Genomic DNA, 109,841 nt, shown 5'->3' with positions numbered 1-109,841 from the left:
TCTCACCGGCCCCGGAACCCGGGTTCCCGGCGCTCCTGGAACGCCCGCAGGCCCTCCCGGGCGTCCCGCGACGTCATGTTGATCTCCTGGGCCCAGGCCTCCGCCGCGAAGGCGGTCGCCCGGCCGGCGTCCAGGGAGGTGTTCACCAGGTGCTTGGTCAGGGACAGGGCGCGGGTGGGGCCGCAGGCCAGGCGGGCCGCCCACGCGCGGGCCGTCTTCTCCAGCTCCCCGTCCGGTACGACGCGGTTGACCAGCCCGAGCCGTTCCGCCTGCGCCGCCGACACGGCGTCCCCGAAGAACATCAGCTCCTTCGCCCGGTGCGGGCCCAGCAGGCGGGGGAGCAGGTAGGTCCCGCCGCCGTCCGGTACCAGCCCGCGCCGTACGAACACCTCGAGGAAGCGGGCCGACTCGGCGGCCAGCACCAGGTCGCAGGCGAACGCGAGGTGCGCGCCGAGGCCCGCCGCCGCGCCGTTCACGGCGGCGATCACCGGCTTCTCGCAGTCCAGGACCGCGGCGATCAGGCGCTGGGCGCCCAGGCGGAGGACGCGGGCCACGTCGCCGGTCACCCGCTCGCCGTCCCCGGCCCCGCCCCGCAGGTCCGCGCCCGCGCAGAAGCCCCGGCCCCGGCCGGTCAGCACCACCGCTCGGACCTCGGGGTCCGCCGACGCCTGCGTGAGCAGGCCGATCAGGCGGTCCCGGAGCGCAGGGGTGAGGGCGTTGAGGGACTCGGGGCGGTTCAGAGCCAGGTACGCGACCTGGCCGGTGCGCTCCGTCTCCAGCTCGCTCATCGGCAGACCGCCAGCGCGTCCAGTGCCACCGCGCCCTGCCCACGGGGGAGCACCATCAGTGGGTTGATGTCCAGTTCGGCGATGTGGTGGCCCAGTTCCAGCGCCATACGCTGGACCCGCAGGACCACCTCCACCAGCGCGTCCCGGTCGGCCGGCGGGCGACCCCGGACGCCGTCCAGCAGGGCCCGGCCGCGCAGTTCGGTGAGCATCGCGCGGGCCTGGTCCTCGCCGAACGGGGGCACCCGCACGGCGGCGTCGCGCAGGACCTCGACCAGCACCCCGCCGAGCCCCACCGTCACCGTCGGGCCGAACAGGTCGTCGTGCGTCATCCCGACGACCGTCTCCACGCCCTGCTCGACCATCTGGCACACCAGGATCCCGTCCAGCGGGACACCCTCGTACCGGGCGATGTCGGTCAGCTCGCGGTAGGCGTCCCTGACCTGGCTGGCCGACGTCAGCCCGATCTTCACCAGGCCCAGTTCGGTCTTGTGGGCGATCTGGGCGCCCGAGGCCTTCATCACCACCGGATAGCCGACCTGGGCCGCGGCGCGTACGGCCGCCGCCGCGCTGGTCACCAGTTGCTCGCGCGGCACCCGGATGCCGTAGGCGCGCAGCAGCTGCTTGGCCGCGTGCTCGCTGAGTTGCCGGCCGGGGCTCATCAGGGCCTCGGCCTTGCGGTACGACGGCGAGGGGGTGCGGGGGGCCTCGTCGAAGGGGGAGCGGTAGTCGCGCACGAAGGCGTGGTGGTCCAGCCAGGCGCGGACGGCCCTGACACAGTTGCCCAGCGTGCGGAAGGTCGCCACGCGGGAGGAGCCGAGCAGGACCTCGCGGTACGCGGGCTCCGTGCCCACCGGCGAGCCCCACACCACGCACACCAGCTTGTCCGTCGCCTCGGCCGCCGCGACCAGGTCCGCCACCAGCCGGTCGCTCAGCGGCGGGAAGGGGCCGGTGATCGGGCAGATCAGGACCCCGACCGAGGGGTCGGCGAGGATCGCGTCGATGATCTTCCGGCCCCGTGCGTCGCCCACCGGGTGCCCGCCGCTGTCCACCGGGTTGGCCACGCTCAGATACGGCGGTATCCACTGGTGGAGTTCGGCCTGCCGGGCCTCCGGCAGGCGCGGCAGGCGCAGCCCGGCGGCGGTCGCCAGGTCACCGGCGTGCGCGCCGGTACCGCCGGAGATCGAGTACACCGCGACCCCGTCCGCCAGCGGCGCCCGCGCCCGTGCCAGCAGGACCGCGGTGTCCTGGAGTTCGTCGAGGCCGTCGACCCTTACGACTCCGAACTGGCGCATCGCCGCGTCCACCACGTCGTCGGCGCCGGTGAGCTTGCCGGTGTGCGAGGCGGCCGTCCGTGCGCCGGTCTCGGTGCGGCCCACCTTCACCGCGACCACCGGTACCTTGCGGCGGGCGGCCCGGTCGGCGGCCAGCAGGAAGGCGCGGCCGTCCTTCAGGCCCTCCACGTAACAGGCGATGGCGCCGACCTCGGGCTGCTCGGCGAACCAGGACAGGAAGTCGGCGGTCTCCAGGTCGGCCTCGTTGCCGGTGGGCGCCCAGTGGGAGAGCCGGACGCCCAGTTCCTGGAGGGCGAACACCGGGCGGCCCTGGTGTCCCGACTGGGTGATGAGAGCGATCGCCGGGCCGGTCAGGTCCTCGCGGAACTGCTCGAAGGCGTTGAGGTTGGTGTTCGGGCCGAGGAGCCGGATCCCCGAGCGCCGGACCGCCTCCGCGAGCCGCTCCTGCGCCTCCGCGCCCGCCTCGCCCGTCTCGGCGAACCCGGAGGCGAAGGCGACCGCGAACCTCACCTTGGCGTCGGCGAGTTCCTCGACCACCGGCAGCGGGTCGGCCACCAGCAGCACGGCCAGGTCGACCTGGCCTGCGGAGAGCTCGGCGACGGAGGCCGCGCAGGGAATGCCGAAGACCGAGGGGCGGCTCGGATGCACCGGATACACCCGCGCCCCCTTGCGCCCGGCCCAGGCCAGCAGCTGGCGGGTGATGCCGGTGTTCGGGCGTCCCTCCGCGTCCGAGGCGCCGATGACGGCGACCGACTCGGGGCGGAAGAAGCGGGTCAGGTCCGGTACGTCCGTGTGCAGCGGCCGCCCGCTGACGTCCAGATCGCCGACCCGGTCGTGGACGACGGGTCCCGGCCGCCGCTCGCCGCACGCGAGGACCCGGGCCCGGCGGGAGTCGGTGGTGAGGGTGCCGTGGGTTGATCCAAGCATCGGTCCGCCCGCTCCTGTGAGACAGCACAAGTAAACTGACGCACTGTCAGATTACTGAACTGACGCAATGTCAGGAATGGGGTGGGGCCGGGGAAGTCGCCGGCGGGTACGGAAGGCCGCGGTCACCGGTCGGTGCGAAGGTGTCGGGCCGCCGCCTCCGCGATCCTCCCGGCGTCCAGCGCCAGCTCCCGGAGCATTCCGCTGATGGGGTTGGTGTACCCGGTGAAGTAGAGCCCGGGCGCCCCGGCGGGTGCGCGGCCGCCGTGCACGACCGGCTTCCCGCGCTCGTCCAGCACCCCGAGATGCCCGACCAGGCCCTCCAGCGCCCGGGTGTACCCGGTCGCCGCGATCACCGCGTCCGGCTCGATCCGGCTGCCGTCGGCGAGGACCACCTTCCCGTCCTCGAAGGAGTCGACGGCGGCCACGATCTCCACCTTGCCGGTGCGGACGGCGTCGATCAGTCCGACGTCCTGCACCGGGATGGCACCCTCCTTGACCCTGCTGTACAGCCCGGTGTCCGGGCGGGGCAGGCCGTGGGCGGACAGGTCGGGCAGGGCGGCCCTGGCCTGCAGCCGGGAGAGCCGGTCCACGAACCGCACCGGCAGCCGCCGTACCAGCACGCCCGAGTACTGCGCGGGCCAGCCCAGCGTCGAACGGCGCACGATGTGTGGCACGGTGCGGACGGCGAGCCGTACCCGTGCGGCCCCACCCTCCACCAGGTCCACGGCGATCTCGGCGCCGGTGTTGCCGACGCCGACGACCAGGACGTCCCGGCCCGCGTACGGCGCGGCGTTGCGGTAGGTGCCGGCGTGCAGGAACTCGCCGCCGTACTCCGCAAGGCCCGGCCATCCGGGGATGCGGGGGGTGTGGTTGTAGCCGGTGGCGACGACCGCCGCGCTGCCGGTCAGTTCGCGGCCGCCGGAGGCGTGCAGCAGCCAGCCGGTGCCGTCCCCGGCCGGGTCGACGCGGAAGACCTCCACGCCGGTGACGATCTCCAGCTCGTGGTGCTCGGCGTACTTCTCCAGGTAGCGCACGACGTCGTCACGGGACACCCAGCGCCCGAACCTCCGGGGGATCCTCAGGCCGGGCAGGGCGGAGAGCCGCCGGGTGGTGTGCAGATGGAGCCGGTCGTAGTGGCCGCGCCAGGAGCTGCCCACGTGGTCGGCCTTCTCCAGCACCACCGCACGTATGCCCCGTGCGCGCAGTGCACAGGCGGTGGCCAGGCCGCCCGGGCCGGCGCCGATGACGTAGACCGGGCGGTCGGCGGGGGTGGCGGAGAGCTGCGCGGAATCGGAACGGGAGTCGGCCATGCTCGGGAGCGTAACCACGCACCCGGTTGATGGGTCTCGGTCAAGACCGGAATTGGTTGCGGATTGATCACGGGTGTAGGAGGAGTGGGTGGGACCGGTGCCGTAGGACACCCGGTTGTGACGGTACGGCGAGCTGTTCCCGCTCCGCCCGCCTGCTCGTCCTGGTGATCGCCCCGGGCTCCACCCGGGCCGAGTGGTTCACGGGGCACGCGCGGGTGGGCTTCCGGGCCTGCCTGACGTACCGTCAGATCCATGGACTCCCTATGGCTTGACGGCGCCCAGTGGCTGGCGGTGCTGCGGATCGGGCTCGGTCTGTGGTGGCTGGAGAGCTGGCGGCACAAGGACAAGAAGGCCTGGTTCGAGCGGGGCAGCGGCATCGCCTGGGCGGCGGAGATCGCGGAGAAGCACCGCTGGACGGCGGTGCGGACGGGGTTCGCGACGGTGGTGAAGCCGCGTCCGAAGCCGATGGCGTACATGGTCGCCTACGCCGAACTCTCCCTCGGCCTCGGGCTGATCCTCGGCTTCCTGACCCCGGTCGCCCTGCTGGGCGGACTCCTGCTGAACGCCCTCTACTTCGTCCTGATGATCCACGACTGGGCGGAGCAGGGGCAGAACTCGATGATGGCGCTGATCTCGCTCGTCGCCTTCTTCGCGATGGCCTGGCAGACGTGGTCGATCGACGCCTGGCTGGGCTGGTTCTGATGGGAGCGGCGCGCTACGACCTTCCGGAGCCCGACGCCTTCACCCGCCCCTACTGGGAGGCCGCCGCACGGGGCCGGCTGCTGATCCGCCGCTGCGCGTCCTGCGGCCGGGCCCACCACTACCCCCGCGAGTCCTGCCCGTACTGCTGGAGCGAGCAGGTCACCTGGGAGCGGGCGAGCGGCCGGGCCGTGCTCTACACCTGGTCCACCGTGCACCGCAACGACCTGCCTCCCTTCGGCGCCCGCACCCCGTACGTCGCCGCGGTGGTCGACCTGGCGGAGGGGCCCCGGATGATGACTCAGATGGTGGACTGCCCGGCAAAGGCCCTGAGCGCCGGGATGCCCCTGCGCGTGACGTTCGTGGAGGGCCTGCCTGTGTTCCGCCCGGCGGGCTGAGCCCCCGGCTCGGAAAACCGCGTGCCGCCCCGGAGCCGGGGCCCCATCATGGCCCTGTGCGCCCTGAGAACTGGTATCTCACCGACGACCTCGACGCGTTCCTCCCCCGCGCGGGCGACTTCCTGCGCTCACGGCCCGCCCTGCACACGGTGCCGCTGACGGTGACGGACGCGCTCGGGCGCCGCGGGCCGGACTTCTACGGCGCCGGGACCCCGCTCTTCGGCGTCCTGGACGACGGCACGGTCCGCGCGGTCCTCCTCCACACACCGCCTTTTCCCCTCCACATCACCGCGCTCACCGCGCCGGAGGCCGACGCCCTGGCCGCACGGCTCGCGGACCTGGACCGGCCGGTGCCCGGGATCTCCGGCCCGCGGGAGCCCGCGGAGGCCTTCGTGGCGGCCTGGCAGCGGCACACCGGTACGGCGCGTCGTCCGGCAGCGCCAACGGCTCTACCGGCTCGGTGAGTCGGCCGTACCGGAGCCGGTGCCCGAGGGGCGGGCGCGAATCGCCGGGACCGGGGACCGTGAGCTGCTGATCCGCTGGAAGGTCGCCTTCGACGCCGACACCGGGCACGGCGTCGGCACGGACCCGGCCGGGTGGGCCGACGCCCGGATCGCCGCCGGCGGCATCACCCCCTGGGAGACCCCGGACGGCACCCCGGTCTCCCTGGCCGGCGTCACCCCGAAGACCGCCGGCCAGGTGCGCGTCGCTCCGGTCTACACCCCGGCCCGCCTGCGCGGACGCGGATACGCGGGCGCGGTCACGGCCGAGGTGAGCCGGGCCGCGCGGGCGGCGGGCGTCGAGGAGATCGTCCTTTTCGCCGACCTCGCCAACCCGACGAGCAACGGACTGTACCGGCGGATCGGCTACCGGCCGGTGGCGGACTTCGCGGTGTGGGAGTTCTCCGGGCACGCGCCGGGCGGCTGAGCCGAGAGGGCGGGCGGACGCCGGCAGCGCCCCCTCAGGGGCGGGGGCTGCCCGGTGGGCGCCCGGTCACGGCCAGAGCAACGCCTTGCTCCACCCGAACTCCGTGCTCCGGTACTCCAGCCGCACGTGCTGCCTCTCGGCGTCCCCCTGGAAGAACTCCACCGTCCTGGGGCGCAGCCGGTACAGGGTCCAGGTGGGGGACGGTTCGTCGGGGTGGGCGCGGGCCCGTTCCCAGGCCAGGTCGGACGCCCGCCGCAGCTCGTCCAGCGAGGGCAGCTCCTCGCTCTGCCGGCCGGTGAGCGCGGCGGCCAGCGCGCCCGTCGAGCGGGCGTGCAGATCGGCCTGGCTCTCCTCGGCCGGCGCCGCCGTCACCGGTCCCCGCATCCGTACCTGGCGGCCCAGCACCGGCCAGTAGAAGGCCAGGGCCGCGTACGGGTGGGCGCTCAGGGCGCGGCCCTTGCGGCTGGAGACGTGCGTGGCGAAGGACCAGCCGTCCGCGTCGGCGCCGTGCAGGATCACGATCCGTACGTCCGGTGCGCCCTTCCGGTCCACCGTGGCCAGCGACATCGTGTGCGGTTCCGGCTGCCCGGCCGCCACCGCCTCCGCGAACCAGTTCGTGAACAGCGCCAGCGGGGTCGGCGGGGCGGTGCCGGGGTCGAAGGGGCGCAGCTCGGTCGTCCCGGGGTCCCAGACCCGCAGCGACCTCAGCAGTGCGGGGAGATCAGTTCCCATGCCCCCATGGTCACACCTGGCCGAGATCCGACGACACCCAGTGCTCCGGACGCATGTGGATCACCGCCTGCTCGCCGTGGTTCTTCCAGGCGAAGTCCACGTAGCCGTCCACCTTGTCGGCCGGCAGACAGCGCGCCGACATCCGCCGCAGCTCCCCGATCGTCGCAGGAGCCGTCCGCACCACCGGCCCCTCCACCGACACGTACCTGATCGTCGGCTCCAGCCGGTCGACCATCAGTGTGAACCGGCCCGCCTCGCCGATCAGGCGGTTCTTCCGGGACTCGAGGCCCGTCATGATCCACACGTCGCCGCCCGGCTCGTACCAGTACCAGATCGGCACCGCCGGTGGTGCCCGCCCCCGTCCCGCGTCCACCGCCAGCGCGGCCCCCTCGGCCAGGAACGCCTCTCGCTCCTCGCGGGTCAACGCCATGTCCCTCTACTCCTGCGGTTCGTCCGTGGCCGGAGGCAACCCCGGCCGGCGACAGGCGTGTTCCCGCGCGGGCGGGCGGCCGATCAGTTCCGGCCGAGCACCACCGTCCCGGACGAACAGAACCAGCCCCCCGTCCCGGACACCACGCCCAGCCGGGGCACCTCCCCGTCGCGCCGCAGCACCTGCCGCTCACCGGCTTCCCCGCGCAGCTGCCGTACGGCCTCCACCAGCAGGAACAGCCCCCGCATCCCGGGGTGTTGGGCGGACAGTCCGCCCCCGTCCGTGTTCACCGGCAGGTCCCCGCCCCGCACCAGCAGCCGCCCCTTCCCCACGAACGCCCCGCCCTCACCCTTCCCGCAGAAGCCCAGGTCCTCCAGTGTCACCAGGGTCATGTAGGTGAAGGCGTCGTAGAGCTGCGCGAAGTCCATCTCGTCCGGCCCCACCCCCGCCCGCGCGAAGGCGAGCCGGCCGCTCACCGCCGCCGGGGAGACGGTGAAGTCCGCCCACTCGGACATCGCCGCATGCGAGACGTGCTCACCGGTGCCGAGGATCCAGACCGGGGCCGTACGGCAGTCCCGTACGTACTCCCCGGCCGCCAGCACGACTGCCGCGCCGCCGTCCGAGCGCGGGCAGCAGTGCAGCTTGGTGAAGGGGTCGGCGATCACCGGGCCCGCCAGGACGTCGTCGACCGTGATGGGGTCGCGGAACATCGCCTCCGGGTTCAGCGCCGCGTTGGCCCGGGCCTGGACCGCCACCTGGGCCAACTGCTCGACGGTGGTGCCGTGTTCGATCATGTGGCGGCGGGCGGCCATGGCGTACTTCGCGATCAGGGTGTGGCCGTAGGGGACCTCGAACTGCAAGGGGCCGCGGGCGCCGAAGGACAGGTCGCCGGTCCTCCGGCCGGCCTTGATGTCCGCGCGTGCCGTCGAGCCGTAGACGAGGAGGACGGCGTTCGCGTGGCCCGCCGCTATCGCGTCCGCAGCGTGCGCCGCCATGACCTCCCAGGTCGAACCGCCGACCGAGGTGGAGTCCACCCAGGTGGGGCGCAGGCCCAGGTAGTCGGCCACCTCCACCGGGGCCAGCGTGCCGAGGCCCGCCGAGGCGAGGCCGTCGATGCGGGCCCGGTCCAGACCGGCGTCCGCGAGGGCGCGGCGGGCCGCCTGCGCGTGCAGGGTGTACGGGGTGGCGTCCGCCACGCGCCCGCAGTCGGAGAGGGCCACGCCGACCACGGCGACCTTACGGCTTCCCGCAGCCATGAGAGCCCACCTTCCCCTGTGCTTATCACTGTGACGCTCCTAATATGACGCACCGTCAGATACGGAGGGAAGAGCCATGGACACGCGCCTGACCGCCGAGCAGGACGAGATCCGCCGCACCCTGCGCGGGCTGCTGCACAAGCGGTGCGGCTCGCCGGAGCTGCGGACCGCCGTCGACAGCCCGGCCGGACACGACCCCCTCCTGTGGTCCGCCCTCGCCGACCGGCTCGGCCTGCCCGGCCTCGCCCTGCCCGAGCGGTACGGCGGCGTCGGCTGCACGCTCACCGAACTGGCCCTCGCCTGCGAGGAGACCGGCCGCGCACTCGCCCCCTCCCCGCTGCTGGCCAGCTCCGTCCTCACCGCGCCGCTGATCCTCGCCCTGGGTACGCAGGCCCAGCGTGCCGAGCTGCTGCCCCGCCTGGCCGCGGGCACCCTCACCGCCGCTCTGGCCGTCCCCGGGCCCGCCCTCACCACCGCGCTCGCGCTCACGGCCGACAACCGCGCTTTCGCCGCCGGCGGCGGACGGGCCGGGGGTGTCCAGGCCCGGCGGACCGCCGGCGACTGGCGGCTGTACGGGCAGGTCGACCAGGTGCTGGACGGGCACAGCGCGGGGCTGCTGCTCGTCGCCGCGCACACCGGCGGCTTCGCCCGGTCCCGGACGCGGCTGTTCCTGGTGGCGGGGGGCGCGCCCGGCGTCGTGCGCACCCGGCAGACCGCCCTCGACGCCACGCGCGCGCAGGGGCGGGTGCAGCTGAGGGACGTGCGGGCCGAGTTGCTGGGGGAGGAGGGCGAGGCGGAGGACGCGGCTGTGCTGTCCGCGCTGGCCGCCGTCGGGGAAGGGGCCGCCGCGGTGCTCGCCTGTGAGGCGGTCGGGGCGGCGGAGCGGGTGCTGGAGCGGACCGTGGAGTACGTCGGGCAGCGCGAGCAGTTCGGGCGGCCGGTCGGGTCCTTCCAGGCGGTGAAGCATCGGCTGGCGGACGTGTACGTGGGGGTGCAGGCGGCGCGGTCGGCCGCGTATTTCGCCGCGTGGGCCGCCGCCTCGGCTCGGCCGTCGGCGGCGGTGTCGTCCCCGCCCGCGCCGGCTGGGCGGCCTTCGCCGCCGGGTGCGGGCGGCCCCCGCGGGGGGCCCTCGCCGTCGGCGGCCCGCGGAGGGTCCTCCGGCGGGCGGGAGGAGCCCGCCGGCGGGCTTGCGCTCGCTCAGGCGCTGGAGTCCCTGCGAAGTGCCGCCGCCGAGGGGATCCAGTTGCACGGGGGCATCGGGTTCACCTGGGAGCACGATGCCCATCTGTACTTCAAGCGGGCCGCCGGGGACGAGTTGCTGTTCGGGCCCGTGCACCGGCTGCGGGACCGGACCGCCGAGGCCGCCGGTCTCTTCGCGGGCGGCGAGGTGGCCGTCTGATGGCCGGGCCCGCGGTGAGGTTCGTGCAGCGGGTGTCGTCCACCCGCGCCTTCGCGAAGGTCGCCCCGCACGTGGTCCCGGCGCTCGACCGGGCCGTCCACCGGCTCACCCGGGGCCGCCTCCTGCTCAGCACCCGGATGCTGCCCGGTGTCGTCCTCACCTCCACCGGCGCCCGCAGCGGTCTGCCCCGCAGGACTCCGCTGGCCTGCATGCCCGAGGAGGACGGCAGGACCTGGATCCTCGTCGGCTCCAACTTCGGCCGCACCGGCCACCCGGCCTGGACCCACAATCTCCTGGCCCACCCCGAGGCCTCGATCAGCCGACGGGGGCAGGACATCCCGGTCACGGCCCGGCTGCTGACGGGGCAGGAGCGGGCGCGGACCTGGGCGGCCCTGCTGGAGTTCTGGCCGCCGTACGCCACGTATCAGGCCCGCGTGACGAGGGAGATCCGCCTGTTCCGGATCACCGCGGCGCCCTGAGGGGCGTGAGGCCGTGCCCGGCATGCGGCTCCGTCGCGCCGGCGCGGGCGGCCACGACGAAGCCGAAGACGCCGCACGGCCTCCCGGCGCGCCCCGACACGGCCCCACCCGGCGGAGCTACATCGTCGCGAGCCGCTCCACCAGAAGCACCGCTCCGATCCCCACCATCGCCGCCCCCGACGTCCGCGCCACCGCCCGGGCCGCCGCCGGCCTCGCCGAGAGCAGCACGCGCGCCACCGTGCCCACCGTGAGGTACACCACCGCGCAGCACCCCATGTGGAGGAGGCCGAGGGCCGCCGTCTGGGCCGGGACCGGCAGGTGGGCGCCGCGCAGGGTGAGGAACTGGGGGAGGACGGAGAGGTAGAGCAGCAGCCCCTTGGGGTTCAGCCCGCTGATCGTGGCCCCGCGCAGGAAGAACCCCCGGGCCTCCGCGGCCTGGTTCGCCGCGCTCGGCACGGCCGGGCGGCGCAGCACGCCCCACCCGAGCCACAGCAGGTATCCCGCGCCCGCCACCGTCAGGGCCGTCAGCAGCTTCGGGGAGCCCGCCACCAGGACCGCGAGGCCGGCTGTCGCCAGTGCCGTGTGCAGGGCGTACCCGCAGACCAGGCCGGCCACCGCCCGCGGCACCGGGCCGCGGCGCAGGGCGGTCGCGATGACGTACGCCCAGTCGGCGCCCGGTACGCACACCAGCAGCAGATCCACGGCGAGGAAGGAGAAGAGCAGTCCCGAGTCCATGCCGGCGACATTAGGCGTGAATGGCCCGAAAGTGTTCCCGAAGTTTGCTCGACACCCGCGGCCGTGAGGGAGGATCTTTCTCATGGACGACGTTGACCGGAAAATCCTTGCCGAGCTGCAACAGGATGGGCGGCTGACCGTGACCGAGCTGGCCGCGCGGGTGCGCCTGAGCGTCTCGCCCTGCCACCGTCGGCTGCGCGAGCTGGAGCGGTCCGGTGCCATCGAGGGATACCGGGCGGTGGTGGACCCGGCGGCGCTCGGGCTGAACTTCGAGGCGCTGGTCTTCGTGTCGATGCGGCAGGAGGACCGGGACACGGTCGCCGAGTTCGAGCGGGCGGTCGGCGAGCTGGAGCACGTCCTCGAGGCCCAGCGGCTGTTCGGTGAGCCGGACTATCTGCTCCGGGTCGCCACCGCCGACCTCGCGGCCTTCCAGCGGCTGTACGACGAGCGGCTGGCCACCCTGCCGGGTGTGCAGCGGCTCACCTCGACACTGGTGATGAAACACGTGGTGCGGGACCGGCCACTGCCCGCGTAACACGGCAGGCGGCAGCCCACCTCGGTGAACTGCCGCCTGCCAGACAGGACTTGGAAAGAAGGAACAGGGTGGCGCGGGCGCGGGCTACTTGCTCGGCTTCCTTCCCGTCACGCCCAGGTGGACCAACAGGGCGAGGTTCGGCTTGAGTTCGGCCTGCTTCACACCCCAGGACGAGAAGCCCTTCTGGTGTGCCGCCACCGCCGCGAGCATGGCGACCAGCGAGCCGGCGACCGCCGCCGGGTTCACGTCCTTGTCGACCCTTCCCTTGGACTGCAACTCGGCGATGGAGCCGGCCAGGGAGTTGTTCACCGAATTGAGGATCTTCATGCGGATCTTGTAGAACCGTTTGTCCCCCTCGGCCGCGCCCAGGTCGACGACCCGCAGGATCGCGTCGTTCTTGCGCCAGAACTCCAGGAACCCGTCCACGAGTTCCTGTGCGGTCTGCCATCCCGACTTGCCGGCCCAGGACCGCCCCTCGAGCAGCTCGGTCAATCCGGCGCCCTCGGCCGCCATGTGCTCGGCGATCTCCAGGACGGCGCCTTCGACGTCGGGGAAGTACTGGTAGAAGGTCGCGGGAGAGGTTCCCGCCTTCCGGGCGACATCGATGACCTTGACGTCCCGGTAGGGGGAGGAGCTGAGCATCTCGCTGAGGCAGTCGAGCAGCTTCTGCCGGGTCGCCTGCCCACGCCGGCCGGCCACGCGGCCGTCGACGGTACGCACTTGTCCTGTCATGCCGTCAGCTTACCGAGGGGTGATCGGAGCGCGATTCGGCCGACTGCAAATGGGGTGCACGACTGCTCTGGGAGGGGTGTGCCTGGTCTGCGGGGTGCGGGCGGCCCGGTTACCTTGACGGCATGGCCGAAAACAGGGCATCCGGGAATGAAGGGGCCGAAGAGGCCACCGAGGTGTACGGGGAGGGTGTGCCCTGCTGGGTGGACGCCCAGCTCGCCGACGTCGAGGCGGGCAAGCGGTTCTACGGTGAGCTCTTCGGGTGGACCTTCGAGGACGCGTACGGCTCCTCGGTGTGGGCCCTGCTGGAGGGGGACCGGGTCGCCTCCCTCGCGCCCAAGATCGACGGCCGCATGCCGACGGTCTGGACGGTGTCGTTCGCCACCCCGGACGCCGAGGTGCTCGGCCGGCGGGTCGCCGCGGCCGGCGGGCAGGTGGTCATGGCCCCGTTCCCGGTGGGCGACCTCGGCGTCGCCGCTCTCGTCGCCGACCCCGAGGGCGCGGTGTTCGGGCTGTGGCAGCCGGGCCGGCACCGGGGCTTCGGACGCCGGCACGCACCCGGCACCTTCGTCTGGGCCGAGCTGTACACCCGGGACACCGACGGCGCCAACACCTTCTACGGCGGCCTCTTCCATCACGCCCTCTTCGGCGAGGGCGCCGAGCCCGACTTCGGCCGCGCCGACGTCACCGACGTCTTCCCGGCCGAGTATCCCCCGCACTTCCTCACCCACTTCCGGGTCGCGGACCTGGACGACACCCTCGGGGCCGTACAGCGGCTCGGCGGCCGGGTGCAGGCGCCACCCTTTGAGACGTCGTACGGACGAGTGGCCGTCGTCACCGACAATCAGGGGGCGTCGTTCGCGCTCCTGCAACGATGATCGCCGTACCGTCATGGCACCGATTCATCCATTTTGAGGTGTTTGGGGGCTTGACACCCCGAATGTCACTGGGTTCGCAACCAGCCGCCCGGCCAGGAAGAATCGGGGTGCGTGCCGCCACGGCGGTGCGGTGGTGAGACGCTGCACTTCGGTCGCGTACATATGTGGGTGACGCGGCTCGTACGGGGAGGTGGCAGGCAAGTGGTGGATCAGCTGACGCAGCACGATCCGCGGCGGATCGGGCCGTTCGAGGTGCTGGGCCGGCTGGGCGCCGGCGGCATGGGGCTGGTCTATCTCGCGCGCTCGGCGTCCGGCCGGCGCGTGGCGATCAAGACGGTGCGCACCGAGCTGGCCGAGGACCAGCTGTTCCGGGTGCGCTTCACCCGCGAGGTGGAAGCGGCCCGCGCGGTCTCCGGCTTCTACACGGCGGCCGTCGTGGACGCCGACCCGCGCGCCGCCGTGCCCTGGCTCGCGACCGCGTACGTCCCCGCTCCCTCCCTCGAGGAGATAGTGAACGACTGCGGGCCGCTCCCGGCCCAGGCCGTGCGCTGGCTGGCGGCGGGTGTCGCGGAGGCCCTCCAGTCCATCCACGGCGCCGGGCTGGTCCACCGCGATCTGAAGCCCTCCAACGTGCTCGTGGTCGAGGACGGCCCCCGGGTGATCGACTTCGGTATCGCCTCCGGCGTCTCCAACACCCGGCTGACCATGACGAACGTCGCCGTCGGCACCCCCGCCTACATGTCCCCGGAGCAGGCCAAGGACTCCCGCAGCGTCACCGGCGCCAGCGACGTGTTCTCCCTCGGCTCCACCCTTGTCTTCGCGGCCACCGGCCACCCGCCCTTCCACGGCGCCAACCCGGTCGAGACCGTGTTCATGCTGCTGCGCGAGGGCCCGGACCTCACCGGCCTGCCCGACGAGCTGCGTCCGCTGATCGAGGCCTGCATGCAGATGGAGGCCTCCGCCCGCCCCACCCCGGCCGACCTCCAGGCCCAGCTGGCGCCCCACCTCTTCGGCTCCGCCTCCGACGACAGCGGCACCGCCTCCGCCTGGCTGCCCGAGAAGGCGGTCGCGCTCATCGAGGCCCGCGGCCGCGGCGGTCGTCCCGCCGCCAAGCCCGCCCCGGCCCCCACCGGCGGCCCCAGGAGCGGCGGCCGCGCCGCCGTACCTCCGCCGCCCCCCTACGACCCGCCGCCGATCCCCGCCCCGGTCGGCGCCCCCGACACCGGCCCGGTCCGTCTCGCCGGCGCCGCGGTGCCCATCGGCCCCGGCCCGCGCGTCGCCGACGCCCGCGCCGCGGCCGTCAAGGCGCCCCCGCCCGAGGCCGGCCTGGTCGCCAACTGGTCCCGGCCGCGCCCCGGTGTCGCCGGCGCCGACCCCGCCGTACCGGCCGCGCCGCCGCAGCCCCCGGAGACGGCGAGCGGCTGGCGGCCCTGGCGGTTCCGCATGTCCAACGAGGTCTGGGGCACCCCCTCGGTGGACGGCGACCTGGTGTACGTCACCTCCTTCGAGGTGCACGCCCTGGACGTGGCCACCGGCCGGCGCCGCTTCAAGACCAGGGACGTCGCCTGGTCCATGGCGGTGGCGGACGGCCGTATCCACGCCTCCGACGGCCCGACCCTGTTCGCCCTGGACGCCCGTGAGGGCACCGACCTGTGGCGGCTGTCCACGGACGCCTGGGTGTACTCGCTCGAGGCCGACCACGGCACCGTCGTCACCGGCACCCGGGGCGGTGGCGTCCAGGCCTGGGAGGCGTCGAACGGGCAGAAGCTGTGGGAGATCAGCGGCTGCCAGACCGACTTCGAGTCCCCGGAGGCCGGGCCCCTCGTGCACGAGGGCACGGTGTACGTCTGGCAGGACGCCCGGCTGCGCGCCCTGGAGGCCCGCACCGGCGAGGAGCGCTGGTCGTACCCGGTCGGCGACGCGGCCTCCTGCGGCGGCGTGCCCGTCCGCCTCGCCCCGGCCGCCGACGGCTACGTCTACGTCTCCGCCGGCACCCGCGTCCTCGCCGTCGAGGCGGCGAGCGGCATGGTCCGCTGGCACTTCGAGGCCCCAGCGGTCTTCCTGTGCCCGCCGGCCTTCGCACCCGGCCCGGCGGTCACCGGCGGCGGCGTCTACCTGGCCGACTACCTGGGCACCGTCTACGCCCTCGACGCCACCGACGGCCGCGACCGCTGGCGCATCGCCACGGAGGCGCGTTCCTCCATCGAACCGGTGCTGGTCGCCGCCGGCCATGTCCACGTGGGCAGCGGCAAGGGCCTGTACACCCTGGACGCGGTCACCGGCACGCCCAAGTGGCGCTTCCAGGCGGGCGGCGAGGTCGTGGGCGCACCGGCGGTGGCCGAGGGCCGTATCCACTTCGGCTCCACCGACCACCTCCTCTACACCCTGAAGGCCGACGACGGCCGCCTGCGCTGGAAGCTGGCGACCGGCGGCGAGATCACCGGCTCCCCGGTCGTCAAGGACGGTGTCGTGTACGCGTGCAGCAAGGACCGCTGCGTGTACGCGCTGGACGCGGAGAAGGGGACGGGAACGGCCCGCACGACGTGAGCGTGACGGCCGTCGTACCGGTGCGTCACGGAAGGGCTCCGGACGGCGGCCGTCCCAGAGGTGACGCTACCTCGAGTGCGCGTACGCCGCCATACGGTCACTCACCGTGTGTGAGGCCGGGTGCGGCTCCTGTTCCGGAACAGCTCCGCCTGCCGCTCGGTCGGCAGACTCCCGAGGGCGATGAGCGGCGGCGCCTGCGCGAACGCCTGGGCCAGGGCCGCCTCCTTGGCCGCCCACAACGCCCGGACCGTGCCCTGGACCCCGTGCGGCGGGTGCCCGGCGATCACTCCGGCACACCGCAGGGCCGCAGCCAACGCCCCGCCACGCTCCACGACTTCCGACACGAGCCCGATCTCGTGGGCCCGCCGGGCGGAGATCCGCTCGGCGTTCCCCATGAGCATCATCCGGGCCGCCTCCCCGTACGGCATCCGCGCCGCCATCAGCATCGACTCGTAGGCGCCGACCATGCCGTACGAGGTGTGCGGATCGAAGAACTCGGCCGTGCTGTCCGCGACGACGACGTCGCACTCCCCCAGCAGATAGAAGGCGCCTCCGCAGGCCATCCCGCGCACGGCGGCCACGACCGGCTTCCACAGGTCGTTCGCCTTGGGCCCGACGGCCAGCAGCGGATCGTCCTGCATGTACGGCGACGACGGCTGCGGCACGACGGTGTCCCGGTCGATCCCGGTGCAGAACGCCCGCTCCCCGCTCCCGGTGAGCACGACGGCCCGCACGGAGTCGTCGAACCGCAACGCCCGCCACACCACGCCGAGTTCGCGGACCATGTCCGGGTCGACGGCGTTGAGCCGGTGCGGCCGGTCCAGGGTGACGACGGCGACCCCGCTCTCCTCGTCCGCCTCGAGCCGCACGGTGTTCATTCGAGCACCCACTGCGGCAGCCCACCGTCACCGAAGACGACGTGCACCCGGGCGCCGATCCTGAGCCGCCGCGGATCGACGGAGCCGAGCGGTGCCCCGGTGCGGCTGACCACGTTCCCCACCAGCCGGATCCGCGGGCAGTCCGCCAGCTCCACCACGACGACGTTGTACGGCGCCTGTTCCGCGTAGCCGGGCAGCAGCGGGGGATGCGGCACGACGTACGACCAGATCCGCCCGCGCCCGCCGGTCGACCGCCACTCGCTCGCGAAGGACTGGCAGTGCGGACAGCAGGGGCGGGGCGGGAAGCGGGGTTCGTGGCAGTCGCCGCAGGCCTGGACACGCAGTTCACCACGGGCGGCGTACTCCCAGAAGGGGGCGCCGTCGGTGTCGGTGAGGGGGGTCAGCATGATCAGCTCCTGAGCAGCAGGGCGGAGGTGGGCACGCCCTCGCCGGCCGTGACGAGGCAGGTGGCGGCGCCGGGCACCTGGGCGGTGCTGGTCCCGCGCAGTTGCTTCACGCCTTCGTTGATGAGGTTGAAGCCATGCACATAGGCCTCGGAGAGCCCGCCCCCACCGGTGTTCAGGGGCAGCCGCCCGCCGATCTCCAGGGCCCCTTGCTCGGTGAAAGCCCCGCCCTCGCCCCGCTTGCAGAAGCCGTACCCCTCCAGCGAGAGCGGGACGAGGGCGGTGAACGCGTCGTAGATCTGCGCCACGTCCACGTCGTCCGGGGTGAAGTCGGCGTGCTTCCACAGATGCCGGGCGGCGGTCCAGGCCGGCCCGGTGAGGGGGTCGTCGTTCCAGTAGTTGACCATGCCGTGGTGCTGGGCGGGCAGCCCCTGGGCGGCGGAGTGGACGTAGACGGGCCGGGTACGACAGTCCCGGGCGCGCTCCCTGCCCACGATGACGCAGGCGAGGGCGCCGTCCGTCTCCAGGCAGTTGTCGAAGAGGCAGAGCGGCTCGCTGATCCAGCGCGAGGTCATGTACATCTCGCGGGTCAGTGGCCGCTCGTACATCACGGCGGCCGGGTTCTGGTTGGCCCGGTTCCGGCAGGCGAGGGCGACGTTGAAGAGGTGATCGCGGGTGGCGCCGTACTCGTGCAGGTAGCGGCGGGCGAGCATGGCGATCTCGTCGACGGGACGCAGCAGTCCGAAGGGCCGGGTCCACTGGGCGGGGGTGGGGAGCTGGAACGTGGTGTCGGTCCAGGGCCGCGGCCCGCTGCCCCGCTTCCGCGACCGCCAGGCGACCCCCACGGTGGCCTGCCCGGAGGCGATGGCGGCGGCGAGGTGGGCGACGGTGGCACAGGACCCGCCACCGCCGTACGGGGTCTTGCTGAAGAAGGTGAGATCCCCGAGCCCGACGGCCTTGGCGAGCTCCACCTCGTCGGTGGCCTCCATGGTGTAGGAGGCGAGGCCGTCGACCTCGCCGGGTGCGATCCCCGCGTCGTCGAGCGCGGCCAGCACGGCCCGGCAGGCGAGCGTCTTCTCGTCCTCCGCAAGGTGCTTGGCGAACGCGGTCTGCCCGATCCCGACGATGGCGGTGGCGTCCTTCAGCCCGTTCGCTGCCATGGCGTCCCCCTCTCCTGACAGGGCGTCAGGTTACAACTAATCTGACGAACAGTCAGCTGTGTACGGACAGGGGGCCTGTGATGAGCGACTGGGAGACCGTCCCCGGCCTGGTGAGATGGTCCGCCGAGCGGTACGCGGACACCGAGGCCGTGGTGGAGGGCCGTACGAGGCTCACGTACGGCGAGCTGGGCACCCGGGTGGAGCGGGCGGCGGCGGCCTGCATGGCACGCGGCGTGCAACCCGGCGACCGGGTCGCGGTCTGGGCCCCGAACTCCCTGGGCTGGATCGTCGCGGCCCTGGGCGCGGTCACCGCCGGTGCCGTCCTCGTCCCTCTCAACACCCGTTTCAAGGGCACGGAGGCGGCGGACGTGCTGCGCCGCAGCCGGGCCCGGCTGCTGTTCGTGACGGGCACGTTCCTGGGCACGTCGTACGTGGCGAGCCTGCGGCGGGCGGCGGGGGAGAGGCGGCCGGGGGAGCCGGGGCGACGGGTCCCGCTCCCGGGGCTGCCGGACCTGGAGGAGGTGGTGGTCCTGTCGGAGGACGCGCCACCGGACTTCCGCACCTGGAAGGAATTCCTGACGACAGGGGACGGGGCGGGCCTGCCCGAAGTGGATCCGCGCCGCCGGGAACTGGACGGCTCGGCCCTGTCGGACATCATCTACACGTCGGGTACGACGGGCCGCCCGAAGGGCGCGGTGATCACGCACGCCCAGACCCTCGGGGCGTACGAGATCTGGGCCGACCTGGCCGGATTGCGGGCGGGCGACCGCTACCTGATCATCAACCCCTTCTTCCACACCTTCGGCTACAAGGCCGGGGTGATCGCCTGCCTGATGCGCGGGGCGACGATGATCCCGCAGCCGGTGTTCGACGTGGAGACGGCACTGGCGAACATCGCGGCGGAACGCATCTCGGTCCTGCCGGGCCCGCCCACCCTCCTCCAGTCGCTGCTGGACCACCCGTCGCGGGACGCGTACGACCTCTCGGCGCTGCGTCTGGTCGTCACAGGCGCGGCGGTCGTGCCGCTGCGCCTGGTGGAACGACTGCGCGGTGAACTGGGCGTGGACACGGTCCTCACGGCGTACGGCCTCTCGGAGGCGAGCGGCATCGTCACGATGTGCCGGCGCGGCGACGCCCCGTCGGTCGTCGCGTCCACCTCCGGCCGGGCGATCCCGGGGACGGAGCTACGGCTGGTGGACGCGACGGGCACGCCGGTACGGCCCGGTGAAGCGGGCGAGGTGCTGGTCCGGGGCTTCAACGTCATGCGCGGCTACTACGAGGATCCCCGGGCCACCTCCGAGGTGATCTCGGCGGACGGCTGGCTGCACACGGGAGACGTGGGTGTCCTGGACGAGGCGGGCAACCTGCGCATCACGGACCGCATCAAGGACATGTTCATCGTCGGCGGCTTCAACGCCTACCCGGCGGAGATAGAGCAACTGCTGGGCACCCACCCCGATGTGGCCGACGTGGCGGTGATCGGCACGCCCGACACCCGGCTGGGCGAGGTCGCCAAGGCGTACGTCGTGCGCAGACCCGACTCGACCCTGACCTCCGACGACCTGATCGCCTGGTCCCGCCGCGAGATGGCGAACTACAAGGTGCCGAGGTCGGTGGAGTTCGTGGCGGAACTCCCGCGGAATGCGAGTGGGAAGGTGGTGAAGGGGTTTCTGCGGGTGGCCAAAGGCCCCAAGGGTGCCCCTTCTGTCGCACCGGCCCCGGGGGCCACGGGCGGAGGAGCAACCGGCAGACTCGGGCCGGCCGGGGAGTCAGGCTGAGCGGTCCGGGACCCGCCCGGCCTGCAAGCGAGGTGCGGTGGCCCCGTCGGCCCCGGCCCGTACCGCACACTGCGTGTTCCCCGGCCACCTGCGCGACGTGACCCGGCAGTTCCGCGCCCGGGGACACACCTCGGCCGCGACGGCTCCCCCTCGGCGCCGTCGCGGCCGGTCCCCCCTGCGGGAGGTGGTTCAGCTGGGCTCGGACGTGATGTGGGTGTTGTCCGGAGTCACCGTGCCGTCGACGGCCACCGCCTCGGCGTCCGTGATGTGGGTGTTGAGGGGGTTGACCTCGGTGCCGGCTGCGGCGTCGGTGATGTGGGTGTTGAGCGGCTTGACCTCGGTGCCGGCCTCGGCGTCGGTGATGTGCGTGTTGTCCGGCGTGACCGGCTCGTCCTTGATGATGTCGCCCATCAGGTGCTCCCCTTGGAGATTGCGTTGCAGCGGTTGCGGGCCCATCCGGACACTCCCCCGAGTGTGGCCGGATGGGCCGCTGGAGCCGCCCACTCTAGATCGCGAGTGCGGCGGTCTCACCGGCTGGTCCGTCTGCCCCCCGGCACGACGGCCCCGGTGTCCATGAGAGTGCCGTGTGGCGATAAACGATCGATGAACGCCGCGGCAGCGCCCGGTCAGGCCGCGGCGGCCGGTGCCAGGAGAGCCTGGACCTCGGCCGCTTCCGGTGAGTTCAGCCGTTCGTAGATCTCCAGGGCCTCACGCCAGCAGACCTGGGCCCTGCCCGTGTGTCCGATCCCGTTCAGCGCCTTCCCGAGAACGGTGAGCACGTTGCCGCGCCGCCACTCGCCGCCGATCTCCTTGAGCGGGGTCAGGGCCATCTCGGCGTTGGCGGCGGCCTGGGCCGGGCGTTGTGCGAGCAGGTCCACCTCGGCGAGCCGGAAGAGGGTCATCCCCTCCCACAGGCGCTGCCTGCTGGCCCGGAAGACGGCCAGGGCCTGGCCCAGATGGGCTCCGGCGTCGGCCAGTTGCCCGCTCTTTCCGAGGGCCAGCCCGAGGGCGTAGTGGCCGTTGGCCGCCTTCAGCGAGTGTCCGAGCTTCTCGTACATCTCGGTGCCCTGCCGCGCCAGATGCACCGCGCTGTCGGCCCGGTCCGTCTGCAGGTGCAGACGCGAGAGATTGCACAGTGCCGCTGCCGCGCCGGAAAGGTCGCCGCAGTCACGGAAGTCGGCGATGGCACGCTCCAGGTGTGCCTCACCCTCGGCGTAGCGGCTCTGGTAGTAGGCGAAGATCCCGAGGATGTTCGCGGCCCAGCAGCAGGGCAGGGGGTCGTCGGCCGCCTCCGACAGGGCAAGTGCCTGTCGCGCCTCCTCGTAGGCCTGGGTGAACTGCCCGGACCAGTGACGTGCGTTGGCCAGTACCAGAAGGGCACGGCCTTCGGCCCGCATGTCGGACGCGGCGTGGGACGCGCTGCGCAGGGCTGTGCCGGCCGCCTCGTACTCCTTGAAGTTCGCCCCCGACTCCGCGAGGTCGACCGCCGCCCACAGCAGGTCGACGGCGCGCCGCAGCGTCGTGCCGCCCGACGACTGCCGTACGCAGGCCAGAAGCGGTACGGCCTCGGCGTAGAGCCAGTCCTGGGCAGCGCGGCGATCGGTGAAGGCCAGTCCTGGGACGCCGGTCCTCTCCAGGTGGTCCACCAACCGGTCCCCCGGCCGCTCCATCGCATACACCTGTGCCGCCGTGGCCAGGTAGAAGTCCAGCAACCGCGACAGCGCGGCGTCCCGCTCGCTCGGCGGCTGCTCGTCCCTGTCCGCGCAGGCACGCGCGTAGAGGCGGACCAGGTCGTGGAAGCGGTAGCGGCCGGGCGCCGCCGATTCCAGCAGGGACGTGTCCACCAGGGCCTCAAGGAGGTCCTCGGTTTCCTCCGCGGGGAGGTCCAGGACCGCGGCCGCGGCGGCGAGGGAGACGTCCGGGCCGTCGGCCAGGCCCAGCAGGCGGAACGCCCTGGCCTGGGCCGGTTCCAGTTGGCCGTAGCCGAGCTCGAAGGTGGCCTTCACCGCGAGGTCGCCGGCCTGCAGTTCGTCCAGGCGGCGGCGTTCGTCCGCGAGCTTGGCGGCCAGGACCGAGACCGTCCAGGTGCGGCGGGCCGCCAGGCGGGAGGCCGCGATGCGGATGGCGAGGGGGAGGAAGCCGCAGGCCGCGACGACGTCCAGGGCGGACTCCCGCTCCGCCGCCACCCGTTCCTCGCCCACGATCTTCGTGAACAGTGCCAGCGCCTCGTCCGGGGACATGACGTCCAGGTCCACCAGGTGGGCGCCCGCCAGGTCGACCATGCGGACGCGGGAGGTGACCAGGGCGGCGCAGCCCTCCGTGCCGGGCAGGAGGGGGCGTACCTGGGCCGCGTCCTTGGCGTTGTCCAGCAGCACCAGGACCCGGCGTCCGTCCAGCACCGAGCGGTAGAGTGCGGCCCGTTCGTCCAGGGAGTCCGGGATCGCCGAGTCCGCCGTGCCCAGGGCACGCAGGAACGAACCCAGCACCGTCTCCGGCTCCGCCGGGCGGGGTCCCGCACCCTGCAGGTCGACGTAGAGCTGGCCGTCGGGGAAAGCGCCGCGCGCCCGGTGGGCCACGTGGACCGCCAGCGTCGTCTTGCCCACCCCGCCGATACCGGCCAGCGCCGACACCGCCATCACCCGGCCCCCGGCATCGGGTGACTCGGACGCCGACGCCAGCACCTCGCTCAGTTCGGAGACGAAGGCGGCCCGGCCGGTGAAGTCCGGTACGGAGGCGGGCAGTTGTGCGGGGCGTACCGGGACCGTCGAGGGTTCCGCCGCCGGGGACGACGGTTCCGCCAGGGCCGGGTCCGCCTGGAGGATCCGCTGCTGGAGCTCGCGCAGGCCGGGCCTCGGGTCGACCCCCAGCTCCTCAGCCAGCAGGCGTCGGGTGTCGGCGTAGACGGCCAGGGCCTCCGCCTGGCGTCCGCTGCGGTACAGGGCCAGCATCAGCAGTTCGCGCAGGCGCTCGCGCAGGGGGTGCGCCGCCGTGAGCGCCGTCAGTTCCGAGACCGCCTCCGCATGGCTGCCCTGCTCCAGGTCCATGTCCAGGCGGGTCTCGAGGAGGCCGAGGCGCCATTCCTCCAGGCGGACCCGCTGGGTCTCGGCGTAGGGGCCGGGGACGCCGGCCAGGACCTCGCCGTCCCACAGGGCCAGGGCCTCGTTCAGGAGTGCCCGGGCGCGGCACAGGTCGCCGGCGGCCCGTGCCTTCTCCGCCCGGACCGCGAGGGTCTGCGCGACCGCCAGGTCCAGCGCGCCCTCGTCGAGCGCGCGCACCGCGTATCCGCCGGACTCGCTGACCAGGATGCCGGGAGGAAGGATCTTGCGGAGCCGCGAGGCGTACGTGCGCACCGCAGCCAGCGCCTGGGACGGCGGCTCGTCGCCCCAGAGGGCGTCGATGAGCTCCGCCGCCGTCGCCGTACGGCCCTCGCGCAGCAGCAGGGCGGCCAGCAGGGCGCGCTGCTGGGGCGACCCCGTGCCGACCTGCTCCGCACCGCGCCAGGCCCGCACCGGACCGAGCACGCCGAACCGCAGCGCCTCCGGCTCCGTGCCGGTCACGGAGCCGGAACGCCGCTGCTCAGGCACTCGCGGCCCACCGTCCATGCGTTGCTCCCCCTCGGCGTCACGAACAACCCTGTCAGTTTGCCTTGTTCGGGCCGGTTCCGTCAGCCGTGGGAGACGCCGATCACAGGTCGCCGTGCGTCGGTCCACAAAGCCCTCACACCCTCTTCGCACGCCGCCAATAGCTGACGGACCGTCAGATCGGCGCTACGGTGAGGCCATGGAGACCACACCGTTCCCGCTGATCATCTCCGTCGACGACCACACCGTGGAGCCCGCCGGTGTGTGGCAGGACCGGCTGCCGAGGAGGTTCCGGGACGCCGGGCCCCGGATCGTGCGGGCGCCGCTGAAGGAGATGACCTTCCTGGGAGGGCGCTTCAAGCCCGTCATGGGTGATCCCGGCAGCACCGAAGGGCCGCTCGGCGACTGGTGGGTCTACGAGGACCTGCGGCGGCCCCTCACCCGGCTCGACACCGCCGTGGGCTGCGGCAGGGACGAGGTCAGGCTGGAGATCATCACCTACGAGCAGATGCGCGCCGGGTCGTACGACGTGCCCGCGCGGCTCGCCGACATGGACGTCAACCACGTGCAGTCGGCCGTCTGCTTCCCCACCTTCCCCCGCTTCTGCGGGCAGACCTTCGCGGAGGCCGAGGACAAGGAACTCGCGCTGCTCTGCGTCCGCGCCTACAACGACTGGACGGTGGAGCAGTGGTGCGGGCCCGAGGCGCACGGACGGCTCGTCCCGCTCACCCTCACACCCCTGTGGGACGCCGAGCTGGCGGCGGCGGAGGTCCGGCGCAACGCCGCGCGCGGCGTCCGGGCCGTCGCCTTCTCCGAGATACCCCCGCATCTGGGCCTGCCGTCCGTGCACACCGACGACTGGGACCCGTTCCTCGCGGCCTGCGACGAGACGGGCACGGTCGTCGCGATGCACATCGGCTCCAGCAGCCGGATGCCCTCCACCTCCGCCGACGCCCCGCCCGCCGTCGGCTCCACCATCACCTTCGCCAACTGCTGTTTCTCGATGGTCGACTGGCTGATGAGCGGCAAGTTCGAGCGCTTCCCGGGTCTGCGGGTGATGTACGCGGAGGGGCAGATCGGGTGGATCCCGTACATCCTCGAGCGCGCCGACGTCGTGTGGCAGGAGAACCGGGGGTGGGGCGGGGTCGCCGACAAGGTCACCCGGCCACCGTCCGAGCTGTTCGCCGGGCACGTGTACGGCTGTTTCTTCGACGACGCCTTCGGGCTGAGGAACCTCGACGCCATCGGGGTCGGCAACGTCCTGTACGAGACCGACTACCCGCACTCCGACTCCACCTGGCCGAAGTCCCGAGAGGTCGGCGAGGCCCAGATGGGGCACCTGCCGGCGGACGTGGTCGAGCGGATCGTGCGCGGCAACGCCATCGAACTGCTCGGGCTCACACCCGAAGGGCTGTGGCGGTGACCGCCCTGGCGTACGGCATCCAGCTGCCCGTCCAGGCGCAAAGCACCCTGTTCGCGGAGGGCTGGGAGGCCGGTGCCGGCCCGGAGGACCTGGTCGCCGTCGCGCGGGCCGCGGACCGGGCCGGGTTCGACTACCTCGCCGCGTGCGACCACGTGGCCGTCCCGCGCCGGCTGGCCCCCGCCATGGGCACCGTCTGGTACGACCCGGTCGCCACCCTCGCCCACCTCGCGGCCGTGACCGAGCGGGTGCGCCTGCTCAGCCACGTGGCGGTCGTGGGGCTGCGCCATCCCCTCCTCACCGCCAAGCAGTACGCCACCCTCGACCACCTCTCCGGCGGCCGGCTGATCCTCGGGGTCGGCGCCGGGCACGTGCGGGAGGAGTTCGAGGCGCTGGGCGCGGATTTCGAGCGGCGCGGGGCCGTGCTGGACGAGACGGTCGACGCGCTGCGGGCCGCCCTCGGACCGGAGGAGTTTCCCGAGCACCACGGGAAGGTCTACGACTTCTCCGGTCTCGGGCAGCGGCCGAGGCCCGCGCAGCCGGCCGTACCGGTGTGGGTCGGCGGCTCCTCGGCCGTCGCTGTGCGCCGGGCCGCGCTGAAGGGGGACGGCTGGCTGCCGCAGGGGGATCCGCGGGAGCGGCTGCCCGCGCGGATCGGCCGGATACGGCGGCTGCGGGCGGAAGCGGGCGTCGAGGGGCCGTTCACCGTCGGTGCGATCGCCGAGCCGCTGTACGTCGGCCGGGCCGGCTGGGAGGTCGGGGGGCGGGCCCTCACCGGGACCCCGGAGGAGATCGCCGCGTCGCTGCGGGCGTACCGGGCGATGGGCGTGGGACAGGTCCAGGTGCGGTTCCGCAGCCGGAGCCGGACCGAACTTGTCGAGCAGATCGAGCTGTTCGGGGCGGAGGTCGCACCCCGGCTGAACTGAGGAGGAGCCCATGGGCAAGCTGGACGGGCGGGTCGTCGTCGTCACCGGTGCGGCACGCGGGCAGGGCGAGCGGGAGGCACGGCTGTTCCGGGCGGAGGGCGCGCGGGTGGCCGTCGCCGATGTCCTGGACGGCCAGGGGGAGGCCCTGGCCAAGGAGATCGACGCGTTGTACGTCCATCTGGACGTCGGCGCCGAGGACGGCTGGCGGGAGGCCGTCCGAGTGGTCAAGGAGGCGTACGGGCGCATCGACGGGCTGGTGAACAACGCGGGGATCCTGCGCTTCAACGCCCTCGTGGACACCCCGCTGGAGGAGTTCATGCAGGTCGTCCAGGTGAACCAGGTGGGCTGTTTCCTGGGCGTGAAGACGGTGGCGCCCGAGATGGCCGACGGGGGGACGATCGTCAACACCGCCTCCTGCACCGCCATGACCGGCATGGCGGCCGTCGGCACGTACGCCGCCACCAAGCACGCCGTACTGGGGCTGACCCGGGTCGCCGCGCTGGAGCTCGCGGGCCGGGGGATACGCGTCAACGCGATCTGCCCGGGGGCGATCGACACCCCCATGTCCAATCCGGCGCGCCTCGATCCGGACGCCGACCCGCAGGAGACGGGCCGGGCACTGGACGAGCTGTACCGCAGGCTCGTGCCGCTCGGGCGGGTCGGGCAGCCGGAGGAGGTGGCGCGGCTGGCGCTGTTCCTCACCTCGGAGGACTCCTCGTACATCACCGGGCAGCCGTTCGTCATCGACGGCGGCTGGCTGGCCGGGCTCAACGTCATCTGACTCACCGTCAGCTATTGACGGTCTCGACGGCCGATGCGACAGTCGGCCGACAACATGTCTGACGGAACGTCAGAAAGAACTGGGGACGGTGGACCGCCGTGGAATTCGGGCTCTTTGTACAGGGGTACGTCGGAAAGCGTGCCGAGACCGACCCGCTGGCCGAGCACAGGGCGCTGATGGAGGAGACCGAGTACGTCATCCAGGCGGACAAGTCGGGCTTCAAGTACGCCTGGGCCTCCGAACACCACTTCCTGGAGGAGTACTCGCACCTGTCCGCCAACGACGTGTTCCTGGGCTATCTGGCGCACGCGACCGACCGCATCCACCTGGGCTCGGGGATCTTCAACCCGCTGGCGCAGGTGAACCATCCGGTGAAGGTCGCCGAGAAGGTCGCCATGCTGGACCACCTCAGCGAGGGGCGCTTCGAGTTCGGCAGCGGGCGGGGCGCCGGCTCCCACGAGATACTCGGGTTCATACCGGGTGTGACCGACATGAACTACACCAAGGAGATCTGGGAGGAGACCATCGCGGAGTTCCCGAAGATGTGGCTCCAGGACGAGTACGCGGGCTTCCGGGGCAAGCACTGGCAGCTGCCGCCGCGCAAGGTCCTGCCGAAGCCGTACGGGAAGTCCCATCCGGCGATGTGGTACGCGGCCGGGTCGCCGCCGTCGTACGCGATGGCCGCGAAGAAGGGGCTCGGCGTGCTCGGCTTCAGCATCCAGAAGGTCTCCGACATGGAGTGGGTGCTGGAGCAGTACAAGACGGCGATCGTGGACGCGGAGCCGGTCGGGGACTTCGTCAACGACAACGTGATGGTCACGACGACCGCGGTCTGCGCGCCGACGCACGCGGAGGCGGTCGAGATCGCGGTGAACGGCGGGCTGCACTACCTGCCCTCGCTCGTCTTCCGCTACCACGACACCTTCCCGCGCCCCGAGGGCTTCCCCGTGTGGCCCGAGACGCTGCCCGAGTACACGCCGGAGTTCGTGGAGCTGCTCATCGAGGAGGAACTGCTGATCTGCGGGGACCCGGACGAGGTGCTGCGCCAGTGCGAGCGGTGGGAACAGGCGGGCGCCGACCAGCTGAGCTTCGGTCTGCCGGTGGGTGTGCCGAAGGAGGAGACGCTCCAGACGATCCGGCTGATCGGGGAACACGTGATCCCGAAGATCGACACGGATCCCGTGCACCGGACGTCCCGGTTCCGTCGGGCCGTCTGAGGGGGGTTCCGGGGATGCTCGACCACCTGATCAAGGGAGCCACCGTCGTGGACGGCACGGGCGCGCCCTCGTACACCGCCGACGTCGGCATCCGCGAAGGCCGCATCGCCGCCGTCGGAACCGTCACCGAGAACGCCCGCACCGCCGAGGACGCCTCCGGGCTCGTCCTCACCCCCGGCTTCGTCGACCCGCACACCCACTACGACGCCCAGCTGTTCTGGGACCCGCACGCCACGCCCTCCCTCAACCACGGGGTGACGACCGTCGTGGCCGGGAACTGCGGATTCACCCTCGCGCCGCTCAATCCCGGCCGCCCCGGGGACGCCGACTACACCCGCCGGATGATGTCCAGGGTGGAGGGCATGTCCCTGGTGGCGCTGGAGGAGGGGGCGCCCTGGAGCTGGCACTCCTTCGGTGAGTACCTGGACGCGCTCGACGGGCGCATCGCCGTCAACGCGGGCTTCATGGTGGGGCACTGCGCGCTGCGGCGGTACGTCATGGGGCCGGAGGCCGTCGGCGGACAGCCGGGTGGCGATCAGATGGACGCCATGCTCCGGCTGCTGCACGAGGCCATGGACGCCGGGGCCTGGGGGCTGTCCACCACCCAGTCGTCGACCCACTGCGACGGGGACGGCAGCCCCGTCGCCTCCCGGCATGCGCGGCCGACGGAGCTGCTGGCGCTGTCGAAGGCCGTCGGCGAGCACGAGGGGACGCAGATCGAGGCGATCGTCGCCGGGTGCCTGGACCAGTTCAGCGACGACGAGATCGATCTGCTGGTGGAGATGAGCGCGGCGGCCGGACGGCCCCTGAACTGGAACGTGCTCACCGTCGACGCGGCCGTACCGGAGCGGGTGCCCCGGCAGCTCGGCGCGAGCGAGCGGGCGCGCAGGGCGGGCGGCCGGGTGGTGGCGCTCACCATGCCGATCCTCACCCCGATGAACATGTCCCTGGGCACGTTCTGCGCCCTCAACCTCATCCCCGGCTGGGGACCCGTCCTCGCCCTGCCCGTGCCGGAGCGGATCGCCCGGCTGCGGGACCCCGCCGTGCGGGCCGAGATGCTGCGCCGGGCCCGGTCGAAGGAGGCGGGTGTCTTCCGGCGGCTGGCGGACTTCGGCCGGTACGTCGTCGGCGACACCTACAGCGCGGCCAACGAGGGGCTGACCGGGAGGGTCGTACGGGACATCGCGGCCGAACGCGGGCAGGAGCCGTTCGCCTGCCTGGTCGAGATCTGCGCCCACGACGAGCTGCGTACGGTGCTGTGGCCGATGCCGACCGACAACGACCCGGCGTCCTGGGCGCTGCGCGCCGAGGTGTGGGGCCACGAGGACGTGCTGCTCGGCGGCTCGGACGCGGGCGCGCACCTGGACCGGATGTGCGGGGCGCCGTACACCACCCGGTTCCTCGGGGACTGTCTGCGCGGCCGGAAGCTGGTCGGCCTGGAGCGGGCGGTGCGGATGCTGACCGACGATCCGGCGCGGCTGTTCGGCCTGCGGGAGCGGGGACGGGTGAGGGAGGGCTGGCATGCGGACCTCGTCCTCCTCGACCCGGAGCGCATCGACGCCGGCCGGGCCCGGCTGGTGCACGACCTGCCGGGTGCCGGTCCGCGCCTCGACTCCAGGGCGATCGGCATACGGGCGGTGTGGGTCAACGGCGTCGAGGCCATCCGGGACGACGTGGTGAGCGGCGCCGTACCGGGGAGGGTGCTGCGGTCGGGGCGGGACACCCGCACGGTGAGTACGAGGTGACCGGGCAGCGGCTGTTCGTCGGCGGGCAGTGGGTGGAGCCGGACGGCGGGCACTACCCGGTGACCGACCCGGCCACCGAGGAGACCGTCGGCTGGGCGCCGGAGGCCTCGCCGGAGCAGGTGCGGGCGGCCTGCGCGGCGGCCAGGGAGGCGTTCGCGGCGTGGTCGCGGACCCGGCCGGAGGAGCGGGCCGCGGTGCTGGGCCGGGCCGCCGACATCATCCGGGAACGGATCGGGCCGTACACCGAGCTGGCCCGCGCGGAGACCGGCGCGACCACGGCGACCGCCCGGGCCATGCAGGTCGGGGTGGCCGCTGCCCGGTTCCGGCGGTACGCGCGCGTGGAACCCGCCGAGTGGGCGATCCCGCCGCAGATCAACGAGGCAGGGCCGATGGGGAGGGCCGCCGTGCTCGGCGCGCTGGCGGTGCGGCAGCCGGTCGGGGTCGTCACCTGCGTCACCTCCTACAACAATCCCTGGGCCAACCCGGCCGGCAAGGTCGCGCCGGCGCTGGCCATGGGCAACACGGTGGTGGTGAAGCCGGCCCCGCAGGATCCGCTGTCCGTCTACCGGATGGCCGAGGCGCTGGAGGCGGCCGGGGCGCCGCCGGGGGTGCTGAACGTCGTCTCCGGGCGGGCGACGGCCGTCGGCGAGACGGCGGTGGCCTGCGGGGACGTCGACATGGTCAGCTTCACCGGGTCCACGGCCGTCGGCCGACGGATCGCCGAGGTGTGCGGACGGGACATGAGACGCCAACTGATGGAGCTGGGCGGCAAGGGCGCGGCCCTCGTCCTCGACGACGCCGACCTGGACTCTGCCGTCGCCGGCATCGGTACCACGTTCTCCTTCTACAGCGGGCAGATCTGCACGGCACCGACCCGGGTGCTGGCCCAGCGCGGGGTGTACGAGCAACTGGTCGGCCGACTCGCCGACCACGCCCGCCGCTTGAAGGTCGGCGATCCCCGGGAGCCGGACACGGTCGTCGGACCGGTGATCTCGGCGGAGCACCGGGCGCGGGTCGAGTCGTACGTGCAACTCGGGTGCACGGAGGGCGCGAAGCTGATCACGGGCGGCGAACGCCCCCCTCCGGAACGGGGCTTCTACGTCGCGCCCACCCTCCTCGCCGACTGCACCAACGACATGCGGGTGGTCCGCGAGGAGATCTTCGGACCGGTGGTCGTGGTGGTCCCCTTCGAGGACCAGGACGAGGGCGTGGCCCTCGCCAACGACTCCGAGTACGGCCTCGTCGACTACGTCTGGTCGACCGACCCGGCCCGCGCCTTCCGCGTCGCCCGCCGCCTGCGCGCCGGAGGCGTCGGCATCAACACCGTGGGCCGCAACATGGAGGCGCCGTTCGGGGGGTTCAAGAAGAGCGGGGTGGGGCGGGACGTGGGCGTGCACGCCCTGCACGCGTACAGCGAGGTACAGGCGATCGTGTGGGCCGGGTAGGGAACCGCCTGCCCGCAGGCCGGACACGGCCGCGACCCTGCGCTGGTCCGTGCCTCACGCGGCGCGGCGTGGCGTGCGTCAGTCCGTCAGGTCCACCCGCACCGTCAGCAGGTTGGTGCCGAACGCCCGTACCGCCACGCTGTTGAGGCGGGGCAGGGAGCGCAGGCGGGCCAGCGGGTCGTCGTCGGTGAGGAGAAGGGCGGTGCCGTGGTGCCAGCGGCCCGCGATGCGTACGCGGACCCTGGGGTCGGCCTGGATGTTGCGGACGTACTGCGACGTGTGGCCGAACTCGGAGACCAGCCAGAAGGAGTCGCCGACCCTGCGCCCGCCCACCGGGGTCCGCCGGGGCAGGCCGGAGGTGCGCCCGGTGGTCTCCAGGAGGGTCTGGAACGGCAGGCGCCGGCTCAGCGGATTGGCGATGTGCCGCTGGAAGGCGGTCACCGTGCGGTGCTTGCGGTCTGCGGGGGCTGACATGCCGGTCGCTCTCCTGGTCTGACGGCACGGGGCCGTGGCGGGGACGGTGTGTCGGCTCGGTGCAGGGCGTGTGAGCTCCGGACCCTCCGCCGACTGTCGCGTGTTAGCCTCCCCCGCGGTCGTGATCATTTCAACGGGGGAGCCTGATGAGCGCGTCTTCGGACGGCTACACGGTCAAGTCCGGGATGTCCGGACAGGCGAAGGACCTGGACGCCGCGGGTGACGACGCGGGCAAGATCGGCGAGGCGATCCAGCCCGGCATGTGCTACATGGACGACGTGCTCGGCGGCCCGGAGGCCGCCGCGGCGTTCAACGCGTACGCCTCCGCCTGGGAGGCGGAGGTCAAGGCCCTGGAATCGGCGCTGCACGAACTGGCCGACAAGGTACGGCTGTCGAAGGGGGCGTACCACGGCAGCGACAGCCTCGTCGGCACGAGCGCCCACGGCGTGGCCCTCGGGGAGAGCCACCTCACCAGCACCATGCCGGTCCAGGCCCGCCGCCCGTCGGCGCTGGCCGACTACTGAGGGGGCGGCCGATGACGGAGTCCACGGGCGACCGCCGCAGGCGGCTGGGCGAGCTCTGCAAGACGATTTCCTCCGCCGACAGCAAGAACGACCTGATCGACGCCATCAACGACGCGCTCGCCGTCTCGGCCCCGGTCGGCAACACGGCGACACTGGAGTCCCTGGGCAAGCTGTACCAGAAGCAGGACCTCGAGGACCTCTACAAGCGCATCGACAGGGTGGCCAAGAAGGGCCTGCCGGACGTCTGGGCCGGGAACACCAGTGTCCTCGCCTCGGACGCGGTGGCCGCCGCCGGGCGGGCCGCCGGGGCGGTGGGCCGGGCCTTCTACGGCGGCGGACAGGCGTTGCTCACGTTCGCCGACGCCCTCAAGGACGCCCAGAGCCAGGACAGTGACGGGCGGGAGACGCTGCGCGAGGCACTCGGGATGCTCGGCAGCAAGGACGGCTGGTTCGACGACCTCATCGAGTCCGACGACGAGAAGGCCGTCCGGCTGAACGCCCGTTCCCTCGCCTCCCTGGGCGCCGACGACATGCACAAGGCCGCCATCGCCGCCGACGACGCAGCCCACGCCGTCGCCAGGGACCTGGACAAGTGGGTCTCCGAGGCGCGCCTGCGCAGGCTGGGCACGGGCAACCTGACCGCCGTCGACAAGCTGACGCTGGCCGAGACCAGCTCCGTCGACGGCGACCCCGTGCTGAACGAGATCCTCACCGCACACGACCTGGACCGCGCCGGCCGGCGCATGAACCAGCTGAGCGCCGCCGACCAGGCCGCCATGGACCGGATGCTGGCCGGGTCGGACAGCCCGCAGGAGCGGGCCTACCTGATGAAGGCCCTGGCCGCCGGGCACAGCGTGGCGGAGATCGAGCAGTTCCAGGGCAAGATCCACGGCCATGACCCCGAGTGGCTGCGCAGGCATCTCACGCCGGTCGTCACCGCCGTGGACAGCATGGACGACGAGGGCCTCGCCTCCGACGGCTCCAACAACAACAAGGACTACGTCACCTTCGACGGGCAGCGGTGGATCCAGGGCGGCGACGGCTCGGAGGGCACCTGTGTGGCCTCGTCCACCGTCACCGCCCGCGCCATGGTCGACCCCGTCTACGCCCTGAACCTCACGGGCGGCAGCAGCGGGCAGGAGGACGACCCCGAGGCCTTCAAGCGGCGCCTGGTGGCCGAGCAGCACCGGCTGCACACGGAGGGCCACGGCGGTGACCACTGGGAGGGCATGGGTCCCGACGGGCAGGAGCACATCGCCGACACCACCATCGGCGCCGCCACCGGTGACGACTACCAGCGCCACGACCTGGGCAGCGCCACCGACCGCAGGGCGGTGCTGAGCGATGTCGAGAAGGCGGTCGCGGACGGCCGCCCGGTCCCCGTCGACGTCCAGGGCAAGGACGGCGCCCACGCGATGACCATCATCGCCCAGGACGGTGACAGGCTGCAGATCTACAACCCCTGGGGCACGACGACCTGGGTCAGCGAGAACGACTTCATCAACGGACACATGGGCAAGGCAGCGGACAGTGGACTCAACGACGCGTACAGCGTGTACCTCCCGACGGCGAAGTAGCCGGGGCCTCGGGCGCCGGGGCAGGGCGGCGGGCGGCGCCGTCGCGGCGGTCGCGATGCTCACGCTCGTCGCGGGCTGCGGGTCCGGCGCACCCGCCCCCGTCGCGCACCCCACCGACGAACCCCGCGTCACCGCGAAGGTCGGGCAGCGCTTCACGCTCACCGTCCACGAGAACGCCTCCACCCGGGAGCACTGGTACCTGTCCGACCCCAGGCCGGACGCCGACGTGATCCGCGAACGCGGGCAGCACAGCACCTCGGACTCCGGCGGCAAGCACCTGGTCGGCGGCGGCAGCAGCCTCACCTTCACCTTCGAGGCCACCGGCAAGGGCAGCACCCGGATCGTGCTGACCCACTGCACGTTCGCCACCGCCTGCGACGAGGACGGCGGCGGCACCCCGGCCCCGGCGTCGACCGCACCGTACCGGCAGTCCGCGCCCGAGCGCGTCACCTACACCGTCACCGTCCGCTGAGCCGGCCGACACCACGGACACCGGAACATGAACCCCGAATCGAACCCCGCCCCGCGCCCCCCGGACCGCACCGACGACGAGCTGGCCCGGCTCGACATCTCCGTCCTGCTCCGCTACGGCCTCACGGCACCGCCCGGCCCCCGGCGCACCGCCCTGTTCGGTGACGGCGTCGCGGGCGCGGCCGTGCTGCTCGACCGCCTCGGCACCCAGCCGCGCTCGGTGGCCTTCCTCGCCGACACCGTCCGGGCCGGCGGCCTCGCCTACGCCGCAGGACTCCCCGAGCCGCTGCCGCGCCCGCAGGCGGCGGCCGTCGTACGCGACTGGCTGGATGCCGGCACCGGACTCGCGGCCGGCGTCGACGCCGACGACACCGCCGCCCGCTGGCTGCGTGCCGTCGCGACGGTCATCGAACTGCGGCAGTTGACGCGGGCCGCACGGAGCTGACCGTCCGCGGGGGTCACGCTCCGCCGAGGACCCCGAGGAACGCCGGATTGGTGAACGCCGCCATCACCCCCGGCACCGGCCCGAGCGCCGTCTCGTGCCGCAGTTCGGCGCGCACGTACGCCGCGTGTTCCGGGGTCGTACGCCACTCCACCACTCCAGCCCCGGACACGGGCAGGGGACCGCTGCCGAACAGCACGCCCTGGTCGGTGACGAAACGGACCGAGCAGCGCGGGGCGCCCGAGACCGTCATGCGGGCGGTCACCGGGGTGCCGGGGCCGACCGCCAACCGCTCCCCGATCCCGGCGCGTTCCCCGCTCGCGGCGGTCACGGTGAAGTCCAGCGAGACGGTGCGCGACTCGGCCACGTACGACCGCCCCGCCCGCAGCCCCTCAAGGATCGCCTCACGGCTCAGCTCCTCGGCGAGGACGACCGTCTGCGGGTGCCCGACGACGTCCGGGTCGCGGTGCGCGTCGCTGTCCCCCATGGCCGGCAGCCAGACACCCCCGTCGCGCACGGAGGCGACGAGCAGCCCGTCCCAGGCCGCGAGCGCCACCTCGTCGTCCGGCGTCCACAGCCCGTTCCACACCTCCACCGCATCCGCCTCGGCGAACCCGGACTTCCAGGCGCAGCCGACGCAGTCCGCGTACGGGTGGGCCGGTACGACCAGCCCGCCGGCACCGCGGATCTCCCGGGCGAAGCGCGCCCAGCACCGGTCCCGGGCCCGGTAGCGCCAGTCGACGAAGGTGCCGGGGTCGGTCCCGAGGGCCAGCACATGGCCGTTCCTGGTGGTGACCTCCTCACCGAGCAGCACCAGCAGGTCGTCGCCGGCCGCGTCGGCCCAGTGGGCGTGCGAGGAGTGGGTGTTGTGGTCCGAGCTGTTGACGAAGTCCAGCCCGGCCGCGCGGGCCAGCGCCGCGATCTCGGCCGGGGTGCGGCGCCCGTCGGAGTGCCAGGAGTGCAGATGGCAGTCGCCCCGGTACCAACCCCGGCCCCGGCCCCGTACGCGCTCCGGCGGGTACACCGGCTTCGGGGTGGCCCCCGGCTCTCCTTGCGTCGGTGTGACGGTCACCTCGTACGACAGCCCCTGCGGGGCCACGGTGTACGGCCCGAGCGCGATGTGCCAGATGCCGGGATGCAGCGGGCCGGGGAGATAGCCGGGGGTGGCGTCGTCGGCCCGCACGAAGAACTCCGTTCGGGCGCCGCCGGACCAGCCCCGGAACCCCGGTCCGCCGACCTCGGTACCGCGCTCGTCGAAGAGGCCGATGTCGAGGGCGTTGCCGGGGGTGCCGGCGGGGGTGGCGGGCCGGTCGTAGGTGTAGGAGATATGCAACTCCCGTGTCCTGGGCGGGACTTCGAAGGGCAGGTAGACGTAGTCCGGTGAGCCGGGGGCGAGGGTGCCGCGCAACGTCGTCACGGCTCCACGGTAGGCGCCCCGGCCGTACGGAACCAGAACGGACGACCAACCAGTCGGTATGATGTCTCATGCGCATCGCCGTAACGATCTTTCTCACGGACGAGACCATCACCCCCCTCCGGCTCGCGCACGAGCTGGAGCAACGCGGCTACAGCGGCCTCTACCTCCCCGAACACACCCACATCCCCGTGGAGCGCACGACGCCGTACCCGGCCGGCGGCGACCTGCCCGGGGAGTACGGCCGCACCCTCGACCCCTTCGTCGCCCTCGGCCAGGCGGCGGCCGTCACCGAGCGCCTCGGCCTCGGCACCGGCGTCACCCTCCTCGCCCAGCACGACCCCATCGCCCTGGCCAAGCAGATCGCCACCCTGGACCACCTGTCGGGCGGCCGCTTCACCCTCGGACTGGGCTACGGCTGGAACGTCGAGGAAGCCGCCGACCACGGCGTGCAGTGGCGCACGCGCCGGGAACTGGTCCGGGACCGGGTACGGCTCATGCAGGCCCTGTGGTCCGAGGAACCGACAGCCTACGAAGGCGAGTTCGGCAGTGTCAGGGCCAGCCACGCCCACCCCAAGCCGGTGCGCGGGCCGCGCGGCCGGATCACCGGCCCGCGCACACTCGTCGGCGGGGCGGCCGGACCCGGACTGTTCGCGCACATCGCCGAGTACGCCGACGGCTGGCTGCCGATCGGCGGCCGCGGCCTCACCGAGGCGCTGCCGGTGCTGCGCGCGGCCTGGGCGGACGTGGGCCGCGACCCCGCCGCCCTGGAGGTCGTCCCCTACGCGGTCAGGCCCACCCCCGGCAAGCTCGCCCACTACGCCGAGTTGGGCATCGAGGAGGTCGTCCTGCAACTGCCGTCGGCGGGGGAGGGGGAGGTGCTGCGGGTTCTGGACGAGTACGGAGGCTTTCTTCGGTCCGGGCGCGGCCCTTCGCACTGATCACCCCGAACGTATCGTTGAGGGATGACGACTTCCGCGACCTCCGGAACCGGTCCGACCGAGAACTCCATGCGTCGCGCCCTCAAACGCGCCCGGGACGGCGTCGCCCTCGACGTCGCCGAGGCGGCGGTGCTGCTCCAGGCGCGCGGCGAGGATCTGACCGACCTCGCCGCGTCCGCCGCCCGGGTGCGCGACGCGGGTCTCCGGCAGGCGGGCCGCCCCGGTGTCATCACGTACTCGAAGAGCGTCTTCATCCCCCTCACCCGGCTGTGCCGGGACAGGTGCCACTACTGCACCTTCGTCACCGTCCCCGGCAAGCTGCGCCGCGCCGGGCACGGGATGTTCATGTCCCCGGACGAGGTGCTGGACATCGCCCGCAAGGGTGCCGCGCTCGGCTGCAAGGAAGCCCTGATCACCCTCGGCGACAAGCCGGAGGACCGCTGGCCGCAGGCGCGCGAGTGGCTCGACGCGCACGGCTACGACGACACCATCGCCTATGTCCGTGCCGTCTCCGTGCGCATCCTTGAGGAGACGGGCCTGCTGCCCCACCTCAACCCCGGCGTCATGACCTGGACGGACTTCCAGCGGCTCAAGCCGGTGGCGCCGTCCATGGGCATGATGCTGGAGACGACCGCGACCCGCCTGTGGTCCGAGCCCGGCGGCCCCCACTACGGCTCCCCGGACAAGGAGCCCGCCGTACGGCTGCGGGTGCTCGAGGACGCGGGCCGCTCGTCCGTCCCCTTCACCAGCGGACTGCTGATCGGCATCGGCGAGACCCACGAGGAGCGGGCGGAGTCCCTGTTCGCGCTGCGGAAGGTGTCGAGGGCCTACCACGGCATCCAGGAGCTGATCATCCAGAACTTCCGCGCCAAGCCGGACACGGCGATGCGGGGCATGCCGGACGCCGAACTGGACGCGCTGGTCGCGACGGTGGCCGTGGCCCGCCACATCATGGGTCCCTCCGCCTGCCTCCAGGCCCCGCCGAACCTGGTCGACGCCGAGTACGAGCGGCTGATCGGGGCCGGCATCGACGACTGGGGCGGGGTGTCGCCCCTGACCATCGACCACGTCAATCCCGAGCGCCCCTGGCCGCAGATCGAGGAGCTGGCCGCGAGGTCGGCCGCCGCAGGCTTCGAACTGCGGGAACGTCTCTGCGTCTACCCGGAGTTCGTGCGCCGCGGCGAGCCCTGGCTGGACCCGCGGCTGCGCCCGCACGTGGACGCGCTGGCCGACCCGGAGACGGGCCTGGCCCGCCCCGGAGCCCTTCCCCGGGGCCTGCCCTGGCAGGAGCCGGAGGAGGCGTTCGTGGCCACCGGTCGCACGGACCTCCACGCGTCGATCGACACCGACGGCCGTACGAGCGACCGGCGCGACGACTTCGACGAGGTGTACGGCGACTGGGACGCGCTGCGCGAGGCGGCCGCCCCCGGCATGGCGCCGGAGCGCATCGACACGGACGTACGGCAGGCGCTGGCGACGGCGGCCGACGACCCGACCCGGCTGACCGACGCCGAGGCGCTGGCCCTGCTGCACGCGGACGGGTCGGCGCTGGACGCCCTCACGCGCATCGCGGACGACGTACGCCGGTCGGCGGTCGGCGACGACGTGACGTACATCGTCACCCGCAACATCAACTTCACCAACGTCTGCTACACCGGCTGCCGCTTCTGCGCCTTCGCCCAGCGCCGTACGGACGCCGACGCCTACACGCTCTCCCTGGAGCAGGTCGCGGACCGTGCCCGGCAGGCCTGGGAGGTGGGCGCGGTCGAGGTGTGCATGCAGGGCGGCATCCACCCCGACCTGCCCGGCACGGCGTACTTCGACATCGCGAAGGCCGTGAAGTCCCGCGTCCCCGGCATGCACGTGCACGCCTTCTCCCCGATGGAGGTGGTGAACGGCGCGACCCGGACGGGCATGTCGATCCGCGAGTGGCTGACGGCGGCCAAGGAGGCGGGCCTGGACTCCGTCCCGGGGACGGCGGCGGAGATCCTGGACGACGAGGTCCGCTGGGTGCTGACCAAGGGGAAGTTGCCGACGGCCACCTGGATCGAGGTGATCACCACGGCCCATGAGCTGGGCATCCGCTCGTCCTCGACGATGATGTACGGCCATGTCGACCAGCCCCGCCACTGGCTGGGCCATCTGCGCACCCTGGCCCGCATCCAGCGCGAGACGGGCGGCTTCACGGAGTTCGTCACCCTGCCCTTCATCCACACCAACGCCCCGGTCTACCTGGCGGGCATCGCCCGGCCGGGCCCGACGACCAGGGACAACAGGGCGGTGACGGCGATGGCCCGTCTCCTCCTCCACCCCTGGATCCCCAACATCCAGACGAGCTGGGTCAAACTCGGCGCGGAGGGAGCGGCGGAGATGCTCCGCTCCGGAGCGAACGACCTGGGCGGAACCCTGATGGAGGAGACGATCTCCCGGATGGCCGGCTCCTCCTACGGCTCCTACAAGTCGGTCCGCGACCTGATCGCCGTGGCCGAGGCGGCCGGCCGCCCGGCGAAACCGCGCACCACGCTCTACGGCGACGTGCCCGAGGAGCGGCGGCGGGCGGCGGAGGCCTCGGACGGGCACCTGCCGGAACTGCTGCCGGTCCTGGACTGAGTACGATGATCCGACCTCCGGCCCGAGATGGGGCCCCATACGCCTAGCGTCAGGAGAAGCGTCCCGTGGCTGCCCGACTGCCCTCATGGGCCTGGGTCACCGGCCTGACGGCGGGAGCGACCGCGGTCGTGGTCGCGCTCGCCGTACAGGCGGACCACGGGCCGCGTCCGATCGCCGCCGCCGTCGCCAGGCCGAGCCCGTCGGCGTCGGCGGGCGCTCACGGCCCCGCGGCGCCGAAGACGCCGGCCGCACCCGCCCTGCCGGACGCTTCCGGCACGGGTCGCCGGATCGTGTACTCCCTGTCCGGGAAGCGGGTGTGGCTGGTCGACGCGACGGGCAGGGCGACCCGTACGTTCGTCGTGTGGCCGGGCACGGTGAGCCCGCAGCCGGGGCGGTACTCGGTCATCGCGCGCAGGCAGTCCCTCAAGGGCTCGGACGGCGTCGAGGTCGAGCACATCCTGTACTTCGCCCAGGCCGACGGCGTGACGGTAGGTTTCTCCAACGCCCTTGACGGCTCCTCGCCGCCTCCGGCGAACGGTCAGAAGCTGGGCGGCATCCGCCTCCACAAGGAAGACGGCGCCGCCCTGTGGGCCTTCGGCGACACGAACACGACAGTGACGGTCGTCAAGTAGCGTCGGTCTGCCGTGCGGGCAGCAGGTTCACGATCAACGCCACTCCACTGAGCAGGAACACCCGGGTCGCCGCGTCCAGCCCGTTCCAGGTCTTCGACTGCCACATCGCGAACCACTCACCGCCGATCGCGATGAACCCGGCGCCGAAGAGCAGCAACAGCATCAGCAGCCCGTAGGTGGACAGGCGCCGGGCGAGGTCGTCCTTGCGCCACGCCCAGAGCGCGGTCCCGCCGATCAGCACGAGGGCCGCCACGGTCTCCCACACGATGATCGCGACATAAGCGGTGTCCTGGAGCCCGGTACTCGTGATGGCGCGCCCCATCAGATCATGGTCCCTGAACGTCGTGTCCATCGCCAGCACATGCCGTACGAACTGCTGGTTGGTCCCGAAGTCGGTGATGTTCCCGAGCGCGACCAGGGCGGTGTAAAGGGCGAGTATGCCGGTGAGCACACCGGCGGCCAGCCTGAGGCCGGTGTGACGTGGGGGGTTGGTGGTCATGGCGAGATTCTCCCCCGCCGCGGGCCCGGTTATCGCGTGGGCATTGCGCCAGAATGGGAGTGCGGACCGCGGGAGGGGCTGGCGGATGGCGCAGGCACGGCCGTCGATGCGCGCGCAGGACCCGTCCACCGGCACGTTCGATCTCGCCCTGGCCGTCAGCGGTTCCCACGGCGTGCGGCCGGCCGCTCCCCTGTGGCACGAGGTCGGACGTCTGCTGCACGCCGACGACACCCCCTTCGTCCGCTGCGTCCTGGGCTGCGCCCTCGGTGAGTGGGGCTTGGCGGACTCGGCACTCGACGAGATCCTGGCCGAGGAGCAGACCAGGCGCGACCTGGCACTGCTGGCCGACGTACTTACCGAGCTGCTGTCCGCGCCCGGAGCGGACCGAGCCCGCGTCGCGCCCCGGCTGTCGACTGCGGAGGCGGCCCGGGACGCCGTCCAGGCACGCCACGCGGAGTGAGCGGCGAAACCCGGGAACTCCGTCCAGGCGGGCTGGGCGACGGCGAGTCGTGCACCGTCCCTGTCCTTGTCCGTGGCGACGACGAACGCGCAGCAGACCCAGGGCCTCGCGCCGTTGCGGGCCTGCGTCCACTCGTGGGCCGTCTCCGCTGCCGTCGAGCGGCACCCGGAGCGGTCGGCGCACCTGCGGGAGTTGGAGCGCCACCCGAGTGCCGAGTACGTCACGGGAGGGTTGCCACCCGGAGCAGTGCCGAGGCGGAGCGTCTCATGGCCGGACTGGCCGCTCTCGGGCACGACGCCGTCAAGGTCGGACGGCCTGTCGGTCGGGAGGGCGGGCTCCGGGAGTCCGCCAGGCTCGGCGGACGTGGCTTCGTCGGTTCCCTTGCCCTGCCACGGTACGGGTGCGTCCATGGCCGCGACGTCACGTGGGACGGCTGACCGCCTCCCCCGTCACCACCGGCCGCACCCTGTTCAGCAGCAGGTCCAGGAACCGGTCGGGCCGGCGGAAGGACGCGAAGTGGGAGGCCTCGGGGATGAGGGCGAAGTCCTTCACGGGGGCGGTGACTTCGGCGTGGAAGCGACGGGCCGCCTCCGGTGGGGTGAGGACGTCGCTCTCGCCCTGGAAGACGAAGAAGGGGAGGCGGAAGTCGGTGCCCTCGGCGTATTCGTCGATCGTCATCGCCTGGGGGCCCAGGACCTCCGAGAACGTCTGGGCCTTCAGGTACGCGCGCAGGTCGCGCAGGCTGTGGAGAGGCGAGAACCACAGGGAGCGGATCACGACCGTCTTCATCGTGTCGTAGGTGAGGGGGTCGGTCGTGACCACCGTCTTCGCGTACTCGGCCCACTCGTGCGAGGACCAGGCTGAGCGGTCCGGGCCCAGGGCCGCCATCTTCGCGAACTGCTTCTTCCTGCCCGCCTTCTCCAGCCGCGCCAGCAGCGCGTCGTAGCCGGAGGTGTCCCGGCCGCCGCCGACGATGTTCTGGTCGGTGCCGACGTACGCCGAGTACCGCTCGGGGTGGTTGCGGGCCAGGCGGAGGCCGATGACCGTGCCGAAGCTGTTGGCCAGGAGCAGCACCTTGGCCACGTCCAGGCGGGTGCGGATGTGGTCCGTGACCTCCAGGGCGTCCGCGTAGAGGCGGTCGAGGGTCAGCTCGCCCCGGCCCTCGGGGCCGCCCGCCGCGAAGGTCTTCCCGGCGCCCCGCATGTCCCAGCGGACGATCGTGAAGTGCCGCTCCCAGGCGCGGGTGCGCGGGACGAAGACCAGGTTGGAGGCGCCGGGGCCGCCGTGGATCTCCAGGATCACGGGGTTCGAACGGTCCTCGCCCCGGACGGAGATCCACTGGTCGATGCCGCCGATGCGGACGTACGAGGACTCGTCGATGCCGTCCCGGGCGGTGATCGCCAGCTTCCTGGCGTTCGCACGGCGCTTGAGGGCGCGGTAGGTCAACAGCATGGCGTTCCCCCTAAACTGTTTATGGCGTCAGCTGTGTGGCGCCAGGTTTACGGTATATACAGTTGTCGGGGGAGTCAACGGGCTTCCTCGGAGCCAGTGGAAGGGACCTCGTGGCCGGACAGAACGCCGGACAGGGCAGGGAGGCGCAGCGGCCCGACCCGCGGGCGATCCTCGCGCTGCTGTGGGGCGAGCAGGGCAGGCCCACCCGCGGGCCCAAGCCGAAACTGACCCCGCAGCGCATCGCCGCGGCCGCCGCCGAACTGGCCGACAGGGAGGGGCTGGACGCCGTCTCCATGAGCAAGGTCGCGGCCGGCTTCGGCGTCTCGGCCATGGCGTTGTACCGGTACGTGCCCGGGAAGGCGGAGCTCGTCGAGCTGATGGTGGAGTCGGTGCTGGCCGAGGGGCCGGATCCGGCGGAGGTCGCGAAGGGGGACTGGCGGAGCGGCCTGCGGGAGTGGGCCCGTCGGCTGTGGCGGGTCTACGCGGCGCACCCGTGGCTCCTCGCGGCCGTCCCCATGCGCCGTCAGCTGATGGGCCCGAACCAGCTCCAGTGGCTGGACGCCGTGCTCGCCGTCCTGGAGCCCACCCCGCTGACCGCCGCCGAGCGGCACAAGGTGTTCCTCCTCGTCGTCGGGCTCGTCCGCAACCTCGCCCAGCAGCACGGCGACCGCGACGAGGAGGAGGAGCGGCAGTGGGACCGGCTCGCCGGTGACGTGCTCGTCCGGCACGCCGACCGCTTCCCGGCTCTCACCAGGGCCGTGGCCGAGGGGGCGTTCGAGCCGGACGGCACCGACCCGCTGGAGTTCGGCCTCGACCGGATCGCCGACGGGGTGGAAGCGCTCGTAGCCGGCCGGGAATGACCACTCGGGGGTGGTTTGCCCCCGTGAACGGGCCGTTCCCCGTCGATTACAGTGCTGAGCGTACGCGCGGACGGTGCCGTGGGGAGGTCTGGATGAGTGCGACGTCCGGCGCCGTCTGGGGCCGAGCCGAGCAGCAGGACTTCCGCAGCAGGGTGCGCGGCACCCTGCTGGGGGGCGCCGTGGGCGACGCGCTCGGCGGGCCCGCCGACCCGCTGTCCCTGGAGGAGATCCGGGCCACGTACGGGCCCGAAGGGTTGCTCGACCTCGCCTTCGGGCAGGGGCGCCGGGGCACGGTCACCCACCACACCCAGCTCACCCTGTTCACCGTGGACGGGCTGATAAGGGCCCAGGTACGGCGGGACACCGGTGCCTGGCATCCGCCGACCGATCTGCACCGGGCGTACCGGCGCTGGGCGGCCACCCAGCGGGACTGGGGGCCGGACGAGCGCCGCAAGGACGACGGCTGGCTCGCGCGGGAGGAGTGGCTGTACGCCCGCCGCGATCCGACCCGGGCCCTGCTCATCGGGTTCGGTGACGACACCATGGGCACGCCGGAGTCCCCGAAGAACCCCGGTGAGCTGGGCCCGGAGGCGGTGGCCCGGTCCGCTCCCTTCGGGTTGCTGGTCGGCTGGGAGCCGCAGCTCGTCGCGCAGCTGGCGGTGGAGTGCGCGGCGCAGAGCCACGGGCACCCCCTCGCCTTTCTGTCGGCGGGCGCCTACGCCGTGATCGTGCATGCGCTGGCCCGGGGCGAGAGCCTGGACGGCGCCGTGCAGCGGGCCCTGGCCCTGCTCGCCGCCCGACCCGGCCACCAGCCCGTCTCGGACGCCCTGCAGCATGCCCTCGGGGCGGTACGGCAGGGGATCCCGAGCCCCACACGGGTGGAGGAGCTGGCCGGCGACGGCACGGCGGACGGGCTGCTCGCGGCGGCGGTGTACTGCGCGCTGGTGGGCGAGGACGTGCGGCACGGGCTGTGCCTCGCGGTGAACCAGAGCGGTCCTTCGGCGGCGGCGGGCGCGCTCACCGGCGGCCTTCTCGGCGCCCTGCACGGCGAGACGGCCCTCCCCCCGGCCTGGGTGGCCGAGCTGGAGGGCCGTCCGACGGTGCTGGAACTCGCCGACGACTTCGCGATGGAGATGACGCAGGGCCCGGCGCTGCACGGTCCGGCGGGGTCGTCGCCGGGGTGGCTGGCCAGGTATCCGCGGGCCTGAGGGGGCAGGACCCTACGGCGCCCCCACCACGTCGTCCCCCGTTCCCGCGGGCACCGGCACCGCCGCCACCGCGTCCCCGTCCGTGTTGACCTTCTCGATGACGGCGAGCCGCTGCGGCGTCTCCTCCGGCTTCAGGTACCCGATGACGATGTACAGGACCAGGGACACCGCCAGCGGCACGGACACCTGGTACTGGAGCGGCACCCCGCCCGGGACGTTCCAGTCGACGGGACAGTTCACCAGCCAGAACGCCGGCAGTCCCGCGGCCCAGCTGGTCAGCGCCGCCGTGGGGCCGGAGCGGCGTCAGCGCATCAGCTCCCCGGCGTTGACCAGCAGGGACTGCCCGGTGATGGCCCGCGCCCGGTCGGAGCACAGGAACACCGCAGCGTCCGCCACGTCCCCGTCCGTCGCCAGTTCCGGCAGCGCCATCCGCTCCGTCAGTCTGCCCAGTACCTCCGCCTCCGGCAGCCCTTCCGTCCGCGCGGCGAGCCCGACGTACGCCTGGACCGGCGGCCCCCACATCCAGCCGGGCACCACGGTGTTGACCCGGATCCGGTACGGCCCCAGCTCCCGCGCCAGGGAGTACATCGCACTGGTCAGCGCGCCCTTCGACGCGGCGTACGCGGCCTGCCGCACCTGCGAGGGCGCGGCGAGGGCCGACTGCGTCCCGATGAAGACCACGGACCCGCCCCCGCCCTCCTTCAGTGCCGGCAGGCAGGCGCGCGTCATCCGCAGGGTGCCCAGCAGGTTCACCTCGACGACCGACCGCCAGCTCGCGAAGTCCGCGTCCTGGAGCCCGCCGAAGAAGGAGTCCGAGGCCGCGACATGGACCACGGCGTCGATCCCGCCGAACCGTTCCCGCGCCAGCTCCGCCAGCGCGGCGCACCGGTCCTCGTCGGTGATGTCCGTCGCCCGGATCGCCGTGCGCGCACCCTCCGGGTCGATCTCGGCCGCGCTCTTGGCGAGGTTCGCCCCGGTGCGCGCCCCGAGCACCGCGTTCCCGCCCTCCCGTACGACGGCCGCGGCGATCCGGTGACCGAGCCCGGCGCCGACCCCCGAGACGACGACGGTCTTGCCGGTGAGCAGTGACATGGGTCCTCCCGGGCTCTGGCGGACTACCTGACGGTGCGTCAGAGTAGGGGCCGGGGCAGGAAAGGGGAACCGCATGAGCGAGGACACCCGCAGCGGGACGTACGCCGAACTGGCCGCCGTGGGACCGTACGGCGTCCGCCCCGGCCACGCCCTGATCACCATGGTCGAGCCGCACCCCGGCCACGAGTACGCCTACAACCGCTGGTACGAGGACGACCACTACTACGCCGGCGCGATGGCCATGCCCTGGATGTACGCGGGCCGCCGCTGGGTCGCCACCCGCGAGCTGCAACTGCTGCGCTACCCCGAGAAGTCCGCCGTCGCCCGGCCCGTCACGGCCGGCTGCTACCTCTCCACCTACTGGATCACCGACGGTCGCTACGACGAGCACATGAAGTGGACCGTCGCCATCAACAAGCGGCTGGGCCGCGACGCCCGCGTCTACCACGACCGTACCCACGTCTTCACGGCCTTCCAGCACCATGAGACGACGGTGTACCGGGACGGCGCGGCCGGTCCGAGGGACTTCCACGCCCTCGACCACCCGTACGCCGGGCTGGTGCTGGAGGTGATCGACAGCGAGTCGGCGCAGCAGCGGGCGGAGCTGGTGGAACGGCTGCGCGTCCGGCACCTGCCCCGCCGCCTCGCGGGCTCTCCGTCCGCGCTGGTGACGGTCTTCCGGCCCACCCCGCTGCCCGGCGACCGGATGAGCTACGTCAGGCAGGTCGAGGGCGTGGACACCCGGCTGACCCTGCTGTGGTTCCTGGAGCGGGACCCACGGCAGTGCTGGGCGGACCACTTCACCGGCCTGGACACGGACGTCTCCGCTTCGGGTCTCGGCCGGGTCGAGCTGGTGGCGCCGTTCATCCCGACGATCCCCGGCACGGACGCCTACGTCGCCGAACTGCGCGGCTCTACTTGAGCTGGTCGGGGCACGGCGTACCGCGCGGCAGCTGGTAGGGCGCGGCCAGCCGGTACGTGCCGGCCCGCGGGGCGAGCAGCATCGTCCACTTGTCGCCGTTCGCGTCCTGCGGCGTCTCCGTCAGGCACCCGTTGACGTTCCGGTACTTCTTCGGCGTGCCGGGAGGGGAGATCACCTGCGGCGGCTTCAGGCTCTTGCCGTGCTCGTCGACGATGCTCAGCCACGGCGAGTACGGGATCCTGATCAGGATCCGCCCGGCCTTGCGCACCTGGAGCGTCATCTCGCCCTGCTCCGCGCGGTCCACCACCGCGTCCGGCTCGGCGAGCGGCGTCGGATCGGTCACCCGGAACAGCTGCCAGTTGGCATCGCCCCAGACCTGCCGCAGATAGGGCATCCCCCGCTGGAGAAGTTCCCGCTCCCGCTGGCCGCCGTCACCGTCCGGGTTGTCCTTCGGCAGCACGACGAAGTGCACGGCCCAGCGCCGCAGCCACTCGTGGTAGTTCGCCGAGTTGAGGGTGTCGTCGTAGAAGAGCGGGTTGCGCTCCATGTCGGCCTGCCGGTTCCAGCCGCGCGCCAGGTTGACGTACGGCGCGAGCGCGGACGCCTCCCGGTGCGAGCGCGCCGGGACCACCTCGACGCGGCCCTTCTCGGCGCCGGCCTTCTGCAGCTGGTGCACCAGGGGGGCCAGCTCCCGGGCCCAGGACGCGGCCGGGGTCGTGTGGATGATGTCGTCCACCGACTTGTAGCCGATCCAGCCGGCGAAGCCGAGCAGCGCCAGTACGGTCGTGTACCACTTGCGTGACTTCGGCACGGTGAACGGCAGCGCGGCCACCAGCGCCGCACCCGCGAACAGCATCGGCAGCCGGGAGATGTTCGACCCGATCTGCGAGCTGATCAGCCACACGAGGACCACGCCCAGGCTGTACACCGCGGCCGTCAGCCGGGCCGTCACCCACTCCTTGGGCACGAGGAAAAGGCACAGCAGCCCGTACAGCAGCGGCATGACCACCGAGCCGATCGTCATCGGCTGGGTCCCGGAGAACGGGAAGAGGAAGTACGAGGCCGCGACCACCGCCGTCGGCGCGATTCCCAGCGCCCAGGCGCCCGGCCGCCGCTTCTGCAGGAACAGCGCGACCGCGACCAGGCCGACGAACAGCCCCGAGACGGGCGAGGCCATGGTGGACAGACCGGCCAGCGGGGCGGCCACCGCGGCCTTCGCCCAGCGCTTGTAGCGCCACTTGTGCGGCCAGCAGAAGACGGCCGCGACGGCGCCGAGCGCGAACATCGTGCCGAGGCCGAAGGTCACCCGGCCCGAGATCGCGTTGCACAGTAGCGCGACCACCCCGGCGAGCGAGGCCCACAGCGGGTTCCGCACCGCCCGGCTACGGATGAGGATCATGGTCAGCAGGCCCGCCGACACGGTCCCGGCGATCATCATCGTCGTACGGACGCCGAGGATCGCCATGAGGTACGGCGACACCACGCTGTAGGACACCGGGTGCATGCCGCCGTACCAGGCGAGGTTGTACGCCGAGTCCGGGTGCCGGCCGACGAACTCCGCCCAGGCGTCCTGTGCCGCGAGATCGCCACCGCTGTTCGCGAACGTGAAGAACCAGACGATGTGCAGGATCCCGGCGAGGGCCGTCACGGACAGCGCCGGGTGCTTCAGCAGCCGCTGTCTGAGGGGTTCGGCGGCGGTGAGGAGACGCGCGAGGCCGTTCGGGCGCACGGCGGCGCGATCGCCGGCAGGGCTGTCCGGGTGGTCGGTGCGACCCTCCCGGTCAGTCGCGGACAGGCGTATTCGCGGGCCGGATCCCGGGCCCGGATCGGCGTCGTCGGCGTGTGTCGGCTCCGCTGTGGCCACCTGAAGGCACTCCCCGTGTCCCGTCTTCTGTTCTCGGCCGTGTCCCACGGTGTTCCCGGCCGCTTACCGTCCAGTTCGCGGCCGTGTCCCGCGACCGGCGACCTGCCCCGTTTCGTGACGCTAGCACGCGTGCATTCTTATGGCGCGGCTCGCCTCCGGGTCGCCTTTGTCATCGGCGCGCCCCGTCGGCTCACTCGAGCGCGGGGCGTGCCGGTGACGTGCGGGCGGGTCCGGGGCGCGGACTCAGCCCAGGCGGGTCAGCTTGGCGCCGAAGCCGGGCTCCGCCAGGTCCTTCTGCAGGGCCACCGGCACCTTGACGGCACCGGCCGAACCGTCACCCACGGTGAGCGAGCCGACCTCGGTGCCGGCCTTCGCGGTGTGCGGCAGCTTGTCGGCGGTGAAGGACAGCTTCACCGTCAGCCCCGCCCAGCCGGCCGCCGTGACGTCCTTCGTCGTCACGACCGGGGTACGGCCGCCGAGGCCGTCGTCGACGTATCCGACGACGTCGCCCTTCTTCAGGATCGTCACCGACCTCAGGGCGCCCTGCGCGGCCCGGATCAGCTGGTCGCTGTGGGCGAGGGCGGCGCTGAGGATCGTGTTCTCCGGGCCCCCGGCCGGCTGGCGCAGCACCGCGCCGATGATCGTGCGGGTCTCGCCGCCGACCTGCTGCTTCGCCGCGAAGACCAGGTTGCCGAGGGCGGAGGTGGTGGTGCCGGTCTTGATGCCGACGACGTTGTTGTGGCCGACCAGTTGGTTCCAGTTGGAGTGGTACACGCCCTTGTAGTCGGTGTACGACATCATCGCCGCGACCTCGCGGAAGGCGGGCTCGGTCATCGCGGCCTCGGCCAGCTTCACCTGGTCCACGGCCGTGCTGACCGTGGAGTTCGTCAGGCCCGAGGGGTCGGTGTACGTCGTGTTCGTCATGCCGAGGCTCTTGGCGGTGGCGTTCATCTTCGCCACGAACGCCTGCTCCGAGCCGGCGTCCCAGCGGGCGAGCAGGCGGGCGATGTTGTTCGCGGACGCGATGAGGATGCTCTCCAGCGCCTCGCGCTGGGAGATCGAGTCACCGGCGGTGACGTGGACTGTGGACTCCTGGCCCGCGTTCGACTGCTGCTCGGCCGGCTTGTCGATCTTGATCTTGGGGCCGTCGGCGCCGCTCTTGAGCGGGTGGTCGTGCAGGACGATGTACGCGGTCATCACCTTGGCCACGCTGGCGATCGGCACGGGTTTCCGGGCGCCGGACGAGCCGAACGTGCCGATGCCCTGGACGTCCAGCGCGGCCTGACCGCTGGCCGGCCACGGGACGGCGACCTTGCCGCCGGCGAAGGTGTAGGTGTCCTTCGCGGCGAGGTCGAGGGTGGGGTCGGGGAGCGGGCGGAGGGTCTGCGCGACCACGAAGACGATCGCGAGGAGCAGGACCAGCGGGGTCCAGATCTTGACCCGGCGCACGAGCGTGCGCAGCGCCGTCTCCGGGGGCGGGGGCGTGTTCGTCAGCTCCGCCAGGAGGTCCAGCGGGGGCTTCGGGGGGAGGGGCTGCTGGGTGGTGCGCTCGGGACCGACCTGGGGGACGGGGGTGGTGGTGTCCGGCCTGGCCTCCGGCTTGGCGGCCATGTCGTTCCTGAGCGCGACGAACTTGCTGGTGCGCTCGGATTCGGACTCGGGGGTCCTGGGCTTCGCCCCGAGCTTGAGCATGGTGGTGGGCCGGTCGACCTGCGGCTGCTTGGGCTTGACGGCCTTGAAGACGGCGGTGGGCTGATCGACGGGGGTGCCGTCCGCGTCCGCCCCGGCTTCGCCCTCGGCGTCCGAGGCGTTCCCGCTCTCGTCGTCGGCTGCGGGTGGCCCCTGCGGGGCGTCCTCGCCGTCGACGGCCTCCGGCCCTGCCCCGTCCCCGGAGGCCTCGGCCCTTGCCTTGGCGTCAGCGTTCGCCTCGGGGCCGGCCTGCGCGGTGGCCCCGTCGTTCACGCGGTGCTCGGACTGTGCCTCCGCCCGGGGCTCGACCTGCGCCTCGGAGCCGGCTTTCGCCGTGTCGCTCGCGCCACCCTCCGCCTCGGGCTCGCCCTGAGCCTCGGTCTCGGCCTTCGGCCCGGTCTTCGCCTCGTCGTTCGCCTCACCCGTCGGTTCGGCCTTCTGCCGCGTCTTCGACGCGGGCTCGCCCCGTCCGTCCGGCTCGCCCCGCGCGCCGTCCTTCGGCTCGGTCTTCGCGCCGTCCTTCGTGTCGGCCGTCGCGTCGGCCTTCGGCTCGGCCGTCGGTTCGGTCCTCACGTCGGCTCCGGCGGAGCCGTTCGCGTCAGCCTCCGCCTCACCTTCGGCGCCCGCGCCCGAGGCGACAACGGCGGCAGCCTCGGTCCCGGCCACGGCGTCGGCGTCAGCCGTGGCAGCACGGTCCGCCTCCGCCTCGGCGCCGTCACGTCCGGCTCCGGCCTGCGCGCCGGTTTTGCCGTCATCGTCGGTCTCGGCGTCCGTGCCTGCGTCAGCGGCATCCCGTGCCGGAGCCTTCGCGCTCACGTGCACCTTCTCGTCCGCGTCAGTGGCCGTCTCGGACTTCGCGCCGGCCTCGGCGGTGTCGGCCCCTCCCTCGGCTCCGGCCCTTGCGTCGGTCCCGGAGTCCGCCCGCGCGTCCGCCTTCTCGTCCGCGTCAGCGGCCGAGCCGGCGCCCGCCTTCGCCCCGGGAGCCGTGTCCGCCGCCGGCTCATCCTCCGCCGTGGACGTGGAGTTGGCCTTGCGTACCCAGGACGAGACCGCCTTGCGGAGGGCGGTGTCCTCCGGGGAGGGGTCCGAGGGCCGGGAGCCGGTGTCGGGGATCGACAGGACCCTCGTCGCGGTGTCCACCCCGCTCGGGGCGGAATCCTTTTCCCGGGCGACCGCGAGACGCGGATCCCGTGACTCGGGAACCGGAGCCGCGCTCCCCGGCGTCGGTTCCGCCGACGACTCGCGCTGCTTCGACCTCTCGGGGGACTCGCCCGCCACCGATGCCTCCTCCATGCGCCGCACGCCTACGCGCGCGCCCTGTCCGAACCGTGTACCAGTGTCCTGTGTGAGGGCTTAACCCCTGCGCTAGACGAGAACGACATACCTACCGGTTCCCTCACGAAGCGGTCACGCACCCTCGACAGACCAATGTGAGAGGGGTCACCCTGTCATTCATCCACGCGGGGAGGCATGGATGGGCAGGAGCCGCAGAACACTTCCGGAGGAGCTTCTGCTGCTGGCACTGGACCCGGCCACGGGTACCACTGCGCAGCCGCAGTCGCTCGACCTCGGTCTGGCCGGTGCACAGCTAGTGGAGCTGGCGCTGGCCGGACGGATAGCCCCAGACGGGGATCGTATCGCCGTGGTGGTGCCACGGCCGACAGGAGATCCGACTCTGGACTGCGCGTTGGAGTTGCTGCGAAGGCGTGGCGCTCCGGTACGCGCCGTCCACTGGATCGGTGGGCCCCGGCTGGGGCTCCGTCAGACGTACCTCTCGCACCTGGAGCGGTGCGGCATGGTGCATGCCGTGGCCGGCCAGATGTGCGGGGTGCTGCCGACGACGCGCTACCAGGCGACGGACAACGAGATCAGCCGCGAGATCAGGGCCCGGCTGGACTCCGCGATCCGCACCGGCGTACCGCCGGACCCGAGGACCGCGGCGCTCGCCGCGCTGGCGCACGCCGTCGGGCTCGGCAAGCACCTGTATCCAGGGAACGAGGGCCGGTCGTCCAGGTCCCGGCTGCGGGATCTGATCCGGCACGACCCCATGGGTGGTCTCGTCGCGCACGCCGTGATGGACGTGCAGAACGGCGCGGTCGCGCAGCCGCGCCGGGGAGCGGCCGCCGCCGGACGGCAGGGCGCGCCCGGCGCCCGGTCCGCGGCGGAACCCGCGCGCGGGGTTCCGATGCAGCCGCACCGCGGATCCATGGCGCGTGCCGTGGCCCACTGAGCCGTACCGCGGTTCTAACCGCGACCCCGGCTGAGCGCCGTAACCCCGGTGCGTCCGGACCCGGTTCGGGAGCCGCTGGTCAGAGCGGGGCGGCGGGATCCTCGTGGTCCCGTCGTCCCGCTCGGCTGCGTCCACGGCACCCCGTCGGATGACGAGCCGTGGCGAACTGACGCGTACGCGCCGCATATCCACCATTTCCCAGCGGTAGAAAGCACCTTGGTGGCAGTCTGCTCAGCAGCAGATACGGAAAGTGTTAAGGAACAGGCAGGCAGCCGGAGGTGCACGTCCCGTGGCGTCCAATGTCAATCCCACCGTCAGGCGGCGCCGGCTGGGCCAGGAGCTGCGCAGGCTCCGCGAGCTCAAGGGCATGACGGCCGAGGAAGTGGCCGAGCGACTGCTCGTGTCGCAGTCCAAGATCAGCCGATTGGAGAACGGCCGCAGAAGCATCAGTCAGCGCGATGTGCGCGACCTGTGCGGGGTGTACGAGGTCGAGGACCAGCGAATCGTGGATTCGCTGATGGAGATGGCCCGGGACTCCAGGCAGCAGGGGTGGTGGCACACCTTCGGGGACATCCCGTACAGCGTCTACATCGGTCTGGAGACCGACGCCGAGTCGCTGCGGGTGTACGAACCCCAACTGGTGACCGGTCTGCTGCAGACCCGCGCCTATGCGGAGGCCCTGGTGCAGGGCGCACTGCCGGAGACGTCCACGGCCGAGATCGAGAAGCGCGTGCAGGTGCGCATGCGCCGACAGGAACGTATCACCGCCGAGACCAACCCGCTCCGGCTCTGGGTGGTGCTCGACGAGGCCGCGCTCAAGCGGGTCGTGGGCAGCAAGCTGGTGATGCGTGAACAGCTGGACCATCTGATCGAGATGTCCCAGCTGCCGCACGTCACCGTGCAGGTGCTGCCGTTCGAGGTGGGCGCGCATCCGGGACTGAACGGCCAGTACGCGATCCTGGAGTTCGCCGACGCGGCCGACTCCAGCGTGGTGTACCTGGAGGGCGTCACCAGCGACCTGTACCTGGAGAAGGCCCAGGACGTGCAGAAGTACGCCGTGATGTACGAGCACTTGCGGGCGCAGTCCCTCAATGTGGAGCAATCCCGGCAGTTCATTGCAAAGGTGGCCAAAGACTACGCCCAATGAGCTGCTGTCACCGAGGGCGCCGGATCATACACCGTCGATCCGCTTGAACGTAAGACTCCTCTGGAATATGCCATCCAGTTGAGTGAACGACTACTCCGGCAAGGGCGGTTGCCCGGTAGCGTCGATCACGCCAATCGGACGACAAGGTTGGCGTGAACCGCACTATCGCAACTCGCAACAGGAGTGGACATGGCACTGATTCAGGGCGCTACGGAGACGTGGATGAAGTCCTCCTATTCCGCGGGCAACGGCGCCTGCGTCGAGGTGAAGTCGCCCACCGACGCCGAACTCGCCGTCCGTGACTCCAAGGTCGTCGAGGGGCCGGTCCTGGCCTTCCCCGCCGACGCGTGGACCGCCTTCGTGGCCTCGGTCAAGGCCTAGGGAGGTCCTCCCTGACCTTCGTCCCGGAAGACCTCCCGACGAGGACAACTTCACACGCACCACCAGAAGAGCCCTCTCGACCAGTCGCCGTCCTTGCCGAGGGGGCTCGGTCGGTCACTCCTGGCGGCCCGGTCCGGATCGCCGAAGTGTTCGCCCGGCTCCGCGCGGGGACCGCGCCGATGGTGAGCGGCTCGCCGGCCGCGCCTGCCCTCCTCCGTCACCGGGCAGTTCTGCCCGCCCGGTGACAGGTGCGCTCCCCCCGGCCTCAGGCCCTAGGCCAGCTGGGCCTCGATGGCCGCCACGACCACGTCCGACTCCGGCTCGGTCCGGGGAGAGAAGCGGGCGACGACCGTGCCGTCCCGGCCGATGAGGAACTTCTCGAAGTTCCAGCGGATGTCACCGCTGTGGCCCTCCGCGTCGGCGAAGTCCACCAGGCGCCGGTACAGCGGGTGCCGGCCGGCGCCGTTCACCTCGACCTTCTCGGTGAGCGGGAAGGTCACGCCGTACGTCGCCGAGCAGAACTCCGCGATCTCCTCGGCGGTGCCGGGCTCCTGCCCGAGGAACTGGTTGCAGGGCACGCCGAGCACGGTGAAACCGCGGTCGCCGTACCGTTCCTGGAGCTTCTCCAGGCCCGTGTACTGGGGGGTGAGGCCGCACTTGGAGGCGACGTTGACGACGAGGACCGCCTTGCCGGCGTATTGCCCCAGGTCCGCGGATCCACCGGTGAGGGCACCGATCTCGACATTCAGCACGTTGGTCATGGGTGGGAGCCTAGGGCCTGTCCGACAATTCGCGTCGCTGCCCGAAGCGCGGCAGACGGGAATTGCCAGACAGGCCCTGGACGCCCCCTGGGCCCCCGCCCCGGCCCGCACCCGTCCCGGTGCCTCCGCCAGCACGTCCCCGCCGCCGTCCTCGCGTGCAGCACCGACCGCCCCGCCCTCCGCCGCTCCACCAGCCCCGCCTCCCGCAGGACCCTCAGATGGCGGCCCACCGAACCCAGCGCCTGTCCCGTCACCGCCGTCAGCTGGGTCGTGCCTCATGGGGGAGGCGAGGAGGGTCAGGACGTCGGCGCGGGCCGGCCCGAGAAGGGCGCCGAGGGCGGAGGGGACGGTGCGGACACCGGCGTCGGCGAGCGCCCCGGCGCACGGGTAGACCGCCGCGTACCGGACCCCCTCCTCCCAGGCCACCCACCCCGCCCGCTGCACGGTCACCGGCACGAAGACCAGCTCGGCGCCGGAGATCTCGCGGGTCGGGTACGCATGGAGGTTGATCTGGAGCCGGTTCTCGCCCAGCCAGCGGGTGCGCCCGGGCCGCAGGGCGTCCAGGACCGTCACCCAGCCGCCCCGGCTCACCTGCGCGGACCGCGCGACCACGTCCGCCTCCAGCACCCGTCGGCGCCGCTCCCAGGACGGCCGTACGGCCGTCTCCCACACCCACTCCAGCAGGACGGCCGCCCGCTCGGGCAGATGCGCGCACCCGCCGCTGCCGGTGGCGGCGGTGTGCGTGACGGTCGCCTCGGCGGGCTTCGGCGCGAGCCCGGTCCAGCAGGAGCGCCTGATGGACCTGACCCCGGGCGACCTCGCCGGGCAGACCCTCGGGCTGCACTCCTCCGGCAGGCTGACCATGCAGGGCGTGAGCGCCGCGCTGGCCGGTGCGGTGGCCCAGCTCACCTCGCCCGCCGCCGGGATGACGGTGATGGCGGCGGGCTCGGTGTGCGTGACGCCGGCGCTGGCTATCGCGGGTCGGCGTTCTCCCGCACCGGAAGCGGGGGCTGCGCCTGCTCGGCCGCGGCCGGTGTCTGCTGAGCCGGACCCGGAGCCGGGGGAGCCGGCTCAGGCGCGCTGAGGTCGGCGTCGATCTTCCGCACGGCACGGTCGAAGTAGCGCAGCAGCTCGACGGGGAAGGGCATCACGAGGGTCGAGTTCTTCTCGGCGGCGACCTCGACGACGGTCTGCAGCAGCCGCAGCTGCATGGCCTCCGGGGTGTCGGACATGATCCTGGAGGCGTTGGCGAGCTGTTGTGCGGCCTGGAACTCACCGTCGGCGGTGATGACCCGGGCCCTCCGCTCCCGCTCGGCCTCGGCCTGCCGGGACATGGACCGCTTCAGCGACTCGGGCAGCTGGACGTCCTTGATCTCGACGCGGTCGATGTGGATGCCCCATCCGGCGGCGGGGCTGTCGATCATCAGAGCCAGCCCTTCGTGCAGGCGCTCCCGGTCGCTGAGCAGGTCGTCCAGATCGCTCTTGCCGATGATCGACCGCAGCGAGGACTGGGCGACCTGCCCGACGGCGAAGACGTAGTCCTGGACCTCGATGGCCGCGCGCACCGGGTCGGTCACCCGGAAGTAGACGACCGCGTCGACCTTCACCGAGACGTTGTCCCTGGTGATGCCCTCCTGGGTGGGCACCGGCATGGTCACGACCTGCACGTTCACCTTGCGCATGCGGTCGGCGAAGGGGATGAGGAAGGTGACGCCGGGCTGCCGGTGCTCCGGCAGGGCCTTGCCCCACCGGAACACGACCCCGCGCTCCACCTGGTTGACCACGCGCATACCGCTCTTCAGCACGAGCAGCGCCGACAGCGCCACCACGACGACCGCCACCACGGTGCCTTCCATGGCACTCCATTCCTCGCAACGGCAGGGACACGGGGAAGGACACCGGCGGTGAGCGAAAGGATGCGGCCCCGGGCGTCATGGTTGCGTCAAAAACCGACCCGGTCGTCAGCCATCCCGGGTGGTGGCACTGTGGAACATGTGAAGGCCGGACATGGCTTGCCCGATGTGCGGCAGCTGCGGCAGTCCAGCCACCCGCTGCTGCTGATCCCGATCGTGCTCATCGTGGTCATCACGGCGGTGGACCAACTGGTCCCCGCGGACATCCATCTCGGCCCGCTCCTGGTGATCGCGCCCGCGATCACCGCGTCGTTCGCGGGCCCTCGGCCGACCGCCCTGATCGGGTTCCTGTCGGTGGCGGCGCAGGCGTACATCGGGTGGCACTTCGGCGTGCTGTTCTCGCGCAACGTGCTGGTCCAGATCCTGGCCCTGGCCGTGCTGTCGGCCCTGGTCGTGTTCTTCTGCCTGGTGCGTGAGCGGCACACACGTCAGCTGGCCCAGGTGCGCTCGGTCGCGGAGGCCGCGCAGCACGGGCTGCTGTGGCCGCTGCCGGAGCGGATGGGCTCGCTGCGGATCGCCTGTCTGTACATGGCCGCGGAGGACGAGGCGCAGATCGGCGGCGACCTGTACGCGGCCACCCGCGTCCCGGGGGGCGTGCGCCTCATGATCGGGGACGTGCGGGGCAAGGGCCTGTCCGCCATCGGGGAGTCCGCCCTGCTGCTCGGGGCCTTCCGCGAGGCGGCCCACCGGCATGCCACCCTGCCCGATCTGGCCGCCACCCTGGAGCAGAGCGTGACCCGGTACCTGGCCGACTTCGAGCCGCCCACCGAGGCCGGCGAGCGCTTCGCCACCACCCTGCTGCTGGAAATCCCCGACGACGACAACACCGTCCGGATGATCAGCTGCGGACACCCGCCCCCGCTGCTGCTCAGCCCCGGCAACGCCCTGACCGTCCCCGGCCTGAGTCCGGCGCCACCCCTGGGCGTCACGGAGGAGGGACCGGAGGCGTACACCATCGACGTGGCGTCCTTCGAGCCCGGCGACACCCTGTTGCTCTACACGGACGGCGTCATCGAGGCCCGCGATCCCGAGGGCGGCTTCTATCCCTTCGAGGTGCGGGCCTGCCAGTGGGACAAGGCCGGCCCCGAGTCGCTGCTCCAGCACATCCAGCGCGATCTGCTCGCCCACACCCGCGGGCGCCTCGACGACGACGCGGCGCTCGTCGCGCTCCATCGCGAGCCCGACAGCCACCGGCGACACCGTCACGGGCACGTCATCCACGCGAGCGGGCTCGGCCATGCCTCCTGACGTCATGCCGCCCGAGGCCGGGCGGGGGCCGGCGGGTCACCGGGGCCTCGCCGGGAAGTGACAGGATCGGGTCATGAACACCGGGACGGACTGGGTGTACCGGGTGGACGAGCCGCACGGCTCCGAGGGCTGGCGTCCGTACGGCGACGCTCCGGAGCGGTGGCGGGGGACCGTCACCACCGACGATCCGGGCGAGGACGCCGAGTACGTCGCCGCCCTGGTCGTCACCGACCTGGTGTCCGAGTGGGACCGTCGCGGAGCGGTCCAGAAGCACGTGCGTGTGATCGTCTGGGAGGACGCGGAGGGCACCGGACCCGAGGACGCGGCCTTCACGGTCGAGATCCAGCCCGACCTCGGCCGGGACTGACGCCCGACGACCGCGCTGGGCCTGCGCCCGGCCTGCGCGCCGTCACCACTCGTCGTGGCCGCCGACCACGCTGAAGCTGCCCACCACGCCGTCGTCACCGAACAGGCCCGCGCGGGCGAACACGCCGTTCTCGCCGAACTCGCCGAACTCGCCCCCGTGGTCCGTTGGGGTCACCACGCCGTAGGTACGGCCGTGGGGACCGACGACGGTGACCGGAGCACCGTTGTCGCAGGAGAAGCCCCGGAAGACCTCGACGGTCCGCCGGCTGTCGTTGAAGACGCTGAAGCTGCCGGCGCCCGCGCCGCTCGCCGCGGTGATGCAGCCGTCGACGGAGGCGGGGTAGGAGCGTTCGTTGAAGAAGATCCGCCCGTCCTCCCGGTGGGCGCGTCCGCCGCCGTCGTGCCCCTCGTTCCGCCCGCCCGGGCCCATGCCGTCCCGGGGAGCCGTGGCGGGAGCGGGCTGCCGCACGGGTTCGGCCGCCGGATGCACGCGCTTGGCCGCCGGTTGCGCGTGTGGGGCCGCGGCGCGATGGGCCGGCTGGGCCGCCCGGTGGGCGGACGGGGACGCCGGGGCCGCTTGGGCGGTCAGGGCGTAGGTGAGGCCGGCGGCTGCGAGGACGGTCGCGCCTGCTCCGGCGCCGACCACGGCGAAAGTACGCGGGGGCATGTCAGTTCCCTCTGTCTCGGCGGACGTCGGCCGGGCGACCGATCTGTGATGAACGTACCGACAGCCCCCATGAGCGGCATTCCAGACGCAGCTCAGGTGTGACGTCGTGCGCCGAACAGGTAGCGCGCGGGGGTGTGTGGCCCCGCTCGCCGTGCGGGGCCGCGCCGCGGGCGCGGGCCTACCGGTGCTTGCCGCCGCTCTTTCCGTCGGTGCCCGTCCGACCGCTCCCGCCGCTCGTCCCGCCGCTCCCGGCCGTGGAGTGCGTGCTGCCGGAGTCGGCGCCCCCGGAGGTTCCTGCGCCGGGTGTGCCGGTGTTCCCGGCCGTGCCATTGCCGGGGCTCGCGGCGTGCTTGCCGGGATCGTCGGTGCCCGCCGGCGCCTTCGGCCCGGCCGTGGCCCGCGCCAGCTGTGCGGAGCAGTAGGCGGCGACCTTGTCCTTGCCCCCGGCGGCGGCGACGAGCCGCTGCCAGGCTGTCGCGCCGAGCGCCTTGCCCCGCCCGCTGACCTGTTCGTAGGCGCGGCAGTGGGCCTCGGTGTCCCGGGCGGTGGAGGGGCGGCCGGTCGCCCCTGGGGCCCCGTCGGAGGCCGACGGCGAGCCGGCGCCCGTCCGGCCCGACGCGGTCGTCGGCCGGTGCGCGGTATTCGCACCGGAATCCGAGCCGTGGCCGGACGATCCGGCGGAGCCGATGGCCGCGACCGCGACGCCGCCCAGAGTGAGGCTGGCGAACACCACGCCGAGCGTCATCCGGACCGGGCGCCGGACCCGCCGCTCCTCGCGCGGCCGCCAGTCGTCCCGGCGCCGGGTGCGCGCCCGGTGGGCGCCCGCGTGGTGGCCCGCGGTCCGGTAGGCGGCCAGGGCTCGCTGCTCGGCTTCGGGATCGAGGAGGTCCGTGCGCAGGGCGGCACCCAGCACCGTCTCCAGCCCGGCGGCGTCCTGTGCGCCCGACGGACCGGACGCGGTGCCACCGGGGTGCACCTGCCGGTGACGGACCGGTGCTCCGTCGCCGCTCAGCCGTTCACCCATGTCCGCTTCCGTTCCTGTCCGACCGTTTTGATGCGTCGAGGTGCCGTGCCCGGCGCCATCCGGCCGCCTTGCGCCGCCCGCGTCGTTCATTTCCACTCCCCCAGCGTTCGGGAAGTCCCATCCGTCACACCCGCGTCCGCCTCGCCGCCGACACCCAGCTGGCGGGCCAGGCGTTTGAGACCCCGGTGGGCGGCCGTGCGCACGGCTCCCGGCCGCTTGCCGAGGACACGTGCGGCAGCGGGTCCGTCCAGGCCCACGACGACGCGCAGGAGCACGGCCTCCGCCTGGTCCCGGGGCAGTGACCGGACCAGTTCCAGGGCCTGCTCGGTGGAGAGGGACTCCAAGGCCTGGTCGTGGGTGTTCTGCGGTGCGGGCAGGTGCAGTACGTCCTGTTCGGTACCGCCGGCCCGGGGGCGGGTGCGCTGGCGGCGCAGGTGGTCCAGGGCACGGTGGCGGGCGATGGTCGCGGTCCAGCCGCGGAACCCGGCCCCGTCCCCCTTGAAGCGTCCGAGGTCGCGGGCTATCTCCAGCCAGGCGTCGGAGGCCACGTCCTCCGCGTCGTCGCCGACCAGCCCGTGCAGATAGCCGAGCAGGCCCGGTTGCACGATCCGGTAGGCCACCGCGAAGGCGGCCTCGTCCCCGTCCTGGGCCCGCGCGACCGCAGCCCCCAATTCCCCGTCGTACGTGCGTACGCGCCGGGGTTGCCGTACCTGGCCCAAGACTGTCCTCGTTCGCACCGGGTCCATAGCGAGTCCGTGCCGTCCGCCGCGCTCCGGTCGCATCGACGGCCCCCATCTGCTCAGCGTCTGCCGTCACAGAAGTGTCACAACGCACCGGCGGCCCTTTCCCACGCCGCCGCCCGAGCCCTGCCGCGCGAGTGAACCCGTGCGGGAGCGGCGCCCGCCCTCCAGGTGACGTTTCGCGCCGGCGGTGCGCTGACCCAGTGCCGGTACCGCGGGCCGCAGACGCGTGCCTGCCGGACACCGGTGCCGCAGGACCCCTTCCGTGCCGCCGATGACTCCCCCCGTGGGCGGCACGGCGAGGGACGGGGCGGCCGGGAACCCGCCCACTGCACGGGTTCCGGCCGCCCCGACGGTCACGACCGCGTGATGCCCCACCGCCGCCGTGCGCTCCATTGGGCATGAGTGCCTATCTCCGTCTGCGCGCGGTGCCGCCCCCGGCCCTGCGCAACAGCGCGACCTGGCTGGAACGACAGTTCGAGGACGGCGGCGGGGCCGTCCGGCACCCGGGTGACCGGCGCCGCGAGGAGGTGCTGGACGAGCGCTACCTGGACCAGGAGCGCCTCTACGCCGGTGCCCTTCCACGGTGTGCCGGGGACCGGCCCCAGGCCCAGGTGGTGCTCGGTGGCCGGCCGGTGTTCCGCCGCGACCGGCACAAGCCGCGCCTGCTGGTGCTGACGGCGGCCCAGGCCCGTCGGGTGGCCGGGTTCCTGAGCGCCGCCGACTTCGAGACGTTGTGGGGCGTCGCCCGCGAGGAACTGCTGCCGCGCTACGGCGGCTCGTCCGCGGAACCCCAGGCCTGGGCCGCCTTCGCCGCGGCGCACCAGGAGCTGAGGGCGTTCTACGCGCAGACCGCCGCCTGCGGTGACGCGGTGGTGAAGTGCCTGCCCGCCGGAGCATGAGGCGAGGCTCGTCGTCTTCTCCGACCGGCTCGCCCCACCGGTCCCAGGTGTAACACTTTCGGCCGAGTCCGCTCTGTTCATGCGGGCGACCGCGTCGGTCGGCGGCCAGGACAAGGGGACACGACTCGTGCGGTGGACACAGGACAGCGGAGCGGGGTACGGCGAGGATCCGTACGGCGGCGCCGGGTACGCGCACGTCCACGGTCCCGAGTACGGTGCGGGCGCCACCACCGACACCGCGCCGCAGCCCTGGGACTGGGACGCGGCACAGCCTGCGCAGTGGATGTACCCGACGGCGCAGGACGCACCGCACGGTGACGTCCTCACCACGCCGCCCCCGGCCTGCGACACACCCGGCTCGCAGACGCCCACGGGCGAGGCCGCGCGTCCGGTGTTCGTCGACGCCTCGGGGCGACGCCAGCGCCGTGTCGTCCGTGCCGCGCGCCTGCTGGTGATTCCCGCCGGCGGCTATGTCGCCCTGCTGATCAGCACCCTGCTCGGCGGCCCCACCGTCAGCTCTCCGTTCGTCCCGCAGGCCGGTCCCACGCACTCGGCCACGCCCGGGGCGACCGCGGCCGACGCCCCGTCCGGCACCGGACACACGGCGAAGAGCAGCAAACCCCTCGCGGCCCCGAACTCCGGCGGCACCGGGCGGAGCACCACCGCCGCCGCGGCCACCACCCGGTCCACGCCCGCGCCCACCGCGACCGCCGCCGTGGCCCCCACCGCGACCACCGCCCCGGCCTCCACCGCGACCACCGCCCCGACCGCGACCCCCGCCAAGGGGCGCGCCCTCGGCTCGTCGCACCGACCCGTGAAGTGACCCAAGGCCCTGACGTGACCGACCGCCGACACCGCGCCGCCCCCGCCCGCCACCGGGGCCGCGCCCGCCAGATCACCCCCCGCACCCACTGGCTCCTGCTGAGCGTGCTCGCGGTGACCCTGTCGACGGCCCTGCTGTTGCAGGGCTACACCCACCACATGTTCGGCATCACCTCGGACGACGTGACGGGCGCCCGGGGCCGCAGCGACGCGGTACCCGCCCGCGTGGTGCACGGCGGGCCCGTCGTCGCGGACGCCGCCACCTCGCCGCACACCGCCCGGGTCGCACCCGGCACCGTGGCGCTCACCTTCGACGACGGGCCCGACCCGGTCTGGACGCCGCGCATCCTCGACGTCCTGCGCCGCAACCACGTGCACGCGACGTTCTTCGTCGTCGGCACCCAGGTCGTCGCGCACCCGGAGCTGGTCCGCCGGATCGTCGCCGAGGGCCACCAGATCGGCGTCCACACCTTCACCCACCCCGACCTGGCCCGTCTCGCGCCGTGGCAGCGCTCTTTGGAACTCAGGGAGACGCAACTCGCGGTGGCCGGCGCCGCGGGCGTGACCACCGCACTGCTGAGACCGCCCTACTCGTCGCGGAACGACGCCCTGGACGACGCCGACTGGTCCGTCCTGAAACAGGCCGACGCGGCGGGCTACGTCACCGTGCTCTCCACCCAGGACGCCGAGGACTGGCAGCGCCCCGGCGTGCAGCGCATCCTCGCCAACGCCACTCCCCGCGGCCGCACCGGGCAGATCGTGCTCCTGCACGACGCCGGCGGCGACCGGTCCCAGACCGTCACCGCGCTGAGTGCCCTGATCCCACGGCTCAAGGCCCGGGGCTTCCGGTTCGCGACGGTCGGCGCCGCCGTCGGCATGGCCGGACCCGTCCAGCCCGCCGGGCTCGGGGACCGGCTTCAGGGCATGGCCCTGGTCGACGTGCTGCGGGCCGGCGACCGGGTGGTGTGGCTGCTGGGTGTGCTGATGTACGCGGCCGGCGCGATCAGCGTGCTGCGCGCGGCGGTCGTCCTCGTCGCCGCCCGCCGGCACCGGCGGCTGCGGTCCCGGAGCCGCCGCCGGGCCTGGGGGCCGCCGGTGACCGAACCGGTCAGCGTCATCGTGCCCGCCTACAACGAGAGTGCCGGGATCGAGGCGGCCGTACGCTCCCTGCTCGCCTCGGACCATCCGGTGGAGATCATCGTGGTGGACGACGGCTCCACCGACGGCACCGCCGACCTCGTCGAATCGCTCCGCCTGCCCGGCGTGCGGGTGATCCGGCAGCGCAACGCCGGCAAGCCCGCCGCGCTCAACACGGGTCTGGCCGCGGCCAGTTGCGAGCTGGTGGTCATGGTCGACGGGGACACGGTCTTCGAACCCGGCACGGTCCGCACGATCGTGCAGCCCTTCGCCGACCCGCAGGTCGGCGCCGTCTCGGGCAACGCCAAGGTCGTCAACCGCGGTGGTCTGCTGGGCCGTTGGCAGCACATCGAGTACGTGGTCGGCTTCAACCTCGACCGCCGCCTGTTCGACCTCGCCGAATGCATGCCGACCGTCCCCGGAGCCGTCGGCGCGTTCCGCCGCCGGGCGCTGCTCGCCCTCGGCGGCGTCAGCGACGTCACCCTCGCGGAGGACACCGACCTCACCATGGCGCTGTGCCGCGCCGGCTGGCGTGTGGTCTACGAGGAGGGCGCGGTGGCCTGGACGGAGGCGCCCGCGTCCCTGAACGCCCTGTGGCGGCAGCGCTACCGCTGGTGCTACGGCACCCTGCAGGCGATGTGGAAGCACCGCGGCGCCCTGGTGCAGCGCGGCGCCGCCGGTAAACTGGGCCGCCGCGGCCTGGTCTATCTGCTGCTCTTCCAGGTGCTGCTGCCGCTGCTCGCGCCCGTGGTGGACATCTTCGCCGTCTACGGGCTGCTCTTCCTCGACCCGGTCCGGATCGCCGGGCTCTGGCTGGCCTTCCTGCTGCTGCAACTCCTGATGGGTCTGTACGCGTTCCGCCTGGACGGTGAGCGGGCCGGCCCGCTGTGGAGCCTGCCGCTGCAACAGTTCGTCTACCGGCAGCTGATGTACCTGGTGGTGATCCAGTCTCTCTTCACCGCCGTCTCCGGCTCCCGGCTGCGCTGGCAGCGCATGGAGCGCTACGGCAGCCTCCAGGCCCCTGCGGCCGACCGGCTGACCTCATAGGGGACCGCCGTCCGGCACGCTCACGCGCGCAAAACGGCGGCCTCGTCCGGCTCGCCGGCGGTCACGGCGGTGTCGGTCAGGCCGAGGCGGAGATGCTCGACGTGGTAGATGGCCTGGTCGATGAGCTCGGCGACATGGTTGTCGTACAGGGAGTACACCACCGAGCGGCCCTTCCGGGTGCCGACGACCAGTCCGAGGTTGCGCAGCAGGCGCAACTGGTGGGAGCAGGCGGACTGTTCCATGCCGACCTCGACGGCCAGCTCGGTCGCGGGCAGGGAGCCTTCGCGCAGGCGGGCGAGGATGAGCAGCCGTGAGGGGGTCGCCAGCGCCTGGAGGGTGGTGGCGACCTTGGCGGCGCTGTCGGCGTCCAGAGGCCTGCGCGGGACGCTTCCGGCGGGCGGTGCGGCTCCATGACCCATGCGTCCATCGTACGGCACCACCCATGAACACATGAACGTCTCTTCATCCGTTCCTGCTACGGTGGTGGGGTCTGACCCGACCGCGACCACCCGAACGGTGAAGGACCCCCTGCCGATGTCGTCGACACTCACCCGCCCGGCGCAGCCCCGGGCCGCGCGAGAGACCGTGGCGCCCCGGCGCCGTACCCGCGTCCTCGCGCTGCCCGAGGCGCGCTGGGCCGCCGCGGCGCTGGTGCTGTTCCTGATCGCGCTGCCGCTGCATCTGGCCGGGGCGCCGGCCTGGACGTGGGGTCCGCTGTTCGCGGCCGTCTACGCCACCGGCGGCTGGGAGCCGGGCTGGGCGGGCCTTCAGGCGCTGCGCGAGAAGACCCTGGACGTCGACCTGCTGATGGTGGTCGCCGCACTCGGGGCGGCGGCGATCGGGCAGGTCCTGGACGGTGCGCTGCTGATCGTCATCTTCGCCACCTCCGGCGCCCTGGAGGCGGTCGCCACCGCCCGCACCGCCGACTCCGTACGTGGCCTGCTCGACCTCGCCCCGGCCACGGCCACCCGGCTCGCGGACGACGGAACCGAGGAGACTGTCCCCACCGAGCGGCTCGCGGCGGGCGACGTCATCCTGGTGCGGCCCGGTGAGCGCATCGGCGCCGACGGCCGCGTGCTGGAGGGGGCCGGCGAGGTCGACCAGGCCACCATCACCGGTGAGCCGCTGCCGGTGGCGAAGGAGGCCGGGGACGAGGTGTTCGCCGGCACCCTCAACGGCACCGGCGCCCTGCGGGTGAAGGTCGAGCGGGACCCGTCCGACTCGGTCATCGCCCGGATCGTGGCCATGGTCGAGGAAGCATCCCAGACCAAAGCACCGACTCAGCTGTTCATCGAGAGGGTCGAACAGCGCTACTCGCTCGCCATGGTCGCGGCCACGGTGGTCCTGTTCGCGCTGCCGCTGCTGTTCGGCGCCGATCTGCGGTCCACGCTGCTCCGCGCCATGACGTTCATGATCGTCGCCTCTCCGTGCGCGGTGGTCCTCGCCACCATGCCGCCGCTGCTGTCCGCGATCGCCAACGCCGGCCGCCATGGTGTGCTGGTCAAATCGGCCGTGGTCATGGAACGCCTCGGACAGGTCGACGCCGTGGTGCTGGACAAGACGGGGACCCTGACCGAGGGCACGCCGAGGGTGACGGACATCCGCCCGCTGGCCGCCTCCGGGCTGACGCAGGACGACGTGCTGCGGCTGGCGGCTGCGGCCGAGCACCCCAGCGAGCACCCGCTGGCGCGCGCGATCGTGGACGCCGCCCGCTCCCGCGGTCTGGACATCCCGTCGGTGGAAGATTTCGTCTCCACGCCGGGCGCAGGGGTGAGCGCGACGGTGGAGGGCTGCGCCGTCGCGGTCGGCAGCCCCACCCGCATCCTGGACGATCCCGCCGGTCACGCGGCCGTCGCCGTGGCCACCGGCCTGGAGCAGGAGGGCCGCACCGCCGTGCTGGTCACCCTCGACGGCACCCCGGTGGGCGTGCTGGGCATCGCCGACCGGCTGCGCGCGGAGGCCGCCGCCACCGTCGCCGCCCTGGCCAGGCTGACCGGTACCGCACCCGTGCTGGCCACCGGCGACAATTCCCGCGCGGCGGCCCGGCTCGCCGCCGAGGTCGGCATCGCCGACGTCCGCGCCGGTCTCCTCCCGCAGGACAAGGTCACCGCGGTGCGGGAGCTGGAGCAGGCCGGACGGAAGGTGCTGGTGGTCGGTGACGGCGTCAACGACGCCCCCGCACTCGCCGCCGCCCACACCGGTGTCGCGATGGGCCGCGCGGGCTCCGACCTCGCCCTGGAGACCGCCGACGCGGTCGTGGTGCGCGACGAACTGGCCACCATCCCCGCGGTCGTACGCCTCTCCCGCCGGGCGCGCCGCCTGGTCGTGCAGAACCTGGTGATCGCCGCGGTGTTCATCACCGGTCTGGTCCTCTGGGATCTCGCCGGCACCCTGCCGCTGCCGCTCGGCGTCGCGGGACACGAGGGCTCCACGGTCGTCGTCGGCCTCAACGGCCTGCGGCTGCTGGCCGACGCGGCGTGGCGGCGCTCGGGGTCGGAGCGGGCCTGACGACGGTCTCGACGTACGCGGTGGATGCGCAGAAGGTGGTGGGTGGTGGGCGTCCACGGACCGGGAGGCAGCGGTGACAAGGCTCCACAGGGAGATCGTGCGCCGGGAGCACATGGCGGACCCGCCGGTCGCGACCGTCGTCGCCGGACACCGAGGACCGCGTTCGTTCGACCGGGGCGACTCCCGTCGGGGGCGGGGAGAAGGCGTGAACCGGCTCCGGGTGGTGCCGGCGTGAGGCCGGAGTCGTCCGGGGAGCCGGTCCCCTCCGGGAAGCGGGCGGCGGACCGGGCGGCGCGTATGGGACCCTGGCGGTTCGTGGTCTGGTTCGGGACCGTCAGCCTGCTCGCCGACTTCGTGTACGAGGGCGCCCGCTCGATCACCGGCCCGCTGCTGGCGTCCCTGGGCGCGTCCGCGCTGGTGGTCGGTGTCGTCACCGGTGCCGGTGAGGCGGCGGCGCTCGGCCTGCGGCTGGTGTCCGGTCCGCTGGCGGACCGTACCCGCCGCTTCTGGGGCCTGGCGATCGCCGGATACGCCCTGACGGTCGTGTCCGTGCCGCTGCTGGGCGTGGCGGGGGCGCTGTGGGCGGCCTGCGCGCTGGTGGTCGCCGAGCGGGTCGGCAAGGCCGTGCGCTCCCCGGCCAAGGACACGATGCTGTCGCACGCCACCGCCGCCACCGGGCGGGGCCGCGGCTTCGCCGTGCACGAGGCGCTGGACCAGATCGGCGCCCTGGTCGGTCCCCTGCTGGTGGCCGGCGTGCTCGCGCTGACCGGGAACGACTACGGCCCCGCGCTCGGCGTGCTCGCCGCCCCCGGCATCGCCGTACTGATCCTCTTGTTCTGGCTGCGGGCCCGCGTCCCGGACCCGGAGGCCTACGAACGCGAGGCGGAAGCCGCCGCGACCGCGCCGCCCGCGCGGGACGGGCGGTTGCCACGGGCGTTCTGGACCTACGCCGGGTTCACCGCGGCCACCACGGCCGGTCTCGCGACCTTCGGCGTGCTCTCCTTCCACCTGGTCGAGCGGCATCTGCTGGGTGCCGCGTGGGTGCCTGTGCTGTACGCGGCGGCGATGGCCGTGGACGCCGTGGCCGCGCTGGCCACGGGATGGCTCTACGACCGGTACGGCCCACGGGTGCTCGTCGCGCTGCCGGTGCTGACGGCGGTCGTCGTGGTCCTGTCCTTCGCCGACACGCTCGCCGTCGCGGTCGCCGGCTCGCTCGTGTGGGGCGCGGTCATGGGCATCCAGGAGTCCACCCTGCGCGCCACGGTCGCGGACCTCGTGCCCAGCGGCCGCCGGGCGACCGCGTACGGCCTGTTCGCCGGCGTCGTGGGCGCGGCGAGCCTTGCGGGCGGCGCGCTCACCGGGGGCCTGTACGGCTACTCGATCACCGTACTGATCGAGGTGGTCGTCGCCGTCCAGGTCCTCGCGGTGGTGCTGCTGGCGGTGACGGGGGCCATGCGGCGCTGAGACGGGCCCCGCGGGGAGCGCGGGCCTCGCTCAGTCGTGTCCGCCCCGGGCGGCGCGGGCGCGGGAGGCGTCGATCTCCGCGTAGGCCGCGTCCCGGCCCTCCCAGTGGGAGCCCTCGACGGACTTGCCGGGTTCGAGGTCCTTGTAGACCTCGAAGAAATGGGTGATCTCCAGCCGGTCGAACCCGGAGATGTCACCGATGTCCTGCACATGGCTGTAGCGGGGGTCGTGGGCGGGGACGCACAGCACCTTCTCGTCGGGGCCGTGCTCGTCCTTCATGCAGAACATTCCGACCGCCCGGCACTCGACGGTGCAGCCCGGGAACGTGGGCTCGCCCGTCAGGACGAGCGCGTCCAGCGGGTCGCCGTCGCGGCCGAGGGTGCCGTCGATGTAGCCGTAGTCGGCCGGGTACTTGGTGGAGGTGAACAGCAGCCGGTCCAGACGGATGCGATGCAGCTCGTGGTCCATCTCGTACTTGTTGCGGGAACCCTGGGGGATCTCCACGGTCACAACGAACTCCATCACGGTCTCCTTGCCTCGACGTCGTGGTCCGCGATGGGCCCGGCCCTGCCGGGGCGCCCTTCCAGTGTGCGCCTCGCTGCGCCCCGGGCCAGTCCACGGGCACCGGAACCGTCCGCATCCGTCCTTCGCGACGTCCGCCGAGCGGCGGCCGGCGCCGGGCGCGCGGCGAACGGCCCGCCCGGTGTCGCGCGGTTTCCCGGGGTGCGCTATAGATGCCCCATGGTGTGGATGTCGGTGACGGCGGGGGTGCTCCTGGCATCGCTCGTCACCCTTGTGCGCGAACTGCGAAAGAATGTGACGCTACGTCAGATCCGCCCGACGGCACTGGAGCTGGCGGCCGAGGTGGTCGACAACAGCGCCACCGCGAGCGGGAGGCCGGGCGCGTACTTCCTCACGCCGGTCGTCCGCTACTCCATCGACGGAAAACGCTACGAGGCCGAGATCGTCAACGCGCCGTACGGCCGTCCCGCCCCGGCCGGTTCCTCGATGACCGTCCTCGTCTCCCCGGACAGCCCCTACAGTCCGATGGACCCCCACGGCGGCCTGGGCGCCACCCTGCGCGGCGCCCTCGTCACCGCCGGGCTGAGCACCCTGCTCCTCGTCTGGCAGCTCGCCGTGAGCTGAGTCAGGCCGTGAGGCGGGTCAGCGGGGTGCCGGCCACCAGGTCGCCGATCACCGCTGTCCCACGGGGGCGGCCGGCCACGGGGCCCGCGCGGCCTCGATCCGCTGGACGTGCACGAAGACCGTGTGGTCGGCCGCGGGATGCTCCGGATCCAGGTCACCGGCGCTCGGGCGCAGTGGCCCGCCTCGGGCGCCGCCGGCCGGCCCGCGAAGTCCCGGCGCAACGCCGCCGGTTCGGTGCCGCCGGCGCACATGAGCGGTACGACGACGTCCGGGACGTCGGCCCAGCTCCGCATCCGGACCGGCAGGTGGTCCGATCGCCCTCCGCCCACCAGTCGGGGTGCACGAGCAACTCCGGGAGCCGGGTCGGCGCCGACGCGGAGGAAGACCACCGCCTCGTAGACCACCTCGTGTTCTCCGGTGTCGGCGATCTCGAGCAGCCGCGCGACCGTACGCAGCGTCTCCGCCTTGTCGGCCGTCCTGAGGATCGGCTGCGCATAGGAGTCGGACATGAGGGCCGGTCTGCCGCCCGACGGCCCCCGGCCACCGGGCACCGACGAGCCTGATGGACGCGGAGTCGGCGGGCCCGCCGGTCCGGCCCTGCGGGGGAACCGCGGGCCGGAACGGCGGGTGGTGGGTCAGCCGATGGTCGCGATGCCGTCGGTGGTGATCGTGGGCCGGCCCGAGGTGCCGACCACGACGATCTTCAGGGTGTGTTTGCCGGAACTGGACCAGCTCTTCGTCCAGATCGCCTGCCGGTACAGGGTGGTCGAGGACTTCAGGTCGACCTCGGTGACCTTGGTGCCGTCGACGTAGACGTACGCCTGGCCGGAGCTGGACGCCCGCGAGACGATCCACGCCACCGAGCGGCCGGTGAAGGTCCAGCTGATCGAGGCCCCGGCGGACGACGAACTGTAGGAGTAGCCGCCCAGGTAGCTGGTGCTGCTCCTGTGGGTCCAGCTGCCGGTACGGGTGGTGGAGGTCTCCTGGAGGATCGACGGCGTCCGGTAGACGGTGGCACCGTGGCTGTTGCCGGCCACGTCGTACGCCTTCAGCGCGAACAGGTCCGAGGCGCCGGGCTTGGCGCCGGTCTTCCAGGACGTCGTGGTCGGTCCGAAGGTCGCCGAGGACGGCGCGGTCGCCGTGACCTTGGCCAGCGCCGCGTTGTCGGCGGCCTTCCAGGTCACCGTGACCGGGACCGACGTCGAACTCACCGTTCCGGTGCGCGTCTTCACAGCCGGTGAGGTCGGGAAGGTGGGTGCGGTGGTGTCGCCGACCAGGGTCGCCGAGCCGGACAGGGTGGTCGAGCCGCGGACGTGCGTGGCACGGACCTGCACGGTGTGGGTGCCCGCGGCGACCGACACCGAGGCGGAACGGGCGGAACCGGAGGTGTGCGCCACGGCCTTGCCGTCGACCAGCACGTCGAAGCCGGAGATCACCTGCGACGGTGTGGTGGTCGTCCAGCTGACCGTGGCCGCGCCCTTGGTGTAGTAGCTCGTACCGGACTTGACCGCCCCGCCGGACACACCGGTGACGGTGACGGCACCGACCGGACCGGCCGCGTAGGAGCGGACCGTGCTCAGGGCGTTGTAGAGCTGGTTGCCGGGGCAGTCGGTGGCGAAGCCGTTGCGGTGCCCGGAGACCACGTTGAACTTGTAGCTCGTGCCCAGGGTGAAGCCGTAGCTGTCGGAGGCGCCCTCGGGCAGGGTGGCGGTACCGGTGCCCGGGTTCACCCCGGTCATGCCGAACTTCCAGGCCGCGAGCCTGGCGATGGACCCCAGCATCGCCCGGCTCGGCGTGGCCCCGGCGAAGGCGCTGGCCGTGGAGTCGCCGCCGCTGAGGTCGGTGTACGTGCCGATGGCGGCCACACCCATGCTGTTGGTGTTGAAGCCGTACGTCTGCGCGCCGACCACCGGCAGCGCCATCCCGCCGAAACGGCCCTCGAAGACGGTGCCGCACTTGTCGACCAGGAAGTTGTAACCGAGGTCGCGCCAGCCCTGGTTGAGGTGCTCGGCATAGATGCCCCGCACGATCGCCGGGGAGTCGGAGCAGGAGTAGGCGTTCGTGGTGTCCGTGTGGTGGACGAACATCACCTTCACGGCCGAGCCGTACAACGGGTAACCCGACTCCCGGGCACACTCGTCCGCGCCCCAGCCGGCCCGGGTGACCACGGTCGGCGGCGCCACCGTCGAGGTGGTCGCGGCCGGCATCGGGTCCGGTGGCACCGGCGACGCCGATGCCGAGGGGCCGGCCGAGGAGGACGGGCAGGACGGGTACGCCTGGTCCATGGTCGGCAGCTGGCTCGGCCAGGACGTCGGCGAGGCGCTGGGTGAGGTGGAGGTGGTGTTCGTGGCCGTGGGGCCCGCGGAGTCCGTCGCCGTGGCAGTGCCGGTCGGCGTGGCGGTGCCGGTGGCCGTCGCCGTGTCGGTCGGGGTGACGCCGTCCGTGGCGGTCGCCGTGCCGGTCGCGGTGGCCGTGTCCGTCGGCGTGGCGGTGTCGGTCGCGCTCGCCGTGTCGGTGGCCGTCGCGTCCATGGCGTAGGCGGCCGGGGCCATGCCGGGGCCCGTGGTGCCGGTACCCGTGTCGGCCTTGCCCGGGTCGATCAGGTCCACCCGCAGCCCCGCGGGCAGCGCGGCCGTGCGGTGCGCGCCTGCCGCGCGGACCTGGATGCCGTTGGACGGCCCCGCCCACATCGGCGCCATTCCGCCGCGCACACCGGGACGGCTCAGCTCGGCCGGGTCGGGGATGTCGTCGGGCTGCTGCATCTTCAGCCACGGCGTCCAGTGGCCGTCCGCCGCGGAACGGGTGCGTACCTCCACCGTGCCGCGCAGGGAGGTGCGGGCGCCGGTCCAGGTCACGCCCACCATGCTGAACGGTGCCGTGGACCGGGCGCCCAGCGTCTTCAGTGACGCGTTCGACCCGGTCAGGGGCAGCGAGCGCACATGCGTCCTGACCGGTCCCCGCGCCGCCGCGGCCCCGGAACCGGTGACCTGCCCGGCCACCGCGACGGCCGCCACCGCAAGGCCGCCGCCCGCGACGACGGCGCCCAAGGCCACCCAGGCGCGCTTCTTGAGCCCGGACGGACGCGCTCGCCGCCCTCTGTATGCAGTTCTCATGCCCCACCCTGAGGAAACGTGGCATCACCGGCCACAAGTCGAACGGAGGGAACCGCGTGACACGCCCCGGCCGGCCCATGACCGGCGGACCGCCACGCCGTCCCAAGACACTCAGCGCATCACGCGTCCCATTCGTTTCCCCTCGGCCCGCACGCCACCGAGGCGGAGACGGTCACGGTCCCGTAGGTGCGGGGTCAAGCGCCGGTCATGGATTGGGAGGGCGGGTCGGCGGGGGCGTATCGTTGACCCGGTTTGACGAGACACCTCGTTCGGTGAGGCGTCTTCACGGACACAGGCCACTGATCCCACCCGTCGAGAGACGCTCCGGATCAGGACAGGTCTCCCCGGCCCAAGGGGTGACCCCAAGTGGCTTCCCCGCGACCGCGGGGACACGCCGTGGAGTGCCAAAGCTCTGACGAGTTGGGGTGCGCCGGGTTCACTCCCGGCTGCCCCTGCCGCAGGGCCGCAGCGTCGAGCGCGGCCGGGATCGGGAGGAGGCGAGCATGGACAGTAGTCCGGGCCATAGTCGGCCCCTTTCCGTGTCGTCCTCGCCGTCCCTGCGCGGCCCGGGGCAGCCCGCCCTCTCCCACTGACCTGTCCAGCCGTACGGCACGTGACAGGCACAGCCGTGCCTGCCGCAGGTGCGTGCCCGGGGGGAGTCCGCCGCCTCGGCCGCCCGATGTCCCGTCATGCCGGGGCAAGGGGGTGTTCATCCTGTCCGTCAACACTCTGCTCATGTCGACCTCGGCCCGTCTGCGCGACCGCCGGGTCACCCTGGAACGCCGCGCCACCGCCTCCAAGGCGGTCCGCAGCTCCCTCGTCTCGCTGGCCGGCCTGATCGGCGGGCCGGTCACCAACCAGGCCGGCGAAGAGGTCGGCCGCGTGGCCGACGTGGTCGCCCGGCTCTACGGCGAGGAACCGTATCCGCCGGTCACCGGGCTGATCCTGCGGATCGGGCGCCGACGTACCTTCCTTGCCGCGGACGCCCTCGGCAAGGTGCACGCGGGACACGTACGGCTGCGCACCGCACGGATCGACATGCGGGACTTCTCCCGGCGCCCGGGCGAGGCGCTGCTCGCCCGGGACGTCCTCGACCACCAACTCGTCGACGTGGACGGCGTCCAGGTCACCCGCGCCGCCGACCTGTACCTGGCGCCGCTGGTCGACAAGGTGGTGCTGGTCGGCGTCGACGTCTCCCTGCCCACGCTGCTGCGCCGGCTCGGCCCGCGTCGCTGGCAGGCCCGGCCCACCCCGGAGCGGGTGCTGGACTGGCAGGCCGTCGCCCCGTTCGGCGAGCAGGCCACCGAAGGACCGGCGGAGGTGCGCCTGCGCGCCTCGCGGACCGCGCTGCACCGGCTGCGCCCCGCCGACCTCGCCGACATCCTCGAAGACCTCGGCCGCAGCGAGCGACAGCAACTGCTGGGCTGGCTGGAGCCGGAGCAGGCGGCCGACGCGCTGGAGGAGATGGAACCGGCCGAACTGGAGAACCTGCTGCGGGAGGCCGCACCGGACCACGCCGCACGTCTGATCGACGAGATGGAGCCCGACGAGGCCACCGACGCCCTGCGCGACCTCACCCGTGAGGAGCGCGAGGCGCTGTTGCGTCGTATGCCGACCGGTGAGGCGGCGGAGCTGCGCCGTCTGCTGACGCACCGGGAGGGCACGGCGGGCGGCGCCATGACCACCCTTCTGGTCACCGCCCGCCGGGACGAGACCGTCGCCGTGGTGCGGGGCCGGCTGGCCGAGCAGGCCGAGCACCGCACCGAGATCGACGCCGTCGCCGTGGTGGACGAGCAGGACCGGCTGCTGTGCGACGTCGGGCTGTTCGACCTGGCGGTGGCCGAGGACACGTCGCCGGTGGCCGACCTGGTGTCCTGGCTGGCCCAGTTCGGGCCGCCCGTCAGCGTGCGCGCGGACACCCCGCTCGCCGAGGCCGCCGACCAGTTGGTCGCCGCCCGCGCCTCCTCCCTGCTGGTGGTCGACGACAGTGACCGCCCGATCGGCCGGATCCTGGCCGACGACCTGCTCGACGCGATGCTGCCCGAACGCGGGCGCCTGCACTTCAGGAGGTTCTTGCAGTGACCCGCGACCTCGACACCGCCACCGCGCCGACGGCCACGGGCCGCCCCGTCCGCCGTACCGGCTGGCGGCGCATCACCCTGGTCGCGGCGATCGCGGGCCCCGGGCTGGTCGCCGCGAACGCGGGCAACGACGCCGCCGGCATCGCCACCTACGCCTCGGCCGGCTCCCAGTTCACGTACGGCACCCTGTTCTTCATGGTGCTGGTCACCGTCGCCCTGGTGATGGTGCAGGAGATGGCCGTACGCCTCGGCGCCCACACCGGCAAGGGCCTCGGTGCGCTGATCCGCGAACAGTTCAGCCTCCGTCTGACCGCGCTCGCCGTCTTCTGCCTGCTGCTGGCCAACACGGGCCTGGTGGTCAGCGAGTTCGCCGGCATCGGCGCGGCCTTCGAACTCCTCGGCGTGCCCAAGTGGGCGGTCATCCCGCCGGCGGCGATCCTGCTGTGGGCGTTGGTGCTGTTCGGCTCCTACCACTGGGCCGAACGCATCTTCCTCCTCATGTCCCTGGCCTTCTTCGCCTACCCCGTCGCGATGATCCTCGGCCACCCCGACTGGGGAGCCGTCGGCCACCACCTGATCGTCCCGCACATGGAGCCGAACAAGAGCTTCATCCTGCTCGCGGTCGCCCTGATCGGTACGACGGTCAGCCCGTACATGCAGTTCTACGCGGCGGCCGGCGTCGTCGATCGCGGCGCCAAGCCCGCCGACTACCCGCTCATCCGCGCCGACGCGATCCTCGGCGCGGTCTTCGCCTGCGTCATCAGCCTGACCATCATCGTCGCCACGGCCTCCGCGATCGGCGGCAGCGGCCCGCTCGACTCCGCCGCCCAGGCCGCCGAGGCCCTCAGGCCGGTCGCCGGCCAGAACGCCGAACTTCTTTTCGCCGTCGGCCTGATCGGCGCCTCCGCCCTGGCCGGAGCGGTCGTCCCGCTGTCCGCCAGCTACGCCATCGGGGAAGCCGCAGGAGTGGAACGCTCGGTGTCGCGCAGCTTCCGGGACGCCCCCCTGTTCCTGGGTCTGTTCACCGCGCAGATCATCCTGGGCGCCGCGGTGGCGATGACCCCGGTCGACGTCATCCAGCTGCTGATCGGCACCCAGGTACTGCAGGGCCTGATCAGCCCGATCGTCCTGGTCTACCTGCTCGTCCTCACCAACCGCCGCTCCGTCCTCGGCCCCGCCGCCAACGGCCCCCGCTACCGGGCGGCCGCCACGGTCGTGGTCGTCGGCGTCGCCTGCATGTCGACGATCCTGCTGATCCAGACTGTTCTGGGCTGGTTCGGCCTGGCCTGACCCGGCCGGCACGCCACCGGGCTCACGCGGCACCGGTCCCGGCCGCACCCGGCGCTCCCATCGGCCCAGGAACGCTCCTCATCACTCGTCTGCGCTGCTGAAGACGACGAGGAGCGGCCGACCACCGAGGCTTGGACCTGACACGAACGTACGGCACGCCGCTGTGCCGGGAACCGTCCGGGCAGACGGGGCTGCGGCGCGACGAACACGCGCTGCCGAAGGACGGAGAAGGTGCCTGCGCATGTCACACCACGCCGCGACGACGCCGGAGAACACCTGGGTTGCCAGGTGGGCCGGAGCCCTGCTGTGTCTTGTGGTCGCCGCCATCCATGTCGTGGACCAGGGCGGCATCACGACGACGAGAGACCCTTACTACATCGGCGTTGCCTACCACGTTCTGGAGATCGCAGCCGTGGTCGCAGCGGTGCTGCTCCTCATGGGAATCGTCCGACTGGGGTGGTTGCTCGCCGCCGGGGTCGCAGTCGGCCCCCTGCTGGGTTACATCCTCTCCAGAGGTCCGGGACTGCCCCACTACAGCGACGACGTCGGCAACTGGACGGAACCGCTCGGGCTGGTCAGCCTGGCCGTGGAAGGAGCCCTGCTCCTGGTGTCGGTGCCGGTCTTCGTGCGAAGCCTGCGCTGGGGAAACCGAGTTCCGCTGTCGCGGTAGCCCGCTTGTGCCCCGGCTTTCCCTGCACGAACAAGGCGCCGACCGGCGTATGAGTGGCAGAACGCAGGGCACATGGTCGGCCAGGAGGTGGTAAACGACCATGGTTCCCCTGCTTCTCGTCCTGCTTCTCGCCCTGCTGCTCTTCGGTGCCGGCTTCGCCGTCAAGGTTCTCTGGTGGGTCGCCGTCGCCGTGCTGGTGGTGTGGCTTCTCGGTTTCGTCGTGCGTTCCACCGGCGCCGGCGGCAGCCGCGGGCGCTGGTACCGATGGTGACCTGATCCGACCCGGACAGCGCACGCCCTTCCACAGGGCCCGGCCGACACGTGACATGGCCGGGCCCTGTGCGCATGCCGTGCGAGCGAAACCCGTCACGCGACGGACGACCGCCGGAGGAAGCCCGCACACCCTCCTTCCGAATCCCCGCCCGCGGCACCCGCCCGATCTCACCCGGCCGACGGCACAGCCGCCGTGCGGGGCATGGTCCGAGGTGGCGGGGGTACGCGGCCTTCCGTCGGCCTGTGGCGGGCCGACGACGCACGGGGGAACGGATGGGGAGGGAAGCACCATGGCGACAGTGACAGCGTCCGGTACGGACACGGAGACAGCGAGCCGGCCGGAGGTTGCCGACCCGACGAAGGTCGCCCCCAAGGACGCCCGTGAACTGTCCCGGTCGTTCTTCGACCGGCTGGCGACGTCGGAAGAGGGCACGCCCGAGTACAGCTACGTCCGTAACACGCTGATCGAGATGAACATGTCCCTCGTCCGCTACGCGGCCGGCCGGTTCCGCAGCCGTGGCGCGGAGGAGATGGAGGACATCGTCCAGGTCGGCATGATCGGCCTGATCAAGGCGATCGACCGGTTCGAGCTGACACGGGAGGTGGAGTTCACCTCCTTCGCGATCCCCTACATCGTCGGTGAGATCAAGCGGTTCTTCCGCGACACCACCTGGGCCGTACACGTGCCCCGCCGCCTGCAGGAGGCCCGGGTCCAGCTCGCCCGAGCCACCGAAGAACTCCGCAGCCGTCTCGGCCGCACGCCGACGGTGAAGGAGCTGTCGGAACTGATGAGTCTTCCCGAGGAGGAAGTCGTGGAGGCCCGGCTCGCCTCCAACGGCTACAACTCCACCTCGCTGGACGCCGCCCTGAGCACGAGCGAGGACGGGGAGACCGCCCTGGCGGACTTCATCGGCGTCGACGACCAGGCGTTGGAACTGGTGGAGGACTTCCACGCGCTCGCCCCGATGATCGCCGCTCTGGACGAGCGCGACCGGCAGATCATTCACATGCGGTTCGTCGACGAACTCACTCAGGCACAGATCGGCGAACGCCTCGGTGTCTCCCAGATGCACGTCTCCCGCCTGCTCTCCCGCTGCCTGGCCGGCCTGCGTGAAGGCATGCTCGCCATGGGCTGACACCCGGCCCAGCACGCCCCCTCCCCGCGGGCCCGTCATCGCGGGGAGGGGGCGTCACCATGTGCTGCTCGCAGCTTCCCGACGCCCCCGGTCTGCGAGGATGAGTCGTATGGACGTGCGCGGCAGGAACCAGGTCCGGGCGGCCGGACGGGCCTGCGGTGATGCTGGCGCACGGGTTCGGATGCGACCAGAACATGTGGCGTCTGGTGGTGCCGGCGCTGGAGCGTGAGTTCACGGTGGTGCTCTTCGACCATGTCGGAGCCGGCCGCTCCGATCTGTCGGCGTGGAGCGAGGACCGCTACTCCAGCCTGGACGGTTACGTGGACGACGTGCTCGCGGGATCAGCGGCATCGCGCTCGAGATGAAGGCGGCAGCCGGCAGCCGGCTGCCGGTTCCGGTGACCTCCATCAACCGGTCCGGCCCCGGCTGCGGCCGACCCGTGCGCGGCGTACTGCCCCTCCCACCCGCGAAGGGTGCCCGGCACTGTCCGTGACGCAGCGGCCAGGAGGGGCGCCGACCGTCCCGGCCCCCGCAGCGCCGCTGCCCAGGACACGGAGAGCATGTCCCCTTCCTGCCAGGGCGGCGGGCTCACAGGTGCGGTGCCAGGGCGAACCGGTTCCGTCAGCGGCGGTAGCAGTACGAATCCGACGAGGCGTCGCCGCCCTGCAGGCGCGTCTGGTGCACGCGCAGGCCGAGGAAGTCCGCGCCGTGCGGGAAGAAGCGGCTGTCGACCGAGAGCCCTCCGTGCGAGGTGTCGGCGTCGAGTTTGACCATCCACGGGTCGATGCCCGCGGGATAGAACTGTTCGTCCCAGGCGGCGTACAGGGAGTTGGTCAGGTACACGCGTCGCCCGTCGCGGCTGAGCTCGACCATCTGCGCTCCGCCCGTCAGCGGAATGTCCGGCTCGGCGGGGTGCGGCTGCCGGCCGACGATGCCGCCGAGGCGCATGGCCGCGGTCTGCCTCGGCCGGAACGGGTCGCTCACGTCGTACTGGAGCAGGTCGCCGGTCCCCCATGCGGACACGTACAGCCAGTGATCGTCCACCGACAGGTCGATGTCGGTGATCAGTGGGGGCACCGCGCCGAACGGCTGCAGCGCCGGGGGCAGGTCCGCCGTCTGCGCGGGCTCGGCCGGAACGGTGATCACCTTGCGGACCACGAAGTCCTCGCCCTCCCGGTTCCACAACCACACCGATGCCGACAGGTCCTCCACGTCGACCACGGTGTTGGTGAACCCCCACGTCGCCTCGGGATCGTGCGCGGGGCGCAGTTCCAGCACCATCTGGTTCTCGTCCCCCAGATCGACGCGCTGCAGGTGCCGGCCGGAGTCGAGCTCCCAGAAGTGCACGCAATGGCCGTACCGACGGCCCAGCAGCAGTTCGGGGACGAGACCGTCCTCGATCATCGAGGGGGCGCCCCACTCGCTCGTCACGGCGATGTTCTGGCGCAGGTGCCACCAGACGTCGTAGGCGAATCGCTGCGGCCCGCGGTCGCTCTCCCAGGCACGCAGGACCTCGAAGCTCTCGTGGTCCAGCAGCGCGACACCGCCGGGCCCGTCCGCGCCGTCCGCGCCGCCCAGGCAGGACAGGAAGACTCCGTCGGGACCACAGTGCAGTGTGTGCGGGCGTGAATATCCGGCCTTGGCGGCCAGCTCCTCGGGCTCGATCACCTTGACCAGGCGGGGTCGGGAGGGATCAGGGGTGGTGTCGAACACGTGCAGCCGGGACGAGCGCAGTCCCGGGACGATGAGGTAGCGGCGAGCAGCGTGGTGATGACCGGCGTGCGCCAGCGCGCTCGAGCAGGCGTTCCAGCCGAAGTGGTGCAGTTCGTTGCCCAGGTCGGGTAGCTCGGCATGGGAGGTCACACGGCCGTACGCGGCGGATTCGGGGTCGGTGTCGACGGTGAACAAGGCGTCCGCGCGCTGTGCGGCCGGGTCGAATCCGACGACATAGGCGAGCTTCTCCGGGGGTGCGGCGACGGCGTCCGCCGGAGTGCGGTACAGGGTGGGGTCACTGTGGCCGTCGCGGTCGTGAATGTGCTCGGTCGTCCTCATGGCCTGTTCCTTACTCCCGAACGGGAGCCCGGTGCCGGATGAACTCCCGACACAAAGTCCGGCTCATTCGGTCGGGATCGACGTGCAGACGAGGAACGGAATGGCAGGTGCACATGCCGCACATCGAGCGTTTCACAGCCCTGGAGGTCTGCCAAGGCGGCAGTGTGACGCGCGACCGCCTGAGGGTGCACGGGCTTTCGGCCGCTGATGCGCGGCGACGCCGGCCCGAGCGGCCGGGTCCGGCGTGAAGGACGTCCAGGAGGCGATCGGCCACCATCACGGCCGACACGTGGACTTCGATCCACCCGGCGCTGCTGCATGCTGCGGCAAGGGGTGCGGTGGCGTAGCGGACCGCTGCGGACCGTGCGCCGGAAAGGGCTCACCGTCAGCCAGGATCGAGGACACGGCGAGGCCCCTTCCCCGGGGTGCGGAAGCCAGCGCACGCACAAGCAACACCGACGATCTGCGCCCGCGAGCTGTCCCCACGGTACGGACGCGGGCAGGCCGTCAGCGGGCTCGGCTTCAGCGCGCAAGCCGGGCAGATCTGCGCCCTGCTCGGCCCGGACGGTGCGGGCGAGACCTCCACGACGCGGATGGCTGGTCGGCCTCTCTTCCCCGGACACCGGCAGGGCACGCATCCTGGGCGAGCCGGTCGGCCTGGGCGCGGTCGTGCTGCCCGGAGTCGGCGTTCTCATCGACGGCCCCGCTTTCGTGCCGCACCTCAGCGGCCGGGCCAGCCTGCGGCTCGTGTGGTCGGCGACACGACAGGCATGGCCGCCCCCTCCGCTTCGGACGGCGCCCTGGACCTCGTTGGGCTCGGCGAGGCGCTCGACCACAAGGCGGCGTGCCACCCGACGCGGGGTGAGTTCTGCGACCGACTCGCCCGGATGCCGGCGCGACAGCACACAGGCAGGATGGGGCATGGCGCCGCGCGGACGTGTTTGATCTTCACATACCGGACAGCTCGCACGGGTGTCTCCGTGCCCCCGCACTCACCGACCAGGATCAATCGAAGGTGGGCCCATTAGGGTCCGAGACATGACGACACCCCTTGCCGGCAGTGCCTTCGACTCGCTCCGCCTCGACGCCGTGGCCGACCAGGAGGCGTTGCGCCGGGTCTACGAACTCCCCAGCGCCGCCGCCGTGCGCAAGCAGATGACCGAACTCACCGAACAGACTCGACGGTTGATCGGATGCGCATCACTGGTCCTGGTCGCCAGCGTCGACGCCGAGGGAAACTGTGACGTTTCCCCGCGCGGCGGCCCCGCCGGGTTCGTCGCCGTCCTGGACACACGGACGGTGGCGATACCGGACGCGACCGGCAACAAGCGTCTGGACACCCTGCAGAACGTCGTCGCCACCGGACGCGCCGGGCTGCTGTTCGTCGTCCCGGGGCGCACCACGACGCTCAGGGTGAACGGCCGGGCCTGCGTCTCCACCCACCCGGAGCTGCTGTCGCGGCTGACCGCCGTGGGCAAGCCGCCGGCCAGTGCGCTGGTGCTGGGGATCGAGGAGGTCTACCCGCACTGCCCCAAGTCGCTCCTGCGCAGCGGGGCCTGGAAGCCGGAGCAGTGGCTGCCGGCGGACGCCCAGCCGACCTCGGCCGAAGTGACGCTGGCCCAGTTGCGAATGCCGGAGCTGACGATCGCCGACATCGAGCAGGCGGAGGCGGACTCGCTGAAGTACCGGTACGAGTAACGGGCCGACCAGCGATTGCTGCACAGCAGCACGGAGAGGGTGCGCCAGGCGGCGGTGTCCCGCCTCTTGGGTGCCGCGAAGGCGGAGCCGACATGGATCAGTGGTCCGGCGCAGCGTGGACAGACCCGGTCGTGGTCGTGGTATCCGGGGCAGGGCTGCTTGTACGAGGCCCGGCAGGGCAGGCAGACGTACGAGGTCTTTCCATGCGCCATGCGGGAAGGGCAGAGCCACGGCAGGGTCGGGCTCGACAGATTTCCGGCATGCTGCGCAGGCTCTTCAGAGTCAGCCGGCCGCGGGGGACGGGCGGGGCGGCGACGACGGCCGCCGACCTTGGGCGCCAGTGCTCTTCTGACCCGCTGCGATGGTGCGTAAGCGTCCGTGCTCGTCCGCCGCTGTCCGTCCGCGTTGGCACGCAGTCGGACACTCGACTCGACACTGCTGCTCACGTCCGGGGCCAGTGCTCGGATCGGGCTCGTGCAGCGCGGCGAGTTCCTTCGGGTCTTCGCGGCCATGACGTGAGCCGGGCGTTACGGCGATGGCCGCGACCCCTGGCCAATCGGGGGCCTGTCAGGACGCGGCCAGGAGCCCGCCGCCGGTGAGCCGGGATTGATGTGCCTGTGGCGACGCGTTCCGGCACGTGTTGTCCTCGGTGGGGTCAAAACGCGCGGAAGTCCTCGAAGGAAGGCTCGAACGAGGAGGCAGGCAAGCGATATGCCTTGCACCGGGCCCGGTGTCCGCCCTGAGGTCCGACGCCGATCGTCTCGCCGGGGAAGGCGTCGGGGACCACCGTCCATCCCAGGTTCTGCTCGTAGTACTGCACCGCCGTGTGCACGGACGGCCACCAGTCGTCGTCGACGACGATCAGGCCCCCGGGGCGGACGATCTTGCGCAGGAAGTAGAGATCGACGAAGACTTCGTGGAACCGGTGACTGCCGTCCACGAATGCCGCGTCGGCGACGAAGCCTTCGGTGAGGAGCTGCGGGAGCGCGATCGACGAAGGAGCGAGCATGAGCGTGGCGATCGAGTCCAGCCCCGCAGAGCACAACAGCTCCCAGCCGGCGTTGGAGTACTCGCGTTCTTGAAACGGGTCGATGATGACGTGCCGGGGGAGTGGACGGTTGACGGTTGTCAGCGCCTCACCGATGGCGAGCGCAGAACTGGCGTACGCGAGACCGACCTCGACAACCTTCTCGGCCCCCTCGGAAACCATCAGATCGCGCAACTGGTCGCAGTGCTGCTCGGGCACCGTGACGGTCTCGAAGTCCCCCTCTCGGTCTCGCGTCCGTGGCGGCCCCTCCTGCGTGAGTCGGCGTCGCACCTCGCGGACCCGCTTCGCACGTTCATCCGTGTTCGTCATGCTCGCGACTCCTCCGTGGTACGGCAGCACCACACCCTCACCATAGGAGGGATTCGAACCTGTGGGCGTTCGTCTCTGGAAACTGCGGCGACGGTCAGGACCATGCGGCCCGCCCGCCGGGGACACCAGCGCAAAGGCCCCGGACCGATGATGGTCCGATCCGGGAGCCACGGCGCTCGTCGGGCTCCAGGCGCAGGCCGTCGGTCGGCGCCTGGAGCTTCGCGCGCCGACGGCGGTCCGCGTCTTCCCACCGGCGCTGCTGGTGGTTGTCGCGACGGTGGCGCGGCATGGTGGTTCCTCGCGACCCGGGGAACGCTGGACGGTCATCCCGGCGACTCGGGCCTTTGCCCCCGCGAAGAACGGTCCGCCCCGGTGGCCCGACCGGATCCGCGATTGACGTCGCGAAGCATTCAGCGAGCAACGCTTGCCCCTGAGGCGGCGGGCAGCGGCCCTGCACAGCAATGTTTCGGTGCTTGTGTCTCTTCCCGGGGGAATACACGACTGGCCTAGCGTTCCATGGGTTTTCGGCACTGCCCGCCTAGGCTGTGGCCTCACGGCCGCGCAGGGAGTGAGGGTGACCAATCAACTCATCGAGCACAAATTCACATCGACGCGCGGGAGGGTCGACCGGCGGCGATTTCACCTGAGTCTCACGGACAGAGTCGTACTTCAGGCTTATCTGCTCTTCCATGCAGGGGTGTGGATCACCGTATATGCCGCTGGATGGCTGTTCGCCGACGATGGTGAATCCGCTCCCGCCCTCCCGATCCTGTCCCGCTGGGCGCGATGGGACGCCACCCTCTTCAGCAGCATCGCCAAAGAGGGGTATTTCCCGAACGGTGCGGCCGCCAAGGACGCTCGTGAGGCATTCTTTCCCGGCCTTCCGCTGTTGTTGCGCTGTGTCCATCCGGTCATCCCCGACTGGGGCGTGGACGGGTTGCTCGTTTCCTTCGTGGCCGGGGGTGTTGCCGCGCTGGCGTTGAGCCGCGTTGCGCAGGCCACGCTGCCCGGGCAAGAAGTGGGGGCGCGTTCCGTATTCTTCCTGCTGGCATCTCCTTGTTCGGTCTTCTTGGTGGCAGGCTATTCGGAATCGCTGTTTCTCTCGCTGGCACTTCCTGCATGGCTCGCGGCCAAGAAGGGCAAATGGCGCCTTGCGGCCGTACTGGCTTGCGCGGCCGGTACCGTTCGCGTGAGCGGACTCTTTCTCGCGACGGCCATGATGGTGCAATTTGCAATGTCCGGGAAGGCGCGCAGCCAAGCGCGCCGCTTGCCGTGGCTGGCCCTTCCTTTCATTCCCGTGCTCGCCTACACGTGTTATCTGTACGCACACACAGGTGACTGGATGGCCTGGATGCATGCCCAGGAGCGTGGTTGGGACCGCGGTTTCCACGAACCCTGGCAGACTTGGCTCAACACATGGAAGGTGGCCTTCTCTTACACTCAGTCGGCTCCTTACGCGTTCATGTTCCAAATGGAACTCGTGGCTGTGACGGCAGGAATCCTGCTGCTCGCCGTTCTGATGAGGCAACGTCTCTGGCCCGAGGTCACCTACGTAGGCTTGAGCTTGTCGGCGCTCGGCACTTCCTACTGGTACATGTCCGTCCCCCGGGCTTCCCTCCTCTGGTGGCCGCTGTGGACTCTGCTGGCAGCGTGGAGCGTGCGGCGCCCATGGGTGAAGAGCGCATATGTTTCCGTCGCCGTTCCGCTGATGACGCTCATCACCGTCACCTTCACTTCGGGAAGGTGGGCCGGGTAACGCTCCCTGCGATTTCCGGTCTGCGGGACGGCCGGCTCCTCGACAGGGCGCCACCCGAGCGCGATCCGGGCCCGCTAAGGCTGCGGTCGGCGACGGGGTGGCGCTTCTCGTCGACCTGGTGCCGGAGCCTGGTGCGGGCCTTCTCGGCCTCGGCCTCCGGCTCGGCCTCCTCGTGAAGGTGGATGTCCTTCTTGATGAGCGGGTCCCGCCCGGCATGGTCCCGCACCTGGAAGCCGACTCCGTCGGGGCGGATGCTGCCGCACTGACGTCTCTCGCTCCGAACGAACAGCGCGCCTACCTCAGAGAGGTAAACGCGCCGCACGAACCTTGGGGCGGCAAAGGCCTGGAGCAACTGGGTGCCCTCCACCGCCTGGTGGAAGCCGCCCGGACGCGGGTTCGCGCTCGAAGGCCTTCCGACGCCTTGGGATGCCCGCAGGTTCCGGAAGTCGTACGACGGGTTCAAGTCGGTGAGGGGCCCGGTCCGCCCAGGGTGGCGTGTACGGCACTCGCCAGAGCGTCCGAGGTGGCCGCCCGGTCGAGGTAGCCGCCGACCATGGCGCCGTCGCGCAGCATGACCAGGGTGGCGGCGGCGGTGGGCGGGTCGGGATGTCCGCATGCGGCGGCCAGGGAGGCGAGGGCGTCGCGGAACCACGCCCGGTGCTCGTCGATGAGTCGGCGGACCGCGTGTTCCGGGTCCGGGTATTCCGCGGCGGCGTTGATGAACGGGCAGCCCCGGAAGCCGGGCCCGCAGGACTCTTCGTGGATGCCGGCGATGAGCAGGTCGAGCACCTGCTGAGGGGCGCCGGCGTCGGTCGAGGCGGCGGCCAGTCGTGTGCGGATGGCGGCGTCGCGGCCGCGCAGATAGGCCAGCACGAGGTCGTCCTTGCTGGGGAAGTGGCGGTAGAAGGTGGCCTTGGGGACTCCGGCCTCGGCGATCAGGCGGTCCACCCCCACGGCGTGGATGCCCTCGGCGTAGAAGAGGTCCGACGCGGTCTCCAGCAGCCGCTCGCGCGGCTTCGGCCTGACGGCGGCGGGGTCGGGCGCGGAATCCATGCCGCCAACGTAACAGACAGGTCTGTTTCATCGCTTGACAGCCGACCGGGCGCACATTCACTCTACATGAGACAGACCTGTCTGTCTTGGAGGAGAGAGTGAGAGCCATGTCCCCGCAGTCCATCGTCCTGATCCACGGCCTGTGGCTGAGCCCGCACAGCTGGCAGCCCTGGATCGACCGCTACGGCGTCCAGGGTCACACGGTCCACGCCCCGGCCTGGCCCGGCATCTCTGAGTTGCACGAGCCGCTCGACCACGACCGGGCCCCAGCCGGCCTGGGCGTGCGGGAGATCGCCGACCACTACGAGTCGTTCGTGCGCACCCTGGCCGGGCCGCCCGTCATCATCGGCCACTCCTTCGGCGGCCTGGTCACTCAGATCCTCCTCGACCGCGGGCTCGGGGCCGCAGGCGTCGCCCTCCACCCCGCCCCGGCCAAGGGCGTCCTGCGTCTGCCGCTGTCCACCCTGCGGGCCACCCGGCCGGTCCTGGCCAACCCCGCCAACCGGCACCGCACCGTCAAGCTCACCGACCGCCAGTTCCACTACGCCTTCGCCAACACGGTCTCGCCGGACCAGGCCGCCGCCGAGCGTGCCCGATGGGCGGTAGCCGGCGTGGGCCGGCCCCTGTTCCAGGCGGGCTTCGCCAACTTCACCTCCGCGGGCCGCGCCGCCACCGCTCTCGGATTCGGCAACTCCGACCGCGCCCCGCTGCTGCTGGTGGCCGGCACGGCCGACCACATCGTGCCGGCGGCGGTCGTCCGCGAGACCCACCGCCGTTACCGCCGGTCCGCCGCGCTCACCGAGTACCGGGAGTACCCCGGTCGTGACCACGGCACCTGCCTCCACCCCGGCTGGGAAGCCGTCGCGGACGACGCCCTCGACTGGGCCCTGCGGACGCGGCGACCCGCGTGACCGAACAACCCCGCTCGATCCGCATGCCGCGAGAGTCCCGGTGCGCGCGACGAGCCGTCCGTTCTCGAAGCGGGCGCAGGCGCGTACGAGCGGCTGAAAGTACGGAGCCTCATCAGGGAGTCGGCCCGGAACGCCGAAGGAGATCCGGAAATCAGGAGTTGATGTCGGTGATGGCCGGTATCGCGGTGGGCGGACCCGGCATCGGGGCCGCAGCACGGAGGCGTCACCGGCTGGGGTGGCCGGCGTCTTCGGAGCGGGTGCGTGATGGCGAACGGTCGCCTTGAGCCCGCTGGGGCGGTGACGGCACCGGGGCTGCCACCTGTCCGCCCGGAGAGCGGTCATCGCAACGCCGTCCGGACGGGTCGGTGATGGACCAACAGGGATGAGGTCGTCATCCGGTCATCCCCTGGCCGGGGTTCGGAGATGACCAGGTCGCTTGCAGGGGCCGATGGCAAGCCCGTCGGCAGCACGCACGCCGGGCCGCCGACGGGGGGCCGCCTGCCGTCGACCTGTTTGCGCTGTCGCCCGCTGCCGACCGGCGCGGGCTGAGCGAGAGAACTGAGGAATCGTTCATGGTTGTTGTGCGCGGCCGCCTGAGACGGCGGCCGCCCAGCAGGGTGACCTGCGCGCGGAGTGGGTCACCGAATCCGACGCCACGTCGATCGCGGTGGCCACCGACGAAAGGAACGGCCCGTTGATCGCGGTCCTGGGCGACGGCGTCGTCGCGGCCAAGCAAGGCGGCGTGAACGCGACGGACTGGGTCACCGAATGGTCCGGCGGCGTCACGTGGGTAGCGGTGGCCACCGACGAAAAGAACGGCCCGTCGATCAGCATCCTGTCCCACGACCCCTACTTCAAGATAGGCAGCCTGACCGCGCTCTGGGTGTAATCGCGTTGGCTGTTTTGCTCCCATGGGAGTGGAGCACCCCCGTGTCCTGCGGCTCCCGACCATGGAGCCGCAGGACGCGGCGTTTCACCAGCCGGCCCACAACCACCGGTCCGACACCACGTAACGGGGCTGACCTCCGGCACGGTTCCAGCCTGACCCCGGGGACCCGAACTCCCTGGTGCTGCCCGGCCACTGCCTCCTCTCGACCACGAGGCAGTCCCTCGGCCGGCAGCCGGCCGCGATGGCCGGCCTCGGGATCCCGAGCGAGCACGCGCTCACGGACAAGAAGACCGGCGCCCCGACCGACCGGCCGGCCTGGATGCGCTGCTGGAGTAAAACCGGCCTGGCGGCGTCGTGGTAGTGCACACCCCCGGAACGGACCGGGCCGGAACCTGCGTCAGCGACTGCCCGTCGCCGGACAGCAGCCTGGCATGCGTCTGGGCCATCGGGTTTGTGCGCGCCGAGGTCGGTGAGCGCGCCGAGGCCCGCGGCCTTCGAACGCTTGACAATCTTGTCGCGGCGGGCAGCCGTGGAGTCGTGGGTGCGGCCGGGGCGTGCGGCAAAGATCCAGAGCAGCTTGCAGGCTCTGCCTGACGGCGCGTGCTCATTCGTTCCCATGCAAGGCCAAAACGCCCCTCGGAGATCACTTCCGAGGGGCGTTGCTGGTGCATCGCGCCTGGTCAGGCACTGTGCCCCCGGCAGGATTCGAACCTGCGACACCCGCTTTGGGAGTGGGATCGAATCCTTGCCGGGGGGTGTCCGAGGCTGCCGCGTGGTGCTGTCTTAGCTGGTCAGCGCCACGGGGCTTCGTGGTCGATCCCGCTCATGACGTCTCGTGCCGGACCGTGCGCTCACGCATCGCGCACGCATGGGAGGGGTGCGCCCAGCTCAGTGCCGGGCCCTGTGAGGAACAGATGGGTGGGGACGTATGGCACTCAGGAATGTGCGTGCCCGGTACGACGGCGTGGGATCCAGCTGAGGACGGTGTCCACCGCGAGGAAGCCGGCGAGCGGGATCCCGAGCAGCGGGACGTAGTAGCCGACGACGTGATCTTCTCGGCCTGGAACGAGCCTGCGTGCAGCAGTCCGGTGACCGCCGCCACGAGCAGGAACGGGGTGACGAACATGCCCGCGTAGAAGTGCAGGCGCAACGCCAGCGGGCGCACCGTGCGCAGGGCCGAGGGAGCCGCCGCAGAAGTAGGGCCCAGGGTCGGGTCACCGGCACCGTCGACCGGGCGGGGTGGGGCGGTGGTGGGCGGTTCGACGGACCTGGGGGCTGCTCCTGGGGCGTACGGGTGTCACGTCAGCTGTCGGCTGAGTGGAACGGTGAGTCCCGTGCCGTTGGTGTGACGTTGAACACCCGGTCGGTCGCGAGGGTCGGGCGGTCCGGTGTCTGTGGCGACTGGAGCAGGGAGTCGCCCAAGCGGGCCGCCTTCGCGTTGCCCTGCGGCGGTCGGTCAGGCGATGCCGTCCAACTTGCCTGCCTTGGCGTCCGCGACGATCGAGGAGAACCGGTCGGCGCTCATCTGGACCTGCTGGCCGAAGTCGTCGGTCAGCACGATGCGGCGGTCGTCGGGGGCGCCCGGGTCGACGAACAGTTGGGGACAACCGCAGCTGCAGTTGCCGCAGAACGTGGCGACGGGTTCCAGCCCATTGATGTCGGTCATGATGCTCCACCTCCGTGGACATGGGTGCGGCACTCCGGTGTCCGGACGGAACGGACGGCCAGGTGGCCGCGGGGGACTGTCCCGGGGATACCCGGCGCGGATGCGGCGGAAGCGCGACCCTGTCGTGTGCAGGTGGCTGTCGTGTGCAGGTGGCGCGGAGATGGCGGGGTGTGCGCCCGTGCTCCTCGGAGTGCTACCGGTGCTTCGATTTCGGCAAGGTGACTGGGAACTGAACGGCACTCGCGCCCGACTCGTAAGGAGGAGGCAGGTCGACCAGGTGTGAGTCCGTGGGCGGTGATGCGTGTGCCTGGGCCGGGGGAGAGATCCTTTGGGGGCGTGGCAGCATCAGGTGCCGTGAGTGTGTCCCTGGCGGTGCGGAGCGTGCGCGCGGCGGTGTTCGCCGTGCTGTGCGTGCTGCTCGCCGCCGGAGGGCATGCCATGGCCACGGGCATGGCGCCGTCGGCGTGGGTGCAGGCCACCGGGTTCGTGCCGGTCTTCGCGGCCGGCTGTCTGCTGGGTGGCCGCGAGCGGTCGCTGGCCGCCATCGGCACGGGGACCCTGGCCGCACAGGGCGGGTTGCACCTCGTCTTCCACGCAGCCGAGCCCCATCACGCCGCGATGGTCATGCACGGCATGCGGATGGCCCAGGCGCCCCATGTACTGACACCGCACGCCACCGCCGCGCATGCCGGGGCGGCCCTGCTGCTGACCTGGTGGCTGCGGCGCGGTGAGGCGGCACTGTGGTCGCTGCTGCGGTGGGCGGTCGCGTTCGTGCCGGGGCTTGCCGCCTGGTGGCAGGTGGCCGGCGGGGCGTGGAGCGCACCGCCCGGGCCGGGGCAGGCACGTCGGGCCGCAGGTGAGCCGTGGGCGCCCAGGCAGGCACGGCTGAGGTACGCGGTTCACCGACGCGGGCCGCCGCCCGGGATGTCGTACGCGCTGTCGTACGCGATCTGAACCCGACATCCCTTCTTCTCCACGGAGATTCCTCACCTCATGTCCAGGACCCGCACCACCCTGCGCCGCGCCGGCGCCGTCACGGCCCTGACCGCGGCCGGACTTCTCGCTGCCGCGGGCGTGGCCTCGGCGCACGTCACCGTCCACCCCGACAGCTACGCCAAGGGCGCCACCGACGGCGTGCTGACCTTCCGTGTCCCCAACGAGGAGGACAACGCCTCCACCACCAAGGTCCAGGTCTTCCTGCCCACCGACCACCCCGTCCTCGGCGTGCTGGTCCACCCGCAGGACGGGTGGACCGCCCAGGTCACCAACACCAAGCTCAAGACGCCCGTCAAGACCGACGACGGCACCATCACCGACGCCGTCTCCGAGGTCACCTTCACCGGCGGAAAGATCGCGCCGGGCCAGTACGAGGACTTCAACGTCGCCTTCGGTCAGCTGCCCGACGACACCGGCCAGCTGACCTTCAAGACCCTGCAGACGTACTCCGACGGCAAGATCGTCCGCTGGATCGAGGAGGCCCAGGGCGGCCAGGAGCCGGAGAACCCGGCGCCGGTCCTGAAGCTCACAGCCAAGGCTGCGGATGACGCCAGCAGCACCTCGACGAGCGCGAAGAGCTCCGACAGCTCCACGTCGACCGTCTCGGCCAGCGACTCGACCGCCCGCGACCTCGGAATCGCCGGCCTGGCCGTGGGCGTGCTGGGCCTGGCCGCCGCGGCGTTCGCTATCCTCCGGGGCCGCGCCACCGGGGCCCCGGTCGAGTAATTCACCGAGTCTCAGCCAAGGCGAGGGAATGCGCCCCGTCCGCGACATCTGTCGTTGGCGGGGCGTACGCCGTGTGATCCCTGCGCTGTGGGGCCTGGTGGATGAGCGGGGCCGAACGGAGTTCGGCGGTGCCGGGTAAAGAACGATCACCCTGGGAAGGCGCCCCCTACCAGCTTCGGCCCAAGCCAGGTGTCCGCGTCGATATCGCGCTTCACAGCGCGGGGGTTGGCGGAAGCTGCGACCGCCTTGAGCGACGGGCGGTACACCGGATTCGGAATCGCCGACCGACGCGGCAATCCATCGCCCCAGCCGCGAACCGCGGCCCTCGACCGCCCGACGTGTGTGGCGGCTCTTGTGCGCGGGCCCTGCCTCCGTGCGCCCGGGTACGCCCCGCCGCGCGGAGGAAGGTGAGGAAGGTGGAGGGCGGGGGTGATCGCATGGGAGAGCCGCCGTTGGTGGGGTGGCTGTTGACAGCCCTCGGTACGGCCACGGGCGTGCTGTGTGCGGTGAGGTCCAGAGCGTGGCCGGTGAACGAGCGGTGCGAGCGTCGTACCGCACGGGCCGAGGCGGTGATGGGCGTCGGGATGGCCCTCATGGCGGCCCCCGCCCTTGCCCACAGGACCGGTCTCTGGGGGCCCGTGGTGTTGGCGGTGCTGTTCACCGCCCTCGCCGTACGGGCGGGGCTGTTCGCCCGCGGCGAGTCGCACCGTTTCCATCACACGCTCGATGCGGCGGCCATGGCCTACATGGCGGTTCTGATGGCGGTCGCAGCCGGCGGCGCGACCACGGGAGCGATGGCGGGCACGGACCACGGCCGCGCCACGATGGGTCCGCCCCTGGTGAACCTGGCGTTGCTGGGCTACTACGCCCCCTACGTGTTGTGGGTCGGGACTCGGCTCGCGCCAGCGTCGGCCGTCGAATGCGCCACCACGTCGTCGGTGCCGGGTGGGCCGGTCCGTGCTTCGTCCAGTGTCTGGCAGGCGCCGGTGGTTGGCACGGCATGCCGTCTGTCGCTGGCCATCGGCATGCTCGCGATGGTGTTGGCGATGTGAGCAGTTCGGCCGAGCAGCCGGACCGCACCCGTCTGAGGAGAAGACGGTGGGCACCCCCGACGCACCTGTGCCCATCGGCAGACGCCTGGGCCGCACCGCGTAGCGGACGCGCAGATGGTGGTGGCGCGACTGGACGGCCTACGGTGGCCGGCCAGTGCCCGCCGGTGTAGACGCTGGTCGGCGCACGACTGGAAGCACTCCGGACGCGAGTCTGCCGCGCGGCCCGGCTGTCCGCGACCGGGAGCGTGTGGACGGTTTGAGTCGGCGACTGGCCACCGCGGCGTCCCCCCATGCAGTCGGCGATTCTGATCGCCCGCTTCTTCAGTTTCACTCGGCGACGACCATCTGTTTCTCGTGCCTGGTCTGGCGTTTGGCGCTGACAGTGGCCTGGCCTTTCGGGGATTAGTTGTCGCGGGTGGCGAGGCGGGTGAGGTAGGCGTTGTAGGCGGTGAGTTCGGCGTCGTGGTCGCGGTCGGCCTGGCGGTCGGTGCGGGCGGCGGTGCGGCGGTCGCTGCCGGCCCACTGGACGAGCAGGGCCATCAGCACGAGCAGGGTGGGGATCTCGCTGAAGGCCCAGGCGATGCCGCCGCCGGTGTTCTGGTCGGCGAGGGGGCTGAGGTGCCAGGCGGCCGGGGGGTGGGCGAAGAAACCGGCGATGAGGGTGCTGGACATCATCACGGCGATGCCGAAGAAGGCGTGGAAGGGCATGCCGATGAACAGCTCCAGCAACCGCAGCAGGTGGGAGGGGCGACGGGGTGCGGGGTCGATGCCGAGGATGGGCCAGAAGAACAGCAGGCCGGTCACCAGGAAGTGGGCCAGCATCCACTCGTGGCCGAGCCAGCTGCCCATGAGGAGGTCGAACAGCGGGGTGAAGTAGAGCCCGTAGAGGCTGGCGATGAACAGCGGCAGGGTGAACAGCGGCGAGGAGACCACCCGCGCCAGACGGCTGTGCAGGAGCCGGGTGAGTACCTCCCGGGGGCCGGTGCGGCCGTACCCGGCGGTGGGCAGGGCCCGCAGGGCGAGGGTGACGGGGGCGCCGAGCAGGAGCAGGATCGGGGAGAGCATGGAGAGCACCATGTGTTGCACCATGTGGACGCTGAACATGCCCATGCCGTAGCCGCCCACGCCGGTGCAGGTGACTTCGGCGACGGTGAGCACGCCGGTCGTCCACAGCAGGGTGCGGTGGAGCGGCCACCGGTCACCGCGGCGCCGCAGTCGCCATACGGCCGAACCGTAGAGGGCCAGGGCGAGCAGACAGGCGAGAGGTTCCACCGGCAGTGGCTGGGGGTGCCAGGCCAGTAGCCGTTCCAGGGTCGGTGGTGCGGTGGGCATCCACATCGGCCCGCTCATGTGCATGGGCATGCCGGTGTGATCCATACCGTGCATGTCATCCCTCCAGCAGGTGTTGGCCGATGTACTGGTCCGTTGCGGCGCCGCCCGGGACGGCGAAGACGGCGCTGGACTCGTGGCGGATGAAGCGGGTGAGGTGGTCGGCCCCGTCGAGCTTGGTCTGCACCTTGATGAAGGAGGCGGGGTCGGCCTGCCAGGCGACGAACAGCAGTCCGGCGTCCGGTCGGCCGTGGGTGTCGTAGCCGTCGTGGTAGGAGAAGCCGCGGCGCAGCATGGCGGCCCCGTCGTTGGACTCGGGCGCGGCGACGCGGATGTGGGCGTCGGCGGAGATGGCGAGGGAGCCGTCGGAGGTGAACTTGTTGAGATCCATGGGGGTGGTCTCGGGCGCGCCCGCGGGTGCCGACAGCGGTGCGCCGGTGGTCTTGCGGCGGCCGATGACCTGTTCCTGCTCGGTGCGGGTGAGGTCGGCCCAGTGGTCGAGGAGCATGCGGATGCGGCGCACAACGGCGTAGGAGCCGCCGTTCATCCACGCCTCGTCGTGGTGGCTGTCCCGGACGAAGATCTTGGCCGTGAAGTCGTGGTCGGTGGGCGCGGGGTTGCCGGTGCCGTCGATCTGGCCCATCAGGTTGCGGACTGTCCTGGGGCGGTCGGTGGCACCCGGCGTGCGGTTGAAGCCGCTCATCTGCCAGCGGACACCGGCTGTGCCGTCGGCCTCCTTCTGCAGGACGTGCAGGGCGTGGAAGGCGACGAGGGGGTCGTCGGCGCCGATCTGGATCCACAGGTCGCCGTCGCTGATCTTCGGGTCGATCGCGTCGGACGGAAAGCGGGGGATGGGCATGAGCGCGGCCGGAGCGCGGTGGGTGAGGCCGGTCTTGGGGAAGAACGTGCGGCCGAAGCCGAAAGTGACGGTCAGTCCGGAGGGTCCGGCGTCGAGGGCGATCTGGTCGTCGGCGGCGGGCGGGTGGCCCTGGGTCATCGCCTCGGCCGCGGCCGACCAGCGGCGCATCAGTGCGGCGGCGTCCTTGCGGCGGGCGCCTGGCGCCAGGTCGAACGCGACGAGGTGGCCGATGGTCTGCAGGGGGGTGGTGATGCCCGCCTGGTGGGTGCCGTGGAAAGGGACGGCGGTGCTGCCGAGGGCGGTCAGCGGGGTGGGATGGTGCACGGCGGCGTAAGTGGCGGTGCCGCCGCCCGCTCCGGCCAGGAGTCCTGCGGTGCCCGCCGCGCCTGCCGTGCCCAGCAGTCGCCTGCGGGAGATGACGCCGCGTCCTTCGTGATGTCGTGTGGTGTCTTCGGGCATGTGGAAGCCTGTCTGAGCTCGGGAGTATCGGATGCCGGGTGGGGCGAGGGGCCGCCGAGGCGTTCGGGCGCCCGGACGAGCCCTCGCCGGGGTTCAGTTCGCGGGCTGGTAGGTCGTCGGCTTGACCGGCGCCCGGACGGTGATCGAGCCGGAGTCGGCGAAGCGCAGCCGCAGGGTGATCGTCTCGCCCACCGCCGGCTTCTTCTTGAAGCCCATCAGCATCAGGTGGTTGCCGCCGGTACGCAGCACGAGGCTGCCGCCCGCGGGGACGGTGAACGCCTTCACCGGCTCCATCTGGTCCTGGGCCGTGGTGCGGTGCATCGACACGTTGGTGGCGACGTCGCTGCTCACGCCGATGAGCTTGTCCGGCTGCCGGCCCGTGTTGGTGACGGTGAAGTACCCGGCGGCCATGTCGGCCGTGGGCGGCTGTCGTATGTAGGCGCCGGTGACCTTCAGCACCGGCTCGTCGTAGGCGGGGGCCGCCGCTGGGGACGGCGAGCAGCCGGTCAGCGCGGTGCCGCCGAGCAGCACCGCGGTGGCCAGTCCCCGGGACAGACGGGCGTGGGGGCGGGTGTGGGCGAGGGAACGGGTCACGGCGTCTGTCCCTTGACGATCTTCGGCAGATCGGCGGCGTACCGTTGCTCCGAGGTCCCCGAGGTGTAGAAGAGGTGGGCCTTGTCGTCCTTGGGGGAGAAGGCGAAGACTTCCGCGCCGTGGCTGACGGTCACGGTGCCGTCCTTGTGCTTCACCGGTGGGGAAATCCCGACGCCCAGAGTCCGCGCCGCCTTCTGCACGGCGCCGAAGTCGCCGGTCAGGCCGATGAACGAGGGGTCGATCGCGCCGAGCCACTGCTTGAGGCGCTGGGGGGTGTCACGGGACGGGTCCGTGCTGACGAAGACCACGCGCAGATCACGCCGTCCCGCCGCCGGCAGCTTGCGTGCGGCGAGCGCGATGTCGGCCATCGTCGTCGGGCACACGTCGGGGCAGTGGGTGTAGCCGAAGTACAGCAGCGTCGGATGGCCCGCGGTCCGCTTGACGAGGTCGTAGGGGTGACCGTTCTGGTCGGTGAGGGTCAGGGCGGGCTTGGCGTCCGGTGTGTCGAGGGTGACGGTGCCGGGCGGGGACGAGGAGGACGGAGTGGAGACGACGGCGGCCGGCTGGTCGCCGGACGCGCCGGCACAGGCGGTCAGGCCCAGCCCGGCGGCGACGAGCAGGGTCGCGGTCGCGGCCGTCCGGCGCGGTGTGAAGGTGTGCATCGTGAGGCTCCTGCGTGCGAGGCAGCGGGGCATATGGCTCGCTCCCGAAGGGGCGCGGCGCACATGCGGGGGTTGGCGAGGTGAGACACCCGGTGCGGTGGAGAGCCGACGTGCGGCGGGCAGGACGCAGCGCGAAGCGTCCGCTGACCGTGAGGACCGTTCTCCGTGAACTCCGGGAAGGCAAGAAAGAGGGGTAGGGGGGTCTCACCCTTGGCACCAGGGCGGGCTGCGTCCCGCCCTGGGCGCATGAGCGCGCAGGGCGGCTCAGACCGCCGCAGCCATCGCGGGCGGTCCCCGACGGACGGCGCACGTCCACAGCACGGCGGACCGTGGCTGCCGCGCGGCGCCGTCATCTATCCGCTGCGGGAGGCATGCGGACACGAACTGCTCCAGCAGCGCCGTGATCCGCACCAGGAGCCGAGCCATGGCGAGCAAGCCGCTCAGCCGCCGCAGCAGAGCGAGACGGGCCAGATGATCCGCGGCCAACGCCGGCAGCCGGACGGCCCGCCACAGCGCGACCTCGCAGCGGCGCAGCAGCCAGCCCGTGATGACGGCGGCGGCCACGTGCGCGGCGAGCATCGGCGGAGTGAACATCGAGCTCAGCATCATCGCGTGCCCACCATGGCTCGCCACGCCGGCCATGCCCGGCGTGCCGTGCGCGACGGGGAGGGCCCGGCCCGGATCGATGTGCGCCTGCCGCAGGATCAGCGCCGCACGCTCCGGTGTGAGATGCGCCGCGTCGGCACCGCACAGGAATCGTTCGGCCAGCGCCACCACACGGCTGGGACCGTCGCCCGGAGCGGCGGACATGGAGCCCTGCCCGAGGGAGAAGAGCAGGTGCAGACCGAACTGACCAGCCAGCAGGGCGAGCGCGATGCCGGGCAGCGACCGCTCCCGTCCGGCCAGGGGACCCACGAGGCACAGCATCGCGACCCAGCCGGCCGCCAGGGACCACAGCGGTACCCCGGTGCCCGAGGCGAGCATGTGCCCGCCCGCGGCCAGCGCCACGCACACTGCTGAGAACACGGAGGCTCTCAGCAGTCTCAGATCGGCGGCAGCCCGTACCGGGACGTTCATGGCAGCCGCCATCATTCCAGCCTCCCAAGAGCCGGCGAGCGCCGGGGGTGGCCGTCGACGCGGACGGTCCCGGCCCGCGCGGTGCGGAGCCGGGACCACCGGTCGCGATCTGTTCTCAGGCGACGCCGGGCGAGCAGGACCCGGGCGAGACCGGCTCCCGTCTCACCAGGTGGCCCTCCTCCTGCCGGTCGGCCGTGCCCCGCGCCGTACACGTGCGGCGAGGAAGCCCCCGCCTACGATCACGACAACGGCAACCGCTGCTACGACCAGTGCCGTGCCGCGGCCGAGCCCCAGGATCATGCCGCCCGTACTCGCGCCGGTGTCCGTGGCCGGCGCCGACAGGCTCAGGGACTTGCAGGCAGCCGGAGCGGTCACCGCCTGTGCGCCGTCGAGGACCTCGAACTGGAACGAGTTGGTCTGGGTGTCGCCGTCGGAAGCGGTGACCGTGTACGTGAGGGTGGTGACGCCCGCCCGCAGCGGGCTGACGGCGGCGCAGGTGACGGAGCCGTCGGCCACCTGGGGCTGCCCGACGGACACCGCGGTGCCGTCGGGCCCGGTCAGGCTGACCTTCGGGGTGGTGCCGGGCTTCAGCCGGGCGAAGGTCAGCTCCACGACGCTGGTACCGGTACCGACCATGGAGCCGGGCGCCGGTGTCGCGTCCTTCAGCGCGGTGTGGGCGTAGGCGGGCGTGCCGCCGAACAGCAGCAGCACGCCCAGACACCCCAGCAGGGCGGCCGGCGCCCTCAGAAGCCGAAGTCCACGCATGCGATCCGGTTGTCCATCGCTTCCACGGGGTGGACGACGAGGGCGACCGCGCCCTTGCCGGTCTTCTTCGCGTTGTTCACCGTCGTCATGCCCTTGCCGGACTTGTCGGCGGTGAAAGTCAGCCACACCTCGTTCGGCGGCTTGGCCGGCCCGCCCTTGGTGAACTGGAAGTGCTCGCCTCCGTTGTCGGCGGAGCAGTGCTGGGCGTGCAGGTGGGCTATGTAGTGGTGGCCCGGCTTCAGGCCGGTCAGGGACACCGTGACCGTGGTGCCCTTCGCGCCCTGGGCCAGCCAGGCGGTGCCCTTGACGTCGTCCATGCCGGGCGGACGGGTGTCCAGCAGCTTGAACGCGCCCTTCACCACCTCCGCACCGGGCATCTTGTAGGCGGGGGTGGCCGACGGGTCGCCATAGGTCATGCCCATGCCGGACATGCCGCCCCCCATGTTCTTGGACGGGGACGCGGACGACGCGGCGGCCGCCTTGTCCGACGTGCTGCCGGAGGAGTCGCCGCCGCATCCGGACAGCAGGGCCGCCGCCGCGGCCACGGCGGCGCAGCCTACGGCGAAACGGGCGTGTGTACGCCTGACGGTGTGATGGTGCATGAAGGGAACTCCCGATCGAAGAGAGCCTGAGCCGTCGCCGGCCCTGCCGACCGTCGAGCGGTCGGCGGGCAGTGCACAGCCCGGCCGGAGGGAAGATGAAGAGAGCAGGTCGGCGCCCTCGCGGGCACGCCGGCCGCCCACCCGTCCCCCGGCCACGGCGACCGCCGGGGTCAGGCCGCAATCAGGGCCGTACGGCGAGCGTCGGATCGGGAGACGGGCGGCTGAGCCCCGAACGGCATCCGTGGCGGGCCTCTGCGGACAACGGCATGCCTCAGCGAGGAGGGAGGCGGCCGCAGTTCCTTCCCGGGATCGGCGGTCGGACCGCACGGCGGTGTCCCGGTCTCGGGCACCGTGCGGAAGAGTGCGCGGCAGACACGGTGCAGCGGTGCGAACATCACCGCCGCCAGCGCACGGCCGATCCGATGGACCGCCGCCTCGCCCCGCCACAGCCACAGCCCGCACACGACGGCGGCCAGCAGATGCGCCAGAACCATCCCGGCAGAGCCCTGGTACGTCAGGGCGGACAGAAGCGGCGAGACGGACGGCGTCCCCGACGATCCGGAAGTGTGCTGCATCATCATGCCGCCATGGGAGAACGCCACGTGGTGCCGCATGACGAGGCTGCCGTCCATCCCCCGCATGGCGACCGCGGCGTCGGACGCATGGACCAGCCGGTGGGCGACAACGAACAGCAGGTGCAGCAGCGTCTGCGCCACAACCGTGGCACCCACGACAGCCACGGCACCGCGCTCCCGGCCGGTCAGCCACCAGGCGCCCGAAGCCGTCCCCACGAACGCACAGGCCACCGCCCACCGCGGCAGAGCATCACCGGACATCAGGGCGTGCCCCAGCGCGGTCGTCGTCACGCAGACGGCGGCGAACACCGCGGCTCGCGCCGACCGCACGGCATCGACGGCACATCGGTCGGTGCCTGTCGCACGGCGCCCTGGGATCGTCCCGCCGCAGCGGCTCCCCCGGGGCATTCGACCACTCCCTGACGTCAACGGGCCTGCGATGAACTCCGGTTACGTACGGATGGACAGGTGACCGCGTTCACTCGCGGCGCATGGCGGTCATCGCCCGATCGTCACGGTCTTCTCCACGGTTACCTGGTCGATGTCGGAGACACGGACGGTGGCCCTCATCGTCCAGGTCCCGGCGACCGGGAGGTTGAGAGTGTCGCTGCCCCAAAAGCCACGTTCGTCGGCGAGCTGTGCATCCAGCGGGCCGATCCCCCGGTCGGCGTCGGTGAAGGTGAGCCGCAGTTCGGGGATGGTGACAGGGCTGCCGTCGGCGCCGTAGACGATCGCCTCGACCACGTTCCGGCCGGCCCGTCCCGGTTCGAGCTCGACCTGGACCCTGCCGCGTCCGACGAGGGTGTTCTTGCCGGTGTCGTACGGAATCAGGGTCAGGTTCACGTCGGGCCGTCCGGGCACCTTGCTCGCCGTGGCGGCGGTCTCGTCGGCGGCCCGGCCCGTCTGGGTGCCCGTCAGTACGGTAGTGAGCAAGAGGACGACCACGCCGACCGCCACCTCGGCCAGCACGGAGCGGCGCAGCCCGCGCCGGGGCGCCTGCGGACCGAGCCCCGCCGTATCGCTCTCGTCGGCCGGGGAGGAGAGAGGAATCCCGCCGCTGCCCGCCGTGACCAGCACCCGTTCCTTCTCTTTCACGTGCAGCAGCCGGGCCGTCCAGCGCCGGGAGTGCGACGCCGCCAGCAGCATCAGCATCACGGCCCAGACCTTGAAGCCGAGGATCCTGCCGTAGGGAGTGGTGAACGCCTCCCAGGAGCCGAGCCCACGCCAGGACTGGTAGACGCCTGTTGCGGCCAGCACGGCCACCGCACTCAGGGCGATACCGGAGAAGCGGGCTACGGCGACAGCGGGCAGGGGGTCCTCGGCCGGTGCCCGGTACAGCACGACCAGCAGTGCCGTCAGGCCGCCCAGCCACACCGCCATGGCCAGCAGATGCAGTACGGACGAGGCCACGGCCACGGGTACCTGGATCCCGACGGATGCGTGCTCCGCTGCCGCCCAGGTCGCCGCGAGGCCGAGGGAGAGCACACCGCCTGCTGCGACGACACGCCGAGTGGGCTTCGACTCCGGCAGCCGGTGGCGCACCAGCGCGGCCACCGCCAGGAGGAGAACCAGGCGGGCCAACAGGGCGATCCCCGGGCGACTGTCCGCCGTCCGCCGCAGCGACCCCACGTCGAAGACCCCGGCGAGCCCGTCGTCACCGTCGTAGGGCCCGCGCAACAGCACCAGCGCGACCGTGGACACCAGCAGCGCCCACCATCCGATCACGAACGGCCGGCGCATCACCCGCACGGCCGTGGCCGAGGGCCAGCAGGCCAGGACGAACACACCGATGCCGATCAGCAGCGCCAGACCGCAGTAGGCGACGTAACGGCCGACGCCGTACAACGCCTCGACAGCAGGATCCACGGCAGGCGCGGCAGCGGTGGAGGCCCGGGTCGCCGACGGTTCGCCGACGGAGAAGGTGAAGGCGCCCGACACGGCGTGAGTGTCCGCCGACACCACCCGCCAGGACACGGTGTACGTGCCTTGTCCCAGACGACTCGTCAGCGACACTTGGGCAGTGTTGCTCCTGCCACCCGCATGGTGGGGATCGCCCGCCGTGACCGGACGGCCGTCGGGATCGAGCACTCGCATGGAGTTCTCGACGAGAGCGACCGACTCGTCGAACGTCGCTGTGACCTGTTTCGGCGCGGTTTTCACCACGGTGCCGTCGCGCGGGTCGCTGCCGGTCAGCACGGCGTGCGCCGAGGCGGGCGCCGCACCTGCGAGGAGAACGCCGACAAGCACGGCCATCAACGCGAGGATCGAGCCGGGTGTGTGCCTGCCGTCGTTCACGTGTCGTCGCACCACCGTCGTCTCTCCGGTTTTCCGGCTCCTGGATCACGGATATGTACGTGCGCACCCCGTGCTGTGCTCACCCGACGTCGCCTCGCGGCTGCACGGGACCGGTTCTGCACACTTCGGACACGCCTCTCTGATGTCCTTCGGTTCACCGGGCGGGGTCTGTGGGTGCTACGGGGAGGCGCGCAGGCCCTCCAGGACGAGCGGGAGCAGCGCCGTGTCCGGCTCGGTGGCCTTGACGGCGGCTCGCCCCTCGGCGTGCCACTGCGCGAGTGGTTCGCGCCACGCTGCTTCGGCGCGCATGACTTCGGTGCGGATACCTGCCAGCGCCAGATCGGTTTCCGTGCGCAGCCGTACGAGGTCGGCGGGTGTCAGGCGCAGGGTGCGGACGGTGATCGTGCCCAGCGCGCGGCGGGGTACGGCCAGCTCCACGCACCGCTCCGGATCGGCGATGCCTGCCAGCTCGTCCTCGGGCAGCAGCCGCAGGGTCAGCATGCCGGGACCGCCAGCTCCGCCCAGACGGTTGCCCCAGCGCATCCGGTCGTAGCCCCAGCGGTGGGACAGCGCGTCGATCAATAGGAGGCCGCGCCCGGTCTCATCGCCGTCGGCGACCGGAGCCATCGTCGGCAGGGCGTGGGACTTGTCGGTGACGCCGATCCGTACGAGATCGTTCGTGACGCGCCGGACGGACACCCGGATCAGGCGGCACGGGGTGTGGCGGACTGGGTTGCCCACCAGCTCGGAGACGATGAGCGTGCCCGCATCGGCCATCTCGCCTGTACCCCAGGTGTTCAGCGCGGCCGAGACGAGTCGCCGGGCACGGCGAGCCGTCTCGGGCTCGCAGGGCAGGGTTTCGCTGTGTCGACGGCACGCTCCCACACGGCCTCGAACGCATTCGAGCACAGCTTGACCACCGCGGGGTCCTCGCTGAATTCCTTGGGCGGATCCGCCCAATCGCCATCCCCGGAAAAGAGGTTGAACTGCACCAGGCGGTCGTCGAACAGCCAGAAGTCGGCTCCCGGCAGCGCGATGTCCACGGCCCGCCGGCGGGGCAGCCAGCGCACCAGTTCACCCGCCTCGACGTTCAGCGGGGTGGCGGCGTGTTCCCAGCGGATGTAGTCCGTCACGGGCTCGGAAACGATCCTGGCTCGGCGCATCACCATGCCACGGCCGACGGCCTCCCGCACCATGCCCAGCCAACCGGGCCACCACCGCGCAGTCGGATCGAGATCGACGTGGCCGGTGCGCTTGAACTGCTCGAACTCCTCAGCCTCGTCGCCGACGCCGTACGCGTCGCGCATCTCAAGATGCACCGCGCTGCGGCGCGTACCGGCCAGCAGCTCAGCGAAGCTCGGCACGCCGCTCTGCGACATCGCACGCCTCCCTCAGAATCGGCACCATACGGGCCGGAATGCGGATCACCGTCTCGTGGGCAGGGATTCCCACCGCGTGACCGGCGACCCACTCCGTACCGCTGACCAGTGCCTCCAGCGCTTCCTCGGCCTTGACGCCCTGGAGGACCACCGGCGAGTTGGGCGTGCCCCGGTCCATGGGCGCGGTCGGCACCTCCGCCGACAACGCCGCCTGCGAGAGCTTCCACGCCGCCCTCAAGCGGGAGACCCTGCACGGCGCCCACCACTACCCGGGAGCGGAACTCTGCCGACGTACCGTCTTCCGGTGGCTCACCCGCTACAACACCCGCCGCAGGCACTCCGCCAACGGACACCTCAGCCCCGTCGACTATGAACACCCGCACCGGCAGGCGTCCGATGAGCTCACACTGGCCGCTTAACCACCCAAACGCGTGTCCACTTTGCGAGGGAAGGCCCCTGCACGACCGGCGTGACCCGACTGCGCCCACCGCCTGCGGAGTAGGCGACCCCTTCAGCCTGCCAACTGCTGTAGCCATTCGCGCAGCAGAGCTGTCTCCGTGGCTCGCAGAGGTACCCCGGTGCTGAGCGCGGTTTCAAGTGCGGCATCGAGGGCGAGTGCGTGCGAGGCCAGGTCGGGCCCGGATGAGGCGGGCGAGTCCGTGGTGACCGAGGCGATGACGGTGTCCCGCAGCCGCGCCGAAGTGGTCAGGTCCCGCTGCGATGGCTCTTCGCCGATCAGCGCCAGCGTGGCCCCCGTCGTCGCCGCATGGATGACGCGGGTCGCCTGCTCCACCGGAACCCGAAGGCGCCCAGCCTCGGCCGCCCGGCCCAGCAGTCTCACCAGCAGGGCGTGCGCCTCGTCCGCGGCCGGGGGCCGCCGTCCGGGCCGCGCAGTGCCATACATGAGCACGTAAAACGCGGGGTGTCGCAGTCCGAAGTCGACGTGCAGGTCCCAGCCGCGGTAGAGGTCGGCCACCGGGTTGTCCGGGGTCAGCGCCAGTGCCTCCCGTTTCTCGGCCAGGTACATCTCGAATCCGTAGGCGGCCAGCTCGGCCAGGAGTCCGTCCTTGTCGTCGAACATCCGGTAGAGCGCGGGGGCCGTGATGCCCGCGGCGGCGGCGACAGCGCGCGTGGAGACCGCTTCACTGCCGCCCTCCTCCAAAAGCTTGGCGGCAACCTGCAGTACCTGGCGCCGCGCGGCGCGTCGTCCCTCGTTCATGGAACAACGATATCTCATATTGCGTATCGCCGCCTTATCGATGCTACTGTTCAAAGCGGAACGACGATCCATACTGATGGTGGTCGGCACCGGCCCGCGACACCTGGGCATGCCCCGCACCCAGGCCCGGGACGTCGGTCCCCACTCGTGGAGCAGTGCGGCCGACCGCCGCACCGGGCGGCTCATCGTCTGCCGGCACACCACCGAACACGCCGCCATCGCGGCAGGATAGGAACACCCGTGTCCGATATCTCGATCGTTATCGCGTCGCATTCCGGCTACGGCCACACCGCGCAGATCGCCACTGCCGTCGCCGACGGCGCGCGCTCCATCGCCGGGACACACGTCCACCGCGTGGACGTCGCCTCCCTCAGCGACGCCGACTGGGAACTGATGGACGCCGCGGACGCCATCATCTTCGGTACCCCCACCTACATGGGCACCGCGTCGGGGGCGTTCCACGCCTTCGCCGAGGCCACCAGCAAGCGGTGGATGACCCGCGCCTGGAGCGACAAGCTCGCGGCGGGATTCACCAACTCCGGCTCCATGAGCGGCGACAAGCTGCACACCCTGCAGTACCTGGCGCTCCTGGCGGCCCAGCACGGGATGCTCTGGGTGAGCCTGAACCTTCTGCCGGGCTGGAACACCACCACATCCAGCCCCCAGGACGACAACCGCCTTGGCTTCTACCTCGGCGCCGGCGCACAGAGCTTCAACGACATACCCGACGTCCACGACGCAGACCTGAACACCGCCCGACACCTCGGCCGGCGCGTCGCCGAGCACACCCGGATTCGTTGACCAAGAACAGCACTGATCCGGCGATGGGCCAGCCCACGGATCCACCATCGCGGTAGGTCTCGATGCCGATCACCAGTAGCAGCGAACCGACCGCCACGCCCATCAGGTCGAGGAGGGCGTCTGCCTGCCTCGCGATCTTCGAAAGGTTGACCACGGCTGGATCGTGACAGGTGATCACGCTCGTTGCCAAGGGCCGTTCCTCTGCCGTGACCTGCACCTTTTCCACGCGGTTGGCGTAGCGACTTTGGCCGGGAGCTGCTTTGGCGCGAGTGATCATGGCCCCGTAAGCTTCCGGCGCGTCGGGCAGTCTGTGGACCTGCCCGGTAAAGCACGACGTTGGGGCCATGATCTTCGAGGCTCGCGCCAAAGTGGCTGGCTAAAGTCGTGGAGCCGACCGCCCCAGCCACAGCGGGTTTTCCCACGTCCGCACGCAGCACGCAGCACGCAGCGCGCCGCCGGGCGCGGCCAGCCGGGGCGGAGACAGGAGGCAGGCCGCGCCGCAGAGGCGGCGCGCGCCCGCGTCGTGCGCGGGCCTTGAACCAGTAGAGAAAGTTGCAACTCAGTCGGTCGCGTGGGGTGTGAAGACGTATGCGCAGGCTGGTAGTTCGGTGCCCTGTCGGTGGGCGAGCGATACGAAGAGCACGGGGCGGATCGTCCAGGTGATGCGGGTGCTGGTCTGGGTGACTGACACAGTGCACGGCTCGGAGCGTAGGAGAGCCCTCCTGGTCTCGATGCGGCCGTTGTAGAGCCAACCCCAAGCCTCCTCGGATGCGTCGGCGTCGAGTGCCGGTGAGATCGTGCGGAGTGCGATGGCGCCCCATCGGTCTGCCTGGGGTGCGGTGTAGGCGTCGAAGGATGCTCGAAGTGCCGGCGGCTTGTCCTGGGTGAGGTCCTGGGTCCAGCACTCGCACCAGTGGCCGGCAAGGAGCCACACCGAGTTCTTCGCTCGGCCCTCTCCTCCGCCTGCCGTGAGGAACTGATCACCCGCAACGTCGCCAAGCTCGTCGAGCCACCCCGCACCGACAACCGCGAGCTCAAGCCCTTGACCCTCGACGAGACGCTCGACTTCCTCGCGGCCTCCCGCAAGGACCCGCTCTATGCGGCCTTCGTCCTCGCCATGGGCCTCCGTCGAGGAGAGATCGTCGGTCTCCGCTGGGCAGACCTCGACCTCGACAACCGCGTCCTCTACGTCCGGCAGCAGACCCAGCGCCGCCGTGGCGTCCTCTACGACGACGACCCCAAGGGCCGTCGTCGTCGTGCCGTCCCGCTCCCCGCGCTCTGCATCGCACCCTTGCGCTGGCACCGCATGCGGCAAGCAGCTGCTCGCGCGAAGGCGGAGCGGTGGCAGGACTCGGACTACGTCTTCACAACCCGCACCGGCCGCCCGGTCGAGCCGCGCAACCTGTACCGGTCCTTCACCCGCGTCGCCCAGTCCGCCGGCCTCCGCGTCATCCGCCTGCACGACGCTCGCCACGGCACGGCCACGCTCCTCACGGCGGCCGGAGTCGCGCCCCGCGTCGTGATGGAGATCCTTGGCCACTCTCAGATCAGCATCACCATGGACGTGTACACGCACGTCGTCCAGGACACGCAGCGGGAGGCCATGAGCCACATGGACCGGCTGTTGCGGAGGCGTTCCGGTCGTCAGTGACCGCCCTCGTTGATGTCAAAACTGGGTGTCAAAGGCCCCGGACCAAGATCGGTCCGGGGCCTTTTGCCTGGTGCCCCCGGCAGGATTCGAACCTGCGACACCCGCTTTAGGAGAGCGGTGCTCTATCCCCTGAGCTACGAAGGCAGGGATGTGTGGGCAAAGGTGTTGGAAATCCGCCCGCATCGGACGAATCCCGACCCCTGAGGGCCCCAGACATCCACAGGGCGCCCCACCGGAGTGGTGCACCGCGCACAGTCTAGCGGTTGCGGCAGCGCACTGAGATGTCATGCCCTGCTGTTGCGTGGCCCCCCTGTGTGTCGAGCCGCCCTGGATGGGCCGGCGGAGCGTGTCGTACGGTGACGTGCACGGACCGGCCTCGTGGCTACTGTGTCCGGCGGGTGATGCCGAGGGCCACGGAGTTCTTGGCCCAGGCGTACCGGATGTAGATGAGCAGAGCGCCGTCGGCTCCGTACGCGGGGATCCGTCGGAGGCGGTGTGTCTCATCCAGGGTGGAGAATCCGGATTCGCTGTCCTGGCGGAACCCGATGAGGCGTTCTCCGGCTTCGGTGCCTGGCGGAATGATCCGGAGGTGCTCGGTCCTGTTGAACCTCATGCGCTTCGTCCTTGGATCCAGCGATCTATCTTCCTGAGTTTCGTAAACACCGGGCGGTCGGCGCCTATCTCACCGGCCGGCACGACGCCGCCGGGGCCGGGTCCGGACAGCGTCGCGTGATCGCCGTCGACGGTAAGGCACTGAAGGGATCTGCCCACCTGACCGCCACCCGCCGGCACCTGCTCTCCGCGGTCACCCACCACCGGGCCGTGACCCTCGCCCAGGCGGAGGTGGGAGCGAAGACGAACGAGACCACGCACTTCCGGCCCCTGCTCGAGCCGCTGGACCTTCAAGGAGCTCTTGTCACCTTTGACGCGCTGCACTCGGTCCAGGCGAACGTCACCTGGCTGGTCGAGACCAAGAACGCCCACTACATCGCGGTGATCAAAGCCAACCAGCCGAACACACACCGCCAGCTCGCCGCCCTGCCCTGGCGGGACATCCCGGTCCAGCACGCCACGACCTCCACCGGACACGGCCGCCGCGAGTCCCGCTCCGTCAAGACCTGCGGCCCCGCGGACAAACTCGGCGGGATCGCCTTCCCCCACGCCCGTCTGGCCGTCCGCGTCCACCGCCGCCGCAGGCAGACCGGCCGACGCGAAACCCGTGAGACCTCTACGCCGTCACCAGCCTCGACGCCCACCAGACCGGCCCCGCCGAACTCGCCGCCGCGATCCGCGGCCATTGGACCGTGGAAGCCCTGCACTACGTGAGAGACGTGACCTTCGCCGAGGACACCTCCACCGTCCACACCAGCACCGCACCCCGAGCCGTGGCCACCCTCCGCAACCTTGCCATCGGCCTGCTCAGAACCCTGGGAGCCGACAACATCGCCAAGACCACCCGCGCAATCCGCGACCAACCCGAACGAGCACTTCCACTCCTGGGCATCACCAACAACCCGGGAACCGAAGGAACTTGATCAACCCCTGGGTCCGATGGACCACCGAAGGATAGATCATCATCCCTAGATCGGGGGTGTGCCCGGCCGAGTCCGCCGTGCCGAGGTCCCCGGTGACGGTCATGTCGCCCGGATCGAACCCGCTGGCGTCGCCCTGGCCGGGCCGTACGGTGAACTGCACGGTGATCACCGGATGTAGATCTCTTGCGCGGGATGAAGATGTTGACGTGGTTCCCGTCTGCCGAGTCGACGATGGGCCGATGCCTTGTGGGTCGGTGATCCCGGTCGACTCCTCAGCCCACGTCCCCCCAAACGGCTTGCAGGTCCTTGCAGCGGACGGTGATCGACGCGTCGGTGAGCGCGATCTCGTGCACGCAACCCCCGTCTTCGCCCGGGAGGATCTCGTCGAGGAGCACGGTGTCGACCAGCATCCAGTCAATGGAGTGCTCATAGTCGATGGAGAAGTGCGTCACTCCTGAGTAGCTGATGCGCAGCCCGGCGTCGTGCTTCCACTGATTCGGGGCAAATTCCAGGGTCAGCCCTCCGCTTTTGTCGGTGGCCACCTGGATACCGGACAATTCCAGATCCTTGACGCAGCGGCCATTGCCGTGCCCGAGAGCATAATGCGCCGGATCCGACGCGAATTCCCTTGCCCCGGCCGGCAGCTGATCGCGAAACTTCGGGAGTTCGGCCAGGTAGGCCCTCGGATCGACGTAGAACCCGCCATCGTCCCAAACGGCCGTCACGTACTTCATTTGCAACCTTCCGCGGCGAGAGGCGGTCGCCTCCACTTGTCTCCCGAGATGTCTTCGGTACCCTTCGGGCCGATGCGGCCGACTTTCCGCAACTCGTAGATGACTCGTCCCTTGATGGCATTCTCCACGCCAGGTGGGACCTCGACTTCCGAGGCTTTGATGCCGTGCTTATTGAACCATCCCTGGCTGTTGAACAACCCTACTTCGCGCATGGACTTGTCGTAGACGTGGATTTCCACGTCCATGCCCTTGTTGCTCACTGGGAAGATGTCAGCCCGGCCCGTATACCCCTGTCCGAAGTCCAGGGGATTCGGCGGGCCCTTCGGTCCCTTCCCGGCGAGGCCGAGATGGTCGCTCCAGCTCAGCGGGTTCGGTACATAGGCGTGGTGATCCGGTGAGGGGACGAGACCCAGCGGATCCGCGCTGATGTACCGCGCTGTCTCGGGATCGTAGTACCGGTGCAGGTTGTAGTGCAGACCGGTCTCGGGGTCGGCGTACTGTCCCGGGAAACGCAGCGGGCAGTCGACTGGCGACGTCGCTTCGTCCAGGGCCGGAA

The 109,841-nt window shown here is 71.9% G+C and carries 103 protein-coding genes, 1 tRNA gene, 7 pseudogenes and 1 riboswitch (1 of these 112 cut by a window edge); of the genes and pseudogenes, 58 read left to right on the top strand and 53 right to left on the bottom strand.

Annotation, left to right across the window (positions count from 1 at the left end):
- Window positions 1–2 precede the first annotated feature (2 nt).
- The 3 genes from AC5WRT_RS01555 to AC5WRT_RS01545 form a co-directional block, all read right to left on the bottom strand.
- The gene (locus AC5WRT_RS01555) at window positions 3–788 is read right to left on the bottom strand and encodes an enoyl-CoA hydratase/isomerase family protein (protein ID WP_496091808.1); all 786 of its coding nucleotides are present in this window, start codon (window positions 786–788) and stop codon (window positions 3–5) included.
- Entirely contained in the window at window positions 785–3,007 is a 2,223-nt protein-coding gene (locus AC5WRT_RS01550) for an acetate--CoA ligase family protein (RefSeq protein WP_496091807.1), read from the bottom strand. Before AC5WRT_RS01550 ends, AC5WRT_RS01555 begins: the two co-directional genes overlap by 4 nt.
- Window positions 3,008–3,129: 122 nt before the next feature.
- Window positions 3,130–4,317: a flavin-containing monooxygenase gene (locus tag AC5WRT_RS01545; protein ID WP_496099851.1), complete on the bottom strand. Its 1,188-nt coding sequence runs from the start codon at window positions 4,315–4,317 to the stop codon at window positions 3,130–3,132.
- A gap of 252 nt (window positions 4,318–4,569) precedes the next feature.
- Here AC5WRT_RS01545 and AC5WRT_RS01540 point away from each other — a divergent pair, with 252 nt between their 5' ends.
- The 3 genes and pseudogenes from AC5WRT_RS01540 to AC5WRT_RS01530 all read left to right on the top strand — a co-directional run bounded on the left by AC5WRT_RS01540 (window position 4,570) and on the right by AC5WRT_RS01530 (window position 6,341).
- A complete protein-coding gene (locus AC5WRT_RS01540; protein WP_496091805.1) occupies window positions 4,570–5,019 on the top strand; it encodes a DoxX family membrane protein in 450 nt (149 codons plus the stop codon).
- Window positions 5,019–5,414 (top strand): Zn-ribbon domain-containing OB-fold protein, encoded by a 396-nt coding sequence (locus AC5WRT_RS01535; RefSeq protein WP_496091804.1) that lies wholly within the window; start codon window positions 5,019–5,021, stop codon window positions 5,412–5,414. Before AC5WRT_RS01540 ends, AC5WRT_RS01535 begins: the two co-directional genes overlap by 1 nt.
- Before the next feature lie 56 nt (window positions 5,415–5,470).
- Window positions 5,471–6,341 (top strand): annotated as a pseudogene (locus AC5WRT_RS01530) (GNAT family N-acetyltransferase).
- Window positions 6,342–6,407: 66 nt separating this feature from the next.
- Here AC5WRT_RS01530 and AC5WRT_RS01525 read toward each other — a convergent pair.
- From AC5WRT_RS01525 to AC5WRT_RS01515, 3 genes are all read right to left on the bottom strand, one after another.
- Window positions 6,408–7,073 (bottom strand): pyridoxine/pyridoxamine 5'-phosphate oxidase, encoded by a 666-nt coding sequence (locus tag AC5WRT_RS01525; protein ID WP_496099850.1) that lies wholly within the window; start codon window positions 7,071–7,073, stop codon window positions 6,408–6,410.
- A gap of 10 nt (window positions 7,074–7,083) precedes the next feature.
- Window positions 7,084–7,503: a pyridoxamine 5'-phosphate oxidase family protein gene (locus AC5WRT_RS01520; RefSeq protein WP_496091802.1), complete on the bottom strand. Its 420-nt coding sequence runs from the start codon at window positions 7,501–7,503 to the stop codon at window positions 7,084–7,086.
- Between the two features lie 83 nt (window positions 7,504–7,586).
- Window positions 7,587–8,759 carry a thiolase C-terminal domain-containing protein gene (locus AC5WRT_RS01515; RefSeq protein ID WP_496091801.1) on the bottom strand — a complete coding sequence of 391 codons (1,173 nt, stop codon included), beginning with the start codon at window positions 8,757–8,759 and terminating at the stop codon, window positions 7,587–7,589.
- 76 nt (window positions 8,760–8,835) lie between these two features.
- On the opposite strand from AC5WRT_RS01515, the gene AC5WRT_RS01510 reads away from it, so the two are divergent.
- Window positions 8,836–10,158 carry an acyl-CoA dehydrogenase family protein gene (locus tag AC5WRT_RS01510; RefSeq protein ID WP_496091800.1) on the top strand — a complete coding sequence of 441 codons (1,323 nt, stop codon included), beginning with the start codon at window positions 8,836–8,838 and terminating at the stop codon, window positions 10,156–10,158.
- The gene (locus AC5WRT_RS01505) at window positions 10,158–10,637 is read left to right on the top strand and encodes a nitroreductase family deazaflavin-dependent oxidoreductase (protein ID WP_496091799.1); all 480 of its coding nucleotides are present in this window, start codon (window positions 10,158–10,160) and stop codon (window positions 10,635–10,637) included. The genes AC5WRT_RS01510 and AC5WRT_RS01505 overlap by 1 nt, the downstream gene beginning before the upstream one ends.
- Before the next feature lie 117 nt (window positions 10,638–10,754).
- Here AC5WRT_RS01505 and AC5WRT_RS01500 read toward each other — a convergent pair whose 3' ends face one another.
- Window positions 10,755–11,372, bottom strand: coding sequence for a LysE family translocator (locus tag AC5WRT_RS01500; RefSeq protein WP_496091798.1), 618 nt, complete (start codon window positions 11,370–11,372; stop codon window positions 10,755–10,757).
- Window positions 11,373–11,454: 82 nt separating this feature from the next.
- Between AC5WRT_RS01500 and AC5WRT_RS01495 the strand changes: the two genes are divergently transcribed.
- A complete protein-coding gene (locus AC5WRT_RS01495; RefSeq protein WP_496091797.1) occupies window positions 11,455–11,907 on the top strand; it encodes an Lrp/AsnC family transcriptional regulator in 453 nt (150 codons plus the stop codon).
- A gap of 84 nt (window positions 11,908–11,991) precedes the next feature.
- On the opposite strand, the gene AC5WRT_RS01490 is transcribed toward AC5WRT_RS01495, so the two are convergent.
- A complete protein-coding gene (locus tag AC5WRT_RS01490; RefSeq protein WP_496092003.1) occupies window positions 11,992–12,627 on the bottom strand; it encodes a TetR family transcriptional regulator in 636 nt (211 codons plus the stop codon).
- A 134-nt stretch (window positions 12,628–12,761) separates the two neighbouring features.
- Between AC5WRT_RS01490 and kbpA the strand changes: the two genes are divergently transcribed.
- A complete protein-coding gene (kbpA, locus tag AC5WRT_RS01485) occupies window positions 12,762–13,514 on the top strand; it encodes an AfsK-binding protein KbpA (RefSeq protein WP_496091796.1) in 753 nt (250 codons plus the stop codon).
- A gap of 201 nt (window positions 13,515–13,715) precedes the next feature.
- Window positions 13,716–16,061 (top strand): outer membrane protein assembly factor BamB family protein, encoded by a 2,346-nt coding sequence (locus tag AC5WRT_RS01480; protein ID WP_496091795.1) that lies wholly within the window; start codon window positions 13,716–13,718, stop codon window positions 16,059–16,061.
- Between the two features lie 101 nt (window positions 16,062–16,162).
- Here the strand turns inward: AC5WRT_RS01480 and AC5WRT_RS01475 are convergent, their stop codons facing one another.
- Genes AC5WRT_RS01475 through AC5WRT_RS01465 form a run of 3 tightly spaced genes read right to left on the bottom strand, consistent with a single transcriptional unit; the run spans window position 16,163 to window position 18,503 of the window.
- Window positions 16,163–16,939: an enoyl-CoA hydratase/isomerase family protein gene (locus AC5WRT_RS01475; protein ID WP_496091794.1), complete on the bottom strand. Its 777-nt coding sequence runs from the start codon at window positions 16,937–16,939 to the stop codon at window positions 16,163–16,165.
- Window positions 16,936–17,346 (bottom strand): Zn-ribbon domain-containing OB-fold protein, encoded by a 411-nt coding sequence (locus AC5WRT_RS01470; RefSeq protein WP_496091793.1) that lies wholly within the window; start codon window positions 17,344–17,346, stop codon window positions 16,936–16,938. The genes AC5WRT_RS01475 and AC5WRT_RS01470 overlap by 4 nt, the downstream gene beginning before the upstream one ends.
- A gap of 2 nt (window positions 17,347–17,348) precedes the next feature.
- Entirely contained in the window at window positions 17,349–18,503 is a 1,155-nt protein-coding gene (locus AC5WRT_RS01465) for a lipid-transfer protein (protein ID WP_496091792.1), read from the bottom strand.
- An 80-nt stretch (window positions 18,504–18,583) separates the two neighbouring features.
- Between AC5WRT_RS01465 and AC5WRT_RS01460 the strand changes: the two genes are divergently transcribed.
- A complete protein-coding gene (locus AC5WRT_RS01460; RefSeq protein WP_496091791.1) occupies window positions 18,584–20,281 on the top strand; it encodes a FadD3 family acyl-CoA ligase in 1,698 nt (565 codons plus the stop codon).
- Between the two features lie 189 nt (window positions 20,282–20,470).
- On the opposite strand, the gene AC5WRT_RS01455 is transcribed toward AC5WRT_RS01460, so the two are convergent.
- A complete protein-coding gene (locus tag AC5WRT_RS01455; protein ID WP_496091790.1) occupies window positions 20,471–20,737 on the bottom strand; it encodes a hypothetical protein in 267 nt (88 codons plus the stop codon).
- Window positions 20,738–20,907: 170 nt separating this feature from the next.
- Window positions 20,908–23,883, bottom strand: coding sequence for an SARP-family global regulator AfsR (afsR, locus tag AC5WRT_RS01450; protein WP_496091789.1), 2,976 nt, complete (start codon window positions 23,881–23,883; stop codon window positions 20,908–20,910).
- A gap of 178 nt (window positions 23,884–24,061) precedes the next feature.
- Here afsR and AC5WRT_RS01445 point away from each other — a divergent pair, with 178 nt between their 5' ends.
- The 6 genes from AC5WRT_RS01445 to AC5WRT_RS01420 all read left to right on the top strand — a co-directional run bounded on the left by AC5WRT_RS01445 (window position 24,062) and on the right by AC5WRT_RS01420 (window position 31,396).
- The gene (locus AC5WRT_RS01445; RefSeq protein ID WP_496091788.1) at window positions 24,062–25,285 is read left to right on the top strand and encodes an amidohydrolase family protein; all 1,224 of its coding nucleotides are present in this window, start codon (window positions 24,062–24,064) and stop codon (window positions 25,283–25,285) included.
- 5 nt (window positions 25,286–25,290) lie between these two features.
- On the top strand, window positions 25,291–26,208 hold the full coding sequence (locus AC5WRT_RS01440) for a TIGR03619 family F420-dependent LLM class oxidoreductase (protein WP_496092002.1): 918 nt from the start codon (window positions 25,291–25,293) through the stop codon (window positions 26,206–26,208).
- 10 nt (window positions 26,209–26,218) lie between these two features.
- Window positions 26,219–26,989, top strand: a complete 771-nt coding sequence (locus tag AC5WRT_RS01435) for an SDR family NAD(P)-dependent oxidoreductase (protein ID WP_496099849.1) — start codon at window positions 26,219–26,221, stop codon at window positions 26,987–26,989.
- 98 nt (window positions 26,990–27,087) lie between these two features.
- Window positions 27,088–28,206, top strand: a complete 1,119-nt coding sequence (locus tag AC5WRT_RS01430; protein WP_496091786.1) for an LLM class flavin-dependent oxidoreductase — start codon at window positions 27,088–27,090, stop codon at window positions 28,204–28,206.
- A 14-nt stretch (window positions 28,207–28,220) separates the two neighbouring features.
- On the top strand, window positions 28,221–29,951 hold the full coding sequence (locus AC5WRT_RS01425) for an N-acyl-D-amino-acid deacylase family protein (protein WP_496091785.1): 1,731 nt from the start codon (window positions 28,221–28,223) through the stop codon (window positions 29,949–29,951).
- Window positions 29,948–31,396 (top strand): aldehyde dehydrogenase family protein, encoded by a 1,449-nt coding sequence (locus tag AC5WRT_RS01420; RefSeq protein WP_496091784.1) that lies wholly within the window; start codon window positions 29,948–29,950, stop codon window positions 31,394–31,396. The genes AC5WRT_RS01425 and AC5WRT_RS01420 overlap by 4 nt, the downstream gene beginning before the upstream one ends.
- A 78-nt stretch (window positions 31,397–31,474) precedes the next feature.
- Here AC5WRT_RS01420 and AC5WRT_RS01415 read toward each other — a convergent pair whose 3' ends face one another.
- Window positions 31,475–31,870, bottom strand: coding sequence for a nitroreductase/quinone reductase family protein (locus AC5WRT_RS01415; protein ID WP_496091783.1), 396 nt, complete (start codon window positions 31,868–31,870; stop codon window positions 31,475–31,477).
- 146 nt (window positions 31,871–32,016) lie between these two features.
- On the opposite strand from AC5WRT_RS01415, the gene AC5WRT_RS01410 reads away from it, so the two are divergent.
- From AC5WRT_RS01410 to AC5WRT_RS01395, 4 genes are read left to right on the top strand one after another with little or no spacing between them, the layout of a single operon-like run.
- The gene (locus tag AC5WRT_RS01410) at window positions 32,017–32,394 is read left to right on the top strand and encodes a hypothetical protein (RefSeq protein WP_496091782.1); all 378 of its coding nucleotides are present in this window, start codon (window positions 32,017–32,019) and stop codon (window positions 32,392–32,394) included.
- An 11-nt stretch (window positions 32,395–32,405) separates the two neighbouring features.
- The gene (locus AC5WRT_RS01405; RefSeq protein ID WP_496091781.1) at window positions 32,406–33,971 is read left to right on the top strand and encodes a peptidoglycan-binding protein; all 1,566 of its coding nucleotides are present in this window, start codon (window positions 32,406–32,408) and stop codon (window positions 33,969–33,971) included.
- Between the two features lie 55 nt (window positions 33,972–34,026).
- Entirely contained in the window at window positions 34,027–34,443 is a 417-nt protein-coding gene (locus AC5WRT_RS01400; protein WP_496091780.1) for a protease inhibitor I42 family protein, read from the top strand.
- Between the two features lie 27 nt (window positions 34,444–34,470).
- Window positions 34,471–34,887, top strand: coding sequence for a hypothetical protein (locus AC5WRT_RS01395; RefSeq protein ID WP_496091779.1), 417 nt, complete (start codon window positions 34,471–34,473; stop codon window positions 34,885–34,887).
- Between the two features lie 13 nt (window positions 34,888–34,900).
- On the opposite strand, the gene AC5WRT_RS01390 is transcribed toward AC5WRT_RS01395, so the two are convergent.
- Entirely contained in the window at window positions 34,901–36,301 is a 1,401-nt protein-coding gene (locus AC5WRT_RS01390) for a CehA/McbA family metallohydrolase (RefSeq protein ID WP_496091778.1), read from the bottom strand.
- Window positions 36,302–36,369: 68 nt separating this feature from the next.
- Between AC5WRT_RS01390 and AC5WRT_RS01385 the strand changes: the two genes are divergently transcribed.
- The 3 genes from AC5WRT_RS01385 (at window position 36,370) to AC5WRT_RS01375 (ending at window position 40,481) form a co-directional block, all read left to right on the top strand.
- A complete protein-coding gene (locus AC5WRT_RS01385) occupies window positions 36,370–37,239 on the top strand; it encodes an LLM class F420-dependent oxidoreductase (RefSeq protein ID WP_496091777.1) in 870 nt (289 codons plus the stop codon).
- A gap of 24 nt (window positions 37,240–37,263) precedes the next feature.
- Window positions 37,264–39,849, top strand: coding sequence for a bifunctional FO biosynthesis protein CofGH (locus AC5WRT_RS01380; RefSeq protein ID WP_496091776.1), 2,586 nt, complete (start codon window positions 37,264–37,266; stop codon window positions 39,847–39,849).
- Window positions 39,850–39,914: 65 nt separating this feature from the next.
- Window positions 39,915–40,481, top strand: coding sequence for a hypothetical protein (locus tag AC5WRT_RS01375; RefSeq protein WP_496091775.1), 567 nt, complete (start codon window positions 39,915–39,917; stop codon window positions 40,479–40,481).
- On the opposite strand, the gene AC5WRT_RS01370 is transcribed toward AC5WRT_RS01375, so the two are convergent.
- On the bottom strand, window positions 40,474–40,980 hold the full coding sequence (locus AC5WRT_RS01370) for a DUF2165 domain-containing protein (RefSeq protein ID WP_496091774.1): 507 nt from the start codon (window positions 40,978–40,980) through the stop codon (window positions 40,474–40,476). The genes AC5WRT_RS01375 and AC5WRT_RS01370 overlap by 8 nt on opposite strands.
- An 85-nt stretch (window positions 40,981–41,065) precedes the next feature.
- Between AC5WRT_RS01370 and AC5WRT_RS01365 the strand changes: the two genes are divergently transcribed.
- Window positions 41,066–41,440, top strand: coding sequence for a hypothetical protein (locus AC5WRT_RS01365; protein WP_496091773.1), 375 nt, complete (start codon window positions 41,066–41,068; stop codon window positions 41,438–41,440).
- A 420-nt stretch (window positions 41,441–41,860) separates the two neighbouring features.
- On the opposite strand, the gene AC5WRT_RS01360 is transcribed toward AC5WRT_RS01365, so the two are convergent.
- Entirely contained in the window at window positions 41,861–42,892 is a 1,032-nt protein-coding gene (locus AC5WRT_RS01360; protein ID WP_496091772.1) for an alpha/beta fold hydrolase, read from the bottom strand.
- A 110-nt stretch (window positions 42,893–43,002) separates the two neighbouring features.
- Here AC5WRT_RS01360 and AC5WRT_RS01355 point away from each other — a divergent pair, with 110 nt between their 5' ends.
- Window positions 43,003–43,752 carry a TetR/AcrR family transcriptional regulator gene (locus tag AC5WRT_RS01355; RefSeq protein WP_496091771.1) on the top strand — a complete coding sequence of 250 codons (750 nt, stop codon included), beginning with the start codon at window positions 43,003–43,005 and terminating at the stop codon, window positions 43,750–43,752.
- Between the two features lie 92 nt (window positions 43,753–43,844).
- Window positions 43,845–44,960, top strand: a complete 1,116-nt coding sequence (locus tag AC5WRT_RS01350) for an ADP-ribosylglycohydrolase family protein (protein WP_496091770.1) — start codon at window positions 43,845–43,847, stop codon at window positions 44,958–44,960.
- Between the two features lie 12 nt (window positions 44,961–44,972).
- Here AC5WRT_RS01350 and AC5WRT_RS01345 read toward each other — a convergent pair.
- Together AC5WRT_RS01345 and AC5WRT_RS01340 are read right to left on the bottom strand one after the other, a co-directional pair.
- Window positions 44,973–45,263, bottom strand: a pseudogene (locus AC5WRT_RS01345) (Na+:solute symporter); the annotation flags it as partial.
- A complete protein-coding gene (locus AC5WRT_RS01340; RefSeq protein ID WP_496091769.1) occupies window positions 45,264–46,052 on the bottom strand; it encodes an SDR family oxidoreductase in 789 nt (262 codons plus the stop codon).
- A 73-nt stretch (window positions 46,053–46,125) separates the two neighbouring features.
- Here AC5WRT_RS01340 and AC5WRT_RS01335 point away from each other — a divergent pair, with 73 nt between their 5' ends.
- Window positions 46,126–46,974, top strand: a complete 849-nt coding sequence (locus tag AC5WRT_RS01335) for a hypothetical protein (RefSeq protein ID WP_496091768.1) — start codon at window positions 46,126–46,128, stop codon at window positions 46,972–46,974.
- Here the strand turns inward: AC5WRT_RS01335 and AC5WRT_RS01330 are convergent.
- Together AC5WRT_RS01330 and AC5WRT_RS01325 are read right to left on the bottom strand one after the other, a co-directional pair.
- Window positions 46,967–48,838: a DUF8823 domain-containing protein gene (locus AC5WRT_RS01330; protein ID WP_496091767.1), complete on the bottom strand. Its 1,872-nt coding sequence runs from the start codon at window positions 48,836–48,838 to the stop codon at window positions 46,967–46,969. The genes AC5WRT_RS01335 and AC5WRT_RS01330 overlap by 8 nt on opposite strands.
- Window positions 48,839–49,081: 243 nt before the next feature.
- Complete coding sequence (locus AC5WRT_RS01325; protein ID WP_496091766.1) at window positions 49,082–51,820, bottom strand: D-alanyl-D-alanine carboxypeptidase; 2,739 nt, start codon at window positions 51,818–51,820, stop codon at window positions 49,082–49,084.
- Between the two features lie 181 nt (window positions 51,821–52,001).
- Between AC5WRT_RS01325 and AC5WRT_RS01320 the strand changes: the two genes are divergently transcribed.
- The 3 genes from AC5WRT_RS01320 to AC5WRT_RS01310 all read left to right on the top strand — a co-directional run bounded on the left by AC5WRT_RS01320 (window position 52,002) and on the right by AC5WRT_RS01310 (window position 54,285).
- Window positions 52,002–52,757: a GOLPH3/VPS74 family protein gene (locus tag AC5WRT_RS01320; protein ID WP_496091765.1), complete on the top strand. Its 756-nt coding sequence runs from the start codon at window positions 52,002–52,004 to the stop codon at window positions 52,755–52,757.
- 289 nt (window positions 52,758–53,046) lie between these two features.
- Complete coding sequence (locus AC5WRT_RS01315) at window positions 53,047–53,904, top strand: helix-turn-helix domain-containing protein (RefSeq protein ID WP_496091764.1); 858 nt, start codon at window positions 53,047–53,049, stop codon at window positions 53,902–53,904.
- Between the two features lie 189 nt (window positions 53,905–54,093).
- Window positions 54,094–54,285: a DUF397 domain-containing protein gene (locus tag AC5WRT_RS01310; RefSeq protein ID WP_496091763.1), complete on the top strand. Its 192-nt coding sequence runs from the start codon at window positions 54,094–54,096 to the stop codon at window positions 54,283–54,285.
- A gap of 272 nt (window positions 54,286–54,557) precedes the next feature.
- Here AC5WRT_RS01310 and AC5WRT_RS01305 read toward each other — a convergent pair whose 3' ends face one another.
- Together AC5WRT_RS01305 and AC5WRT_RS01300 are read right to left on the bottom strand one after the other, a co-directional pair.
- Window positions 54,558–55,046 (bottom strand): glutathione peroxidase, encoded by a 489-nt coding sequence (locus tag AC5WRT_RS01305; protein ID WP_496091762.1) that lies wholly within the window; start codon window positions 55,044–55,046, stop codon window positions 54,558–54,560.
- Between the two features lie 92 nt (window positions 55,047–55,138).
- Window positions 55,139–55,751: pseudogene (locus AC5WRT_RS01300) on the bottom strand (ArsR/SmtB family transcription factor); the annotation flags it as partial.
- Window positions 55,752–55,761: 10 nt separating this feature from the next.
- On the opposite strand from AC5WRT_RS01300, the pseudogene AC5WRT_RS01295 reads away from it, so the two are divergent.
- Window positions 55,762–56,130, top strand: a pseudogene (locus AC5WRT_RS01295) (MFS transporter); the annotation flags it as partial.
- Here the strand turns inward: AC5WRT_RS01295 and AC5WRT_RS01290 are convergent.
- A complete protein-coding gene (locus AC5WRT_RS01290) occupies window positions 56,018–56,902 on the bottom strand; it encodes a slipin family protein (RefSeq protein WP_496091761.1) in 885 nt (294 codons plus the stop codon). The pseudogene AC5WRT_RS01295 and the gene AC5WRT_RS01290 sit on opposite strands and share 113 nt — an antisense overlap.
- A 138-nt stretch (window positions 56,903–57,040) precedes the next feature.
- On the opposite strand from AC5WRT_RS01290, the gene AC5WRT_RS01285 reads away from it, so the two are divergent.
- Entirely contained in the window at window positions 57,041–58,207 is a 1,167-nt protein-coding gene (locus tag AC5WRT_RS01285) for a SpoIIE family protein phosphatase (protein WP_496092001.1), read from the top strand.
- Window positions 58,208–58,280: 73 nt separating this feature from the next.
- On the top strand, window positions 58,281–58,574 hold the full coding sequence (locus tag AC5WRT_RS01280; RefSeq protein WP_496091760.1) for a hypothetical protein: 294 nt from the start codon (window positions 58,281–58,283) through the stop codon (window positions 58,572–58,574).
- Between the two features lie 42 nt (window positions 58,575–58,616).
- Here the strand turns inward: AC5WRT_RS01280 and AC5WRT_RS01275 are convergent, their stop codons facing one another.
- The 3 genes from AC5WRT_RS01275 to AC5WRT_RS01265 all read right to left on the bottom strand — a co-directional run bounded on the left by AC5WRT_RS01275 (window position 58,617) and on the right by AC5WRT_RS01265 (window position 60,983).
- A complete protein-coding gene (locus AC5WRT_RS01275; RefSeq protein ID WP_496091759.1) occupies window positions 58,617–59,240 on the bottom strand; it encodes a hypothetical protein in 624 nt (207 codons plus the stop codon).
- A gap of 178 nt (window positions 59,241–59,418) precedes the next feature.
- Window positions 59,419–60,264 (bottom strand): hypothetical protein, encoded by an 846-nt coding sequence (locus AC5WRT_RS01270; RefSeq protein WP_496091758.1) that lies wholly within the window; start codon window positions 60,262–60,264, stop codon window positions 59,419–59,421.
- Window positions 60,265–60,350: 86 nt separating this feature from the next.
- Window positions 60,351–60,983: an RNA polymerase sigma factor gene (locus AC5WRT_RS01265; protein WP_496091757.1), complete on the bottom strand. Its 633-nt coding sequence runs from the start codon at window positions 60,981–60,983 to the stop codon at window positions 60,351–60,353.
- Between the two features lie 422 nt (window positions 60,984–61,405).
- On the opposite strand from AC5WRT_RS01265, the gene AC5WRT_RS01260 reads away from it, so the two are divergent.
- From AC5WRT_RS01260 to AC5WRT_RS01250, 3 genes are all read left to right on the top strand, one after another.
- Window positions 61,406–61,906, top strand: coding sequence for a DUF1877 domain-containing protein (locus AC5WRT_RS01260; RefSeq protein ID WP_496091756.1), 501 nt, complete (start codon window positions 61,406–61,408; stop codon window positions 61,904–61,906).
- 79 nt (window positions 61,907–61,985) lie between these two features.
- Window positions 61,986–62,729: a hypothetical protein gene (locus AC5WRT_RS01255; RefSeq protein ID WP_496091755.1), complete on the top strand. Its 744-nt coding sequence runs from the start codon at window positions 61,986–61,988 to the stop codon at window positions 62,727–62,729.
- Between the two features lie 14 nt (window positions 62,730–62,743).
- Complete coding sequence (locus AC5WRT_RS01250) at window positions 62,744–64,912, top strand: bifunctional polysaccharide deacetylase/glycosyltransferase family 2 protein (protein WP_496091754.1); 2,169 nt, start codon at window positions 62,744–62,746, stop codon at window positions 64,910–64,912.
- A gap of 20 nt (window positions 64,913–64,932) precedes the next feature.
- Here AC5WRT_RS01250 and AC5WRT_RS01245 read toward each other — a convergent pair whose 3' ends face one another.
- Window positions 64,933–65,331 carry an ArsR/SmtB family transcription factor gene (locus tag AC5WRT_RS01245; protein ID WP_496091753.1) on the bottom strand — a complete coding sequence of 133 codons (399 nt, stop codon included), beginning with the start codon at window positions 65,329–65,331 and terminating at the stop codon, window positions 64,933–64,935.
- Between the two features lie 115 nt (window positions 65,332–65,446).
- On the opposite strand from AC5WRT_RS01245, the gene AC5WRT_RS01240 reads away from it, so the two are divergent.
- On the top strand, window positions 65,447–67,420 hold the full coding sequence (locus AC5WRT_RS01240; protein WP_496099848.1) for a heavy metal translocating P-type ATPase: 1,974 nt from the start codon (window positions 65,447–65,449) through the stop codon (window positions 67,418–67,420).
- 297 nt (window positions 67,421–67,717) lie between these two features.
- Window positions 67,718–68,884 (top strand): MFS transporter, encoded by a 1,167-nt coding sequence (locus tag AC5WRT_RS01235; RefSeq protein WP_496099847.1) that lies wholly within the window; start codon window positions 67,718–67,720, stop codon window positions 68,882–68,884.
- A gap of 30 nt (window positions 68,885–68,914) precedes the next feature.
- On the opposite strand, the gene AC5WRT_RS01230 is transcribed toward AC5WRT_RS01235, so the two are convergent.
- Entirely contained in the window at window positions 68,915–69,406 is a 492-nt protein-coding gene (locus AC5WRT_RS01230) for an inorganic diphosphatase (RefSeq protein ID WP_496091750.1), read from the bottom strand.
- A gap of 219 nt (window positions 69,407–69,625) precedes the next feature.
- Here AC5WRT_RS01230 and AC5WRT_RS01225 point away from each other — a divergent pair, with 219 nt between their 5' ends.
- Entirely contained in the window at window positions 69,626–70,030 is a 405-nt protein-coding gene (locus AC5WRT_RS01225; protein WP_496091749.1) for a DUF3592 domain-containing protein, read from the top strand.
- A 635-nt stretch (window positions 70,031–70,665) separates the two neighbouring features.
- Here the strand turns inward: AC5WRT_RS01225 and AC5WRT_RS01220 are convergent.
- The gene (locus AC5WRT_RS01220) at window positions 70,666–73,143 is read right to left on the bottom strand and encodes an N-acetylmuramoyl-L-alanine amidase (protein WP_496099846.1); all 2,478 of its coding nucleotides are present in this window, start codon (window positions 73,141–73,143) and stop codon (window positions 70,666–70,668) included.
- 257 nt (window positions 73,144–73,400) lie between these two features.
- A riboswitch (M-box (ykoK) riboswitch) is annotated at window positions 73,401–73,575 on the top strand.
- Between the two features lie 303 nt (window positions 73,576–73,878).
- Between AC5WRT_RS01220 and AC5WRT_RS01215 the strand changes: the two genes are divergently transcribed.
- The 6 genes from AC5WRT_RS01215 to AC5WRT_RS01190 all read left to right on the top strand — a co-directional run bounded on the left by AC5WRT_RS01215 (window position 73,879) and on the right by AC5WRT_RS01190 (window position 78,958).
- A complete protein-coding gene (locus AC5WRT_RS01215; RefSeq protein WP_496091747.1) occupies window positions 73,879–75,225 on the top strand; it encodes a magnesium transporter MgtE N-terminal domain-containing protein in 1,347 nt (448 codons plus the stop codon).
- Window positions 75,222–76,514 carry an NRAMP family divalent metal transporter gene (locus tag AC5WRT_RS01210; RefSeq protein WP_496091746.1) on the top strand — a complete coding sequence of 431 codons (1,293 nt, stop codon included), beginning with the start codon at window positions 75,222–75,224 and terminating at the stop codon, window positions 76,512–76,514. Before AC5WRT_RS01215 ends, AC5WRT_RS01210 begins: the two co-directional genes overlap by 4 nt.
- A gap of 241 nt (window positions 76,515–76,755) precedes the next feature.
- Window positions 76,756–77,184: a hypothetical protein gene (locus AC5WRT_RS01205; protein ID WP_496091745.1), complete on the top strand. Its 429-nt coding sequence runs from the start codon at window positions 76,756–76,758 to the stop codon at window positions 77,182–77,184.
- 100 nt (window positions 77,185–77,284) lie between these two features.
- On the top strand, window positions 77,285–77,455 hold the full coding sequence (locus tag AC5WRT_RS01200; RefSeq protein WP_496091744.1) for a hydrophobic protein: 171 nt from the start codon (window positions 77,285–77,287) through the stop codon (window positions 77,453–77,455).
- Window positions 77,456–77,747: 292 nt separating this feature from the next.
- Window positions 77,748–78,593: an RNA polymerase sigma factor SigF gene (locus tag AC5WRT_RS01195; protein ID WP_496099845.1), complete on the top strand. Its 846-nt coding sequence runs from the start codon at window positions 77,748–77,750 to the stop codon at window positions 78,591–78,593.
- Window positions 78,594–78,754: 161 nt separating this feature from the next.
- Complete coding sequence (locus tag AC5WRT_RS01190) at window positions 78,755–78,958, top strand: alpha/beta fold hydrolase (RefSeq protein WP_496091742.1); 204 nt, start codon at window positions 78,755–78,757, stop codon at window positions 78,956–78,958.
- Window positions 78,959–79,214: 256 nt separating this feature from the next.
- On the opposite strand, the gene AC5WRT_RS01185 is transcribed toward AC5WRT_RS01190, so the two are convergent.
- Window positions 79,215–80,645, bottom strand: a complete 1,431-nt coding sequence (locus AC5WRT_RS01185) for a selenium-binding protein SBP56-related protein (RefSeq protein ID WP_496091741.1) — start codon at window positions 80,643–80,645, stop codon at window positions 79,215–79,217.
- A gap of 1,038 nt (window positions 80,646–81,683) precedes the next feature.
- On the opposite strand from AC5WRT_RS01185, the gene AC5WRT_RS01180 reads away from it, so the two are divergent.
- Window positions 81,684–82,343, top strand: a complete 660-nt coding sequence (locus tag AC5WRT_RS01180) for an MSMEG_1061 family FMN-dependent PPOX-type flavoprotein (protein WP_496091740.1) — start codon at window positions 81,684–81,686, stop codon at window positions 82,341–82,343.
- 23 nt (window positions 82,344–82,366) lie between these two features.
- Here AC5WRT_RS01180 and AC5WRT_RS01175 read toward each other — a convergent pair.
- Together AC5WRT_RS01175 and AC5WRT_RS01170 are read right to left on the bottom strand one after the other, a co-directional pair.
- Window positions 82,367–82,555, bottom strand: a pseudogene (locus AC5WRT_RS01175) (deoxyxylulose-5-phosphate synthase); the annotation flags it as partial.
- A 443-nt stretch (window positions 82,556–82,998) separates the two neighbouring features.
- Window positions 82,999–83,589 carry a class I SAM-dependent methyltransferase gene (locus tag AC5WRT_RS01170; protein WP_496099844.1) on the bottom strand — a complete coding sequence of 197 codons (591 nt, stop codon included), beginning with the start codon at window positions 83,587–83,589 and terminating at the stop codon, window positions 82,999–83,001.
- Window positions 83,590–84,274: 685 nt separating this feature from the next.
- Between AC5WRT_RS01170 and AC5WRT_RS01165 the strand changes: the two genes are divergently transcribed.
- On the top strand, window positions 84,275–85,456 hold the full coding sequence (locus AC5WRT_RS01165; protein ID WP_496091738.1) for a mannosyltransferase family protein: 1,182 nt from the start codon (window positions 84,275–84,277) through the stop codon (window positions 85,454–85,456).
- Between the two features lie 459 nt (window positions 85,457–85,915).
- Here the strand turns inward: AC5WRT_RS01165 and AC5WRT_RS01160 are convergent, their stop codons facing one another.
- The gene (locus AC5WRT_RS01160) at window positions 85,916–86,509 is read right to left on the bottom strand and encodes a TetR/AcrR family transcriptional regulator (protein WP_496091736.1); all 594 of its coding nucleotides are present in this window, start codon (window positions 86,507–86,509) and stop codon (window positions 85,916–85,918) included.
- 107 nt (window positions 86,510–86,616) lie between these two features.
- Between AC5WRT_RS01160 and AC5WRT_RS01155 the strand changes: the two genes are divergently transcribed.
- The 3 genes from AC5WRT_RS01155 (at window position 86,617) to AC5WRT_RS01145 (ending at window position 89,445) form a co-directional block, all read left to right on the top strand.
- Window positions 86,617–87,420 carry an alpha/beta hydrolase gene (locus AC5WRT_RS01155; RefSeq protein WP_496091735.1) on the top strand — a complete coding sequence of 268 codons (804 nt, stop codon included), beginning with the start codon at window positions 86,617–86,619 and terminating at the stop codon, window positions 87,418–87,420.
- A 667-nt stretch (window positions 87,421–88,087) separates the two neighbouring features.
- A complete protein-coding gene (locus AC5WRT_RS01150; protein WP_496091734.1) occupies window positions 88,088–88,309 on the top strand; it encodes a hypothetical protein in 222 nt (73 codons plus the stop codon).
- A gap of 947 nt (window positions 88,310–89,256) precedes the next feature.
- The gene (locus AC5WRT_RS01145; protein WP_496091733.1) at window positions 89,257–89,445 is read left to right on the top strand and encodes a hypothetical protein; all 189 of its coding nucleotides are present in this window, start codon (window positions 89,257–89,259) and stop codon (window positions 89,443–89,445) included.
- 320 nt (window positions 89,446–89,765) lie between these two features.
- On the opposite strand, the gene AC5WRT_RS01140 is transcribed toward AC5WRT_RS01145, so the two are convergent.
- Window positions 89,766–89,975, bottom strand: a complete 210-nt coding sequence (locus AC5WRT_RS01140; protein WP_496091732.1) for a hypothetical protein — start codon at window positions 89,973–89,975, stop codon at window positions 89,766–89,768.
- A gap of 354 nt (window positions 89,976–90,329) precedes the next feature.
- Between AC5WRT_RS01140 and AC5WRT_RS01135 the strand changes: the two genes are divergently transcribed.
- The 3 genes from AC5WRT_RS01135 to AC5WRT_RS01125 all read left to right on the top strand — a co-directional run bounded on the left by AC5WRT_RS01135 (window position 90,330) and on the right by AC5WRT_RS01125 (window position 92,749).
- Window positions 90,330–90,929, top strand: a complete 600-nt coding sequence (locus AC5WRT_RS01135; RefSeq protein WP_496091731.1) for a hypothetical protein — start codon at window positions 90,330–90,332, stop codon at window positions 90,927–90,929.
- A gap of 39 nt (window positions 90,930–90,968) precedes the next feature.
- Window positions 90,969–91,697, top strand: a complete 729-nt coding sequence (locus tag AC5WRT_RS01130; RefSeq protein WP_496091730.1) for a YcnI family copper-binding membrane protein — start codon at window positions 90,969–90,971, stop codon at window positions 91,695–91,697.
- 101 nt (window positions 91,698–91,798) lie between these two features.
- Window positions 91,799–92,749 carry a DUF5134 domain-containing protein gene (locus AC5WRT_RS01125; RefSeq protein WP_496091729.1) on the top strand — a complete coding sequence of 317 codons (951 nt, stop codon included), beginning with the start codon at window positions 91,799–91,801 and terminating at the stop codon, window positions 92,747–92,749.
- 402 nt (window positions 92,750–93,151) lie between these two features.
- Here AC5WRT_RS01125 and AC5WRT_RS01120 read toward each other — a convergent pair whose 3' ends face one another.
- From AC5WRT_RS01120 to AC5WRT_RS01065, 12 genes are all read right to left on the bottom strand, one after another.
- The gene (locus tag AC5WRT_RS01120; RefSeq protein ID WP_496092000.1) at window positions 93,152–94,126 is read right to left on the bottom strand and encodes a cytochrome c oxidase assembly protein; all 975 of its coding nucleotides are present in this window, start codon (window positions 94,124–94,126) and stop codon (window positions 93,152–93,154) included.
- A 10-nt stretch (window positions 94,127–94,136) separates the two neighbouring features.
- A complete protein-coding gene (gene efeB / locus AC5WRT_RS01115; RefSeq protein WP_496091728.1) occupies window positions 94,137–95,396 on the bottom strand; it encodes an iron uptake transporter deferrochelatase/peroxidase subunit in 1,260 nt (419 codons plus the stop codon).
- Window positions 95,397–95,489: 93 nt separating this feature from the next.
- On the bottom strand, window positions 95,490–95,990 hold the full coding sequence (locus AC5WRT_RS01110; protein ID WP_496091727.1) for a copper chaperone PCu(A)C: 501 nt from the start codon (window positions 95,988–95,990) through the stop codon (window positions 95,490–95,492).
- Window positions 95,987–96,652 (bottom strand): SCO family protein, encoded by a 666-nt coding sequence (locus AC5WRT_RS01105; protein ID WP_496091726.1) that lies wholly within the window; start codon window positions 96,650–96,652, stop codon window positions 95,987–95,989. The genes AC5WRT_RS01110 and AC5WRT_RS01105 overlap by 4 nt, the downstream gene beginning before the upstream one ends.
- 264 nt (window positions 96,653–96,916) lie before the next feature.
- Complete coding sequence (locus tag AC5WRT_RS01100; RefSeq protein ID WP_496091725.1) at window positions 96,917–97,729, bottom strand: hypothetical protein; 813 nt, start codon at window positions 97,727–97,729, stop codon at window positions 96,917–96,919.
- A 162-nt stretch (window positions 97,730–97,891) separates the two neighbouring features.
- Complete coding sequence (locus AC5WRT_RS01095; protein ID WP_496091724.1) at window positions 97,892–98,494, bottom strand: copper resistance CopC family protein; 603 nt, start codon at window positions 98,492–98,494, stop codon at window positions 97,892–97,894.
- Window positions 98,473–99,096, bottom strand: a complete 624-nt coding sequence (locus AC5WRT_RS01090; RefSeq protein WP_496091723.1) for a superoxide dismutase family protein — start codon at window positions 99,094–99,096, stop codon at window positions 98,473–98,475. The genes AC5WRT_RS01095 and AC5WRT_RS01090 overlap by 22 nt, the downstream gene beginning before the upstream one ends.
- Before the next feature lie 170 nt (window positions 99,097–99,266).
- Window positions 99,267–100,001: a hypothetical protein gene (locus tag AC5WRT_RS01085; protein ID WP_496099843.1), complete on the bottom strand. Its 735-nt coding sequence runs from the start codon at window positions 99,999–100,001 to the stop codon at window positions 99,267–99,269.
- A gap of 168 nt (window positions 100,002–100,169) precedes the next feature.
- Complete coding sequence (locus AC5WRT_RS01080) at window positions 100,170–101,924, bottom strand: copper resistance CopC/CopD family protein (protein ID WP_496091721.1); 1,755 nt, start codon at window positions 101,922–101,924, stop codon at window positions 100,170–100,172.
- A gap of 219 nt (window positions 101,925–102,143) precedes the next feature.
- A complete protein-coding gene (locus tag AC5WRT_RS01075; RefSeq protein ID WP_496091720.1) occupies window positions 102,144–102,851 on the bottom strand; it encodes an ATP-binding protein in 708 nt (235 codons plus the stop codon).
- Window positions 102,764–103,345 (bottom strand): DUF6879 family protein, encoded by a 582-nt coding sequence (locus AC5WRT_RS01070; protein WP_496091719.1) that lies wholly within the window; start codon window positions 103,343–103,345, stop codon window positions 102,764–102,766. Before AC5WRT_RS01070 ends, AC5WRT_RS01075 begins: the two co-directional genes overlap by 88 nt.
- On the bottom strand, window positions 103,314–103,523 hold the full coding sequence (locus AC5WRT_RS01065) for a hypothetical protein (protein WP_496091718.1): 210 nt from the start codon (window positions 103,521–103,523) through the stop codon (window positions 103,314–103,316). Before AC5WRT_RS01065 ends, AC5WRT_RS01070 begins: the two co-directional genes overlap by 32 nt.
- Between AC5WRT_RS01065 and AC5WRT_RS01060 the strand changes: the two are divergent.
- Window positions 103,501–103,764, top strand: a pseudogene (locus AC5WRT_RS01060) (integrase core domain-containing protein); the annotation flags it as partial. The gene AC5WRT_RS01065 and the pseudogene AC5WRT_RS01060 sit on opposite strands and share 23 nt — an antisense overlap.
- Before the next feature lie 92 nt (window positions 103,765–103,856).
- Here the strand turns inward: AC5WRT_RS01060 and AC5WRT_RS01055 are convergent.
- Window positions 103,857–104,564 carry a TetR/AcrR family transcriptional regulator gene (locus AC5WRT_RS01055; protein WP_496091717.1) on the bottom strand — a complete coding sequence of 236 codons (708 nt, stop codon included), beginning with the start codon at window positions 104,562–104,564 and terminating at the stop codon, window positions 103,857–103,859.
- A gap of 76 nt (window positions 104,565–104,640) precedes the next feature.
- On the opposite strand from AC5WRT_RS01055, the gene AC5WRT_RS01050 reads away from it, so the two are divergent.
- Both AC5WRT_RS01050 and AC5WRT_RS01045 read left to right on the top strand, forming a co-directional pair.
- Window positions 104,641–104,796, top strand: coding sequence for a hypothetical protein (locus tag AC5WRT_RS01050; protein ID WP_496091716.1), 156 nt, complete (start codon window positions 104,641–104,643; stop codon window positions 104,794–104,796).
- An 8-nt stretch (window positions 104,797–104,804) separates the two neighbouring features.
- Entirely contained in the window at window positions 104,805–105,365 is a 561-nt protein-coding gene (locus AC5WRT_RS01045; RefSeq protein WP_496099842.1) for a flavodoxin family protein, read from the top strand.
- Window positions 105,366–105,924: 559 nt separating this feature from the next.
- On the opposite strand, the gene AC5WRT_RS01040 is transcribed toward AC5WRT_RS01045, so the two are convergent.
- Entirely contained in the window at window positions 105,925–106,299 is a 375-nt protein-coding gene (locus AC5WRT_RS01040) for a hypothetical protein (RefSeq protein WP_496091711.1), read from the bottom strand.
- Between AC5WRT_RS01040 and AC5WRT_RS01035 the strand changes: the two are divergent.
- A pseudogene (locus AC5WRT_RS01035) lies at window positions 106,288–107,016 on the top strand (tyrosine-type recombinase/integrase); the annotation flags it as partial. The gene AC5WRT_RS01040 and the pseudogene AC5WRT_RS01035 sit on opposite strands and share 12 nt — an antisense overlap.
- A 68-nt stretch (window positions 107,017–107,084) precedes the next feature.
- Here the strand turns inward: AC5WRT_RS01035 and AC5WRT_RS01030 are convergent.
- Window positions 107,085–107,160 (bottom strand) — tRNA-Arg (locus AC5WRT_RS01030).
- Window positions 107,161–107,398: 238 nt separating this feature from the next.
- Window positions 107,399–107,629 carry a hypothetical protein gene (locus tag AC5WRT_RS01025; protein WP_496099841.1) on the bottom strand — a complete coding sequence of 77 codons (231 nt, stop codon included), beginning with the start codon at window positions 107,627–107,629 and terminating at the stop codon, window positions 107,399–107,401.
- 11 nt (window positions 107,630–107,640) lie between these two features.
- On the opposite strand from AC5WRT_RS01025, the gene AC5WRT_RS01020 reads away from it, so the two are divergent.
- Window positions 107,641–108,342 carry an ISAs1 family transposase gene (locus AC5WRT_RS01020; protein ID WP_496099840.1) on the top strand — a complete coding sequence of 234 codons (702 nt, stop codon included), beginning with the start codon at window positions 107,641–107,643 and terminating at the stop codon, window positions 108,340–108,342.
- Window positions 108,339–108,551 carry a hypothetical protein gene (locus AC5WRT_RS01015; protein WP_496099839.1) on the top strand — a complete coding sequence of 71 codons (213 nt, stop codon included), beginning with the start codon at window positions 108,339–108,341 and terminating at the stop codon, window positions 108,549–108,551. The genes AC5WRT_RS01020 and AC5WRT_RS01015 overlap by 4 nt, the downstream gene beginning before the upstream one ends.
- 272 nt (window positions 108,552–108,823) lie before the next feature.
- Here the strand turns inward: AC5WRT_RS01015 and AC5WRT_RS01010 are convergent, their stop codons facing one another.
- Both AC5WRT_RS01010 and AC5WRT_RS01005 read right to left on the bottom strand, forming a co-directional pair.
- On the bottom strand, window positions 108,824–109,285 hold the full coding sequence (locus tag AC5WRT_RS01010) for a hypothetical protein (RefSeq protein WP_496091673.1): 462 nt from the start codon (window positions 109,283–109,285) through the stop codon (window positions 108,824–108,826).
- Window positions 109,282–109,841, bottom strand: partial view of a DUF6531 domain-containing protein gene (locus AC5WRT_RS01005; protein ID WP_496099838.1) — the final stretch only. The gene runs 3,727 nt beyond the window's last position; the window shows 560 of its 4,287 coding nt (coding positions 3,728–4,287); its start codon lies beyond the right edge, outside the window; its stop codon occupies window positions 109,282–109,284. Before AC5WRT_RS01005 ends, AC5WRT_RS01010 begins: the two co-directional genes overlap by 4 nt.

The sequence above is a fragment of the Streptomyces sp. NTD91 genome, assembly GCF_059510455.1.
The sequence above is the reverse complement of the archived record's forward strand: the minus strand, read 5'-3'. Positions and strand labels throughout refer to the sequence as shown.

Excerpts from the sequence above, each read along its gene's own strand:
- AC5WRT_RS01555 (WP_496091808.1), bottom strand. The coding sequence starts at position 788 with ATGAGCGAGCTGGAGACGGAGCGCACCGGCCAGGTCGCGTACCTGGCT.
- AC5WRT_RS01550 (WP_496091807.1), bottom strand. The coding sequence starts at position 3,007 with ATGCTTGGATCAACCCACGGCACCCTCACCACCGACTCCCGCCGGGCC.
- AC5WRT_RS01545 (WP_496099851.1), bottom strand. The coding sequence starts at position 4,317 with ATGGCCGACTCCCGTTCCGATTCCGCGCAGCTCTCCGCCACCCCCGCC.
- AC5WRT_RS01540 (WP_496091805.1), top strand. The coding sequence starts at position 4,570 with ATGGACTCCCTATGGCTTGACGGCGCCCAGTGGCTGGCGGTGCTGCGG.
- AC5WRT_RS01535 (WP_496091804.1), top strand. The coding sequence starts at position 5,019 with ATGGGAGCGGCGCGCTACGACCTTCCGGAGCCCGACGCCTTCACCCGC.
- AC5WRT_RS01525 (WP_496099850.1), bottom strand. The coding sequence starts at position 7,073 with ATGGGAACTGATCTCCCCGCACTGCTGAGGTCGCTGCGGGTCTGGGAC.
- AC5WRT_RS01520 (WP_496091802.1), bottom strand. The coding sequence starts at position 7,503 with ATGGCGTTGACCCGCGAGGAGCGAGAGGCGTTCCTGGCCGAGGGGGCC.
- AC5WRT_RS01515 (WP_496091801.1), bottom strand. The coding sequence starts at position 8,759 with ATGGCTGCGGGAAGCCGTAAGGTCGCCGTGGTCGGCGTGGCCCTCTCC.
- AC5WRT_RS01510 (WP_496091800.1), top strand. The coding sequence starts at position 8,836 with ATGGACACGCGCCTGACCGCCGAGCAGGACGAGATCCGCCGCACCCTG.
- AC5WRT_RS01505 (WP_496091799.1), top strand. The coding sequence starts at position 10,158 with ATGGCCGGGCCCGCGGTGAGGTTCGTGCAGCGGGTGTCGTCCACCCGC.
- AC5WRT_RS01500 (WP_496091798.1), bottom strand. The coding sequence starts at position 11,372 with ATGGACTCGGGACTGCTCTTCTCCTTCCTCGCCGTGGATCTGCTGCTG.
- AC5WRT_RS01495 (WP_496091797.1), top strand. The coding sequence starts at position 11,455 with ATGGACGACGTTGACCGGAAAATCCTTGCCGAGCTGCAACAGGATGGG.
- kbpA (WP_496091796.1), top strand. The coding sequence starts at position 12,762 with ATGGCCGAAAACAGGGCATCCGGGAATGAAGGGGCCGAAGAGGCCACC.
- AC5WRT_RS01475 (WP_496091794.1), bottom strand. The coding sequence starts at position 16,939 with ATGAACACCGTGCGGCTCGAGGCGGACGAGGAGAGCGGGGTCGCCGTC.
- AC5WRT_RS01470 (WP_496091793.1), bottom strand. The coding sequence starts at position 17,346 with ATGCTGACCCCCCTCACCGACACCGACGGCGCCCCCTTCTGGGAGTAC.
- AC5WRT_RS01465 (WP_496091792.1), bottom strand. The coding sequence starts at position 18,503 with ATGGCAGCGAACGGGCTGAAGGACGCCACCGCCATCGTCGGGATCGGG.
- AC5WRT_RS01460 (WP_496091791.1), top strand. The coding sequence starts at position 18,584 with ATGAGCGACTGGGAGACCGTCCCCGGCCTGGTGAGATGGTCCGCCGAG.
- AC5WRT_RS01455 (WP_496091790.1), bottom strand. The coding sequence starts at position 20,737 with ATGGGCCCGCAACCGCTGCAACGCAATCTCCAAGGGGAGCACCTGATG.
- afsR (WP_496091789.1), bottom strand. The coding sequence starts at position 23,883 with ATGGACGGTGGGCCGCGAGTGCCTGAGCAGCGGCGTTCCGGCTCCGTG.
- AC5WRT_RS01445 (WP_496091788.1), top strand. The coding sequence starts at position 24,062 with ATGGAGACCACACCGTTCCCGCTGATCATCTCCGTCGACGACCACACC.
- AC5WRT_RS01435 (WP_496099849.1), top strand. The coding sequence starts at position 26,219 with ATGGGCAAGCTGGACGGGCGGGTCGTCGTCGTCACCGGTGCGGCACGC.
- AC5WRT_RS01425 (WP_496091785.1), top strand. The coding sequence starts at position 28,221 with ATGCTCGACCACCTGATCAAGGGAGCCACCGTCGTGGACGGCACGGGC.
- AC5WRT_RS01415 (WP_496091783.1), bottom strand. The coding sequence starts at position 31,870 with ATGTCAGCCCCCGCAGACCGCAAGCACCGCACGGTGACCGCCTTCCAG.
- AC5WRT_RS01410 (WP_496091782.1), top strand. The coding sequence starts at position 32,017 with ATGAGCGCGTCTTCGGACGGCTACACGGTCAAGTCCGGGATGTCCGGA.
- AC5WRT_RS01405 (WP_496091781.1), top strand. The coding sequence starts at position 32,406 with ATGACGGAGTCCACGGGCGACCGCCGCAGGCGGCTGGGCGAGCTCTGC.
- AC5WRT_RS01400 (WP_496091780.1), top strand. The coding sequence starts at position 34,027 with ATGCTCACGCTCGTCGCGGGCTGCGGGTCCGGCGCACCCGCCCCCGTC.
- AC5WRT_RS01395 (WP_496091779.1), top strand. The coding sequence starts at position 34,471 with ATGAACCCCGAATCGAACCCCGCCCCGCGCCCCCCGGACCGCACCGAC.
- AC5WRT_RS01385 (WP_496091777.1), top strand. The coding sequence starts at position 36,370 with ATGCGCATCGCCGTAACGATCTTTCTCACGGACGAGACCATCACCCCC.
- AC5WRT_RS01380 (WP_496091776.1), top strand. The coding sequence starts at position 37,264 with ATGACGACTTCCGCGACCTCCGGAACCGGTCCGACCGAGAACTCCATG.
- AC5WRT_RS01370 (WP_496091774.1), bottom strand. The coding sequence starts at position 40,980 with ATGACCACCAACCCCCCACGTCACACCGGCCTCAGGCTGGCCGCCGGT.
- AC5WRT_RS01365 (WP_496091773.1), top strand. The coding sequence starts at position 41,066 with ATGGCGCAGGCACGGCCGTCGATGCGCGCGCAGGACCCGTCCACCGGC.
- AC5WRT_RS01360 (WP_496091772.1), bottom strand. The coding sequence starts at position 42,892 with ATGCTGTTGACCTACCGCGCCCTCAAGCGCCGTGCGAACGCCAGGAAG.
- AC5WRT_RS01350 (WP_496091770.1), top strand. The coding sequence starts at position 43,845 with ATGAGTGCGACGTCCGGCGCCGTCTGGGGCCGAGCCGAGCAGCAGGAC.
- AC5WRT_RS01340 (WP_496091769.1), bottom strand. The coding sequence starts at position 46,052 with ATGTCACTGCTCACCGGCAAGACCGTCGTCGTCTCGGGGGTCGGCGCC.
- AC5WRT_RS01335 (WP_496091768.1), top strand. The coding sequence starts at position 46,126 with ATGAGCGAGGACACCCGCAGCGGGACGTACGCCGAACTGGCCGCCGTG.
- AC5WRT_RS01325 (WP_496091766.1), bottom strand. The coding sequence starts at position 51,820 with ATGGAGGAGGCATCGGTGGCGGGCGAGTCCCCCGAGAGGTCGAAGCAG.
- AC5WRT_RS01320 (WP_496091765.1), top strand. The coding sequence starts at position 52,002 with ATGGGCAGGAGCCGCAGAACACTTCCGGAGGAGCTTCTGCTGCTGGCA.
- AC5WRT_RS01310 (WP_496091763.1), top strand. The coding sequence starts at position 54,094 with ATGGCACTGATTCAGGGCGCTACGGAGACGTGGATGAAGTCCTCCTAT.
- AC5WRT_RS01305 (WP_496091762.1), bottom strand. The coding sequence starts at position 55,046 with ATGACCAACGTGCTGAATGTCGAGATCGGTGCCCTCACCGGTGGATCC.
- AC5WRT_RS01290 (WP_496091761.1), bottom strand. The coding sequence starts at position 56,902 with ATGGAAGGCACCGTGGTGGCGGTCGTCGTGGTGGCGCTGTCGGCGCTG.
- AC5WRT_RS01280 (WP_496091760.1), top strand. The coding sequence starts at position 58,281 with ATGAACACCGGGACGGACTGGGTGTACCGGGTGGACGAGCCGCACGGC.
- AC5WRT_RS01275 (WP_496091759.1), bottom strand. The coding sequence starts at position 59,240 with ATGCCCCCGCGTACTTTCGCCGTGGTCGGCGCCGGAGCAGGCGCGACC.
- AC5WRT_RS01270 (WP_496091758.1), bottom strand. The coding sequence starts at position 60,264 with ATGGGTGAACGGCTGAGCGGCGACGGAGCACCGGTCCGTCACCGGCAG.
- AC5WRT_RS01260 (WP_496091756.1), top strand. The coding sequence starts at position 61,406 with ATGAGTGCCTATCTCCGTCTGCGCGCGGTGCCGCCCCCGGCCCTGCGC.
- AC5WRT_RS01255 (WP_496091755.1), top strand. The coding sequence starts at position 61,986 with ATGCGGGCGACCGCGTCGGTCGGCGGCCAGGACAAGGGGACACGACTC.
- AC5WRT_RS01245 (WP_496091753.1), bottom strand. The coding sequence starts at position 65,331 with ATGGGTCATGGAGCCGCACCGCCCGCCGGAAGCGTCCCGCGCAGGCCT.
- AC5WRT_RS01240 (WP_496099848.1), top strand. The coding sequence starts at position 65,447 with ATGTCGTCGACACTCACCCGCCCGGCGCAGCCCCGGGCCGCGCGAGAG.
- AC5WRT_RS01235 (WP_496099847.1), top strand. The coding sequence starts at position 67,718 with ATGGGACCCTGGCGGTTCGTGGTCTGGTTCGGGACCGTCAGCCTGCTC.
- AC5WRT_RS01230 (WP_496091750.1), bottom strand. The coding sequence starts at position 69,406 with ATGGAGTTCGTTGTGACCGTGGAGATCCCCCAGGGTTCCCGCAACAAG.
- AC5WRT_RS01225 (WP_496091749.1), top strand. The coding sequence starts at position 69,626 with ATGGTGTGGATGTCGGTGACGGCGGGGGTGCTCCTGGCATCGCTCGTC.
- AC5WRT_RS01220 (WP_496099846.1), bottom strand. The coding sequence starts at position 73,143 with ATGAGAACTGCATACAGAGGGCGGCGAGCGCGTCCGTCCGGGCTCAAG.
- AC5WRT_RS01215 (WP_496091747.1), top strand. The coding sequence starts at position 73,879 with ATGTCGACCTCGGCCCGTCTGCGCGACCGCCGGGTCACCCTGGAACGC.
- AC5WRT_RS01205 (WP_496091745.1), top strand. The coding sequence starts at position 76,756 with ATGTCACACCACGCCGCGACGACGCCGGAGAACACCTGGGTTGCCAGG.
- AC5WRT_RS01200 (WP_496091744.1), top strand. The coding sequence starts at position 77,285 with ATGGTTCCCCTGCTTCTCGTCCTGCTTCTCGCCCTGCTGCTCTTCGGT.
- AC5WRT_RS01195 (WP_496099845.1), top strand. The coding sequence starts at position 77,748 with ATGGCGACAGTGACAGCGTCCGGTACGGACACGGAGACAGCGAGCCGG.
- AC5WRT_RS01190 (WP_496091742.1), top strand. The coding sequence starts at position 78,755 with ATGCTGGCGCACGGGTTCGGATGCGACCAGAACATGTGGCGTCTGGTG.
- AC5WRT_RS01185 (WP_496091741.1), bottom strand. The coding sequence starts at position 80,645 with ATGAGGACGACCGAGCACATTCACGACCGCGACGGCCACAGTGACCCC.
- AC5WRT_RS01180 (WP_496091740.1), top strand. The coding sequence starts at position 81,684 with ATGACGACACCCCTTGCCGGCAGTGCCTTCGACTCGCTCCGCCTCGAC.
- AC5WRT_RS01160 (WP_496091736.1), bottom strand. The coding sequence starts at position 86,509 with ATGGATTCCGCGCCCGACCCCGCCGCCGTCAGGCCGAAGCCGCGCGAG.
- AC5WRT_RS01155 (WP_496091735.1), top strand. The coding sequence starts at position 86,617 with ATGTCCCCGCAGTCCATCGTCCTGATCCACGGCCTGTGGCTGAGCCCG.
- AC5WRT_RS01140 (WP_496091732.1), bottom strand. The coding sequence starts at position 89,975 with ATGACCGACATCAATGGGCTGGAACCCGTCGCCACGTTCTGCGGCAAC.
- AC5WRT_RS01130 (WP_496091730.1), top strand. The coding sequence starts at position 90,969 with ATGTCCAGGACCCGCACCACCCTGCGCCGCGCCGGCGCCGTCACGGCC.
- AC5WRT_RS01125 (WP_496091729.1), top strand. The coding sequence starts at position 91,799 with ATGAGCGGGGCCGAACGGAGTTCGGCGGTGCCGGGTAAAGAACGATCA.
- AC5WRT_RS01120 (WP_496092000.1), bottom strand. The coding sequence starts at position 94,126 with ATGGATCACACCGGCATGCCCATGCACATGAGCGGGCCGATGTGGATG.
- efeB (WP_496091728.1), bottom strand. The coding sequence starts at position 95,396 with ATGCCCGAAGACACCACACGACATCACGAAGGACGCGGCGTCATCTCC.
- AC5WRT_RS01105 (WP_496091726.1), bottom strand. The coding sequence starts at position 96,652 with ATGCACACCTTCACACCGCGCCGGACGGCCGCGACCGCGACCCTGCTC.
- AC5WRT_RS01100 (WP_496091725.1), bottom strand. The coding sequence starts at position 97,729 with ATGAACGTCCCGGTACGGGCTGCCGCCGATCTGAGACTGCTGAGAGCC.
- AC5WRT_RS01095 (WP_496091724.1), bottom strand. The coding sequence starts at position 98,494 with ATGCGTGGACTTCGGCTTCTGAGGGCGCCGGCCGCCCTGCTGGGGTGT.
- AC5WRT_RS01090 (WP_496091723.1), bottom strand. The coding sequence starts at position 99,096 with ATGCACCATCACACCGTCAGGCGTACACACGCCCGTTTCGCCGTAGGC.
- AC5WRT_RS01080 (WP_496091721.1), bottom strand. The coding sequence starts at position 101,924 with ATGGCCGTGCTTGTCGGCGTTCTCCTCGCAGGTGCGGCGCCCGCCTCG.
- AC5WRT_RS01070 (WP_496091719.1), bottom strand. The coding sequence starts at position 103,345 with ATGTCGCAGAGCGGCGTGCCGAGCTTCGCTGAGCTGCTGGCCGGTACG.
- AC5WRT_RS01065 (WP_496091718.1), bottom strand. The coding sequence starts at position 103,523 with ATGGACCGGGGCACGCCCAACTCGCCGGTGGTCCTCCAGGGCGTCAAG.
- AC5WRT_RS01055 (WP_496091717.1), bottom strand. The coding sequence starts at position 104,564 with ATGAACGAGGGACGACGCGCCGCGCGGCGCCAGGTACTGCAGGTTGCC.
- AC5WRT_RS01050 (WP_496091716.1), top strand. The coding sequence starts at position 104,641 with ATGGTGGTCGGCACCGGCCCGCGACACCTGGGCATGCCCCGCACCCAG.
- AC5WRT_RS01025 (WP_496099841.1), bottom strand. The coding sequence starts at position 107,629 with ATGAGGTTCAACAGGACCGAGCACCTCCGGATCATTCCGCCAGGCACC.
- AC5WRT_RS01010 (WP_496091673.1), bottom strand. The coding sequence starts at position 109,285 with ATGAAGTACGTGACGGCCGTTTGGGACGATGGCGGGTTCTACGTCGAT.